This window comes from Streptomyces sp. NPDC101191 (assembly GCF_044767915.1).
GTDB lineage: Bacteria > Actinomycetota > Actinomycetes > Streptomycetales > Streptomycetaceae > Streptomyces.
In genome coordinates, this window is record NZ_JBIWOU010000003.1 from 252036 (window position 1) to 361303 (window position 109268).

Annotated in this window: 109 protein-coding genes, 1 tRNA gene, 2 pseudogenes and 2 riboswitches (1 of these 114 only partly in view); of the genes and pseudogenes, 57 read left to right on the plus strand and 55 right to left on the minus strand. The window is 72.5% G+C overall.

What is annotated here, in order from left to right:
* Positions 1 to 146 precede the first annotated feature (146 nt).
* The 3 genes from ACIRQF_RS14295 to ACIRQF_RS14305 form a co-directional block, all read right to left on the minus strand.
* Positions 147 to 1811, minus strand: a complete 1665-nt coding sequence (locus ACIRQF_RS14295) for a polyamine aminopropyltransferase (RefSeq protein ID WP_404092108.1) — start codon at positions 1809 to 1811, stop codon at positions 147 to 149.
* A 75-nt stretch (positions 1812 to 1886) separates the two neighbouring features.
* Complete coding sequence (locus tag ACIRQF_RS14300; protein ID WP_376626867.1) at positions 1887 to 2405, minus strand: DUF2617 family protein; 519 nt, start codon at positions 2403 to 2405, stop codon at positions 1887 to 1889.
* Positions 2406 to 2693: 288 nt separating this feature from the next.
* Complete coding sequence (locus tag ACIRQF_RS14305) at positions 2694 to 2927, minus strand: hypothetical protein (protein WP_382476961.1); 234 nt, start codon at positions 2925 to 2927, stop codon at positions 2694 to 2696.
* 114 nt (positions 2928 to 3041) lie between these two features.
* Between ACIRQF_RS14305 and ACIRQF_RS14310 the strand changes: the two genes are divergently transcribed.
* Complete coding sequence (locus tag ACIRQF_RS14310; RefSeq protein ID WP_404092112.1) at positions 3042 to 4226, plus strand: pyridoxal phosphate-dependent aminotransferase; 1185 nt, start codon at positions 3042 to 3044, stop codon at positions 4224 to 4226.
* A gap of 11 nt (positions 4227 to 4237) precedes the next feature.
* Here ACIRQF_RS14310 and ACIRQF_RS14315 read toward each other — a convergent pair whose 3' ends face one another.
* Positions 4238 to 5116, minus strand: a complete 879-nt coding sequence (locus tag ACIRQF_RS14315; RefSeq protein ID WP_404092114.1) for a LuxR C-terminal-related transcriptional regulator — start codon at positions 5114 to 5116, stop codon at positions 4238 to 4240.
* Between the two features lie 276 nt (positions 5117 to 5392).
* Between ACIRQF_RS14315 and ACIRQF_RS14320 the strand changes: the two genes are divergently transcribed.
* Genes ACIRQF_RS14320 through ACIRQF_RS14330 form a run of 3 tightly spaced genes read left to right on the plus strand, consistent with a single transcriptional unit; the run spans position 5393 to position 8099 of the window.
* Complete coding sequence (locus tag ACIRQF_RS14320) at positions 5393 to 5581, plus strand: hypothetical protein (protein WP_376626951.1); 189 nt, start codon at positions 5393 to 5395, stop codon at positions 5579 to 5581.
* The gene (locus tag ACIRQF_RS14325; RefSeq protein ID WP_404092117.1) at positions 5578 to 7146 is read left to right on the plus strand and encodes an aromatic amino acid lyase; all 1569 of its coding nucleotides are present in this window, start codon (positions 5578 to 5580) and stop codon (positions 7144 to 7146) included. The genes ACIRQF_RS14320 and ACIRQF_RS14325 overlap by 4 nt, the downstream gene beginning before the upstream one ends.
* Entirely contained in the window at positions 7143 to 8099 is a 957-nt protein-coding gene (locus ACIRQF_RS14330; RefSeq protein ID WP_404092119.1) for a LysR family transcriptional regulator, read from the plus strand. Before ACIRQF_RS14325 ends, ACIRQF_RS14330 begins: the two co-directional genes overlap by 4 nt.
* Positions 8100 to 8121: 22 nt before the next feature.
* Here ACIRQF_RS14330 and ACIRQF_RS14335 read toward each other — a convergent pair whose 3' ends face one another.
* The 11 genes from ACIRQF_RS14335 to ACIRQF_RS14385 all read right to left on the minus strand — a co-directional run bounded on the left by ACIRQF_RS14335 (position 8122) and on the right by ACIRQF_RS14385 (position 20532).
* Complete coding sequence (locus tag ACIRQF_RS14335) at positions 8122 to 9042, minus strand: hypothetical protein (protein ID WP_404092122.1); 921 nt, start codon at positions 9040 to 9042, stop codon at positions 8122 to 8124.
* Entirely contained in the window at positions 9042 to 9338 is a 297-nt protein-coding gene (locus ACIRQF_RS14340; protein WP_376626959.1) for an acyl carrier protein, read from the minus strand. The genes ACIRQF_RS14335 and ACIRQF_RS14340 overlap by 1 nt, the downstream gene beginning before the upstream one ends.
* Entirely contained in the window at positions 9331 to 9735 is a 405-nt protein-coding gene (locus ACIRQF_RS14345; RefSeq protein ID WP_404092126.1) for a hypothetical protein, read from the minus strand. The genes ACIRQF_RS14340 and ACIRQF_RS14345 overlap by 8 nt, the downstream gene beginning before the upstream one ends.
* A gap of 26 nt (positions 9736 to 9761) precedes the next feature.
* Positions 9762 to 11582 (minus strand): prenyltransferase/squalene oxidase repeat-containing protein, encoded by a 1821-nt coding sequence (locus tag ACIRQF_RS14350; RefSeq protein WP_404092129.1) that lies wholly within the window; start codon positions 11580 to 11582, stop codon positions 9762 to 9764.
* A gap of 2 nt (positions 11583 to 11584) precedes the next feature.
* Positions 11585 to 12919, minus strand: coding sequence for a phenylacetate--CoA ligase family protein (locus ACIRQF_RS14355; protein ID WP_404092132.1), 1335 nt, complete (start codon positions 12917 to 12919; stop codon positions 11585 to 11587).
* Between the two features lie 37 nt (positions 12920 to 12956).
* Positions 12957 to 13742, minus strand: a complete 786-nt coding sequence (locus ACIRQF_RS14360) for an SDR family NAD(P)-dependent oxidoreductase (RefSeq protein ID WP_389750784.1) — start codon at positions 13740 to 13742, stop codon at positions 12957 to 12959.
* Complete coding sequence (locus ACIRQF_RS14365; protein WP_404092135.1) at positions 13729 to 14970, minus strand: phenylacetate--CoA ligase family protein; 1242 nt, start codon at positions 14968 to 14970, stop codon at positions 13729 to 13731. The genes ACIRQF_RS14360 and ACIRQF_RS14365 overlap by 14 nt, the downstream gene beginning before the upstream one ends.
* 14 nt (positions 14971 to 14984) lie before the next feature.
* Positions 14985 to 16304: a GNAT family N-acetyltransferase gene (locus ACIRQF_RS14370; RefSeq protein WP_404092138.1), complete on the minus strand. Its 1320-nt coding sequence runs from the start codon at positions 16302 to 16304 to the stop codon at positions 14985 to 14987.
* Entirely contained in the window at positions 16301 to 17704 is a 1404-nt protein-coding gene (locus ACIRQF_RS14375) for an acetyl-CoA carboxylase biotin carboxylase subunit family protein (protein ID WP_376626973.1), read from the minus strand. The genes ACIRQF_RS14370 and ACIRQF_RS14375 overlap by 4 nt, the downstream gene beginning before the upstream one ends.
* A gap of 96 nt (positions 17705 to 17800) precedes the next feature.
* Complete coding sequence (locus tag ACIRQF_RS14380; RefSeq protein ID WP_404092140.1) at positions 17801 to 19132, minus strand: hypothetical protein; 1332 nt, start codon at positions 19130 to 19132, stop codon at positions 17801 to 17803.
* Positions 19129 to 20532, minus strand: coding sequence for an amidase family protein (locus tag ACIRQF_RS14385; protein WP_404092143.1), 1404 nt, complete (start codon positions 20530 to 20532; stop codon positions 19129 to 19131). Before ACIRQF_RS14385 ends, ACIRQF_RS14380 begins: the two co-directional genes overlap by 4 nt.
* Positions 20533 to 20747: 215 nt before the next feature.
* Between ACIRQF_RS14385 and ectB the strand changes: the two genes are divergently transcribed.
* The 3 genes from ectB (at position 20748) to ACIRQF_RS14400 (ending at position 23594) form a co-directional block, all read left to right on the plus strand.
* Positions 20748 to 21989 (plus strand): diaminobutyrate--2-oxoglutarate transaminase, encoded by a 1242-nt coding sequence (gene ectB / locus ACIRQF_RS14390; RefSeq protein WP_404092145.1) that lies wholly within the window; start codon positions 20748 to 20750, stop codon positions 21987 to 21989.
* Positions 21989 to 22285: a hypothetical protein gene (locus tag ACIRQF_RS14395; RefSeq protein WP_382476932.1), complete on the plus strand. Its 297-nt coding sequence runs from the start codon at positions 21989 to 21991 to the stop codon at positions 22283 to 22285. The genes ectB and ACIRQF_RS14395 overlap by 1 nt, the downstream gene beginning before the upstream one ends.
* A 181-nt stretch (positions 22286 to 22466) precedes the next feature.
* On the plus strand, positions 22467 to 23594 hold the full coding sequence (locus ACIRQF_RS14400) for a glycosyltransferase family 39 protein (protein WP_404092148.1): 1128 nt from the start codon (positions 22467 to 22469) through the stop codon (positions 23592 to 23594).
* On the opposite strand, the gene ACIRQF_RS14405 is transcribed toward ACIRQF_RS14400, so the two are convergent.
* Both ACIRQF_RS14405 and clpB read right to left on the minus strand, forming a co-directional pair.
* Entirely contained in the window at positions 23595 to 24134 is a 540-nt protein-coding gene (locus ACIRQF_RS14405; protein WP_376626984.1) for a YbjN domain-containing protein, read from the minus strand.
* Between the two features lie 173 nt (positions 24135 to 24307).
* The gene (gene clpB, locus ACIRQF_RS14410) at positions 24308 to 26899 is read right to left on the minus strand and encodes an ATP-dependent chaperone ClpB (protein WP_389750778.1); all 2592 of its coding nucleotides are present in this window, start codon (positions 26897 to 26899) and stop codon (positions 24308 to 24310) included.
* A 133-nt stretch (positions 26900 to 27032) separates the two neighbouring features.
* On the opposite strand from clpB, the gene ACIRQF_RS14415 reads away from it, so the two are divergent.
* The gene (locus ACIRQF_RS14415; RefSeq protein ID WP_404092153.1) at positions 27033 to 27446 is read left to right on the plus strand and encodes a pyridoxamine 5'-phosphate oxidase family protein; all 414 of its coding nucleotides are present in this window, start codon (positions 27033 to 27035) and stop codon (positions 27444 to 27446) included.
* Between the two features lie 128 nt (positions 27447 to 27574).
* On the opposite strand, the gene ACIRQF_RS14420 is transcribed toward ACIRQF_RS14415, so the two are convergent.
* The gene (locus ACIRQF_RS14420) at positions 27575 to 27907 is read right to left on the minus strand and encodes a (2Fe-2S)-binding protein (RefSeq protein WP_376626989.1); all 333 of its coding nucleotides are present in this window, start codon (positions 27905 to 27907) and stop codon (positions 27575 to 27577) included.
* A complete protein-coding gene (locus ACIRQF_RS14425) occupies positions 27904 to 28155 on the minus strand; it encodes a hypothetical protein (protein WP_376626991.1) in 252 nt (83 codons plus the stop codon). Before ACIRQF_RS14425 ends, ACIRQF_RS14420 begins: the two co-directional genes overlap by 4 nt.
* A gap of 133 nt (positions 28156 to 28288) precedes the next feature.
* Here ACIRQF_RS14425 and ACIRQF_RS14430 point away from each other — a divergent pair, with 133 nt between their 5' ends.
* Both ACIRQF_RS14430 and ACIRQF_RS14435 read left to right on the plus strand, forming a co-directional pair.
* Complete coding sequence (locus ACIRQF_RS14430) at positions 28289 to 29269, plus strand: helix-turn-helix transcriptional regulator (protein WP_376626993.1); 981 nt, start codon at positions 28289 to 28291, stop codon at positions 29267 to 29269.
* Positions 29266 to 29742: a hypothetical protein gene (locus ACIRQF_RS14435; RefSeq protein ID WP_404092158.1), complete on the plus strand. Its 477-nt coding sequence runs from the start codon at positions 29266 to 29268 to the stop codon at positions 29740 to 29742. Before ACIRQF_RS14430 ends, ACIRQF_RS14435 begins: the two co-directional genes overlap by 4 nt.
* A gap of 96 nt (positions 29743 to 29838) precedes the next feature.
* On the opposite strand, the gene ACIRQF_RS14440 is transcribed toward ACIRQF_RS14435, so the two are convergent.
* Genes ACIRQF_RS14440 through dnaK form a run of 4 tightly spaced genes read right to left on the minus strand, consistent with a single transcriptional unit; the run spans position 29839 to position 33987 of the window.
* A complete protein-coding gene (locus ACIRQF_RS14440; protein WP_376626997.1) occupies positions 29839 to 30288 on the minus strand; it encodes a heat shock protein transcriptional repressor HspR in 450 nt (149 codons plus the stop codon).
* A gap of 4 nt (positions 30289 to 30292) precedes the next feature.
* Positions 30293 to 31471, minus strand: coding sequence for a molecular chaperone DnaJ (dnaJ, locus tag ACIRQF_RS14445; RefSeq protein ID WP_376626999.1), 1179 nt, complete (start codon positions 31469 to 31471; stop codon positions 30293 to 30295).
* Positions 31472 to 31501: 30 nt separating this feature from the next.
* Positions 31502 to 32143 (minus strand): nucleotide exchange factor GrpE, encoded by a 642-nt coding sequence (gene grpE, locus ACIRQF_RS14450; protein ID WP_376627001.1) that lies wholly within the window; start codon positions 32141 to 32143, stop codon positions 31502 to 31504.
* Positions 32143 to 33987, minus strand: a complete 1845-nt coding sequence (gene dnaK / locus ACIRQF_RS14455) for a molecular chaperone DnaK (protein ID WP_376627003.1) — start codon at positions 33985 to 33987, stop codon at positions 32143 to 32145. The genes grpE and dnaK overlap by 1 nt, the downstream gene beginning before the upstream one ends.
* Before the next feature lie 215 nt (positions 33988 to 34202).
* Here dnaK and ACIRQF_RS14460 point away from each other — a divergent pair, with 215 nt between their 5' ends.
* The 3 genes from ACIRQF_RS14460 (at position 34203) to ACIRQF_RS14470 (ending at position 38266) form a co-directional block, all read left to right on the plus strand.
* On the plus strand, positions 34203 to 34724 hold the full coding sequence (locus ACIRQF_RS14460) for a sugar transferase (protein ID WP_404092163.1): 522 nt from the start codon (positions 34203 to 34205) through the stop codon (positions 34722 to 34724).
* A gap of 162 nt (positions 34725 to 34886) precedes the next feature.
* On the plus strand, positions 34887 to 37142 hold the full coding sequence (locus ACIRQF_RS14465) for a (Fe-S)-binding protein (protein WP_376627007.1): 2256 nt from the start codon (positions 34887 to 34889) through the stop codon (positions 37140 to 37142).
* A 287-nt stretch (positions 37143 to 37429) separates the two neighbouring features.
* Positions 37430 to 38266, plus strand: coding sequence for a Yip1 family protein (locus tag ACIRQF_RS14470; protein ID WP_376627009.1), 837 nt, complete (start codon positions 37430 to 37432; stop codon positions 38264 to 38266).
* A 136-nt stretch (positions 38267 to 38402) separates the two neighbouring features.
* On the opposite strand, the gene ACIRQF_RS14475 is transcribed toward ACIRQF_RS14470, so the two are convergent.
* Together ACIRQF_RS14475 and dcd are read right to left on the minus strand one after the other, a co-directional pair.
* Positions 38403 to 38900: a phosphoribosyltransferase gene (locus ACIRQF_RS14475; RefSeq protein ID WP_389750774.1), complete on the minus strand. Its 498-nt coding sequence runs from the start codon at positions 38898 to 38900 to the stop codon at positions 38403 to 38405.
* 14 nt (positions 38901 to 38914) lie between these two features.
* Positions 38915 to 39490 (minus strand): dCTP deaminase, encoded by a 576-nt coding sequence (dcd, locus tag ACIRQF_RS14480; RefSeq protein WP_030690788.1) that lies wholly within the window; start codon positions 39488 to 39490, stop codon positions 38915 to 38917.
* Between the two features lie 404 nt (positions 39491 to 39894).
* Here dcd and ACIRQF_RS14485 point away from each other — a divergent pair.
* The 3 genes from ACIRQF_RS14485 to ACIRQF_RS14495 all read left to right on the plus strand — a co-directional run bounded on the left by ACIRQF_RS14485 (position 39895) and on the right by ACIRQF_RS14495 (position 41941).
* A tRNA-Gly gene (locus ACIRQF_RS14485) sits at positions 39895 to 39965 on the plus strand.
* Between the two features lie 412 nt (positions 39966 to 40377).
* The gene (locus ACIRQF_RS14490) at positions 40378 to 41229 is read left to right on the plus strand and encodes an MBL fold metallo-hydrolase (protein WP_404092169.1); all 852 of its coding nucleotides are present in this window, start codon (positions 40378 to 40380) and stop codon (positions 41227 to 41229) included.
* Between the two features lie 364 nt (positions 41230 to 41593).
* The gene (locus ACIRQF_RS14495) at positions 41594 to 41941 is read left to right on the plus strand and encodes a transcriptional regulator (RefSeq protein WP_404092172.1); all 348 of its coding nucleotides are present in this window, start codon (positions 41594 to 41596) and stop codon (positions 41939 to 41941) included.
* Positions 41942 to 42213: 272 nt separating this feature from the next.
* On the opposite strand, the gene ACIRQF_RS14500 is transcribed toward ACIRQF_RS14495, so the two are convergent.
* The 5 genes and pseudogenes from ACIRQF_RS14500 to ACIRQF_RS14520 all read right to left on the minus strand — a co-directional run bounded on the left by ACIRQF_RS14500 (position 42214) and on the right by ACIRQF_RS14520 (position 47795).
* Positions 42214 to 42648 carry a hypothetical protein gene (locus ACIRQF_RS14500; protein ID WP_404092175.1) on the minus strand — a complete coding sequence of 145 codons (435 nt, stop codon included), beginning with the start codon at positions 42646 to 42648 and terminating at the stop codon, positions 42214 to 42216.
* Positions 42645 to 44936, minus strand: a pseudogene (locus ACIRQF_RS14505) (RHS repeat-associated core domain-containing protein); the annotation flags it as partial. The gene ACIRQF_RS14500 and the pseudogene ACIRQF_RS14505, both read right to left, overlap by 4 nt.
* A gap of 266 nt (positions 44937 to 45202) precedes the next feature.
* Positions 45203 to 46477: a M23 family metallopeptidase gene (locus tag ACIRQF_RS14510; RefSeq protein ID WP_404092178.1), complete on the minus strand. Its 1275-nt coding sequence runs from the start codon at positions 46475 to 46477 to the stop codon at positions 45203 to 45205.
* 377 nt (positions 46478 to 46854) lie between these two features.
* Entirely contained in the window at positions 46855 to 47067 is a 213-nt protein-coding gene (locus ACIRQF_RS14515) for a DUF4287 domain-containing protein (RefSeq protein WP_041130004.1), read from the minus strand.
* A gap of 65 nt (positions 47068 to 47132) precedes the next feature.
* Positions 47133 to 47795 carry a DUF998 domain-containing protein gene (locus ACIRQF_RS14520; RefSeq protein WP_404092181.1) on the minus strand — a complete coding sequence of 221 codons (663 nt, stop codon included), beginning with the start codon at positions 47793 to 47795 and terminating at the stop codon, positions 47133 to 47135.
* A gap of 266 nt (positions 47796 to 48061) precedes the next feature.
* On the opposite strand from ACIRQF_RS14520, the gene ACIRQF_RS14525 reads away from it, so the two are divergent.
* Complete coding sequence (locus ACIRQF_RS14525) at positions 48062 to 49045, plus strand: sigma-70 family RNA polymerase sigma factor (protein ID WP_404092184.1); 984 nt, start codon at positions 48062 to 48064, stop codon at positions 49043 to 49045.
* Between the two features lie 35 nt (positions 49046 to 49080).
* Here the strand turns inward: ACIRQF_RS14525 and ACIRQF_RS14530 are convergent.
* The 5 genes and pseudogenes from ACIRQF_RS14530 to ACIRQF_RS14550 form a co-directional block, all read right to left on the minus strand.
* Positions 49081 to 49226, minus strand: a pseudogene (locus ACIRQF_RS14530) (DUF4287 domain-containing protein).
* 75 nt (positions 49227 to 49301) lie between these two features.
* Positions 49302 to 49661 (minus strand): hypothetical protein, encoded by a 360-nt coding sequence (locus ACIRQF_RS14535; protein ID WP_376627034.1) that lies wholly within the window; start codon positions 49659 to 49661, stop codon positions 49302 to 49304.
* Positions 49662 to 49812: 151 nt separating this feature from the next.
* Positions 49813 to 50232, minus strand: a complete 420-nt coding sequence (locus ACIRQF_RS14540) for an arsenate reductase ArsC (RefSeq protein WP_404092188.1) — start codon at positions 50230 to 50232, stop codon at positions 49813 to 49815.
* A 26-nt stretch (positions 50233 to 50258) separates the two neighbouring features.
* The gene (locus ACIRQF_RS14545; RefSeq protein WP_404092843.1) at positions 50259 to 51104 is read right to left on the minus strand and encodes an aquaporin; all 846 of its coding nucleotides are present in this window, start codon (positions 51102 to 51104) and stop codon (positions 50259 to 50261) included.
* Entirely contained in the window at positions 51008 to 51394 is a 387-nt protein-coding gene (locus ACIRQF_RS14550; RefSeq protein WP_404092191.1) for an ArsR/SmtB family transcription factor, read from the minus strand. Before ACIRQF_RS14550 ends, ACIRQF_RS14545 begins: the two co-directional genes overlap by 97 nt.
* Before the next feature lie 105 nt (positions 51395 to 51499).
* Between ACIRQF_RS14550 and ACIRQF_RS14555 the strand changes: the two genes are divergently transcribed.
* Positions 51500 to 52054, plus strand: a complete 555-nt coding sequence (locus ACIRQF_RS14555) for an ArsI/CadI family heavy metal resistance metalloenzyme (RefSeq protein ID WP_404092845.1) — start codon at positions 51500 to 51502, stop codon at positions 52052 to 52054.
* A gap of 145 nt (positions 52055 to 52199) precedes the next feature.
* On the opposite strand, the gene ACIRQF_RS14560 is transcribed toward ACIRQF_RS14555, so the two are convergent.
* Complete coding sequence (locus ACIRQF_RS14560) at positions 52200 to 52589, minus strand: VOC family protein (protein ID WP_376627044.1); 390 nt, start codon at positions 52587 to 52589, stop codon at positions 52200 to 52202.
* A 486-nt stretch (positions 52590 to 53075) separates the two neighbouring features.
* Between ACIRQF_RS14560 and ACIRQF_RS14565 the strand changes: the two genes are divergently transcribed.
* The 3 genes from ACIRQF_RS14565 to ACIRQF_RS14575 all read left to right on the plus strand — a co-directional run bounded on the left by ACIRQF_RS14565 (position 53076) and on the right by ACIRQF_RS14575 (position 56335).
* Positions 53076 to 53279 (plus strand): cold-shock protein, encoded by a 204-nt coding sequence (locus ACIRQF_RS14565; RefSeq protein WP_376627045.1) that lies wholly within the window; start codon positions 53076 to 53078, stop codon positions 53277 to 53279.
* Positions 53280 to 53527: 248 nt separating this feature from the next.
* Positions 53528 to 55036, plus strand: a complete 1509-nt coding sequence (locus ACIRQF_RS14570; protein ID WP_404092195.1) for a DEAD/DEAH box helicase — start codon at positions 53528 to 53530, stop codon at positions 55034 to 55036.
* Positions 55037 to 55996: 960 nt separating this feature from the next.
* Positions 55997 to 56335 (plus strand): MerR family transcriptional regulator, encoded by a 339-nt coding sequence (locus ACIRQF_RS14575; RefSeq protein WP_376627049.1) that lies wholly within the window; start codon positions 55997 to 55999, stop codon positions 56333 to 56335.
* Positions 56336 to 56525: 190 nt separating this feature from the next.
* On the opposite strand, the gene ACIRQF_RS14580 is transcribed toward ACIRQF_RS14575, so the two are convergent.
* Positions 56526 to 57191, minus strand: coding sequence for an HSP18 transcriptional regulator (locus ACIRQF_RS14580; protein ID WP_376627051.1), 666 nt, complete (start codon positions 57189 to 57191; stop codon positions 56526 to 56528).
* Between the two features lie 126 nt (positions 57192 to 57317).
* On the opposite strand from ACIRQF_RS14580, the gene ACIRQF_RS14585 reads away from it, so the two are divergent.
* From ACIRQF_RS14585 to ACIRQF_RS14620, 8 genes are all read left to right on the plus strand, one after another.
* The gene (locus tag ACIRQF_RS14585; protein WP_376627053.1) at positions 57318 to 57752 is read left to right on the plus strand and encodes an Hsp20/alpha crystallin family protein; all 435 of its coding nucleotides are present in this window, start codon (positions 57318 to 57320) and stop codon (positions 57750 to 57752) included.
* 96 nt (positions 57753 to 57848) lie between these two features.
* Entirely contained in the window at positions 57849 to 58244 is a 396-nt protein-coding gene (locus ACIRQF_RS14590) for a DUF2267 domain-containing protein (protein ID WP_376627055.1), read from the plus strand.
* Between the two features lie 57 nt (positions 58245 to 58301).
* A complete protein-coding gene (locus tag ACIRQF_RS14595; RefSeq protein ID WP_404092200.1) occupies positions 58302 to 58745 on the plus strand; it encodes a DUF2267 domain-containing protein in 444 nt (147 codons plus the stop codon).
* A gap of 256 nt (positions 58746 to 59001) precedes the next feature.
* Positions 59002 to 59223 carry a hypothetical protein gene (locus ACIRQF_RS14600; RefSeq protein WP_376627059.1) on the plus strand — a complete coding sequence of 74 codons (222 nt, stop codon included), beginning with the start codon at positions 59002 to 59004 and terminating at the stop codon, positions 59221 to 59223.
* A gap of 741 nt (positions 59224 to 59964) precedes the next feature.
* Positions 59965 to 60909 (plus strand): RNA polymerase sigma-70 factor, encoded by a 945-nt coding sequence (locus ACIRQF_RS14605; protein ID WP_404092204.1) that lies wholly within the window; start codon positions 59965 to 59967, stop codon positions 60907 to 60909.
* Between the two features lie 113 nt (positions 60910 to 61022).
* Positions 61023 to 62219, plus strand: a complete 1197-nt coding sequence (locus ACIRQF_RS14610; protein WP_404092207.1) for an NAD(P)/FAD-dependent oxidoreductase — start codon at positions 61023 to 61025, stop codon at positions 62217 to 62219.
* A 212-nt stretch (positions 62220 to 62431) separates the two neighbouring features.
* Positions 62432 to 64087, plus strand: coding sequence for a glycosyltransferase family 2 protein (locus ACIRQF_RS14615; RefSeq protein ID WP_404092210.1), 1656 nt, complete (start codon positions 62432 to 62434; stop codon positions 64085 to 64087).
* 52 nt (positions 64088 to 64139) lie between these two features.
* Complete coding sequence (locus tag ACIRQF_RS14620; protein ID WP_404092213.1) at positions 64140 to 65099, plus strand: D-2-hydroxyacid dehydrogenase family protein; 960 nt, start codon at positions 64140 to 64142, stop codon at positions 65097 to 65099.
* An 85-nt stretch (positions 65100 to 65184) separates the two neighbouring features.
* Here ACIRQF_RS14620 and ACIRQF_RS14625 read toward each other — a convergent pair whose 3' ends face one another.
* Together ACIRQF_RS14625 and ACIRQF_RS14630 are read right to left on the minus strand one after the other, a co-directional pair.
* On the minus strand, positions 65185 to 66027 hold the full coding sequence (locus ACIRQF_RS14625; protein ID WP_376627069.1) for a CbtA family protein: 843 nt from the start codon (positions 66025 to 66027) through the stop codon (positions 65185 to 65187).
* A 15-nt stretch (positions 66028 to 66042) separates the two neighbouring features.
* Positions 66043 to 66273: a CbtB-domain containing protein gene (locus ACIRQF_RS14630; protein ID WP_376627071.1), complete on the minus strand. Its 231-nt coding sequence runs from the start codon at positions 66271 to 66273 to the stop codon at positions 66043 to 66045.
* A gap of 35 nt (positions 66274 to 66308) precedes the next feature.
* Positions 66309 to 66449, minus strand: a riboswitch (cobalamin riboswitch).
* Between the two features lie 51 nt (positions 66450 to 66500).
* Here ACIRQF_RS14630 and ACIRQF_RS14635 point away from each other — a divergent pair.
* Positions 66501 to 67094 (plus strand): histidine phosphatase family protein, encoded by a 594-nt coding sequence (locus tag ACIRQF_RS14635; protein WP_404092217.1) that lies wholly within the window; start codon positions 66501 to 66503, stop codon positions 67092 to 67094.
* A gap of 9 nt (positions 67095 to 67103) precedes the next feature.
* Here ACIRQF_RS14635 and ACIRQF_RS14640 read toward each other — a convergent pair whose 3' ends face one another.
* The 4 genes from ACIRQF_RS14640 to ACIRQF_RS14655 form a co-directional block, all read right to left on the minus strand.
* Positions 67104 to 67460 (minus strand): GntR family transcriptional regulator, encoded by a 357-nt coding sequence (locus ACIRQF_RS14640; RefSeq protein WP_376627075.1) that lies wholly within the window; start codon positions 67458 to 67460, stop codon positions 67104 to 67106.
* A gap of 33 nt (positions 67461 to 67493) precedes the next feature.
* Positions 67494 to 68432 (minus strand): hypothetical protein, encoded by a 939-nt coding sequence (locus tag ACIRQF_RS14645; protein ID WP_404092221.1) that lies wholly within the window; start codon positions 68430 to 68432, stop codon positions 67494 to 67496.
* Between the two features lie 128 nt (positions 68433 to 68560).
* Positions 68561 to 68710: a hypothetical protein gene (locus tag ACIRQF_RS14650; RefSeq protein ID WP_404092223.1), complete on the minus strand. Its 150-nt coding sequence runs from the start codon at positions 68708 to 68710 to the stop codon at positions 68561 to 68563.
* Positions 68711 to 68748: 38 nt separating this feature from the next.
* Complete coding sequence (locus tag ACIRQF_RS14655) at positions 68749 to 69192, minus strand: MarR family winged helix-turn-helix transcriptional regulator (RefSeq protein WP_382476868.1); 444 nt, start codon at positions 69190 to 69192, stop codon at positions 68749 to 68751.
* Between the two features lie 92 nt (positions 69193 to 69284).
* Here ACIRQF_RS14655 and ACIRQF_RS14660 point away from each other — a divergent pair, with 92 nt between their 5' ends.
* Together ACIRQF_RS14660 and ACIRQF_RS14665 are read left to right on the plus strand one after the other, a co-directional pair.
* Entirely contained in the window at positions 69285 to 69632 is a 348-nt protein-coding gene (locus ACIRQF_RS14660; RefSeq protein ID WP_404092227.1) for a DoxX family protein, read from the plus strand.
* A 102-nt stretch (positions 69633 to 69734) separates the two neighbouring features.
* Positions 69735 to 71402, plus strand: a complete 1668-nt coding sequence (locus ACIRQF_RS14665; protein ID WP_404092230.1) for an ABC-F family ATP-binding cassette domain-containing protein — start codon at positions 69735 to 69737, stop codon at positions 71400 to 71402.
* On the opposite strand, the gene ACIRQF_RS14670 is transcribed toward ACIRQF_RS14665, so the two are convergent.
* Positions 71380 to 71841, minus strand: coding sequence for a hypothetical protein (locus tag ACIRQF_RS14670; protein ID WP_404092233.1), 462 nt, complete (start codon positions 71839 to 71841; stop codon positions 71380 to 71382). The two genes, ACIRQF_RS14665 and ACIRQF_RS14670, sit on opposite strands and share 23 nt — an antisense overlap.
* Positions 71842 to 71927: 86 nt before the next feature.
* A complete protein-coding gene (gene cobN, locus ACIRQF_RS14675; protein WP_404092236.1) occupies positions 71928 to 75551 on the minus strand; it encodes a cobaltochelatase subunit CobN in 3624 nt (1207 codons plus the stop codon).
* 75 nt (positions 75552 to 75626) lie between these two features.
* Positions 75627 to 75766: riboswitch (cobalamin riboswitch) on the minus strand.
* A 91-nt stretch (positions 75767 to 75857) separates the two neighbouring features.
* Between cobN and ACIRQF_RS14680 the strand changes: the two genes are divergently transcribed.
* Genes ACIRQF_RS14680 through ACIRQF_RS14690 form a run of 3 tightly spaced genes read left to right on the plus strand, consistent with a single transcriptional unit; the run spans position 75858 to position 79230 of the window.
* On the plus strand, positions 75858 to 77087 hold the full coding sequence (locus ACIRQF_RS14680; protein ID WP_404092239.1) for a cobalamin biosynthesis protein CobG: 1230 nt from the start codon (positions 75858 to 75860) through the stop codon (positions 77085 to 77087).
* 14 nt (positions 77088 to 77101) lie between these two features.
* A complete protein-coding gene (locus ACIRQF_RS14685; RefSeq protein WP_382477232.1) occupies positions 77102 to 77737 on the plus strand; it encodes a precorrin-8X methylmutase in 636 nt (211 codons plus the stop codon).
* Positions 77734 to 79230: a precorrin-2 C(20)-methyltransferase gene (locus tag ACIRQF_RS14690; RefSeq protein WP_404092242.1), complete on the plus strand. Its 1497-nt coding sequence runs from the start codon at positions 77734 to 77736 to the stop codon at positions 79228 to 79230. The genes ACIRQF_RS14685 and ACIRQF_RS14690 overlap by 4 nt, the downstream gene beginning before the upstream one ends.
* Before the next feature lie 30 nt (positions 79231 to 79260).
* On the opposite strand, the gene ACIRQF_RS14695 is transcribed toward ACIRQF_RS14690, so the two are convergent.
* Positions 79261 to 80823, minus strand: a complete 1563-nt coding sequence (locus tag ACIRQF_RS14695; RefSeq protein WP_404092245.1) for a serine hydrolase — start codon at positions 80821 to 80823, stop codon at positions 79261 to 79263.
* 37 nt (positions 80824 to 80860) lie between these two features.
* Entirely contained in the window at positions 80861 to 81601 is a 741-nt protein-coding gene (locus ACIRQF_RS14700; RefSeq protein ID WP_404092248.1) for a cobalt-precorrin-6A reductase, read from the minus strand.
* 21 nt (positions 81602 to 81622) lie between these two features.
* Here ACIRQF_RS14700 and ACIRQF_RS14705 point away from each other — a divergent pair, with 21 nt between their 5' ends.
* The 3 genes from ACIRQF_RS14705 to ACIRQF_RS14715 all read left to right on the plus strand — a co-directional run bounded on the left by ACIRQF_RS14705 (position 81623) and on the right by ACIRQF_RS14715 (position 84413).
* A complete protein-coding gene (locus ACIRQF_RS14705) occupies positions 81623 to 82744 on the plus strand; it encodes a cobalt-precorrin-5B (C(1))-methyltransferase (RefSeq protein ID WP_404092251.1) in 1122 nt (373 codons plus the stop codon).
* Positions 82745 to 83171: 427 nt separating this feature from the next.
* Positions 83172 to 83696 (plus strand): hypothetical protein, encoded by a 525-nt coding sequence (locus ACIRQF_RS14710; RefSeq protein ID WP_404092254.1) that lies wholly within the window; start codon positions 83172 to 83174, stop codon positions 83694 to 83696.
* A gap of 183 nt (positions 83697 to 83879) precedes the next feature.
* The gene (locus ACIRQF_RS14715) at positions 83880 to 84413 is read left to right on the plus strand and encodes an NUDIX hydrolase (RefSeq protein WP_404092257.1); all 534 of its coding nucleotides are present in this window, start codon (positions 83880 to 83882) and stop codon (positions 84411 to 84413) included.
* On the opposite strand, the gene ACIRQF_RS14720 is transcribed toward ACIRQF_RS14715, so the two are convergent.
* Complete coding sequence (locus ACIRQF_RS14720) at positions 84391 to 85737, minus strand: hypothetical protein (protein ID WP_404092260.1); 1347 nt, start codon at positions 85735 to 85737, stop codon at positions 84391 to 84393. The two genes, ACIRQF_RS14715 and ACIRQF_RS14720, sit on opposite strands and share 23 nt — an antisense overlap.
* A 323-nt stretch (positions 85738 to 86060) precedes the next feature.
* On the opposite strand from ACIRQF_RS14720, the gene ACIRQF_RS14725 reads away from it, so the two are divergent.
* Positions 86061 to 86390, plus strand: coding sequence for a hypothetical protein (locus ACIRQF_RS14725; RefSeq protein ID WP_404092263.1), 330 nt, complete (start codon positions 86061 to 86063; stop codon positions 86388 to 86390).
* 81 nt (positions 86391 to 86471) lie between these two features.
* Positions 86472 to 87032 carry a GNAT family N-acetyltransferase gene (locus ACIRQF_RS14730; RefSeq protein ID WP_404092266.1) on the plus strand — a complete coding sequence of 187 codons (561 nt, stop codon included), beginning with the start codon at positions 86472 to 86474 and terminating at the stop codon, positions 87030 to 87032.
* Here ACIRQF_RS14730 and ACIRQF_RS14735 read toward each other — a convergent pair.
* Positions 87020 to 87664: a hypothetical protein gene (locus tag ACIRQF_RS14735; protein ID WP_404092269.1), complete on the minus strand. Its 645-nt coding sequence runs from the start codon at positions 87662 to 87664 to the stop codon at positions 87020 to 87022. The genes ACIRQF_RS14730 and ACIRQF_RS14735 overlap by 13 nt on opposite strands.
* Before the next feature lie 98 nt (positions 87665 to 87762).
* On the opposite strand from ACIRQF_RS14735, the gene ACIRQF_RS14740 reads away from it, so the two are divergent.
* Positions 87763 to 87837, plus strand: a complete 75-nt coding sequence (locus tag ACIRQF_RS14740) for a 50S ribosomal protein bL37 (protein WP_099895366.1) — start codon at positions 87763 to 87765, stop codon at positions 87835 to 87837.
* A gap of 24 nt (positions 87838 to 87861) precedes the next feature.
* Here the strand turns inward: ACIRQF_RS14740 and cobM are convergent, their stop codons facing one another.
* Genes cobM through ACIRQF_RS14755 form a run of 3 tightly spaced genes read right to left on the minus strand, consistent with a single transcriptional unit; the run spans position 87862 to position 90041 of the window.
* Complete coding sequence (cobM, locus tag ACIRQF_RS14745) at positions 87862 to 88611, minus strand: precorrin-4 C(11)-methyltransferase (protein WP_376627108.1); 750 nt, start codon at positions 88609 to 88611, stop codon at positions 87862 to 87864.
* 8 nt (positions 88612 to 88619) lie between these two features.
* The gene (gene cbiE / locus ACIRQF_RS14750) at positions 88620 to 89834 is read right to left on the minus strand and encodes a precorrin-6y C5,15-methyltransferase (decarboxylating) subunit CbiE (protein WP_404092273.1); all 1215 of its coding nucleotides are present in this window, start codon (positions 89832 to 89834) and stop codon (positions 88620 to 88622) included.
* Positions 89835 to 89888: 54 nt separating this feature from the next.
* The gene (locus tag ACIRQF_RS14755) at positions 89889 to 90041 is read right to left on the minus strand and encodes a DUF6126 family protein (RefSeq protein WP_376627112.1); all 153 of its coding nucleotides are present in this window, start codon (positions 90039 to 90041) and stop codon (positions 89889 to 89891) included.
* A 282-nt stretch (positions 90042 to 90323) separates the two neighbouring features.
* On the opposite strand from ACIRQF_RS14755, the gene ACIRQF_RS14760 reads away from it, so the two are divergent.
* From ACIRQF_RS14760 to ACIRQF_RS14770, 3 genes are all read left to right on the plus strand, one after another.
* Positions 90324 to 91415 carry an LLM class flavin-dependent oxidoreductase gene (locus ACIRQF_RS14760; protein WP_376627114.1) on the plus strand — a complete coding sequence of 364 codons (1092 nt, stop codon included), beginning with the start codon at positions 90324 to 90326 and terminating at the stop codon, positions 91413 to 91415.
* Positions 91416 to 91419: 4 nt separating this feature from the next.
* Positions 91420 to 92049 carry an FMN reductase gene (locus tag ACIRQF_RS14765; RefSeq protein WP_376627116.1) on the plus strand — a complete coding sequence of 210 codons (630 nt, stop codon included), beginning with the start codon at positions 91420 to 91422 and terminating at the stop codon, positions 92047 to 92049.
* Between the two features lie 62 nt (positions 92050 to 92111).
* A complete protein-coding gene (locus tag ACIRQF_RS14770; RefSeq protein ID WP_376627118.1) occupies positions 92112 to 92564 on the plus strand; it encodes a universal stress protein in 453 nt (150 codons plus the stop codon).
* On the opposite strand, the gene ACIRQF_RS14775 is transcribed toward ACIRQF_RS14770, so the two are convergent.
* Positions 92561 to 93685, minus strand: coding sequence for a MerR family transcriptional regulator (locus ACIRQF_RS14775; protein ID WP_404092283.1), 1125 nt, complete (start codon positions 93683 to 93685; stop codon positions 92561 to 92563). The genes ACIRQF_RS14770 and ACIRQF_RS14775 overlap by 4 nt on opposite strands.
* 119 nt (positions 93686 to 93804) lie before the next feature.
* Between ACIRQF_RS14775 and ACIRQF_RS14780 the strand changes: the two genes are divergently transcribed.
* From ACIRQF_RS14780 to ACIRQF_RS14790, 3 genes are all read left to right on the plus strand, one after another.
* A complete protein-coding gene (locus ACIRQF_RS14780; RefSeq protein WP_404092286.1) occupies positions 93805 to 94173 on the plus strand; it encodes a VOC family protein in 369 nt (122 codons plus the stop codon).
* 170 nt (positions 94174 to 94343) lie between these two features.
* Complete coding sequence (locus ACIRQF_RS14785) at positions 94344 to 94880, plus strand: hypothetical protein (protein WP_404092289.1); 537 nt, start codon at positions 94344 to 94346, stop codon at positions 94878 to 94880.
* Positions 94881 to 94884: 4 nt separating this feature from the next.
* Entirely contained in the window at positions 94885 to 95463 is a 579-nt protein-coding gene (locus tag ACIRQF_RS14790; RefSeq protein WP_404092292.1) for a hypothetical protein, read from the plus strand.
* Here ACIRQF_RS14790 and ACIRQF_RS14795 read toward each other — a convergent pair.
* On the minus strand, positions 95393 to 95797 hold the full coding sequence (locus ACIRQF_RS14795; RefSeq protein WP_404092295.1) for a hypothetical protein: 405 nt from the start codon (positions 95795 to 95797) through the stop codon (positions 95393 to 95395). The two genes, ACIRQF_RS14790 and ACIRQF_RS14795, sit on opposite strands and share 71 nt — an antisense overlap.
* A gap of 331 nt (positions 95798 to 96128) precedes the next feature.
* Between ACIRQF_RS14795 and ACIRQF_RS14800 the strand changes: the two genes are divergently transcribed.
* The 6 genes from ACIRQF_RS14800 to ACIRQF_RS14825 all read left to right on the plus strand — a co-directional run bounded on the left by ACIRQF_RS14800 (position 96129) and on the right by ACIRQF_RS14825 (position 102379).
* On the plus strand, positions 96129 to 96563 hold the full coding sequence (locus ACIRQF_RS14800) for a hypothetical protein (RefSeq protein ID WP_389750657.1): 435 nt from the start codon (positions 96129 to 96131) through the stop codon (positions 96561 to 96563).
* Positions 96560 to 97012, plus strand: coding sequence for a hypothetical protein (locus ACIRQF_RS14805; protein WP_376627130.1), 453 nt, complete (start codon positions 96560 to 96562; stop codon positions 97010 to 97012). The genes ACIRQF_RS14800 and ACIRQF_RS14805 overlap by 4 nt, the downstream gene beginning before the upstream one ends.
* Before the next feature lie 89 nt (positions 97013 to 97101).
* Positions 97102 to 97338, plus strand: coding sequence for a DUF2630 family protein (locus ACIRQF_RS14810; protein ID WP_376627132.1), 237 nt, complete (start codon positions 97102 to 97104; stop codon positions 97336 to 97338).
* A 43-nt stretch (positions 97339 to 97381) separates the two neighbouring features.
* Positions 97382 to 99328, plus strand: coding sequence for an FUSC family protein (locus tag ACIRQF_RS14815; protein ID WP_404092299.1), 1947 nt, complete (start codon positions 97382 to 97384; stop codon positions 99326 to 99328).
* 335 nt (positions 99329 to 99663) lie between these two features.
* Complete coding sequence (locus ACIRQF_RS14820; RefSeq protein ID WP_389750658.1) at positions 99664 to 101163, plus strand: APC family permease; 1500 nt, start codon at positions 99664 to 99666, stop codon at positions 101161 to 101163.
* Between the two features lie 217 nt (positions 101164 to 101380).
* On the plus strand, positions 101381 to 102379 hold the full coding sequence (locus tag ACIRQF_RS14825) for a hypothetical protein (RefSeq protein WP_404092301.1): 999 nt from the start codon (positions 101381 to 101383) through the stop codon (positions 102377 to 102379).
* Positions 102380 to 102514: 135 nt separating this feature from the next.
* Here ACIRQF_RS14825 and ACIRQF_RS14830 read toward each other — a convergent pair whose 3' ends face one another.
* On the minus strand, positions 102515 to 104578 hold the full coding sequence (locus ACIRQF_RS14830) for a PhoX family protein (RefSeq protein WP_404092849.1): 2064 nt from the start codon (positions 104576 to 104578) through the stop codon (positions 102515 to 102517).
* 212 nt (positions 104579 to 104790) lie between these two features.
* Between ACIRQF_RS14830 and ACIRQF_RS14835 the strand changes: the two genes are divergently transcribed.
* From ACIRQF_RS14835 to ACIRQF_RS14850, 4 genes are all read left to right on the plus strand, one after another.
* The gene (locus tag ACIRQF_RS14835) at positions 104791 to 106707 is read left to right on the plus strand and encodes a VWA domain-containing protein (protein WP_404092304.1); all 1917 of its coding nucleotides are present in this window, start codon (positions 104791 to 104793) and stop codon (positions 106705 to 106707) included.
* A gap of 168 nt (positions 106708 to 106875) precedes the next feature.
* Complete coding sequence (metG, locus tag ACIRQF_RS14840; protein ID WP_404092307.1) at positions 106876 to 108483, plus strand: methionine--tRNA ligase; 1608 nt, start codon at positions 106876 to 106878, stop codon at positions 108481 to 108483.
* 252 nt (positions 108484 to 108735) lie between these two features.
* Positions 108736 to 109128: an SseB family protein gene (locus ACIRQF_RS14845; RefSeq protein WP_376627626.1), complete on the plus strand. Its 393-nt coding sequence runs from the start codon at positions 108736 to 108738 to the stop codon at positions 109126 to 109128.
* Positions 109125 to 109268: the beginning of a hypothetical protein gene (locus ACIRQF_RS14850; RefSeq protein WP_404092309.1), read on the plus strand. It continues 504 nt past the right edge of the window; only the first 144 of its 648 coding nucleotides appear in the window; it begins with the start codon at positions 109125 to 109127; its stop codon lies beyond the right edge, outside the window. The genes ACIRQF_RS14845 and ACIRQF_RS14850 overlap by 4 nt, the downstream gene beginning before the upstream one ends.

Below are 109268 nucleotides of genomic sequence, written 5' to 3' on the forward strand. Positions count from 1 at the left end.
TCCGCGGGGGCGGGACCTCCGCGGGGGCGGGGGTGCCCGGACTGCGAGCTTCCCTTCGCTTCCCTTCGCTTCGCTCGGGAAGGTCGCCGCCACGTCCGGGCACCCCCACTCCCGCTCGGGACCCGGCACCCTTCCCTCCGACTTCGTCAGTAGCGGGGGTGCACCAGTGTCGACGGGGGGAGGTCGGTCGTCGACGGGGTGCGGGTGCGTCGGACGCGGGTCTCGGCGGACGGGAGGGAGGCGGAGGTGAGGGAGCGCAGGCTCGGGGCGTCGGCGGGGAGGGCCAGGGCGGGCGGCCGCGGGCCGGGGGTCGCCAGGAGGAAGGCCCAGTCGGCCGTGGCCCAGGAGCGGGCCGTCCGGTCGGGGCCGGCGGTCAGCCCGGTGGTGCGGCCGGTGGCGCCGTAGGGGCGGGCGGCGAAGCCCGCCGCGCGGAGGGTGGCGGCGACCGTCCAGTACGTGCGGGGGCGGGCGGCCGCCGAACCGGCGTGGACGACGAGCCGCCCCTCGGCGGCGAGGGCGCCGGCCGCGAGTCCGTAGAACTCCTCCGAGTAGAGCTTGGCGCTGGAGGTGATGCCGGGGTCCGGGAGGTCGGAGATCACCACGTCGTACCGTTCCTGCACGGGGCGGGAGCCGCGCAGCCAGCTGAAGGCGTCGCCGTAGGCGACGGTGACGCGCGGATCGCGGAAGGCATGGGCGTTGAGCGCGGCCAGGTCGGGGGCGGTCTCGGCGAGCCGGACCACTCCAGGGTCGAGTTCGACGACGGTGACGGCCCGGACGCCGGGATAGCGCAGCACCTCGCGGGCGGCGAGGCCGTCGCCGCCGCCGAGGATCAGCACGCGCGCGTGCGGCCCGTTCATCGCGGGGTGCACGAGGGACTCGTGGTACCGGTACTCGTCCCGGCCGCCGACCCGCAGCCGCCCGTCCAGGAAGAGGTCGGGCGGAGCTCCGCGCTCGCCGGCGACGACGACCTCCTGGAAGTCGGTGTGGACGGCGACCCGGATGCTTTCGCCGTACACCGCCCGGCGCGCGGCCTGCTCGAAGTCGTCGACGAGGACGGTCGCGGTGGCGAGGACGGCCAGCACGGAGAGGTTGGTGCCGACGAGCAGCACGCGCGAACGGGACGTCAGATCGTGGCGGAACAGCCACAGGACGAGCCCGCCGCCCGCCACGGCGTTGACCGCGCCGGTGACCAGCGCGCCGGAGAGCTGGCCGAGCCACGGCAGCAGGAGGAACGGGAAGGCGAGCCCGCCGACGAGTGCGCCGACGTAGTCCGCGGCGAAGAGGTCGGCGACCGTTCCGGCCGGGTCGTGCGCCTCCCGCCGGTGCGGGACGCCGCGCGCCGACTCCGCCCGCTGGATGAGGGACATCAGGAGCGGGATCTCCGCGCCGATGAGCACGCCGATGGCGAGGGAGAACGCCACCAGGAGGTACTGGGACGAGCCGAACCAGGCGAAGGCCGCGTAGAGCACCATCGCCGAACAGCCGCCGATCAGCGCCAGACCGGCCTCGACCAGGCCGAAGCCGACCGCCGCGCGGCAGCGCAGCCGCTTGGCGAGCAGCGAGCCGGCGCCCATGGCGAAGACCATGACGGACAGCACGACGGACGCCTGGGTGACCGAGTCGCCGATCAAGTAGGAGGCGATCGCGACCAGTTCGAGCTCGTACACCAGGCCGCACGCGGCGCAGACGAACACCACCGCGAGCACCCGATACCGCACCGCGCCCGGCCGCTCTGGCAGCCGCGGCGCCCGCCGGGGCGGCCGCGCCACCCGCTTGGGCGGCAGGGGCAGGGTCACGGACGGGTCGATCATGTCCGTAACGCTACGTCACAGCTGTGGCGCAGCCTGTCACCCACACGAGTGCATCGGAGGCACGTGTACGGCGCGTCAGAGCGCGGCGGTCACCCGGGCGCCGATCCGGGTTCTCGTCACCACCAACTGCCCTTCCTGCGGATACGCGTGCCAGGTGCGCCACCGCACCTGGCCCTCGTGGCGCTGCGCCAGCATGGCCGTGAAGGCGTGCGGCGAGCCGGGGAAGGTCCCCGCGAGGCCGTGCGGATGGTCGGCGACGAGTGCGAGCAACTCCTGTGCGCGCCCCGCGAACGAGCCCTGGGTGAGGGTCTCGACGCGGGCCGCGAACTCGTACTCCCACTCGCCGACCCGCTTGGACACGCCCAGCGGCAGCGGGGTGCTGCTGCCGGGCATGCAGGCCACGGTCTCCGAGCAGGTGCGGTCCTCTTCTTCGAGGAGGACCTGGTGGGAGGCGCCGAGGAGCCGCAACTGCAGCTTGGCCCCGGAGAGTTCGAGATCGAGCACGGCGAGCGCGGGCAGCGGGTCGCGCCCCAGCGCCCAGGCCAGGTCGGCCGCGCGCGTATCGGTGTAGGAGGTCTTCAGGGTGGTGAGCATGGATCGGCTCCGCAAACACGGTTTGACGGGTGGGCCGGGGGCGTCCCGGTGAAGGGTTTCGACCGGGAGTGGGGATCGCCGGCTCGGGTCCACACACGGTCCGAGGGCTGGATGTTCTCGACAGCGAGGGAATCATGAACCTCGGTCAGCTCACAGCGTTTTTACCCAACTTGACGTGGTTTCCATCCCCCCGGGGGCCCCACGGTTCAACTGTTCAGTCGGAATCGATCGCGTGATTCCCACAAATGCCCAACGGAAAGGCGTGCGACGGACGTTGCCTCCGCCCCGTCAGCTGCCGCCGCCGCAGCCGCCCCCGCCGCCCCCACCGCCGCACGACGACCCGCACGAGCTGCCGCAGGACGAGCTGAAGCCGCCGCACGAGGAGGATCCGCTCGCGCCGCCGGAGCCGCTCGACCAGCCACCGCGCCGGCGCCGCCGCCGGTTGCGCTTGCCCCCGCCCGCGGCCGCGGAGAAGCCGGCGACCACCAGGATGATGAGTCCGAAGATCACGAAGAATTCCATGCCGTCCCCCGTCATTACGGTGCTGAAAGAGCCTCGTCGGGCTCTCTGCGAGGGGGATTCCCGACGGGAACGGGCCCAAAGCGCACTTGAGCAAGTCCAGAGCTTCGGCCCAGGATGGCGGGCATGACACGACCGCTGCTCAATCGCCGGCTCGCGGAGTTCGGGACGACGATCTTCGCCGAGATGTCCGCGCTCGCCGCCCGGACCGGTTCGATCAATCTGGGCCAGGGCTTCCCGGACACCGACGGCCCCGAGGAGATCCGCGAGGCCGCCGTACGGGCGCTGCGGGAGGGCCGCGGCAACCAGTACCCGCCGGGCCCCGGCGTCCCCGAGCTGCGCACCGCGATCGCCGAGCACCAGCTGCGCCGCTACGGACTCGCGTACGACCCCGACGCCGAGGTGCTGGTCACCGCCGGCGCCACCGAGGCGATCGCCGCCGCGCTGCTCGCGCTGGTCGAGCCCGGTGACGAGGTCGTCGCCCTGGAGCCGTACTACGACTCGTACGCCGCCTGCATCGCGATGGCCGGCGGCACCCGGGTCCCGGTCACCCTCCGCCCGCACGCGGGCGCCTTCGCCCTCGACCTGGACGAACTGAAGGCGGCGGTCACCGAGCGGACCCGGCTGATCCTGCTCAACACCCCGCACAACCCGACCGGCACCGTCCTCAGCCGCGCCGAGCTGACCGCGATCGCCGAACTCGCCCAGGAGCGCGACCTGCTCGTCGTCACCGACGAGGTGTACGAGCACCTGGTGTACGACGACGCCGAGCACGTGCCGATCGCGAGCCTGCCCGGCATGCGCGAGCGCACCGTGACCATCGGCTCGGCCGGCAAAACGTACTCCTTCACCGGCTGGAAGGTCGGCTGGATCACCGCCACGCCCGAGCTGACGAGCGCCGTCCGCTCCGCCAAGCAGTTCCTCACGTACGTGGCGTCCGGCCCCTTCCAGTACGCGGTCGCCGAGGCCCTGCGCCTCCCCGACGCGTACACCGACGGGCTGCGCGCCGAGCTCCAGGCGAAGCGCGACCTGCTGAGCGAGGGCCTGGCCGCGGCGGGCTTCGGCGTGCACCGCCCGGCCGGCACCTACTTCGTCACCACCGACATCCGCCCCCTCGGCGAGACCGACGGCTTCGCCTTCTGCCGGGCGCTGCCCGAGCGCGCGGGTGTGGTCGCGATCCCCAACGCGGTCTTCTACGACCACCGCGAGGAGGGCGCCCCCTTCGTGCGCTTCGCCTTCTGCAAGCGCGTCGACGTGCTCCAGGAGGCGGTGGACCGGCTGAAGCGGCTGGGCCGGGTCTGACCCGCGCGGGCCTAGGAGGGTGCGCCGTCCTCCTCCGCGGGGTGCGGGGTCACCAGGCCCGAGGTGGCGAGGAGGTAGCCCAGTTGGGCGCGGCTGTGGGAGCCGAGGCCCTCGGAGATCCGGCGGACGTGGTCGCCGACCGTACGGCGGCTGACGCCGAGCCTCCGGGCGATCGTCTCGTCGGTCTGACCGTCGACGATCGCCCGGACGATGGTCAGCTGGACCTCGGAGAGCACGATGTCGGGGCGTGCGGTCGTGGCCGGGTCGAAGGGCGTGGCCTGGGCCCACACCTGCTCGAAGGCCCGCACCAGGATCCGGACGACCGCGGGGTGGCGGATCTCCAGGGCGGCCCGGCCGCGGTCCTCGCCGACCGGGACGAAGGCCACGTCGCGGTCGCAGACGATGAGGCGCTCGAACACCTCGGGGACGGTGCGGACCTCGGCGCCGAGGCCGAGGACCTGCTCGACGTAGGCGAGCGTGGGGGGATGGGCGCGCACCGCGTGCTGGTAGAGGGTGCGCTGGCGCACCCCCCGGGCGAGCAGGGCGCCGTCCCGCTCCAGGGCCGCCGCCAGGGTCTCCGGCGAGCGGCGCCCGCCGGGCTGGGCGGTGATCAGCTCCGTGCGGCAGCGGCTCAGGGCCTCTTCGAGGGCGTTGCCGATGTTCCGGCTGCCGTGGTGCTCGGTGAAGAGTTCGCCCCGCTGACTGCGGTGCTCCGCGTAGACCGACTCAAAGGAATTCAGCGCGGACTCGACCGCGTACTCCTTTTCCCGGGTTTCCCGGATCTGCCGTTGGAGCGGGGCGAGAACAGCCGCCGCGGCGGCGGTCGGCGGGACGGCGCGGAGCGTCCCCGGATTATCGGGATTTTCCGCGACCAGCCCCAGCTCCCGCAAACACGGAAGGGCTGATTCCGCTACCAGGGACGGCTCGACGAGGGCCTGCCGGTACTGGTCGAGTGCCGCTTCACAGGCCGATAGCCCTGGTGGGGTGTCACAAATAGCGACATCTCGGCAGGTATGTCCGGGGTTCACACTTGGGAAATGTACACCTGTGCAGAGGGTACTTCTTTGCCCGGGGAGGAGGGGCGAAGCAGCATGGGCGAGGAAGGTTCTACAGCGGCCACCCCGCTATTTATGAACTCCTTGTGAACGCAGAGAAAGACACTCGAGATGCGAAAGCCGATAATCCTCGCGCTGCTTGCTCCGACCCTCGCCGCCGCCTGCCTGGGCCTGCTTGCCGCAGGCGGCCCGAGCGCCGCCCCCGCGACGGACGGCGGGCATTCCGTCCGGGCCGACTCGGGGTGGGACATCCACCCGGTGGTCGTCGACGACTCCGGTTGGGACCAGCCGAAGCCGTGACCACTCTGAGCGCGCTTGCGGGGGACGCGCTGGGAGCCCGACGACTCGTTCTGACGTCGGAGGACCGACGGCGCATCGCCGAAGGACACACCACACTCGAACAGCGGCTCGCCGACGGCGAGTCCGTCTACGGCGTCACCCGGGGCTTCGGCCCCCTGGTCGCCTATGCCGCCGACCACGACGGCGCCGCCCAGGGCCTCGGGCTCGTCCACCATCTGTGCACCGGGCAAGGCCGCCCGCTCGGCCGCGAGGCCACCGTCCTGGCGGTCTGGCTGCGGCTCCAGGGCATGCGGCACGGCTGGTCGGCGGTGTCCGCCGACCACTGGGAGGCGGTGGCCGACCTGCTCGGCCGCGGCTTCGTCCCGGTCGTGCCCGGCGAGGGCAGCCTCAGTGCCAGCGGCGACCTCGTCCCCCTCGCCCACGCCGCCCTCGCCCTCGGCGGCGAGGGCGAGGCCTGGCTCGACACCGGCGCCGGCCCGGTCGCCGCGCCGGCCGCCCAGGTCATCGCCGAACTCGGCGGCGCGCCGGTCGCCTGGTCGGCCCGCTCCGCCCTCGCCTTCGTCAACGGCACCAGCGTCTCCCTCGCGGTGGCCGTCCTCAACCAGCTCGAACTGGTGGCGCAGGCCCGGGCCCTCGCGGCCCTCACCGGGCACATCGCCGGCCTGCTCGGCTGCGATCCGCAGGCCTACGCCGAACCGCTCCAGCGGGTCCGCCCGCACCCCGGCCAGCGGCGGGCGGCCGAGTGGATCCGCGCCGAACTGCCCGCGGACGCACGGCGCGGAGCGGACCGGCCGCTCCAGGAGCCGTACTCGCTGCGCTGCGCGCCGCAGGTCATCGGAGCCGTGCTCGACCAGCTCGACGCCCAGGGCGCCGTGCTGGCCACCGAGGCGGCGGGCTGCACCGACAACCCGGTGGTCGTCGACGGGCAGGTCTGGCACGGCGGCAACTTCCACGCCCTGCCCGTCGGGCTCGCCTCCGACCAGCTGACGCTCTGCGCGCACCAGCTCGCCTTCCTCGCCGAACGGCAGCTCGCCCTGCTGGTGGACCCGGCCCACAACGGCGGCCTGCCCCCCATGCTCACGCCCACCCCGGGCGCGCGCAGCGGGCTCGCCGGGGTCCAGATCGCCGCCACCTCGATGGTCGCCAAGGCGCGCCAGCTCGGCCTGCCCGCCACCCTCACCCCGCTGCCGACCAACCTCGGCAACCAGGACCACGTGCCCATGGCGCTCAACGGCGCCCTCGCGGGCGAGGAGGTCATCCGGCTCGGCTGGCTCGTGCTCGGCTCGCTGGCCGTCGCCATCACCCAGTGGGAGCGGCTCGCCGGGCGGACGCCCGCGGCGGGCCGGATCTGGGCCGAACTGCGTGCCCTCATGCCTGCGCTCACCGAGGACCGACCGCTCGCCGGCACCGTGGCGGCCGCCGGGGCGAGCCTGCGGACGCACTTCCGCGAGCCGGGGGCGGCGTACGCACCCCAGGGCCCGGTGGCGGCCGACGGCCCGGAAGCGGTCGGCGGTCCGGTGGCGGTCCGCGCTCCGGTAACGGTCGACGGGGGGAGCGGCCGGTGAGACTCGCCGATGCGGTACCGGACGCGCTCCCGGCTCCGCCGGCGGAGCCGGGTCCGCTCACCCTGCGCCAGTGGCGGTACTTCGTCGCCGTCGCGACCGAGCGCAGCTTCAGCGTGGCCGCGCAGCGCTGCCGGGTCTCCCAGCCCACCCTCTCCCAGCAGATCAAGTCCCTGGAGACGCACCTGGACACCCCGCTGTTCGTCCGCGGGCCGCGGGGCGTACGGCTCACGGCTGCGGCCGAACGGCTGCTGCCGCCGGTCGCCCGACTGCTCGAACAGGCCAGTACGGTCGACCGGCTGGCCCGCACCCTGACGGATCCCGCTCCGGTCGAACTGCGCCTCGGCTACACCCCGTCGGTGCACTCGGCGGCGCTGCGCGCGGCCGTCACCGCGTTCCGTGAGGCGCACCCGGAGATCCGGCTGCCGGCGAGTTCGGCGAGCACCGCGCAGCAGCTGCGCCATCTCGTCGAAGGGCGGGTGGACGCGGCCTTCGTCCGCACGCCGCTGCCCGGGCCGGAGGACGGACGCCAGTGGAACGTGCTGCCGCTGGAGGAGGAGCCGGTGCTGCTCGTGGTCCGCGAGGACCATCCGCTGGCCGGCGCGGCCCGGGTGGCGCCCGCGCAACTCCGGGGCGAGCCGCTGGTGTTCGTCGCCCGGGAGCTCAGCCCCGGGCTGTGGGACTCGGTCGTCGGCCGGCTCTACCCGGAGCCGCCGGAGCCCTGGCGGCTGGAGCCCGACGACACGCACCTGGTCGCCGCCGTCGCCGAGCACGGCGGCATCTCCTTCGTGACCGCCTCGACGGCCCGCCTGCTGCGCGCCGAGGGTGTCCGCTACAAGCACTTCACCACCCCGGAGCCGACCGCTCCCCTCGCCCTGGTCTGGTGCCGCGACGACACCCGACCGGAACTCCTGGCGCTGGTGGACTTCCTCCGCCACCACTTCCGCGCGGCCTGACCCCGGCGATCCCGGGCGGCGGTCAGGACCTCCGCCCCGGGACCGCCGGGCGGACCAGCCGGGGCCGTTCGCCGGGCGCGAGGACCGTGTCGACCGCCCGCGCCACGCGGGCGGTCGCCGTGGCGTCGCCGTCGACCAGGATCTCGTACCACTCGCCGCGCAGCGGGTCGGTCACCGGCGTCCAGGAGAGCCGGCAGCCCGGGGCGGCGGCGCGGAGCCGGTTGGAGACGGCGTCGGCGTTGACCCGGCGCCCGTTGACCTTGACCAGCCGGGTACGGCGGCCCACCAGGCGGTACGCACGGGAGTCGACCGGCACCACCAGGTCGTCCAGGACGAAGGCGTCCGGCAGCGGCGCGTCCGGTTCCGTACGGGCGAGGCGCGGACCGGAGACGGTCAGCCGGGTCTCCTCGCCGGGGTTCCACGGGCCGGCCGGGCGGACGTCCGGGGCGAGCCGCCAGGCGCCCCCGCCATCCGGGCCGCCGCGCCGCACCCCGATCAGGCCGGTCTCGGTGGAACCGTGGAGTTCGGTCAGCCGCAGGTGCGGGTGGGCCGCGCACACCGCGGCGGCCCGCTCGGGCAGCGCCGCCGTGCTGTGCACGACCGTGACCCGCTCGTACCCGTCGAGCGCACGGCCCGCGTGCTCCAGCGCCCACCAGGTCGCCGGGACGGCCGCGACCAGCGGCCGCACGGGCCCGGCCGGCAGCCCGTCGAGCAGCTGCAGCCGGACCGCCGGCACCCCGAGCAGCCGGGGCACCAGCACCCCCATCAACTGCCCGAAGAGGTGCTCCTCGGGGGCGTGCGTGACGATCGCGTCCGGCGGGTCGTCCGCGAACAGCCCGGCCAGCAGCTCCGCCTCGGCCGCGAGCTGCTCGCGGCCGCGCCACCAGGTCACCGGCTCCCCCGTGGAACCCGACGTGCGGTACGGCGTGAAGCCGGGCTCCATCAGAACGCCGCGCCCAGCACCGACTGGTCGTCGAGCTTGCGGCGCACGAGCGCGCTGATCGCGGCCACGCTCACGAAGGTGCTGCGCAGGTCGTCGTCGACCAGGTCGACCGATATCCCGAACTCCCGCTCGACGGCGCCGACGCAGTCGAGGACGCCCAGGCTGTCGTAGCGGTCGAAACGGGGGGCCAGTTCCACGGCGTCGTCCGCGGGCGACAGCTCCGTGGCGACGACGGACACGACGGCGGACCGCACCCGGTCGGCGATCTCCTCGGGGGTGGGCACGGCGTCAGACATCGGCGGTCTCCTTGTTCTCGGAGCCCTGGGGACCCGCGTCCCCGGGACCTGCGTGGTGCAGCAGCGGATCGATGGGTTCGAAGTGGACGAAGACCCGGTCCCGGGGTACCTCCGGGGCGAGGCCGCGGGCGATCTCGGCCGCCGCCTCGTCCAGGAACTCCCGGGACCGGTCCCGGGACACGACACAGCGGACCAGGGCGGCGTGCTTCGGCTCGGGCCCCGCGGCGGCCAGCGGGAACGGGCCGCTGAACACCGCGTCGGGCTCCAGGGTGTGGAACTCGGTCAGGACGTGGGTGATGTCCACGCCCCGGCCGCGCATCCACATGCTGATGTGCTTGGCGAACCGGCGGCGCGCCACCGGATCGGTGACCGTGGTGCGCACGGTGAGGGTGGGCACGGAGGGCTCCTCGGGCGGGTCGGGGGTCAGAGGTTGAGCGCGGGCAGCGGTCGGTCCGTCCGCCGGCCGCGTTCCAGCAGCGCGCCCAGCGCGTCGGCGAGCGGACCGCCGGAACCGCGGCCCAGCGGCGACCACGCGTGCCCCTCGCCGGGGCGGCGGACCTTCGCCAGGAACCGGTCCAGGTCGGCGTCGGCCCCGGCGTCGGTGGTGGCGTCGCCCGCCGCGCCGAGGGTCTGTGCCGTCAGCCGGGCCTGGTAGGTGGACACCAGGTCGGGCAGGTGCCGGGGGACGGCGGAGAAGCCTCCGAGCGGCGAACGGAAGGGGTCGAGGAGCTTGGCCTCGGCCCGGGCCTCGTCCCGGTCCCCCAGCAGGTACCGGGCGCGCACCGCCTGCGCGGTGGCCGCACAGGTGACGGAACCGCCGGGGGCGAAGCGGTAGCCGTCCGAGTCACCGCAGGCGTCGAGGAAGCGGCGCAGCGCGTCGAGGTCCAGGCCCTCCGGGGACCGCCCGGCGGTCGCGAGGATCTCCAGCGCCGAGACGGTGGCCACCATGTCGGAACCGCGGCCGTGCCAGAACCCGAAGCCGCCGTCGGAGTTCTGCAGCAGCCGCAGCCAGTCGGCCAGCCGGTCCGCGTCGAGCGGCCGCTCGTCCGCGGTGCGCAGCGCGCTCGCCGCCCACAGGGTGCAGCGCACCTCGGCACCGCGCCCCGGCATGTACATCACGCCGCCCTCGTACGGCAGATGGGCGGCCCGCAGCCACCCGGCGAGTGCCGCGCGCCGGCCGGGCGCCACCGCGCCCGGGGCCGTCGCCACGCCCGCGCCCGGGGCCGGGCGCCCGCCCGCGTCCTCCGCCGGCCCGGCGCCGGCCCCGTCCGCGGCGGCGAGGATCAGGGCCGCCGCGGTGGCCAGGCTGTCGCCCGCCGCCGCCGCGTCCCGGTAGGTGAAGCCGCCCTCGGGAAGGCCGCACGCCACCAGGGCCGCGCGGACGCCCTCGGGGTCCGGCACCTCGTGACCGAGCGCGGTCAGCGCGCCGACCGCGCTGAAGCACGCCCAGACGTCCGCGTGGCCGTAGCCCTCCCAGCGGACGAAGCCGCCGTCGGGCAGCTGCCGGGCACGGATCCACGCGACGCACTGCTCCTCGCGCGCCGGGCGGGCGCCGAGCGCCGTCAGGGCGCGCACCGCTCGGAAGGTGGCCCACAGGCAGGCGGCGGTGGCGGACTCGTCGAAGACGAAGCCGCCCTCGGGGGTCTGCCGCTCCCGCAGCCAGTCGACCAGGGCCGGGACGTCCCAGGGCGGGGCGGTGTCGCCGAAGGCGGCCCGGTGGGCCATCGCCCCGTAGTAGCAGGCCCGGGCATCGGACTCGCTCGCGCCCGGGTTCCAGCCGAGGCCGCCGTCGGCCCGCTGGCTGCCCGCCAGCCAGGCCCGCAGGGCCTCGGGCCGGGGCACGGGCCGGCCCAGGATCTCGGCGTAGGTGCGGGCCGCGTAGTAGGTGGCCCAGATGTCGGCGGCCTGGCCCGGGGTCATGGCGAAACCGCCGTCCGGGTCCTGCGTGCCGGCCAGCCACGCGGCGATGCGGTCGGGTTCCGGCACCTCGGCGCCGAGGTCGTTCAGCGCCTGGGTGCAGTAGTAGGTGGCCCAGATGTCGGAGGGCAGGCCCTTCTGCCAGGCGAAGCCGCCGTCGGAGTTCTGACGGGCGAGCAGGGTGGCGACGGTGGCGTCCCGGCCCGGCAGGGCGAGGCCGAGCCAGCCGGCGGTGCGTACCGCGGCGTAGGTGCACCACAGGTCGGCGCCGCCCTGCCGGGCGCCGCCGTCCTCGGTCCACACCGTCCGGTCGAGGATGTCGGTCATGGTCAGTCCACCCACTGGACGTTGGTGCGCTTCCAGTTCTTCTGGCTGCCGCCGGCCTTGGTGGTCTGCGGGAGCTGACCGACCAGGGCGACCGCCGTCCACCGCACGCCGTCGGCCGCGAACCGCTCCGAGACCGCACGGCACAGCTCGTCCGGATCCGTGCCGACGGCGCTGTCGAAGTCCACGTCGCGTTCGAGCAGCAGCCGTCCGGCGCCGGGGTCGGAGCTCTTGAGCTGCATGAGGTAGCCGGTGACGCCGGGCGTGGTGTAGACGATCCGCTCCACGGCCTCCGCGGTCAGCCGGGTGCCGCCGAGCGCCACGCCGTCGGTGTCGCGGCCGTGCACCGTGAGCACGGGCAGCGCGACGCCGCAGTCGCAGCCGGCGCCGTCGCCCACCGTGACCAGGTCTCCGGTGCCGTACCGCAGCAGCGGCCGGGCGTGGTTGTTGAGCGGTGTGACGACGAGCTCGCCGTGCGCGCCGGGGGCGGCCGGCACCGGCTCCCCGCCGGGCTCGGCCACCTCCGCGACGTGGCTGTGCTCCAGCACGTGCAGCCGGTCGTGCTCGCAGGCCGCGGCGATGGTGCCGGTCTCGGTGCTGCCGTACGAGGCGTCGAGGACCCGCGCGCCCCACTGCTCGGCGAGCCGGGCCCGCAGCGGCGGGGTGCTGACCTCGCCGAGCAGCATCAGGCTGCGGACGCCCGCGGCGACCTCGGCGAGCCGGCCACGGCTCTTGAGGACCCGCGTCCACTGCAGCAGCACGCCGGGGGCGGCGAAGACGTGTTCGGGCCGGTAGCGGGTGAACAGCACCTCCAGCCGGTCCCAGTCGCACATTCCCTGGCTGAACGGGTAGCAGCGCAGCATCGTGCAGCCCAGGTACTCGGACACCCCGGCGACCAGGTCGCAGACGGGTGCCACGTCGGAGGGCAGCAGCGAGGCCACCCGGTCGCCGGGCCGCAGCACCCGCGACCACAGGGACGCCACCGACACGGTGTTGAGCACCGTGTCCTCGACGAGCCGCGGGGTCGGCGTCGGCACCGACGTCGTCCCGGAGGTCTCGTAGTACTTGTGGTACGGCCCGGCGCCCTCGCGCAGGAACCGTTCCGGGTCCGCCTTGAGCGCCGCCTTGGGCGTCAACGGCGCTGCGGTGAAGGCCCGTTCGGCCACCGCGGGCAGACCGCGGTAGTAGGGTACGTCGGCGAGCCGGTCCCACAGCCGGTCGAGCTTCACCCGCTGCCGTTCGGCGACGAGTTCGCTCCCGAATCCGGCCTCGGTGATCCGCAGCCGTTCCTCGTGCCCTTCCTCGAAGGCCTTGACGGCCACGGAATCGGCGAATATCAACGCTTCCACTCCCCCTGCGAGACTGACGAGGTTTGCGTCAACGGCCCTTTTCGGCACCGCCGTTGACCTGAATGATCTGACCCGTGACATGGCCGGCGGCCGGCGAGGCCAGCCAGCGGACGGTCTCCGCGACATCCGCGGGCGCCCCGGCGCGCTTGTTCATCGCCTGGTCGACGAGCATCCGGCGCCGCGCTTCGGCGACGCCGTCCGGACCGAAGAACTCGGTCTCCGCGATGTAGCCGGGGGCGACGGTGTTGACGGTGACGCCGCGCGGACCGAGGTCGGCGGCGAGGTCGTACATGTACGGGTGGAGCGCCGCCTTGGCCCCGGCGTACGAGCCGGCGCCCGAGCCGCGGTAGGCGGCGATCGAGCTGAGGAGCACCACCCGGCCGCCGGGCGCGGCCAGCAGGTCGCGCAGGGCCTCCGTGAGGAGGACGGCGGTCAGGACGTTCGACCGGAAATTGCCGGTCCAGTGCCAGGCCGCGCCCGCCAGTCCGGCCGCGGCGCCTTCGGGCGCCCCGACCAGCACGTTGCCGCCGGCGTTGTTGACGACCACGTCCACCCGGCCGTACGCCGCGCGCAGCTCGTCGCGGACCCGCTCGGCCTCCGCCGGCTCCGTCAGGTCGGCGGTCAGGGCGCGCACCGAGCCGCCCGCCGCCGCATGCTCCTCGGTGAGCTCCTTCGCGGCCCGCTCCAGCGGTTCTGCGCGGCGTCCGAGGGCGACGACCTCGGCCCCCTCGGCGGCGAAGGCCGCGGACACGGCCCGTCCGATGCCGGTGCCGCCACCGCTGACGACCACGATCCTGCGCTCAGCCGTTCCCATTCCAGGTCTCCTCCGTGTCGGAGCCGCTGCGGTGGCGCAGCAACGGCGTCTTGTTCGAGCGCGGGTTCACCCACAGCCGCTCCACCGCACGCACCTCGAAGGCCTGGGGGACGGCCGCCACCTCGAACCCCAACCTGTACACGTCGGTGAGGACCCGGTGGCGAACCTCGGCCACTGCTCCGTCCGTGTCGGTGCCGGGCGCGAGGGTCACCAGCAGCTCCATGCGCTCCTCGGCGGCGCCGTGGTCGACCATCACGACCTGGACGCCGGTCACCGCGGGCACCGCGTGGGCCGCCTCGGCGACCTCCTGCGGGGTCACGAGGATGCTGAGGAACTTCAGCTGGGGGTCGTCGCGGCCGTGCACCTTGAGCGCCGGGCCCGGACGGCCGCACGGGCAGTCGACCCAGGTGCCGCGGTCGCCGATGCGGTAGCGCAGCACGGGGTTGAGGCAGTCGGGGTGGGTGTTGGTCACGAGGATCATGCCCTCGTCGAGCTCGATGTGCTGGTACGGCAGGACGTGGAAGGTGTCGAGGTCGCAGCCCGGGCCGTTGTGCCCGATCACCCAGGTCTCGGTGGAGCCGTAGATGCCGTGCAGTTCGGTGTCGGGCAGCTGCTCGCGCACCAGGGAGGCGGCGGAGGCGCTGAACGCCTCGCCGTTCCACAGCACCTTGCGGAAGGCCGGGGGCTTGCGGCCGGCCGCCGCGCACAGCCGGACCAGCTGCGCGATCTGGCTCTGGGTGCCGTTGAAGGCGGTGACGCCGAGCGACTCCACGGTGTCCAGCCAGGCCGGGACCCGCTCGTCGTCGACCGCGCCGAGGGGGACGCTGACGGCGCCGGTGAGTTCGGCGAGCCCGTTGAAGAAGTTGTGCGCGGAGGACAGCAGGCCCGGGGTGTCGTAGTTGAGCAGCACGTCGTCGGCGGTGAGCGGGTTCCAGTGCGCGGCGACGTCGCGGACGAACATGTGGCTCGGGATCAGGCTGAGCTTGGGGCTCGCGGTGGTCCCGCCGCTGGCGTAGACGAGGGAGCCGAAGCGGGCGTCGCGGGCCCTGGCCATGGTGCCGGGGAGGGCGGCCCGGAAGTCGTCCTTGGTGAGGACGGGCACCTCGGTGAGGGCGGGCTCGGCCACGCCGTCCAGGTGGCCGTAGGCCTCGGCGAGCGGACCGGACGCGTAGCGGTCCACCAGGGCGCGCACCTGCTCCCCGGTGAGGGTGTGGTCGGGCTGGGTCATGGCGGTGGTGCTCCTCAGGCGTCGTGGGCGGGGGCGCCGGGCTCGGCGGAAGGGGCGCGGACGGCGGGCTCGGCGGAAGGGGCGGGAGCGGCGGAAGGGGCGCGGACGGCGGGCTCGGCGCGGCCGCCCGGCTCGGCGGCGAGCCGCTCGGCGACCCGGTCGGCCACGGCGGTGCGGATCCGCGGGTCCCAGGCGGCGAAGGTGCCGATCCGTTCCTCGTGCCGGGCGCGCAGCTCGGCGCGGCCGGCCGCGTCCAGCGGCAGGTCGAGGAACAGGCCCCACAGCGGCTGGAGTTCCGCGCCGCGCAGCACCTTCGTCTCGTGCGAGTCGCAGCCGAGGTCGAGGGTCGTGACGCCGGCCCCGGCCGCGTGCTCGATCGCGTGGTAGTAGGTCAGGTTGAAGTAGAGGGAGGCGCTGCGGGCCAGTTCGTCGTCGAGCCCGTGGACCCGGCCGTACATCGTGCCGTTCTCCACGAAGAACAGCGTGAAGCCGACGACCCGGCCGTCCTTGCGGGCGAGGACGACCTGGGTGAGGTCGTCGAGCTGTTCCGCCTGCGAGGCGAAGCGCGCGGCCTCCTCCTCGGCGCTGGTCGGATATCCGTAGCGCTGGAGCACCTGGGCGGCCAGCGGCCCGAGTTCCTTGTGGCAGGCGGAGAGCGGCAGCACCTCGCGGACGCAGCTGGCCTCCTCGAAGTTGCGCATCTCGTTGCGGATCCGGGCCCTGGTCTTGCGGCCCACCCGGCCGCGCAGTCCGTCGAGTCCGTCCGCGTCGACGTCGATCCGGGCCCGCGAGTCGATCAGCATCAGCCGGTCCTCGGGCCCGAGTTCGGGCAGCAGCAGCGCCGCCGTCTCGTCGGTGAGGTAGAGCAGCGCGGCGAGGCCGCCTTCCCGCCGCAGCTCCCGCACCCGGTCGAGCAGGGCCCGGGCGGCGCCGCGGGCCTCCTCCTCGGACGCCCCGGGGTCGAGCAGCAGCTCCGTGGTGTAACCGGCGCGGGTGCCGCCGAGGACGTAGGGCCGGGCGGTCGCGCCGGTGGTCTGCGGCACCGGGAGCAGCTGCGCCGGGTCGTAGAACTTCGGTACGTCGCCGGGGAACTCGTAGAGCGGGAGCGCGCCGACCGTCCGGCCGGCCCGCCGGGCCAGCAGGTAGCGCGGCACGCAGTCGCGGTACTGCTCCAGGTACGCGAGCCAGCGGTGGCCGGAGTAGAGCGAGGAGCCGGCCGCGAGGCGGTCCCACTCGGCGCGGTCCACGTCCGCGACGGTGCTCCGCTCGACGATCTCGTACGGCCCGGCGGCGGCCGTGGCGGCCTCGCCCGCGGTGGCGGTCGTCCCCGTCATGCGCCGTTCTCCCCGGCCGCGGCGGCGGTCGTGGCGGCGGCGGTGGCGGCGTCGTTCAGCCGGGCCTCCATGCCGTCGAGGACGGCGTAGGTGTCGCGCAGCAGGGTGCCCGGGTCGGGCGAGGTGAGGAAGAGCATGCCCGCGCAGTTGGTGATGCCGCGGGGCGCGTCGTACGCGGGGATGGGGGTGCCGTCCGGCACGGTCAGGCTGCGCACCGGCTCGACGTGGCTGCCGGGCGACACCAGCAGGTCGAGGTCGGCGGTGCGCGAGTCCCACACCGGCGTCGTGGTCCACGGCCGGCCGGCCGCGTCGGTGCCGATGAGCGACATCTCGGCCGCCGCGCCCCGGCCGCCCTCCACGAGCATGCGCTCGGGCAGTCCGGCGGGCTCGCCGAGGAGTTCGCGGGTCAGCATGGTGACCAGGTCGGCGCCGAAGACCTCCTCGACGACGGCCATGATGGCCGAGCCGCCGAACCGGGCCGCGGACTCGACGACCATCAGGCCGCCGTCCCGGCACAGCTTGATCTCGGTGTGCGTGCCGCAGGTGTCCAGGCCGAGCGCGTCGACGGCGGCGCGGGCGACCTCCTCGACCCGGCGCTGCAGCGGCTCGGCGAGGACGCAGGGCGCGTGGCTGCTGAGCTCGGTGAAGGGCGCGATGGTCGGGATCCGGCCGGTGATCGCCACCGGGTGGAAGACGCCGCGTGCCACGACGCCCTCGACGCTGAGGTAGTCGCCGTAGCCCTCCTCCTCGTACCAGCCCTCGGTGGTGGCGTCGATGATCTCCTCGACGAGCAGGTGGCCCGGGGCGTCCGTCTCGTACGACTCCCCGAAGCCGCGGTCGGCGAGGCCGCGCAGCGCGCCGGTCACGGACGACCAGGCGCCGGCCACGTCGTCCCGGGTGCGCAGCACCGCCTGGCCGATCGAGCCGGCCCCCCACGCGGGCTTCAGCAGCATCGGCGCGGTGAGCGCGTCGAAGGCCTCGGCCAGCTCCGCCTCGGTGGCGACCCGCCGGAAGGCGGGCACCGGCACCCCGGCCTCGGCCCAGCGCTCCCGCATCAGCCGCTTGTCGCGGGAGTAGACGGCGCCCGCGCCGGGGCCCGGCAGGCCGAGCCGCTCGGCGGCGTGGGCCAGGGCGAGCAGGATGTACTCGGAGAAGCCGATGACGGCGTCGGCGCCGACCTCCTTGGCGCTCGCGACGACGAGATCGACGAGCTCCTCGCCGACGATCCGCCGGTCGCCCGCCTCGATGACGTCGGCGCACCAGCGGCGCCAGGGCTCGGAGCGGTCGGCGGAGAGCGCGGACAGCGCCAGCATGTGCACCTCGCCGCAGGCGGCGAGCCGGGGCAGGGCGTGGTCGAGCGGGACACCGCCCCGGGCGTGGACGAACAGGATCTTCTTCACGGCTCTGTCGGTGCCTTTCGCGAGGAGAGGTGCTGGGTGACGAGGTGGGGAGGACGCACGGGCGGGGGTCGGGGAGGCGCGGGGAGGGGCCGGGGCTCAGCCCTCGTCGAGGTGGCGCCGGGCGGCGAACCACGACCAGGCGAGGGCCAGCAGGACGACCAGGACGACCCCGCGGACGAACTCCCGGTAGCCGAAGGCCGCCCCGCCCACGCCGAGCAGCGCGGTGCCGAGAGGAATGCTGGAGAAGACCGTCAGTCGGCGCAGGCTGAAGACCCGGACCCGGATCTCCGCCGGGGTGCGCTTGAGCCAGACCGCGCCGCCGACCGCGACGAGCACGGAGAACAGCAGCCCGGTCAGGGCCGTGCCCGCGACGACCACGCCGGGCGAGCGGGTCAGCGAGACGCCGAACACGACGGCGCAGATGGCGGCCAGCGCGCCGCTCGCCACGCCGAGCGCCCGGCGCCCGGAGAGCCCCCGGCCGGCCCGCAGCAGCAGCACGGTGCCGACCAGCATGCCCAGGCCGTAGCCGGCGGCCGCCTGCCCGTACACGGTGGCGTTCTCGCGGGGCGAGGAGACGTAGGCCGTGAGGAAGGCGGGCAGCACGGCGTAGAAGGGGAAGACGACCAGGTTGCCGAGCACTCCGAGCCGCACCAGGAAGACCAGGTCGCGGTGGGCCCGGATGAGGGCGACGGCGGACGCCGCGTCCTTCAGCCAGGTGCGCAGCGGGGAGCCCGGCGCGTCCCCGGCCGCGGCCTCGGCCCGGATCCGGGCGGTCACCGCGTCCAGCGGGCGCCGTCCCCAGCGCAGCACCAGCAGCATCGCGAGGAGTACGGCGAGCGCGGTGAGCGGGATGGAGCGCAGCGCCCCCGCGGAGATCGCGGCCCCCGCGGCGGCCGGCGCCACGACCCGGTCGACCTGCGAGTGGATCTGGGTGAGCAGCGCGGTGCGGGTCTCCGGCCAGTTCGCCGGGGCGAGATCGGCGGTCACCGTCTCGGTGGCGGCCAGGTAGAGGGTCTCGGTGGTGCTGATCGCGGTGTAGCAGACGGCGGCCAGGACCAGCGCCGCCGTGCCGGGACGGGACGGGCCGAAGAGGACGACGAGCGCGCCGACGGGCAGCGCCAGGACCAGCAGCAGGACGGTGAGGGCGCGCAGCCGGTCGGCCCGGTCGAGCACCCCGGACAGGACGGTGGTCACGCTGAGGGACACCACGCTCGACCCGCCGATGACGAGGCCGAGCGAAGCGCCCCCGCCGGGCGCGCCGTTGATCCACCAGCTCAGCGAGAAGAGGCACCCGCCCGTCGCGATGACGACGAGGAGGCTGGGCAGCCACGCCACGAGGAAGGCCCGGACGCCGCCCGCGCCCGGGACGCTCTGCCCGGCGCCGGCCGGGGCGCCGGGTGCCGTGCCGGTGGGCTGTGGGGCGCTCATCGGCCCTCTTCCGCAGGCCACTTGGACGGGCGGCCCAGGTAGTGAGTGGCGGTCCCGGCGGCGCCGGTGACGAAGGAGGCGAGCGCGATCAGCGCGGGCTCGGTGTCGGGCGGCCCGATCAGCTGCATGCCGAGCGGGGCCTCGTGGCCGGCGTCGTACGCGAGCGGGAAGTTGAGGGCCGGGAGTCCGGCGAAGGCCGCCATGGTGGCGTAGTTGACGCCGTCGTAGCCGTCGTCGTCACCCTCGTCGCCGGGACCGGCGGTGGTCTCGGGGTCCGCCGTGCGGATGGTCGTCTCCGGCGCCGCCTCGGTGTGGAGGTTGCGCGGCAGCAGCGTCCCGGCGGGCATCAGCCAGCCGTCGACCCGGTCCTCGGCGAACAGGCGGCGGGCGAGCGCGCGGTGCCGTTCGTGGACCGCGATCAGTTCGGCGTGCCGGTCCGGGCCGACGGCCGCGCCCATCTCCAGTGCCCGGCGGGTGGACGGCGCCGGCTCGTCGGCGTCGCCGGAACCGCCCGCCCGCCACCGGACGTACGCGTCGAAGGCGTCCTTGGCGCACAGCTCGTACGCCAGCGCGCGCCGCCGGAACAGTTCGCCGAGCCGTACCGGGACCAGCTCCGCCCCGGCCGCCTCGACGGCCGCGCGCACCCGGTCGTAGTCCGCCCGGACCTCGGGCAGCATCCGGTCGGCGAGCACCTCCTCGGGCACCCCGATCCGCCAGGCACCGTCGGGGCGCCGGCCGTCGGCGGCGAGCCGGGCGCCGAGCGCGCCGGAGCGGCAGAGCACGTCGAGGTCGTCGACGGTGCGGGTGAGCCAGCCGGGCGCGTCGAGCCGGTCGGACAGCCGGTACAGGCCGTCGAGGAGCCGGGGGTCGTGGGTGAGGCGCAGGCCGACGACGCCGCAGGCGGCGGCCGGCAGCCGGACCGAGGCCACCGAGTCGGTGCCCATCGCGAGGTCGCTGATGCCGGCGGCGACGGCGACCGCGCAGCCGGTGCTCGACCCGGCGGGGTCGAGGTGCGGGAAGTACGGGTTCACGCAGCCGTGTTCGAGACCGAGGCTCAGCTCGGTGGTGACCAGCTTGGCGTTGACGACCGCCCCGGTGACGCCGTCCAGCGCGGCGGCCGAGCGCTCCGGATACCCGCGGTGCCTGCGCAGGCCGAGCCGGGTCGGCAGCCGGGCCACGTCCACGGTGTCCTTGACGCCGAGCCGTACGGGCGGATCAGCCGGTTCCACGGGGCACAGCAGCGTGGTCGCCCGGTAGCGCTCGTCGGCCACGAAGCTCCAGGCGTTGGCCTGCTCCGCCCAGTCGGCGGGGTCCACCCCGCCCCGCGCGAACGCGTCAAGACGCGCCCTCAGCGGCAGCCGGACGAGTTCCGGCGGCTCCTGCGTCCCTGCATTGTGCACCGCGAAATCCCCCCGGACATCCGACCAGCCGAACAGCATTGCCGTGGACTATCCATCCACACCGCCGAGACACCCGTCAAATACCCTGGACCAATAACGTCATAGGCCGCCTCAATAATGAACTCCACCTTGCGCGACGGCCTCCCTCCTTGCATTGCGGATCGGCGTCGTGCCACGATCCCGCCACCGATAGCCGCACTCCAGGGGGAGGGTTCATGAGTATCGTCGAAGAGCTCGAATCGGAAGTACGGAGCTATTGCCGAACGTGGCCGACGGAATTCAAGGAGGCCCACGGGGCCATTCTCACCGATACTTCCGGGCGGGAATTCATCGATTTCTTCTCGGGCGCCGGAACCCTGAATTACGGGCATAACAACGACCTGCTCAAGCAGCCGTTGATCGACTATCTGACCAGCAACGGGGTGACCCACGGCCTGGACATGACGACCTCCGCGAAGACGGAATTCCTGGAGGTCTTCAGGAGCCGGATCCTCACCCCGCGCGGGCTGCCCCACAAGGTCCAGTTCCCCGGCCCGACCGGCACCAACGCCGTCGAGGCGGCGCTGAAGCTCGTCCGCAAGGTCTCCGGCCGGCCGAACGTCGTGGCCTTCACCAACGCCTTCCACGGCATGAGCCTGGGCTCCCTGGCGCTCACCGGGAACGCGGACAAGCGGGCGGGCGCGGGCGTGCCGCTCGACCACGTGCTGCGGGTGCCGTACGACGGCTTCGACCCCGACGTGGACGGGCTCGCCCTGCTCGACCGCATGCTCTCCGACGGTGGCAGCGGCCTCGACCGGCCCGGCGCGGTGGTCGTGGAGACCGTGCAGGGCGAGGGCGGCGTCAACGTGGCCCGGGTGGAATGGCTCCAGGAGCTGTCCGACCTGTGCCGCCGCCACGAACTGCTGCTCGTCGTCGACGACGTCCAGATGGGCTGCGGACGCACCGGCGCCTTCTTCAGCTTCGAGGAGGCGGGCATCGTCCCGGACGTCATCTGCCTCTCCAAGTCGATCAGCGGCTACGGACTGCCGATGGCGCTCGTCCTGCTCCGGCCGGAGCTCGACGTCTGGCGCCCGGGCGAGCACAACGGCACCTTCCGGGGCAACAACCTGGCCTTCGTCACCGGCGCCGCCGCGCTGCGCGCGTACTGGAGCGACAGCACCCTGGAGAAGTCCACCGGCGACCTCGCCGACCAGGTCCGCGAGCGCCTGACCCGCCTCGCCGGCTCCGTCGGCGCCGATGTCTCCGTGCGCGGCCGCGGCCTCGTCCAGGGCCTGCGCTTCGCCCACGCCCCGACGGCCGCGGCGGTCGGCCGGCGCGCCTTCGAGCTGGGCCTCCTCGTCGAGACCTCCGGCCCCCGGGACGAGGTGCTGAAGCTCCTGCCGCCGCTCACCGTCGACGGGGCGCGCCTCGACGCGGGCCTCACCGTGCTGGAGCGCGCCGTCCGGGAGCTGGCCTAGTGGAGACGGCGAAGCGCGAGGTGACCGCCGAGACGGAGCCCGCCACCCGCACCGGAGCCCCCGAGCCCGCACCCGACGACGGGCGGGGCCGGCTGGTCGACCTGGACACGCAGATCATCGACCTGGTCCGCCGCCGCGCCGCCGAGCAGCGGCGGTTCGTCGCCGCGCGGCGCGCCGTCGGGCGCCCGGCCACGGATCTGGCCTGGGAGAACGCGGTGGTCCTGCGCTACGGGGAGGAGCTGCGCCGCCCCGGGGTGAGACTGGCGCTGCTGCTCCTGGAGATGGGCCGGGGCTGACCCGGAGGGGTTGTCCCCCGAGCGGACCAGGGGGCGCGCGGCGTGCCCGTCCCCCGGACGGGCCGATCGTCCGGTAAACCGATTTGTCGAGTCACGATCGGTTTGTCCGTGCGCACGGAGGTGCCCCCTGTCCGCCGAGACCCTCGACCGCCCGGCATCCGCCGTCGCCCCCGCCCGGCGGGTGCCCCGCTGGCGGGCCTCGCTGCAGCGTGCCGCACCCGCCCTCGGGCTCTTCGCCGCCGCGCGGCTCACCGGGGTCCTGGTGCTCGCGCTGTGGGCCTGGCACGTCGGGCGCTCGCCGAGGGCGCTGCTCGCCAAGTCCTGGGACTCCCTCTGGTACACCGGGATCGCGGCGAACGGCTACGGCCGCACGCTGTTCTGGCCCGACGGGGTGGTCCAGTCCGACCTGGCCTTCTTCCCGCTCTATCCCGGGCTCGTCCGGGCCGTCACGGCCGTGCTGCCCGTCACCGGCGGCACAGCCGGACTGCTGCTGTCCTGGCTCGCCGCCGGGGCCGCGGCCTGGGGGATCTACCTGGTCGCGGAGCGCCTGTGCGGCCGGCCCACCGCCGTCGTCACGGTGCTGCTGTGGGGCCTGCTCCCCCACTCGATCGTGCTGTCCATGGCGTACACCGAACCCCTCATGACCGCCTTCGCGGCCTGGGCGCTGTACGCGCTGCTGACCCGCCGATGGCTGTGGGCGGGCGGCCTCGCCGCACTGGCCGGGCTCTCCCGGCCCAACGGCGTCGCCATCGCCGCCGCCGTCCTCGCCGCCGCGGCCCTGGCGCTGTGGCGGGCCCGGGGCCGGGTCGCCTGGCCGGTGTGGGCCGGGGCCGCGTGCGCGCCGGTCGGCTGGCTCTCGTACCTGCTGTGGGTCGGCGCCCGGCGGGGCGATCTGCTCGGCGGCTACTTCGCCGTCCAGGACGGCTGGACCTCCCGCTTCGACTTCGGGCGGGGCACGCTGCGCTTCGTGCGGGACATGCTGAAGGGCCCGACCCAGTTCGGCTTCGCGATGGCCCTGGTCATCACGGCGGCCGGGGTACTGCTGTTCGCCCTGCTCACGCTCGTCGAGCGCCCGCCGCTGCCGGTGCTCGTCTACACGGGCGTGCTCGTACTCATCACGGTCGGCGGCTCCGGCTTCTTCGAGTCGAAGCCACGGTTCCTGCTGCCGGCCTTCCCCCTCCTGCTGCCGCTGGCCGGCGCCATGACGAGAGCCCGGCCGGGCGCCGCGATCGTGGTGATCGCGGGCCTGGCCGGGCTCTCGTTCGGCTACGCGCCGTACGCGCTGACACTCGCGCGCATGGCTCTGTGACTACTCGGAGTCGGCCTCGCCGGAGTCCTTGCCCTCCGGCGACTCCAGACCGAACTGCTCGACGAGCCACTTGTCGAACTCGATCGACGCGCGGACCCAGCTGACGGTGGAGGACACGAAGTGCTCCAGCGACACACCGGTGCCGATCAGCATCTGCGCCTCACCGATGAGTCGGAGGGTGGCGGAGCCGTCCTCCTCCTCGTGCAGGTGGGTGTAGACCTTGGGCCACAGGGTGCGGCGGTTCCAGTCGTCGATCGCGTCGAGGATGCGGGCGCGGTCGTCGGCGGCGTGCGGGCGGTCGTAGAACGTGCGGACCGAGAAGACCTGCTGCTCGCCCTCGCCACGGAACATGAAGTACGTGCGGAATTCCTCCCACGGCGCCGCGAGGTCACCCTCGTCGTCGACGACGTACTTCAGCTCCATCTGGTCGAGAAGCTGCTTGACGAGGTCCTGGTCGGGAACGACGGGGCCCGCCGGTCCTCCGGCCTGCGGCTGGGGCTGAGCCCCGAAGTTAGGAATCGAGGACGGGTCGATGCTCACCGGGTTTTCCCTTCGTACGGATGCCCGCCATCCTCCCCCATGCCAGGCGGTACGTGGCAAGTCCTCACGGCACGATCAGCTCGTGGCTGACACGATCTCGCCCCATGGAGGGAACCGGAGGAGCGCTCGCGGCACCGGATCCGGCTCTCCATGGGGCTGATCACGCCGACCGGCTACTGGGCCCGGCCCACGATCAGGCCGTCCTCGAACCGGTCCACCCGGACCGTGTCGCCGTCGCGCACCTCGCCCGCCAGGATCTCCTTCGCCAGGCGGTCGCCGATGGCGGTCTGGATCAGGCGGCGCAGCGGGCGGGCGCCGTAGGCCGGATCGTTGCCCTCCTCCGCGAGCCAGGCCAGTGCCTCGGGCGTGACGTCCAGGGTGAGGCGGCGGTCGGCGAGGCGGCGGGCCAGACGGTCGATCTGGAGCCGCGCGATGCGCGCCAGCTCGTCCTTCTCCAGCGCGGAGAACACGACGATCTCGTCCAGACGGTTCAGGAACTCCGGCTTGAAGCTCGCCCGGACGACCTCCAGGACCTGCTCCCGCTTCTCCCCCTCACCGGTCAGCGGGTCCATGAGGAACTGGCTGCCCAGGTTCGAGGTGAGGATCAGGATCGTGTTGCGGAAGTCGACCGTGCGGCCCTGGCCGTCCGTGAGCCGGCCGTCGTCGAGGACCTGGAGCAGGATGTCGAAGACCTCGGGGTGGGCCTTCTCCACCTCGTCCAGGAGCACGACCGAGTACGGGCGCCGCCGTACGGCCTCGGTGAGCTGGCCGCCCTCCTCGTAGCCGACGTAGCCGGGAGGCGCGCCGACCAGACGGGCGACGGAGTGCTTCTCCGAGTACTCCGACATGTCGATGCGGACCATCGCCCGCTCGTCGTCGAAGAGGAAGTCCGCGAGCGCCTTCGCCAGCTCGGTCTTGCCCACGCCGGTCGGGCCGAGGAAGAGGAAGGAGCCGGTCGGCCGGTCCGGGTCGGCGATGCCGGCGCGGGTGCGGCGCACCGCGTCGGAGACCGCGCGGACGGCCTCGCTCTGGCCGATCAGACGCCGCCCGAGCTCGTCCTCCATGCGCAGCAGCTTCTGCGTCTCGCCCTCCAGGAGACGGCCCGCGGGGATGCCGGTCCAGGCGCCCACGACGTCGGCGATGTCGTCCGGGCCGACCTCCTCCTTGACCATCGTGTCCTTCGCGGCCTCCTGCTGGGCCTCCGCCTCGCTCGCGGCCGCCAGCTCGCGCTCCAGGGCCGGGATCTCCCCGTAGAGCAGCTTGGAGGCGGTGTCGAAGTCGCCGTCGCGCTGGGCGCGCTCGGCGCGCCCCCGCAGCTCGTCGAGCTGCTCCTTGAGCTCGCCGACCCGGTTGAGGGACTGCTTCTCCTTCTCCCAGCGGGCGGTGAGGCCGCGCAGCTCCTCCTCGCGGTCCGCGAGGTCGCGGCGCAGCTTCTCCAGGCGCTGCAGGCTCGCCTCGTCGGTCTCCTTGGAGAGGGCGAGCTCCTCCATCTTGAGCCGGTCGACGGAGCGCTGGAGCTCGTCGATCTCGACGGGCGACGAGTCGATCTCCATGCGCAGCCGGGAGGCGGCCTCGTCGACCAGGTCGATGGCCTTGTCCGGCAGGAACCGGGAGGTGATGTAGCGGTCGGAGAGGGCCGCCGCGGCGACGAGGGCGGAGTCGGCGATCTGGACCTTGTGGTGGGCCTCGTAGCGCCCCTTGAGCCCGCGCAGGATGGCGACGGTGTCCTCGACGGACGGCTCGGCGACCAGGACCTGCTGGAAGCGGCGCTCCAGGGCGGGGTCCTTCTCGATCCGCTCGCGGTACTCGTCGAGCGTCGTGGCGCCGACCATGCGCAGCTCGCCGCGGGCCAGCATCGGCTTGAGCATGTTGCCGGCGTCCATGGCGGAGTCGCCGCCGGCGCCCGCCCCGACGACGGTGTGCAGCTCGTCGATGAAGGTGATGACCTGGCCTTCGCTCTCCTTGATCTCGGAGAGGACGGTCTTCAGGCGCTCCTCGAACTCGCCCCGGTACTTGGCGCCCGCGACCATCGCGCCGAGGTCGAGGGAGACCAGGCGCTTGTCGCGCAGCGACTCGGGGACGTCGCCCTTCACGATCCGCTGGGCGAGGCCCTCGACGACCGCGGTCTTGCCGACGCCGGGCTCGCCGATGAGGACCGGGTTGTTCTTCGTGCGGCGGGAGAGGACCTGGACGACGCGCCGGATCTCGTGGTCGCGGCCGATGACCGGGTCGAGCTTGCCCTCGCGGGCGGCGGCGGTGAAGTCGGTGCCGAACTTCTCCAGGGCCTTGTACGAGCCCTCGGGGTCGGCGCTGGTCACCCGGCGGCTGCCGCGGGCCTTCTCGAAGGCCGCCTGGAGTTTGCGGGCGTCGGCGCCCTGCCGGTCGAGGAGCTCGCCGGCCCGGCCGCCCTTGGCGGCGATGCCGATGAGCAGGTGCTCGGTGGAGAGGAACTCGTCCCCGAGCTTCCTGGCGCGCTCGTCGGCGTCGGCGATGACGGCGAGCAGCTCGCGGTTGGGCTGCGGGGGCGCGACCGTGGACCCGGTGACGCTGGGCAGGGCGGCGATGAGCCGCTCCGCGCCGGAGCGCACGACGGCCTGGTCGGCCTCGACGGCGGCGAGCAGGTCGGTGATGTTCTCGTTGTCCTGACCCGCGAGCAGGGCGAGCAGGAGATGCGCGGGGGTCAGATCGGCGTGCCCCTCGGACACGGCGCGGCTGCTGGCCGCGTTCAGCGCGTCCCGGCTCCTGTTGGTCAGTTCGGCGTCCACGTGCGGGGTCTCCTCCTGGTTCTCGACTGCTGCGGGGACTCTTCCCCTCCTATGACTCATCCAACGTACACAAAGTTGAGCCTATTCCGCTCAAGGTACCGAAGGGAGTCCTTCCCGGAGTAGTTTCCGGAGCATGGCCATCGACCCGAGCAAGCCCAGTGACACGTACCTCGCCTTCTGGCGCGAGTACCACATGTGCACCCTGACCACGCCCCGCCCGGACGGCACGCCGCACGTGGTGGCGGTCGGCGTCACGTACGACCCCGAGGGCGGCGAGAAGGGCATCGCCCGGGTCATCACGAACAAGCACAGCCGCAAGGTCGCCAACGTCCTGGCGGCGGGCCCGGAGGGCGCGAGGGTCGCGGTCTGCCAGGTGGACAAGGGCCGCTGGGCCACGCTGGAGGGCGTGGCGCGGGTCCGCACCGAGGCGGAGACGGTCGCGGACGCGGTGGACCGCTACGCGGCGCGCTACGGCCGGGTCCCGACGCCGAACCCGGACCGGGTCGTGATCGAGATCGCCCTGACGCGCGCGATGGGCCGGGCGTAGTCGGCACGGGGGCCGGCCGCCGGCGCGTCCGGACGCGGACGCACAGCGGCGCCATCGCGTTTCAGGTCCGCGATGGCGCCGCTGTGTGGGGGAAGCACCTGAACGATCTACAACGACGGGGGAATCGTTCAGGCGCTGCGGGGGGTGGCGGTGATGGTCTCGGTGTCGACCAGGTGGGGTTCGACCAGTTGGTGGTCGCGCTGGTCGAGATTGACGAAGATCATGCCGTACCTGATGGCACAGCGGACGGGCTGCGGGGCGCCGCGTGGGCGGCGAAGACACCGGTAGGCGCGAATGTCCTCGTCGTCTTCGCGGACGACGACGATCGGCTCTCCGAAGAGGGTGACCATCAACGACTCGCCACGGCGCGGCACCGCGGTGACGAGGTCGATGAAGTGCCACCCGGACCGGTAGGCGCTCGCCATCTCCCGTCGGAAACGAGGATCTTCGGGAACCGTCATGCCCTCACGGACTCCCATCCAGGATCGGAGGCCGGTGCGACACCCCAGCCGGGATCGGCGGCGGCCAGGACGAGACCCCAGCCCGGGTCGGCGGCCTCGGCACCGGGGGCAAGACCCCAGCCCGGGTCGGCGTTCACGACCCTCGTCTGCGAACCCCACCCCGGGTCCTCGGTTGCCGTGACCGCTCCCACAGCGGCAGCAGCCATCAGTGCGACACCGGCTACGGTGCGTATGAGCTTCTTGGACATGACCGAGCAACCTCACTTGAAGGTGTGTAACAACCTGCTCCCCCGCAAGTCACGACGATGGCTCACTCATCCCGTTTCCACCACTCGCTCAATGCATCATGTTCCTGTAATGCAAAAGCCTGGGGGTGTACGTATGCGAAGAGAACCTGAGAAAGCGGGACATTCTCACACGCACGCAGACCTGTGCGAAGCGGGCACACGCCTCTATGCCGAAGCGCTGCGATCAGGCCGGATCGCCCGCTCGGACATCGGGTCGGCCCCCTGCCTCATGGACCTCGACCTGCTGCGTCCCGACCCCGACGACGCCGAATGGCTGCGCCCCGTGGCCCCTTCGGCCGCGCTGGCCCGGCTGCTCCTTCCCATAGAGAAGGAGATCCAGGAGCGCAGGCGCCTGACCGTCTCCCTCTCCGACGCTTTCGAGCCGTTCATGGCCCTCGGCGCACGCGACCCCTCGATGACCCACGCCATCACGGTCCTCGAAGGCCTCGACCGCATCAACGCCAGCCTGGACCGCGCCGTCGAGGAGTGCACCTCGGAACTGCTCACCGTACAACCGGGGAAGGGCCGCAGCGCCCACACGTTCGGCGAAGCCCTGCGCCGGGTCCGGCCGTTGCTCGGCAAGGGCATCAAGATGCGCACGCTCTACCAGCACACGGCGCGCCACCAGCCCATCACCCTGGCCTACTTGGAGCGCATCGGCCCCGAGGTCGAGGTCCGCACGCTGGAAGAGATCATCGACCGGCTCATCATCGTCGACCGCAAGGTCGCCTTCGTGCCGGCCAGCCGCGACCGCACCATAGCGCTCGAACTGCGCCACCAGGGCCTCGTCGAGTACCTCGGCGGCGTCTTCGACCAGTTCTGGCTCCAGGCCACACCGCTGGACGCCCCCGTGACCTACGAGCCGATGCTCAGCGGCATCAGCGGCGTGCAGCGCTCCATCGCCAAGCTCCTCGTCGAGGGGCACGTCGACGAGGCCATCGCCCGCCGCCTCGGCATGAACGTCCGCACCTGCCGTGCCCACATCGCCAAGCTCGCCGCCGCCCTCGGCAGCGGCAGCCGCGCCCAGTTGGGCTATCTCATCGCCCGCTCCGGCATCCTCGAACGGGACGAATGACCGACGTGTACGTCCGGATCCACCTCGACACCCCTGCCGGCGCCCTCCGGGTCGACGGCCACGGCCTGCCCTCCGTGGAGCTCGTACGGGCCCCCGAGAGCGCCGCCGACCGCCACACGCCCATCGGCACCCGCGACGCCGCGCTGCTCGCGCTCACCGTCGACGGGCGCCCGGCCGGACTCCGCCCCGCCAGGGGCCGCCTCTCACGCCGCTCGTACCGCGTCGACGCGACCGTGGACGGGCGGCGCTACCGCCTCGTGCCCTGCTCGTACGGCGAGAGCCGGCTCACCCGGGACGGGCGGCGTCTCGGCACCCTGGAGTCGGCCGGCGACGGCCGCGTCGACGCCGGCTGGGAGCCGGACGCGGACGCGCTCGACCAGGCCCTCGGGACCGCCCTCGCCGCCGGCTTCGGCACCGGGGCGCAGCCCTGGTGGCACACGGCCGTCGAGATCGTCTCCGAACTCCTGCCGTGACGCCCGCCCGTGAACGCGACGAGGCCCCCTCCGGAGAGGGGGCCTCGTGCGCGAAGGGAGCCACGTGCGAGAAGGGAGCCGCGTGCGAAGAGGAAGCTATTCGCCGCGCTTGTGCCCCGGCCGCCACACCACCAGGGCACTCGCCTGCTGCACGTCCGTGTAAGGGACCAGGTCGCGCCGGTAGGAGGCGTGTACCTGGGCCTCGCGCTGACGCATCGCCACCGCCGCGCCCTCGACGGCCGTCGACAGCTCGGCCACCCGGGCCTGGAGGGCCGCCACCTGGTTCTCCAGTTCGATGATGCGCTTGATGCCGGCCAGGTTGATGCCCTCGTCCTGCGACAGCTGCTGCACCTGCCGGAGCAGCTCGATGTCACGGGCCGAGTAGCGGCGGCCCCGCCCGGCCGTGCGGTCCGGGGAGACCAGGCCGAGGCGGTCGTACTGACGCAGCGTCTGGGGATGCAGACCGGAGAGCTGAGCCGCCACCGAGATGACGTACACCGGCGTCTCGTCGGTCAGCTGGTAGGGATTACGGCGGCGGCCTTCCATCTCCTCAAGCTCCCTTCGCGGCCTGGAACAGCTCTGCCCTGGGGTCCTCGCCCGTCGTGGCCTCGCGGTACGTCTCCAGGGCCTCGCGGGCCTTGTCGTCCAGTTCCTTCGGCACCGCGACCTCCACCGTGATCAGCAGGTCGCCGCGGGTGCCGTCCTTGCGGACCGCGCCCTTGCCGCGGGCCCGCATGGTGCGCCCGTTGGGAGTACCCGCGGGCAGCTTCAGCGTCACCGCGGGGCCGCCCAGGGTCGGCACCTTGATCTCGCCGCCGAGCGCCGCCTCGTCGAACGTGACGGGCACCGTGACGGTGAGGTTGTCGTCCTTGCGGCCGAACACCGGGTGCGCGTCGACGTGCACGACGACGTACAGGTCGCCGTGCGGCCCACCGCGCTCGCCCGGAGCGCCCTTGCCGCGCAGCCGGATCTTCTGCTTGTCGCTGACGCCCGCCGGGATGCGGACCTGCATGGTGCGGGAGGACTTGGCCCGCCCGCTGCCCTTGCAGACCTCGCAGGGGGTCTCGGCGATCAGGCCGCGGCCCTTGCAGTCCACGCACGGGTCGGTCAGCGAGAAGCCGCCGCCGCTGCCGCGCGAGACCTGCCCGGTGCCGACACAGGTCGGGCACACCCGCGGGGTGCCGTTCTTGTCGCCGGTGCCCGAACACGCCTTGCAGGGCTGCTGGCTGGACATCCGCAGCGGCACCGTGGCGCCCTCGATGGCCTCGGTGAAGCTGAGCGTCACCTCGGACTCGATGTCCTGGCCGCGGCGCGGCTGCGTACGGGTGCCCGCACCGCCCGCGCCCCGGTTGAACAGGCCGCCGAAGACGTCACCGATACCGCCGCCGAAGCCGCCGGCGCTCCCGGCCCCGCCCTGGGCGCCCCCGAAGAGGTCGCCGAGGTCGAAGTTGAAGGAGCCGCCGCCCGGGCCGCCGGCCCGGAAGCCGCCGTTGCCGAACAGGGCACGGGCGTCGTCGTACTCCTTGCGCTTCTTCGGGTCACCGAGGATGTCGTTGGCCTCGGAGATCTCCTTGAAGCGCGCCTCCGCCTTGGTGTCGCCCTTGTTGGCGTCCGGGTGGTTCTCGCGGGCGAGCTTCCGGTACGCCTTCTTGATCTCGGCGTCGGTGGCGTCCTTGGGGACGCCGAGAACCTTGTAGTAGTCCTTCTCGACGAAGTCCTTCGTGCTCATCGACGTCCCTCCTCTCGGACGATCGTCGCGCTAGCCCTCGTCGGGGCCACCGCTCTCCTCGTCGGCCTTCTTCTCTTCCTTGGCGGCCGGAGCCGCGCCCGGCTGGGGCTCGGCGACGGCCACCCGCGCGGGGCGGATGGTCCGCTCGCCGATCCGGTACCCCGGCTGCAGGATCGCCACGCAGGTCGTCTCGGTGACGTCCGGCGCGTACGAGTGCATCAGGGCCTCGTGGATCGTCGGGTCGAAGGGCTCGCCCTCCTTGCCGAACTGCTGCAGACCCATCTTGGCGGCGACGGTCTCCAGCGACTCGGCGACCGACTTGAAGCCGCCCACGAGCTCGCCGTGCTCCCGGGCCCGGCCGATGTCGTCGAGCACGGGCAGGAGCTCGGTCAGGAGGCTCGCGACGGCGATCTCCTTGACCGTGACCCGGTCCCGCTCCACACGGCGGCGGTAGTTCTGGTACTCGGCCTGGAGCCGCTGGAGGTCCGCGGTGCGCTCGGAGAGCGCGGTGCGGGTCTGGTCCAGCTGGGCCAGCAGAGCTACGTCCGTAGCGTCCCCGGCCGGGGCCGCCCCCTCCGCCTTGTCGGCGGAGTCGGCGGCCTCGGTCTCCTCGGGCGTGCCGTCGGCGGGGACGTCGGGCTTCTCCTCGAAGCCCGGGGTCTCCTCCGACATCAGGCAGCGCCGCCCTTCGGCTTGTCCTCGTCGACGATCTCGGCGTCGACGACGTCGTCGTCCTGGGCCTGGGCCTGGCCGGCGTCGGCGCCACCCGCGGCCTGGGCGGCCTGGGCGTCGGCGTACATGGCCTGGCCGAGCTTCTGGGAGACGGCCGCGACCTTCTCGGTGGCCGTGCGGATCTCCGCGGTGTCCTCGCCCTTGAGCTTCTCCTTCAGCTCGGCGACGGCGGTCTCGACCTCGGTCTTGACCTCACCGGGGACCTTGTCCTCGTTGTCCTTGAGGAACTTCTCCGTCTGGTAGACGAGCTGCTCGCCCTGGTTGCGGGACTCGGCGGCCTCGCGGCGGCGGTGGTCCTCCTCCGCGTACTGCTCGGCCTCCTGGCGCATCCGGTCGACCTCGTCCTTGGCGAGCGAGGAACCGCCGGTGACGGTCATCTTCTGCTCCTTGCCCGTGCCGAGGTCCTTCGCGGTCACGTGCATGATGCCGTTCGCGTCAATGTCGAAGGAGACCTCGATCTGCGGGACGCCACGCGGGGCCGGCGGCAGACCGGTCAGCTCGAACATGCCGAGCTTCTTGTTGTACGCCGCGATCTCGCGCTCGCCCTGGTAGACCTGGATCTGCACGGACGGCTGGTTGTCCTCGGCCGTCGTGAAGATCTCGGACCGCTTGGTCGGGATCGTGGTGTTGCGCTCGATGAGCTTGGTCATGATGCCGCCCTTGGTCTCGATACCGAGGGACAGCGGGGTCACGTCGAGGAGCAGGACGTCCTTGACCTCACCCTTGAGGACACCGGCCTGGAGCGTGGCGCCGATGGCGACGACCTCGTCCGGGTTCACACCCTTGTTGGCCTCCTTGCCGCCGGTCAGCTCCTTGACGAGCTCGGCGACGGCGGGCATACGGGTGGAGCCGCCGACCAGGACGACGTGGTCGATCTCGCTGAGGGAGATGCCGGCGTCCTTGATGACGTTGTGGAACGGGGTCTTGCAGCGCTCGAGCAGGTCGGCGGTCAGCTGCTGGAACTGGGCGCGCGTGAGCTTCTCGTCCAGGTGCAGCGGGCCCTCGGCGGAGGCCGTGATGTAGGGAAGGTTGATCGTGGTCTCCGTGGAGGAGGACAGCTCGATCTTGGCCTTCTCGGCGGCCTCGCGCAGACGCTGCAGGGCCATCTTGTCCTTGGACAGGTCGACGCCGTGGCCGTTCGCGAACTGCTTCACCAGGTAGTCGACGACGCGCTGGTCCCAGTCGTCACCACCGAGGTGGTTGTCACCGTTGGTGGCCTTCACCTCGACGACGCCGTCGCCGATCTCCAGGAGGGACACGTCGAAGGTGCCGCCACCGAGGTCGAAGACGAGGATGATCTGCTCGTCCTTGTCGAGGCCGTACGCGAGCGCGGCCGCGGTGGGCTCGTTGACGATACGAAGGACGTTCAGACCGGCGATCTCGCCGGCCTCCTTCGTCGCCTGGCGCTCGGAGTCGTTGAAGTAGGCCGGGACGGTGATGACCGCGTCGGTCACCTTCTCGCCCAGGTAGGCCTCGGCGTCACGCTTCAGCTTCTGAAGGATGAACGCGGACATCTGCTGCGGGTTGAAGGTCTTCCCGTCGAGCTCGATCTTCCAGTCCGTGCCCATGTGACGCTTCACGGACCGGATGGTCCGGTCGACGTTGGTGACCGCCTGGCGCTTGGCGACCTCGCCGACGAGCACCTCGCCGTTCTTCGCGAAGGCGACGACGGACGGCGTGGTCCTGGCGCCCTCGGCGTTGGTGATGACGGTGGGCTCGCCGCCTTCCAGAACGCTGACGACGGAGTTAGTCGTGCCCAGGTCGATGCCGACCGCACGTGCCATTTCGATTCCTCCAGCTGACTGACTTGAGTGGAACTGACTCAAGGATGCACGACCCCCGGATGAGAGTCAACAGACCTGAGTGGGGTCGACTCAACTCTTCGCCATCCCTTGCACTCAATCAACGCATCACCAGGGCGCGTCGTTCCCCACCCCGGCACCCTTTGCGTGAGAGAGTCCGGACATATCCCATGATTCTCGCCGGAAGGTGGAGGCGCATGACGGCGAAGCGCGCGTTCGACATCGCGGGCGGCCTCGCCCTCCTCGTCCTGCTGTCCCCGCTGATCGCCACCGTCGCCCTCTCCGTCGCACTCGGAACGGGCAGCACGCGCGCGGGGAGCACGACCGGACTGCTGCGCCGCCGCCCGGTCGCGGGCCGGCACGACCGGATCTTCACGATGCTGACCTTCCGCACGCGGAGCCCGCTGGCGAACCTGCCGCTGCTGCTCCATGTCGTACGCGGCGAGATGTCACTGGTCGGGCCGTGCCCGCTGGCACCCGGACACCGGGAGAGCAGAGGAGACGGACGCCGCCGGCTGTCCGTACGACCGGGGATGACGGGTCCTTGGCAGATCAGCGGGCGTTCGGAGCTGCCGTGGGAGGAGCGCGAGCTGCTCGATCTCCACTATGTGGACCATCACTGGCTCGGCATGGACCTGGTGATCCTGGCGCGTACCCTGCCTGCAGTCCGTAAACGTCGTCACGCGCCCCACGCACCCCACACGGCAAGGGTTGCCTGAGCGACACAGATCACCGTAGGCGCCGCTACAGTGCGCGGCCGCTACCCGGTAATCTCGTCACGGACTGAATAAGTTACCGCTTAGTAGTGCCACACTCGACAGTGCCCGGAGCGCTCGAGAGTGCCGGTGCTCCGCCTCGCAGGCCCGCCCGAGGAGCCCCTCATGCAACTCGCCGCGATCGTCGTGTCGATCGTCATCACGGTGGTAGCCGTCGCGCTGTTCGGCCGCGCCATCGCGCAGATCTACCGCTTCGTGCGGCTCGGTCAGCCGGTGCCCGCGGGAACGCGCACCGGCGACCCGACGCAGCGCACCGTCACCCTGGTCAAGGAATTCCTCGGCCACACCCGGATGAACCGCTGGGGCGTCGTCGGCGTGGCGCACTGGTTCGTGGCGGTGGGCTTCTTCTCCCTCCTGCTCACGATCGTCAACGCCTTCGGCCAGCTCTTCCAGGCGGACTGGCTCATCCCGATCATCGGCGACTGGCTGCCGTACGAGATCTTCACCGAGTTCCTCGGCCTGATGACCGTCCTCGGCATCGTCACGCTGATCGTGATCCGCCAGCTCAGCAAGCCGACCAAGGCCGGCCGCAAGTCCCGCTTCGCGGGCTCCAAGACGGGCCAGGCCTACTTCGTCGAGGCCGTCATCCTCATCGTCGGCGTCTGCATCATGACGCTGCGCGCGCTCGAGGGCGTCCAGCACCACGTGACCGGCTGGGAGCCGGGCTTCTTCGCCTCCTACCCGCTGATCGCGCTGCTCGACGGCGCCGACCTGAGCACGATCCAGAACCTCACGTACTTCTTCGCGGCGCTGAAGATCGTCACGTCCTTCACCTGGATGATCACGGTCTCGCTGAACACCAACATGGGTGTCGCCTGGCACCGCTTCCTCGGCTTCCCCAACATCTGGTTCAAGCGCAACGCCGACGGCTCCACCGCCCTCGGCCCGCTGCAGCCGATGACCTCCGCCGGCAAGCCGATCGACTTCGAGGACCCGGGCGAGGACGACGTCTACGGCGTCTCCCAGGTCGAGCAGTTCTCCTGGAAGGGCATCCTCGACTTCTCCACCTGCACCGAGTGCGGCCGCTGCCAGTCGCAGTGCCCCGCCTGGAACACGGGCAAGCCGCTCTCCCCGAAGCTCCTCATCATGTCGCTGCGCGACCACGCGCACGCCAAGGCGCCGTACCTGCTCGCGGGCGGCGGCAAGACGATGGAGGGCGAGGAGAAGGCGACCGAGGAGCAGCTCAAGGACGTTCCCGCCGCGGCCCTCGCCGAGGCCGAGCGCCCGCTGATCGGCACCGCCGAGGAGAACGGCGTCATCGACCCGGACGTCCTGTGGTCCTGCACCACCTGCGGCGCCTGCGTCGAGCAGTGCCCGGTCGACATCGAGCACATCGACCACATCGTCGACATGCGCCGCTACCAGGTCATGATCGAGTCCGCCTTCCCGTCGGAGGCCGGCACGATGCTGAAGAACCTGGAGAAGAAGGGCAACCCCTGGGGCCTCGCCAAGAAGCAGCGCGTCGAGTGGACCAAGGAGGTCGACTTCGAGGTCCCGATCGTCGGCAAGGACATCGAGGACCTCAGCGAGGTCGACTACCTCTACTGGGTCGGCTGCGCCGGCGCCCTGGAGGACCGCGCCAAGAAGACCACCAGGGCCTTCGCCGAGCTGCTGCACATCGCGGGCGTCAAGTTCGCGATCATGGGCGGCGACGAGAAGTGCACCGGTGACTCCCCGCGCCGTCTGGGCAACGAGCCCCTGTTCCAGCAGCTCGGCCAGGAGAACGTCGCCATGCTGAACATGGCGTTCGGCGAGGACGACGACGACCCGGAGACGAAGAAGCCGAAGTCGGCGAAGAAGATCGTCTCGACCTGCCCGCACTGCTTCAACACCATCGCCAACGAGTACCCGCAGCTCGGCGGCGACTACGAGGTCATCCACCACACCCAGCTGCTCCAGCACCTCATCGACGAGGGCAAGCTGATCCCGGTGACCCCGGTCGAAGGCCTCATCACGTACCACGACCCGTGCTACCTGGGCCGCCACAACAAGGTCTACACGCCGCCGCGCGAGATCATGTCCGCCGTCCCCGGCCTGCGCCAGCAGGAGATGCACCGCCACAAGGAGCGCGGCTTCTGCTGCGGCGCCGGTGGTGCCCGGATGTGGATGGAGGAGCGGATCGGCAAGCGCATCAACACCGAGCGCGTGGACGAGGCGCTGTCCCTCAACCCGGACATCGTCTCCACCGCCTGCCCGTTCTGCCTCGTCATGCTGACGGACTCCGTCAACGGCAAGAAGAACGACGGCAAGGCCAAGGAGAGCCTCCAGGTCGTCGACGTGGCGCAGCTGCTGCTCGACTCGGTGAAGACCCCGGTGGAGCCGGAGCCGGAGCCGACGGAGGAGCCGGAGCCCGCGGTCTGACGGGTCTCCAGGACGACGTGACGAAGGGCCGCCCCCGCAGGACGCGGGGGCGGCCCTTCGCCGTACGGCGGTGCCGTCGGCCATCGCCGGTCACCGCTCGCCGCTCGCCGCTCGCCGCGATGCGAGGCAGGCGCCCCTGTGTGGGCGTTCCCTCGCACTCGTCGCAGCCCTCCCCAGGCTTCGGGTCCGGCTGGGCGACCCCCGAGGACCCCTAGGGGATGTCACAGCTCTGCCGCACTCTCCCGGCATGGCGCGAGGTCACAGCGGGAGCGGGTACGTTTCTTGACGTGGCTGGATTCAGGAACGGACGCGGCCGGGCCGGCGGCCCCCCGCAACAACGACAGCAGGCGCCCTACGGGTACAACGCGCCCCCGCAGCAGCACCAGCAGCAGCAGTGGGCGCAGCAGCAGGGGTACGGGGACGGGGAGCCGGAGTACTTCGGCGACCCGCACGCGCCGCAGCAGCACCCGCGGCAGCACTACGCCGCCAACAACCCGGGCCACACCCAGGTCTTCAGCGTCGACGAGGACCCGTACGGCCGGCCGGCCGCGTACCAGGCCGGCGCCGCCCCCGTCCCGACGGGCCCGCGGCTGCCCTGGAAGGGCCTCCTGAGCGGCATCGTGCTGCGTCCGGCGGACACGTTCCTCCGGATGCGGGACCACGCGGTGTGGGGCCCGGCGCTGGTCGTCACGTTCCTCTACGGGCTCCTGGCGATCTTCGGCTTCGACAAGGCCCGCGAGGAGGCGATCAACGCCACCCTGGCGACGGCGGTCCCGTACGTCCTGATGACGGCCGTCGGCTTCGTGGTCGGTGGGCTGATCCTCGGCGCGGTCACGCACACGCTGGCCCGCCAACTGGGCGGCGCCGGCTCCTGGCAGCCGACGGTGGGCCTGTCGATGCTGATCATGTCGATCACGGACGCGCCGCGCCTGGTCTTCGCGCTCTTCCTGGGCGGCGAGAACGGCCTGGTGCAGGTCATCGGCTGGCTGACCTGGCTGGCGGCGGGCGCGCTCCTCACCGTGATGGTGAGCCGCTCCCACGACCTGCCGTGGCCGAAGGCGCTCGGGGCGTCGGCGATCCAGCTGGTGGCCCTGCTGAGCCTGATCAAGCTGGGCACGCTCTAGGAACCTCGTAGCGACGCAGGAGGGCCCCCACCGCGGTGCGGTGGGGGCCCTCCTGCGTCGTACGGTCCGGCACGCCCGCTGCCCGGCCCGACGGGTGGACGAGGCGTCCTCCGGATCGAACCGCCCGTCCTGCGGGTCAGGCGTCGAGGACCTGGCCCTCGCGCTGGACGACCGGCGGCTCGACGGACCACGGGAAGTTGATCCACTCGTCGGTCTTCTTCCACACGTACTCGCACTTCACGAGGGAGTGCGACTTCTCGTAGATGACGGCGGAGCGGACCTCGGCGACGTGGTCGACGCAGAAGTCGTGGACCAGCTTCAGCGTCTTGCCGGTGTCGGCGACGTCGTCGGTGATCAGGACCTTCTTGTCGGAGAAGTCGATCGCGTCCGGGACGGGCGCCAGCATGACCGGCATCTCCAGCGTGGTGCCCACGCCCGTGTAGAACTCCACGTTCACCAGGTGGATGTTCTTGCAGTCGAGCGCGTAGGCCAGACCGCCGGCCACGAAGACGCCGCCGCGGGCGATGGAGAGGACGATGTCGGGCTCGTAGCCGTCGTCGGCGATGGTCTGCGCCAGCTCGCGGACGGCCGTCCCGAAGCCCTCGTACGTCAGGTTCTCGCGTACTTCAGTCATGTCCGGCTACCGCCTCACACCTGGGTCCGATGGAAGTTCATGTACGAGCGGGAGGCCGTCGGCCCCCGCTGGCCCTGGTACCGGGACCCGTACCGCTCACTGCCGTACGGGAACTCGGCGGGCGAGCTCAGCCGGAACATGCAGAGCTGCCCGATCTTCATCCCCGGCCACAGCTTGATCGGCAGGGTGGCGAGGTTCGACAGCTCCAGGGTCACGTGCCCGGAGAAGCCCGGGTCGATGAAACCGGCGGTGGAGTGCGTGACGAGGCCGAGCCGCCCGAGGGAGCTCTTCCCCTCCAGGCGGGAGGCGATGTCGTCCGGCAGGGTGATGACCTCGTAGGTCGACGCGAGCACGAACTCGCCCGGGTGCAGGATGAACGCCTCGTCACCCTCCGGCTCGACCTCACGGGTGAGGTCCAGCTGCTCGACCGCTGGGTCGATGTGGGGGTAGCGGTGGTTCTCGAACACCCGGAAGAAGCGGTCAAGCCGCACGTCGATGCTCGAGGGCTGCACCATGGATTCGTCGTACGGGTCGATGCGGACCCGCCCGGCGTCGATCTCGGCCCGGATGTCCTTGTCTGAGAGAAGCACGGTCCCACGATACGCAGAGGGCGCTGAGCTCCCCCAATCGGGAGAACCCGCGCCCCTCCGTCGGTCTCCGCAGACGATCAGCGCTGCTCGAGCTCCACCGGCACGGCATGCCGCAGCCGCGCGCACCGTGGACACCGGATGAGCCGCCCGGGCCCGATCCGCCCTGCCCCGAGTTGCTGCAACGGGAACGAAACGGTGCTGAAAACGTGCCCCTCGGCACAACGGACGACGGTGCGCTCCATCGAACCCATCAAGTCCCTTCCCCGACAAGTGGTGGACGAGACAGCCACATTAGGGGATCAGGGTCGACACCCCGTGGAGGGCACTCCGATCGAACGCGCTTCGCCTCGGATGCGGGATGGGGTACAGTGTGCAACGATGCCGCAGCGATCTTCGGCGGCTTTGCGGATGTAGTTTAATGGTAGAACATGAGCTTCCCAAGCTTATAGCGCGGGTTCGATTCCCGTCATCCGCTCTTCACACGAAGCCCCAGGTCAGCGACCTGGGGCTTCGTCGTTGTCCAGACCTCTCGGCTCTCGCCGTGCCCCAACTCCCGCGAACTCCTTGGCCGGAGGCCCTTTGGTGCACCACATGCGCCACACAGGCGTGTCGCCGTCCCGGATCGCGAGTCATTTCAAGGGCTAGCAGGCCCCGGCTGGCAGCGGCGGAGGCGGCGGCGGCAGCCGACGAGCCAGGCCATGGTGCGTTCGACGGTCCAGCGATGTCGGCCCAGGCGCTGCGCCGGCGCTTCCGCGTCTGCCCAGAGTGCTCGGGTCACCATCGCTCACCGGAGCCGACCACCACGAGTTCTGCGGTTGACGACAGTCCGGCACGGGGCTGGACTGGTTTCTGGACGCTGCGACGCCTCCACCCAAGGGAGAGCAGCGATGACAACCACGGATACGTTCAACCTTCTGCAGCCGTACAAGATCGCCGAGGAGACATTCGTCATCCCGTGGGCTCTTGAGGCCCCGCCGGTCGGCCACTTTCCGATGAACTCGATGGTGATCCGAGGAGCCGAACCGATCCTCGTGGACACCGGGGCGCCCGCAGTGCGCGCCCAGTGGCTGGAGGCAGCCTGGTCCGTCGTAGACCCTCTGGACGTACGGTGGATCTTCCTCACCCACGACGACCGCGACCACGCCGGCAACCTCCTGGCGGTCTTCGCCGCATGCCCGAACGCGACCCTGCTGACGACGTGGTTCTCCATCGGCCGCATGGCCGAGGAGTGGGAAACTCCCATCAACCGGTGCCGCTTCATGACAGATGGCGACACGATCGACACGGGCGACCGCGTCCTGGTCGCCAAACGACCGCCTCTGTACGACAACCCCACAACCCGCGCTCTCTTCGACCGGAAGACCCACGTCCTGTGGTCCGTCGACACCTTCGCCACGAACGTGCCGACCCCCATGCCCGAAACGGCAGCGCTGTCGCCGGACGAATTCCGCGACGGCCAGTTCTTCGGCGGAAGGCTGGTCTCCCCCTGGGTCGCCCTGTTGGACGCCCAGAAGTTCGGGACGGTCGTCACCGACTTCCAGCACCTGGAGGCCGAGGTCATCGCCGGCTGCCACTGCCCTGTCCTGCGCGGTCCCCAGATTCCCCAGGCCTACGACCTCCTCCGACAGCTCCCCGCGATCCCACCCTGGACAGAGTTCACCCAGGCCGACCTGGACCAGTGGATGGCTTTTGCCGAGAGCTCGGTCCCGCCGGAGCAGCCGCGGCCGTCGGGGACGTGAGGGGCACCGTTGCGCGGCGCAGTGCCTTCCACACCGGTGTCCAGCGTCAATGACGAGGGATCAGAGCCTGGCTGTCAGGGGATCGAAACATCGGCTGCCCGTGGCCCTTTGATCGGCGGATGCAGTGCTGGCGCCCGCAGCGCCCGCTCACAGATTCCGCATCCTGGCACCGGGAGCCAGTACGCCGGGTCGAGATGCCCCTCGCCCCGATGTGTGCCGCGTCTCGCCCGAGGTGTCGCATGAGTACTCTGACCTGGCCTTACGGCAGCGTTACCGCCACTACGGCGAGGTAGAAGCTCTGAGCCGGGTGTTACCCGTACCGGAGTCACCAGGCCGCCTCGCCCTCTTGCGGAATAGTCAAGGCATGGCAGCCACGCCCAGGGTTCCCGAGCTCCGCCGCACCAGATTCGCCAGGCGGTTGCCCGCCAAGCTCTCAGAACTCGGCGGCCCCGCCCACGGCCACGTCGACCTTCCGCTGCACCTCGCGTGGTCCGGCCTGTCCCGGTTCGACCTCGACCAGCCCCGATTGCGGATGAGCTGCTATCGGATCGTGCTGGCCGAAGGGCAGCACGATGACCTGGTCCATTACCTGAACCGGGACCTGCTCGTCGCCATGTGGCCCGTCCTGCGCACACTGATCAGCCGGGACATCCGCGATGTCTGGGAGGACGCCTTCAACGAACTGACGCCCGACGCCCAGGCTGCTGCGTGAACCTCACGGAACTGCACCGGCGGCTCCTCGCGGATGTCCTCGCCGTGGGCGATGTCTACCCGCTCGTGCTCACGGGTGCTACGCCGTCCAGGCACACGGGCTGGTCGACCGGCTCAGCAAGGACCTCGATGTCGCCACCGAGAATCTCTACTCAACAGTCAAGGCATGGCAGCCACGGCCAGCGTCTCCGAGCTCCGCAGCGAACAGCGGTCAACACGTGTCGCCGAGCAGCGAGAAGCACCGCATGAGGTCGCCGGCCTAGACCGTCTTCGTCACCGTTCCGGAGGAGGCGGAGTTCGCGGATCGTCGATGTCGACTGTGATCTCGAACCCTGAGGTCGAACTGAGAGTAGCGACGTTTCCGGACAGCTGAATTCGATCAAACGGATTCGATTCAGTAAAGAACATCGCCCAGACCAGCGCACGGTCGGCAGTCAGACGTGCGATGAATCCCTCCGAACCGTACGAACCTTCTCCGCCCCACAGAAGCCCCTTCTCCCCCAGGTCCGCAGCGGCAAGCCCATCGACCGCAGATACCCAGGAAGGATCATCGTCCAGCATTTCGTCGAGCTCGAACGGAGAGAGCACCGAGAAGCCACTCGGTGCGGCGGAGTCGAGGGCTACATCATAGGAGCGCCCGTCGGCATAGTGGAGTGCATCCTTGATGGGAAGCTCAAATTCTTCCCACAGGCGTTCGATCGTGGTCATTTCTTGTTTTTACACTTCCCGTTGCGCACGTGCTGTGGCCTCTCCTGGAGTCCGGTCGGGGGAACCGGCTCACCCAGTTCACTTCTGTTCCGCGCGGAATTCATGCGCCTTTGGAATTGCTGCGCCCAGGTCCGTCCGGTCGTCGAATCAGGGTGAACCGCGTTCGGATCGACACGCTCGATGATGACCGGCCTCCCCACTTCGCGTGCCGCGTCAAGCCTTCGGTTGTCGTACGACACCAGCTGGCCGTCCACTTCCATGACCTTCAACGCCGTACCGGGGCGTCGCCAGTCCCACTCCCCGGAGCGCATCTTCTCCACGTAGTCGTTCGGGGACACGGTACGTTGGGAGAAGTTGATGTCTTCCGGATTGGCCCATTCCGGCTCCCCGGCAAGCCCCAGGTGGTCGGCCCAGCTGTGGGGGTTGCGAACATACGTCGTCGCGTTGGGCGCCGGAACCAACCCGAGCGGGTCCGGTGTGGTGTAGCGGGCGGTTTCCGGGTCGTAGTGCCGGAAGTAGTTGTAGTGGAGGCCGGTTTCCTCGTCCGCGTACTGGCCGGGGAAGCGAAGCGGGCAGTCCACCTCTCCATCCGCGGCGGGAAGGGGGGTGCCCCAGAGGGTGGTGCGGGACTGCCAGGCAAGAGTGCCTTCGGACGTGACCAGTTCGACGGGCGTTCCGACCAGGTCGGTCACGATCGCGAGGAAGCGGGCGTCGAACTCGGACTGGGAGGTGGTGCCCGCGAGGCCGAGGAGCGAGTGGCCGGCCTCGGGTTCGGCCTCGGCCGCTCGCCGTGTGGACTGGGATATCGGGCGATGGGTGCCGGGCGCGTAGTCCCATGTCGTCGCCGTGCCGTCCACGTCGACCTGCTCGGCCAGGCAGGTGCCATCCCACGTGAAGGTGAGAGCGGTTCCGTCAGGAGCCGTCTTGGAGATGCGGCGGCCCAGGGGGTCGTAGGCGTAGGTCCATTCCCCGCCGTCGGGGGTGGTGGCTCTGGTGAGGCGGTTCTCCGCGCTCCACGTGTACGTCCAGGTGCGGATCTGGCCATTGAGGAGCCTGCGGGTCCTGCGGATCAGCCGACCGGCGGCGTCGTGCTCGTAGGTGGTACGGCCCGCCCGGCGGATGACAGCGCCCTCATAGCTCCGGTCGCCCGCCGCGGGGTGGTGCGGCGCGTCGGCGTGGGTCTGGTTGCCTGTCCTGTCGTATGCGTACCGCTCGCTCCAGCCGTGCGCCTGGACGCCCGTCACCCGACCCATGGGGTCCAGGGTGAAACGCCGTGTTCCGGTGGTCAGTTCACGGATCTCCGTAAGGTAGCCGTCGGGGCGGTACGCATAGATGCGCTGCTGGAGGATCCGGGCCGCTTCGGTCTCGTCTCGGGTGGCGAGGGTCTGGTTGGTGAGCCGGTCGCCCGTGTCCCAGGCGTGCGTGAGGGTGGTGTCGGCGCCGATCTGGCGTTCGGTCTCGCGACCCGCGGCGTCGTAGGCGAAGGCAAGGGTCGCGTCGCCTCTCCTTAGTCCGGTGGGCCGGCCCGCCGGGTCGTACGTCCACTCCGACCGCGCGCCGGATGGAGTGGTGCGCCGGGTACGGCGGCCCATCGCGTCATACCGGTAGGCGCTGGTACCGCCGTTGACCGTCTCCGAGACGACGCACCCGGCCGCGTCGTGTTCCCGGCTCAATACCGCGTCCGCGTTGGCCGCGTGAAGCAGGACGCCGCTCGCGTCGTAGGCGTAGGTGGTGACGTCACCGGTGGACTCGTCGTGCTGGGCGATCATGCGTCCGACCTCGTCGAGGCTGAAGCGCAGCGTTTGACCCAGTGCGTTCGTCTGGGCCGTGAGGCGGCCGGCGGGGTCGCGTTCGTACGTGCGCGTAGCACCGTCGAAGTCGGTTTCCGCGACCAGGTGGCCTGCCGCATCGTAGGTGTAGTTCCACTCCTTGCCCTGCGGGTTGGTGACTCTGATCAGGCGCAGTTCGGTGTCGTAGGCGAATGCGTAGTGCGCGCCGTCGGGGTCGGTCCTGGTGGCGGGCTGGTCGTAGTGGGTGTACGTGTAGGTGGTGGTGTGCCCGGCCTCGTCGGTGTGGAGGACGAGATTGCCCTCGGTGTCCCACTGCCACTCCTCGCGGCCGCCGTCCGGCCCCTCGCGCCAGGCCGGCATGCCCTCGATCGTCCAGCCGTGGCGTGTGGTCCGGCCCAGGGCGTCGGTGACGGCGGTGACCTGGCCGTGCGGGCCACGGCGCATCCTGACCGTGCGGCCCAGCGGATCCGTCGTCTCGACCGGAAGGCCCGCCCCCGAGCGTCGATTCGTACGACGCATTCCCCCGAACGTGCCCCATTCGTGCCCTCGCAAGCGGCGAACAGCGGTTATTACGAGCCCTCACGGGGCCTCTCCACATCTGTCCCAGAACCCCGTTCATGCAGGTCAGGAACCCCAGCCGAGCATCGGTGATTCCCTAGCTTGAACCGGGGGTTCGATTCCCTTCATCCACTCGTGTACGAAGGCCCAGGTCAGAGACCTGGGCCCTCGTCGTTGCCTCGACCCGCGGCTCGGCCGGAAGCCGGTCAGAACTCCAGCACCTCGCGGTCGAGCGGGTACCGCGCACGGTGAGGGCCCTCGTACGGCGAGGGGGTGATCGGCAGGACGCCGGTCGGCTGCAGGCCCAGGTTGTCGTCCCAGATGCGGGGTTCGACCTGTCCGACGACGCGGAACTCCCGGAAGGTGAACGGCGGGCTGTCGGTCGGGAAGAACTCGGGCGTGGTCATCACCTGGAAGTGCAGGTGCGGCGTGGTCGAGTTGCCGCTGTTGCCGATCAGCCCGAGAACCCGGCCGGGTTCGACGCGCTCGCCTTCCCGGACCCTGAGCGAGCCGGGCGTCAGGTGGGCGTAGAGCAGGTAGCGGCCCGGCGCGACCTCCACGGTGACGTGGTTGCCGACGGTCTCCTCGATGGGCGGGACCGGCGGCGCGACGGGCGGCGTGTTGTCCGGGATCCCGTCCTGGACCTCCACCACCCGGCCGCCGGCCGCCGCCACGACCGGCTGCCGGTAGCTCAGGTAGCTGGTGAGCCGCGCGGGGTCGCCTTCCCAGGTCTGTCCCCGCTCGCCGACCTTGTACCAGTCGATCGCGAAGCGCTGCGGTACGTAGAAGCGGCCGTTGATCGGGGCGAGCCCGCGGCGGTGGTGGGTGTTGCCGCAGCACGACTCGCTGGAGTACCAGGTGCCGGGGCGGACCGGCGCGTCCAGGTCCAGCGGAGCGGTGCGCTCGGTCGGGGTGATCTGGACCGTCTCCTCGAACGGGGAGGAACCGGAGGCGGTGACGACGGCGCCCGAGAGGTGGTGTTCGAGGACCTTGGGCACCCGCTGACCGCGGTCGAGGGCCAGGTCGAGCCAGATGACCCACTGCTGGGAGCCCGGGATGACGGTCGGCGTCGGCCCCGGCGGCGCCGGGGTGTACGCGTCCGCACCCGGCAGGGGGTCGCCCACCGGGTTGGCGGCATCGGCCAGCGCCTGTCCGCTCAGCGAGCCCACCACCCGGTGCGTTCGCGCGTCCCGGACCTCGACACGGTCCAGCCGCGCCCGTGCACTGCTGGGCAGCGCGTTCGTGGTGAGCAGTTCGTACGAGAGGTGCGTCTTGCCGTCCGTCGCGCGGAACGGCGCCGGTTCGGTCATCACGGCCGCCGTCAACGGCGTGAACTGGGGGCCGGGCGCCGGCGCGGCCCCGCCGGTGCCGTATCCGGGTGCCGTCGAAGCCGTCAGCATGCCGACCGCGAGCACGGCGGCGGCGAGCCCGCGACGTAGCGGTCTCCGGCCGGTGCGGTGGGGAGGGTGGCGCTCTGCCATGGTGCTCTTCCGGTCGTCGGGTCCGGGGCCGCGAAGGGCACCGGCACGCCCCGCGCCGAGGCGCAGGCTCATGTAATCCGGCCGAGCGGCGCTCCCGGCGGACGGCGCCGGAGTCGGGTGCCGAACTACACCCGTCCAGCCGCACCGGACCGCCGGGTGGGAGCCGGTACGTGCCCCATCCGCCCATCCGTGCCCTCCAGGACGGTGAACAGCGGTCACCACGGGTGTGAGCAGAGCCTCCCGGCAGGACCCGCGAAGATACTTGTCCGCAGGTCAGAGGCCATTCGCGTGCCCTACGGGACCTCATGCGGCGTCAGATCGGCGGCCGACCCCATGGGCCGGGCGAGTACCGCCGCGCCCTGGGCGCCCCGCGATGGTCACTTGCCGCTGTCCTCGGCGAGGGTGTGGGCGACGAGGGCATTGGCGTGGCCGTGGCCGAGGCCGTGCTCGGACTTGAGCCAGTTGACCAGCTCCATGTGCTTGGTCAGCGGAGAGGAGCGGATGAGGTCCTTCCATTCGGCGATCGGGCGGCCGTACTTCTTCTCGATGGACGGGAAGTAGCTGGCAGGACCCTTCACAGCGTCTGTCATGGTGCTCCGTTCCGGATCGTGATGATCTTGGTCGTGTCGATGATGCCGGACGGACCGGCAGTCGGCTAGCGGTCGGTCAGGCGGGCCGTCACGGCGCTCAGCCACAGCAGACCGAGGCCGGCGCCGGCGGTGAACGCCAGGACCGAGGCGGCCGAGGCCATGAAGCCGGCGAAGACGACCACGGGCACGACACGGGACGCGACGGACCAGCCGCGAAGGCCCCGGGCGGCGAGCGGACGGGCCAGGACGAAGAACCCGGCGCACAGGGCGAGGTAGCCGATCATTCCGCCGAACATGTGGACGGCGCCGTGCCCGCTCATCACGGTCGCCTCGGGCGCCCCGACGGGAAAACCCGCTCCGGCATCGGCCGGGAAGGCCGCCGCGACCCAGAAGGAAGCGCCGAAGACGCCCACCAGGGCCGGCCCCCACGTCGCGCCGGGGCCACCGCGCAGCGCCCGCCGCAGTCCGGTCGCGCCGGCGATCAGCAACGCTCCGGCGAGCACGAAACTTGCCGTCTGGATCCACCCCGCCTCGCCGAGGGCGAGCTGGCTGATCGCGTTCCGCCTGAAGTCGAAGCCGTCGCGCACGAAGCCCTGGGCGAGTCCGGCCGCAAGGAACAGCGGCCCCGCCACCACACCACCGGCCAACGCCCACCGGGCCTCAGATCGCGACGCGGGCACAGCGGAAAGAACGTGGCGGGCGCGGGGCTCGGTGAGCATGTCGGTCATGGCAGGGCCTTCCTCGCTTCGAACGTGTCACCCACATGACCGATGGCAACGAGAAGACTCATCGCTCCCGGCGGTGTGCACTGAATCACACCCGGGCGGGGGCGGCCTCCCGCACGCTGCACAGGGCTGGAACAACGCGGCCGGCAGGTGCGGAGGTTGGTCACCGACCCGCTGTCCGGGCCGGTGACCGGGCTTACCGTTGCAACGGCCGCACCGGCGCCTCCCTGTGCGTCGGGCCACTCACGGGTACGGGCAAGGAGTACGGCATGGGGGACGTCAGGGCACGCGTGGCCGCGGAGGAATTGGAGGAGTATCGCGGGGAGTTGACCGGCTACTGCTACCGCATGCTGGGGTCGTACTCGGAGGCCGAGGACGCGGTGCAGGAGGCGCTGGTCCGGGCCTGGCGGAGCGCCGACCGGTTCGAGGGCAGGTCGTCGCTCCGTTCGTGGATGTACCGCATCGCCACCAACGTGTGCCTCGACGCCCTCGCCTCCGGGAAGCGGCGGGCGTTGCCGATGGACCTGTCAGGACCGGAGGACGGCTCCACGCCGCCGGGTGCTCCCTCGAAGGCCGTGCTGTGGATCGAACCCCTGCCGGGCGACGATCCCGGGACCGCGGTGACGGCCTCCGAATCCGTACGCCTCGCTTTCGTCGCTGCGCTCCAGCACCTGCCGGCCAAGCAGCGGGCCACCCTGATCCTGCGGGACGTCCTGGGCTTCTCCGCTCGGGAGGTCGCCGACCTGCACGGCTCCAGCCTCGCATCGGTCAACAGCGCCGTGCAGCGCGCCCGTGCCACGCTGGCCGACCGCCGAGACGAGGTCGTCGGGGCGCGGACCCCTGCGCCCGACGGCGTCCGCCGAGCCCTGGCGGAGCGGTACGCCACGGCGTTCGCCCGGTACGACGTGGAGGAGCTGAACATGCTGCTCCACGTCGACGCCACCATGTCCCTGCCTCCGTACGCGAAGTGGATGCGCGGAGTGACCGACATCAGGTCGTGGCTGGCGGGTCCGGCCGTCGGGTGCCGCGGATCGCGGCTCGTCCCGACCGTGGCGAACGGCTCCCCCGCCTTCGGCCAGTACCGGCCCCGAACGGACGGAGCCGGCTACGAGGCCTGGGCCCTCCAGGTCGTCGAATTCTCCGGCGACCGCATTTCGAGCATCACCGCCTTCCGCGACACCGCACGTCTCTTCCCTCTGTTCCACCTGCCGGACCGCCTGAGCGCGGAAGCCGACCTCGGCGTCCCTGCCTGAGCGCGGAAGCCGACCTCGGCGTCCCTGCCCGATCACTAGCCGCTGTCCTCGGCGAGGGTGTGGGCTACGAGAGCGTTGGCGTGGCCGTGGCCGAGCCCGTGCTCGGACTGAGCCAGTCGACGAGCTCCGTGTGCCTGGTCAGCGGGGAGGAACGGATGGGGACCTTCCACTCGGCGATCAGCCGGGAGGCCCCACCGGCATCCGCCGGTCGGGCCCTCCCCGGTGTCGGCGGGTGGGCTTCCCCAAGGAAGGGAGATCAGTGGTCGGAGTAGCTGACGTCGCCCATGGTCCAGGCGGTGATGTCCGCGATCGAGACGCGGTACATCCCTCCCGTCTCCGGGATCCCGACCGGGCCCTGAAGGATCCGCGCCAGGTGGAAGTGCAGATGTGTGGGCGGCCCCTCCTTCGCCACCGTGGTGGCGAAGACGGCAGAGAACTCGACCAGCCGGTCGGAGTCCGCCAAGATCTCCGACACCCGCTGTCGCCACACCGCTTCGGGTGCCAGCCGACCTGTGATGACAGCGCCCCCGGTGACGACGGTCAGGGACATCTGGTTGCTCTGCCCGGACTCCACCAGCCTGGCGACGTCAACGAGCAACTCGTCAATCTTCGACATGAGAACCGATCCTATTCGCGGGTCCCCCCGTCCCCTCAACCGGTCGTGCCACCGGACGGGAAGGGCCGTCACCAGTGGTCGACGTCGACGTAGGTCTCCACGACCCGTTCGGCGCGTTCGGGCCGCATGGCGGCGGCGCGCGCGGTGGGGTTCAAGGGCGCGGCTCGATGCCGAGTTCGGCCAGCAGGCCGCGGATGCGCTGCTCGACGGCGTCGCGGATAGGGCGGACGGCGTCCACGCCCTGGCCGGCGGGGTCGTCCAGCTTCCAGTCGAGGTAGCGCTTGCCGGGGAAGTACGGGCATGCGTCGCCGCAGCCCATCGTGACGACCACGTCGGACGCCCGCACCGCTTCGGTGGTGAGCACCTTCGGCGTCTCGGCGGAGATGTCGATGCCGACCTCCGACATGGCCGCGGCGACGGCCGGGTTCACCGCGTCGGCGGGAGCGGACCCGGCTGACCGGACCTCGATCCGGTCGCCACCGAGGTGGGCGAGGAAGGCGGCGGCCATCTGGGACCGGCCCGCGTTGTGGACGCAGACGAACAGCACGGACGGGATCGCGGGAGAGCTCACGGGCGGACTTCCTGGGTCGGGTCGGTTCAACGGCCGGCGGTGGCGAGTTCGGGTTCGCCGGTCGGATCGGGTACGGCCGCGGGCATGGGCGCGGTGCGGCCGAAGAGGGCGACCGACAGCGCGACGCCGACGCCGGCGCCGACGAGCTGGGCGGCGACGAAGGACGGCACCGAGGCCGGGGCGATGCCCGCGAAGGTGTCGGAGAAGGCCCGCGCCAGGGACACGGCCGGGTTGGCGAAGCTGGTGGACGAGGTGAACCAGTAGGCCGCTCCGATGTAGGACGGCACGAGGACCGGGCCGAGACGCTGCCGGGCCGTACGTCCCAGGCCGAGGACCAGGAGGACCAGACCGGCGGTGGCGACGATCTCGCCGAGCCACAGGTGACCGGCGGACCGGTCGTGGGTGGAGAGCCGGACCAGGGGTTCGGCGAACATCGCGTTCGCCAGCACCGCGCCGCCGAGGCCGCCGACGATCTGCGCGGGCACGTAGGCCGCCACGGCGCGCAGCTCCAAGCCGTCCCCGTCCCCGTCCCCGTCGCGGCGACCGGTCCACCACAGGGCCAGGGTCACGGCCGGGTTGAAGTGGGCCCCGGAGACCGGCCCGAGCAGCCCGATGAGCACGCCGAGGCCGAAGACCGTGGCCAGCGAGTTGGCGAGCAGCTGGAGGGCCACGTCGTCGGTCAGCCCGGTGGCCTGGATTCCGGAGCCGACCACGATCGCGACCAGGGCGGCGGTACCGATCAGCTCGGCCAGGGCACGGCGCCCGAGGGGAGGCGTCAACTGACCGCTCCGGCCGGTACGGCTCCGGCCGGTGCCTGGAGGAGGGAGGAGAGCCGGGCGAGGGCGGCGGGCAGCACCCAGTAGTAGACCCAGGTGCCGCGGCGCTCGGAGCCCACCAGGCCCGCTTCCCTCAGCACCTTCAGGTGGTGGGAGATCGTCGGCTGAGACACGTCGAACGGGCCGGTCAGGTCACACACGCAGGCTTCGCCGCCCTCGTGCGAGGCGATCAGCGAGAGCAGGCGCAACCGGATCGGGTCCGACAGGGCCTTGAACATCCTGGCCAGGTCGACGGCGTCCGCTTCGTCCAGCGGCTCACGGACCATCGGCGAGCAGCACGCCACCTGATCGTCCTGCCCGATCACCGGCAACTCTGATTTCGACATGCGTCTATGTTGACAGCCATCTAATCCAGTGGCAACGTCGATCTCGCCAAGCTGTATCGACAGACATCGAAACAGCATCGGATCGTGAAGATCAGGGAGACGGCCATGTCCCGCGTCCAGCTCGCCCTCCGCGTCGCCGACCTCGAAGGCTCCGTCGCGTTCTACTCGAAGCTGTTCGGCGTCGAACCCGCGAAGCGTCGCCCCGGATACGCCAACTTCGCCGTGGCCGAGCCGCCGCTCAAGCTCGTCCTCATCGAGGGCGAGGCCGGCCAGGACACCCGGCTCGACCACCTCGGCGTGGAGGTCGACAGCACCGACCAGGTCACCGCGGCCACCACGCGCCTGAAGGACTCCGGACTCGCCACCTTCGAGGAGAACGACACCGCGTGCTGCTACGCCCTCCAGGACAAGGTCTGGGTCACCGGCCCGGGCAGGGAGCCCTGGGAGGTCTACGTGGTCAAGGCCGACGCAGACACGCTCACCAAGGCCGCCGAGACCACACCGGACGCCTGCTGCGGCACCACGGCCTGCCGCACCCCCGAAGGGAAGGCCGTCGACCCGGCGCGGACGACCCCGACGCGGACGACCCCGACGCGGACGACCCCGACGCGGACGACCGAGGAGGCGAAGGTGGCCGCCGGCTGCTCGTGCGGCGCCTGAGCAGAGCGCCGTTCCTTTTGGTGCTGATGGCGTCCGCCGTGGGCCCGGGGCCGGCACCGCAGGGGGCTGACGGCGATCCCGTGGGGCACGAACAGCGGTCGAGGGCCGCACTCCTCGCCGGGAGTGCGGCCCTCGGCGCATGTGGTTACGAGGTCCAGCCGCCGTACGGCACGGTGATGAGTTCCATGGCGTGGCCCGCCGGGTCCATGAAGTACACGCCACGGCCACCGTCGTTGCGGTTGATCGTGCCGGGCTGCTTCCGGTGGGGGTCGGCGTAATGCTCGATGCCGCGCTGTTCGATCTGCGCGTACGCCGCGTCGAACTCCTCCTCGGAGATCAGGAAGGCGTAGTGCTGGGGGGTGATGCTGTCCGCGGGGACGGTGGCGAAGTCCAGGGTGACGCCGTTGCCCAGGCCGACCGCGATGAACGGACCCCACTCGGCGGTGATCTCGAGATCGAGCAGCTTCGCGAAGAACTCCGCGGACTCCCGGTTGTCCCGGGCATGGACGATCGTGTGGTTCAACTCGACTGACAAGGAATGCCTCCGAAGGCATGTCCCGACACCTCCATGCCTCACCCAGCCGGTGACCGACACGCGATGTCGCCGTAGACCTTAGCCCCGTCCACCCTGGAGATCAACGGGAGTTGACGAGGGCAGCAGGTGAGCCGACGGCAGTGCCCCCCCGGGGGCGGTGAGCGGCGGACGGCGCCGCGCCGTTGCGAAACGCCGCCCTCGGAGTGCATGAATACCTCCGTTCGCGGTCTGAGGTTTTAGGGGGCATCACGAAGAGAGTTTTTGGCGGTGACACGCAGGGGAAATTTTCGACGCACACGAACTGCGGCGACGTGCTACCTTCGAAGCAGTTGCAGTTTTGGTACCCAAAAACTTCAGGCGCTTCCCGCGGTGCAGATCACGCGGAAGCGTCTTGTATTTCCGGTCATATTCCGGGCAGGGCATCATCGCGGCGACACGGCGTCCGTAAGGTACGGGCGCCGGCGTAATGCCTCAAGGAGATATGACATGGCTACTGGCACCGTGAAGTGGTTCAACTCGGAAAAGGGCTTCGGCTTCATCGAGCAGGACGGCGGCGGCCCCGACGTGTTCGCCCACTTCTCGAACATCGCCGCCCAGGGCTTCCGCGAGCTCCAGGAGGGCCAGAAGGTCTCCTTCGACATCGCGCAGGGCCAGAAGGGCCCGACGGCCGAGAACATCGTCTCCGCCTGACGCCGACGCGTAACACGTAGCTGGGGCCCGCATCCCTCGGGGTGCGGGCCCCAGCTGCATGCATTTCACCGCGCTTTCACGTGAGCCTGCGTCTCCGCATTCCGTGCTCGCCCAGTTGCACCGGAAACTAACGGCCCTGAGCCACGCCGCCTACCGGTCGCATTTCATTCGGCCCGTTCCTGTGATTCCCGTCGCCGCCCATACGCTGCCGGAATTCCTGATACGCGCCGTATCAAGGAAGGTTCTGAATGAACCCCACACGCACGAACGGCCGTTCCTCCCGCACTCGCCGCAACGGCGGACACACGTACGACTCCTCCGCCGGAACGGGTCGGGGCGGTCGTTCCGCTTCGTTCGGCTCGGGCCGATCGGGAGGTCCGGGCCGGTCGGGCGGATACGGCAGGCGTCCCGCCCCGGCGCAGGGGGAGTTCGCCCTGCCGAAGACGATCACTCCGGCGCTGCCCGCCGTCGAGGACTTCGCCGCCCTGGGCCTGGACGGGCGTCTCCTGACCGCGCTCACCGCGCAGGGCGTGGCCGTCCCGTTCCCCATCCAGGGTGCGACGCTGCCGAACTCCCTGGCGGGACGTGACGTCCTGGGCCGCGGCCGGACGGGCTCCGGCAAGACCCTCGCCTTCGGCCTGGCCGTACTGGCCCGTACCGTCGGGGAGCTCGCCGAGCCCCGTCAGCCACTGGCCCTGATCCTGGTCCCGACCCGGGAACTCGCCCAGCAGGTCACCGACGCCCTCACCCCCTACGCCCGTGCCGTGAAGCTGCGCCTGGCCACCGTCGTCGGTGGCATGCCGATCGGCCGCCAGGCGAACGCGCTGCGCGGCGGTGTCGAGGTCGTCGTGGCCACCCCCGGCCGCCTCAAGGACCTCATCGACCGCGGCGACTGCCGGCTGAACCAGGTCGCGATCACCGTGCTGGACGAGGCCGACCAGATGGCCGACATGGGCTTCATGCCCCAGGTCACCGCGCTCCTGAACCAGGTACGCCCCGAGGGTCAGCGGATGCTGTTCTCCGCGACGCTGGACCGCAACGTCGACCTCCTGGTCCGCCGCTACCTCACCGACCCCGTCGTCCATTCCGTGGACCCCTCCCAGGGCGCGGTCACCACGATGGAGCACCACGTCCTGCACGTGCACGGCGCCGACAAGCAGCGACTGACCACCGAGATCGCCGCGCGCGACGGCCGGGTGATCATGTTCCTGGACACCAAGCACGCCGTGGACCGCCTCACCGAGGACCTCCTCCGCAGCGGCGTGCGGGCCGCCGCCCTGCACGGCGGGAAGACGCAACCACAGCGCGCCCGTACCCTCGCCTGGTTCAAGACCGGACACGTCACCGTCCTGGTCGCCACGAACGTCGCGGCCCGCGGCATCCACGTCGACCACCTCGACCTCGTCGTCAACGTGGACCCGCCGACCGACCACAAGGACTACCTCCACCGCGGCGGCCGTACCGCCCGGGCCGGCGAGTCAGGCAGCGTCGTCACCCTCGTCACGCCCCAGCAGCGCCGCGACATGACCCGCCTCATGACCACCGCCGGCATCGTGCCGGAGACCACCCAGGTCCGCTCCGGCGAGCAGGCGCTCGCCCGGATCACCGGCGCGCGGACCCCCTCCGGCATTCCCGTGACGATCACCCCGCCGCCCACCGAGCAGCGCAAGCGCGCCCCGCGCTCTCGCGGTCGACGCGGCCCCGCCCCGGCGACCAGGCGCGTCGGTGGCACGCGCTCCGCCGGCACGGCGGCCTGAGCGCACACCGGCCTCGTCACCCGGGCCCAGCTCACCACCGTCCGCGACAGCCCCGCGTACACCGACCGGCTCCGGCTGCGCGACCTCTCCCCGGCGACGGCCCGACCGAGCTACCGGCGCCCCCCACACGCGATGTGGGGGCCGCCCGTCCTTCCGCGTCCGGCCTGATCGAGCTACCGGCCCCCACATGCGATGGTGGGGGGCCGCCCGTCTTTCCGCGTCCGGCCTGCCCGCCCGCCCCCACCCGGACCTGCGGTCGCCCGCACCCGCGCCTGCGGGCGCCCCCGGCCGCGCCTGCGGGCGCCCCCGCCGTGCCCGGCTGCGCGACCACCCACACCCCGCCGACATCGATTGCCTACCCACCTCGCACCGGAAAATCTATGTCGGCCGGAGTAGACATTGGGTGGCGGCCTCGTTATGGTTTTTCTCGTAACCCAGAGAGACAGCAGGGCCTGGCAGAGATGAACTGCCGGCAAGCAGAACCAGCGGTACAGGTAGTCGAGCAGGACGGTGCGGCGGCGGAGATTCGAAGCCAGGGCTTTCGCAGGACGGCGACGAATCTGGCGGCCGGACCGGGTGGCCCGCAGGTCAGGGGCCTCCGAGAGCGGGGCCGCGGTCATCGCGGTTGCGGTCTCGTGCATGCGGTACCGCTGTACCCAGCAGTGAAGTCAGTGAGCAGTACCCCTGACAAGAAGTAGGTCACCGAGGAAGGAACGGAGGAACGCAGCGCCATCAGGATCGCCCGGGCGGAAGCGAGCCTGGGTACCGCAGGACATCGATAGTGAGGTGGTCTCCGGTCAAGCAACTGCGATCCCTCCGCACCCCGCAGCGATCAGGTCGGGCACGCGGACACAGAACGCCGGCGCGTTGTCAGGGCCGGCAGGTGGTGTAGTAGTTCCTTCGGGGCCCTGGTGCCGTACGGCGCCAGGGCCCCTCGACGCGTTTCACGGAGAGGTGCAAATGACAGCAGATGACTCGTACGACCGTCTCGACGACGACGACTACCCCGCCTACACCATGGGCCGGGCCGCCGACATGATCGGCACCACCCAGGGCTTCCTCCGCGCCATCGGCGAGGCCCGTCTGATCACCCCGCTGCGCTCCGAGGGCGGTCACCGCCGCTACTCCCGCTACCAGTTGCGCATCGCCGCCCGCGCCCGCGAACTCGTCGACCAGGGCACCCCGATCGAGGCCGCCTGCCGCATCATCATCCTGGAAGACCAGCTCGAAGAAGCCCAGCGCATCAACGCCGAGTACCGCCGCGCCGCCGAATCCGGCACGCCTCAGGACCCTGCGTGAGGTGAGGACGCCCGGCGTCGGCACCGACCGGAAGCTACGGACCGAGTGCGTGGTGGAGGACTGCCCACGAGCGGCTGCCCGTGCGAGGTCCGCCCCCACGTCAGCCGTACGAGTGGTCCCGTAGGTGCCGCACGCCCGCGTGCAGCACCGACTGTCCGGAGCCGCCGGCCCGCGCCGCCGGCGGTGCGGGTCACGTGTTGCGCTGGTCGTGGGTGTCCTGGCGGAGCCGGTCCGTGTGGCGGGTCAGCGCGTCGAGGCGTTCCGCAAGCTCGGCGTCCTCGGGCCGAAGGTGGGGCCGGGTGTCGGCGAGCGGGCGGACGAGGCGGGCCGCGTCGTTGTCGGCGAGGGCGAGGTTCAGGTCGCCGATGGCGCCCTCCGCCCCGGCGGGGAGTGTGGTGAGGGCGGCGATCTGGCCGGCGAGACGACGCAGATCGGCGGCGTTGTCACGAGCCCAGGCGTCCACGTTCCGGTCTGCGGCACGGGTGTCACGGGTGGCCTGGACGCGTTCCTCTCCGGTGCTTCCGGCCCTGCCGGGCCGCATACGGAGATAGCGCCGCTCCGCGGCCTGGCGGCTGGCGACCCCCAGGGGGCCGGCGAGCTCGGCCCAGCTGGCGCCCTGGCCGCGGGCGGTCTCGATGAGACCGGTCTCCCACCCGGCGAGCTGCTTGCGGACCTCGCGCAGTGTCAGCAGTGCGGCCAGGGCCGGGTGCGGCCCCGCGTCCGGTGGCGACGCCGCCGCGGACGTGCTCGCCGGCGCGGCCTGCTGCGCGTCCTTGACGACCTGGTCGATGGTCTCCAGTGCCGCGGCGGCGACAAGGAAGGGGACGGGTGGAGTCGCGTCCGCTGTCTCGTCCATGGTGACCTCCGTGCCTGTCATCCTCCAGATGACTTCATTTCTTGTCATCGCTTCGATGACATGTTACAACAGGAGCGTTGAAGCGCATTGGCAGTTCCTGCCTGAACCGACTGGAGGTGTTTCGCGATGTTGATGCGCACCGACCCGTTCCGCGAGATGGACCGACTCGTTCAGCAGCTCTCCGGAGCGTCCGGCACGTGGTCGAAGCCGTCCGTGATGCCGATGGACGCCTACCGGCAGGGCGACGCGTACGTGATCGCCTTCGACATCCCCGGTGTCAGCGCCGAGGCGATCGACATCGACGTCGAGCGGAACATGCTGACGGTCAAGGCCGAGCGCCGGCCCGCGGAGAAGTCCGACGCTGTGCAGATGGAGCTCTCCGAGCGGCCCCTCGGCGTCTTCTCCCGCCAGATCATGCTGGCCGACACCCTCGACACCGAGCACATCGAAGCCGACTACGAAGCCGGCGTCCTGACCCTGCGGATCCCGATCTCCGAGCGCGCCAAGCCGCGGAAGGTCGCCATCGGCGGCGCGTCCGGCCGCAGGCAGATCTCCGGCTGACCGGCCCGGAAGCGGCGGAGGGCGGGGAACGTTCCCCCTCCGGCACCCCGTCCTCCGCGCCCGCCCCTCTTCGCCCTCCTCCGGAGGTGACCTGAGATGCCGATGCACCGGGAAGCCTTCCTGGACCACGTCCGGGAACGCGGCGAGTACCGGACCCGGGAGGAAGCCGACCGGGCGGCCCGTGTCGTCCTGGGCCTCCTGGGCGCGCACCTGGTCGGGGCCGTGCGGGCCGCACTCGCCGCCCGGCTCCCCGAGACCTACGCCCTGATCCTCCTCAACCCGTTGCAGGCCGCGGAACCGCTCTCCCCCGAACGCTTCGTCCGCGCGACCGCGGCCTGGATCGAGGGCGCCACCGAGAAGACGGCCCTGTGGGACGTCGGCTCCGTGCTCTCCACCGTGGCCGCCGCGGCCGGAGACGCCCTCACCCACGAAGTCCTGCTGCAGCTCCCGCCCGGCTACGACCTCCTCTTCGGCCACCCCCGGCCCGCCTGACCGGCCGACGCCACCGGCCGGCAGCAGAACCCCGACGAGAAAGGCAACCGCAGCACCATGTACGACCAGCGTCGACCGAACCCGGCCCGTCCCGCCATGACGTTCGAGCAGATGTTGGAACTCGTGCGCTACGAAGGCGCCTACCCCACCCTCGAACGCGCCGAGGAAGCCGTCCGCACCGTCCTGGCCGCCCTCGGCCGCCAGGTCGTCGGAGACGAGCGCGTCGACCTCGCCCAGTGCCTGCCCGTCGAGGCCGCGCTCGCCCTGACCGCCCAGGTCCCCGACACCGAACGGCTCACCGGCTGGGGATTCGTCAAGGACATGGCCGCCCGCGCCGGCGTCACCCCGGCCGTCGCCCGCTGGGACGCCGGCGCCGTACTCGCCGTCGTCACCCGCCTCACCGGCCCCGACCTCCTCGCCCGGATCCTCCGGCACCTCCCCGCCGGCTACGCACTCCTCTTCGGCCAGGCCGAACTGCGACAGCCCCAGCCCACCGCCTGATGCGCCGTGCGAACGGGGGCTCGGCCGGAACGGCGGCCCGGGCGGGCACAGGCCCGGGTCGGGGTCGATGAGCAGGGCCCGCTGCCGGGTGATTCCCCGAGCTGGTGGCGCGGGTGCGATCCCCGTCACCCGCTCCCGAAAAAGCGCCAGGTCAGCGACCTGAGGCCGGCGTTTTCGGCGAGACTCTCCGGTCACCGCGCACTGCGGGCGTGCACAGCCGCAGCGATCGGATGCCCGGGGCTGCATACTGGCGACAATGACAAAGCCCAGTGCACCGAAGCGCTATTTGCCCACCAGCCCCTTCAAGCCTCCCGTCACGCTGCCTCCCAAGCAGTTCGCCGTGGGCGACCAGGTCACGCACGACGTGCACGGCCTCGGCCGGGTCGTCGGCGTCGAGAACGGGATCGCGGCAGTCGTGGATTTCGGCTCGAAGCAAGAGCGGATCCTGAGCCCGTACCCCAAGATGAGCAAGCTGTAGCACCGCCGTGCCCGGTCAGGGCACACCCGGCCCGTTCACGGGCCCCCACCGAAGAGGAGCCCTCCCATCGACCTGACCTCGCCGTTCTCCGCCCCGGAAGGGGCGCCCTCCTATGCCGCCACGGCATCTCCCTCTCCCACCACGAACCCCTTCATGGCACCGGACTTCGGGGAGGACGACACCTTCCTGCCCGAGGATGTGCCGGCCTCCGCTCCCGGCGCGGGTGCGGCGGGGCGCTAGACCGACTAGCTCCCGTCCGTGGCACCTGGGGCGCTCCGGCGGCGCTGTCGGTGCCGGCCTCCCCCATGGCCTCCCCCACCGCGGGGGCTCAGGTCAGGTGGTGGGTGTCGTTGAGGGTGTGGAGCGTGGCGGTGCCGGTCGGGCCGTACGTCAGGGTCGACAGGGACGCCGCCGCGAGTTCCATGCGGAACAGGGTGTGCGGTGGGGCCTGCGCAGCGCGTCCCCCAGGGCCTCGGCGAGTGCCGGATCGCGGTCGTCAGGGTCGGCGGTGACCGTGATGCCGAGGTCGGGCCAGGAGATCTCGATCTGACGGCCAGGCAGCTTCTCGGACAAGGCTTTCCCCGTTCGCTGGTTCGGCTTGTTCCAGGAGTGGGTCGCCAACCGCCTTTCACCAGGCAGGCGTTGAAACATGAACCTTGATCGACCTGGGATGCGCAGTTCGTGCGTTTCGACGGAACCGCAGCTCAGTCCAGTTGGCCGGACAGGCCCTAGGATCGTGGCATGGCCCTGATGATGAGTGACGTCGACCGGTTCGAGGCCGCCAGGCCCCGGCTGGCGGCCATCGCCTACCGGCTGCTCGGCTCCTCGAGCGAGGCGGAGGACGCCGTGCAGGAGACCTTCCTGCGCTGGCAGGCGTCCGACGTCGCGCGGATCGAGGTCCCCGAGGCCTGGCTGACGAAGGTCCTCACCAATCTGTGCCTCAACCAGCTGACGTCGGCCCGCGCGCGGCGCGAGACCTACGTGGGCCGGTGGCTCCCCGAACCGCTGCTCGCCGGGGACCCCATGCTCGGCCCGGCCGACACCGCCGAGCAGCGCGAGTCGGTGTCGTACGCGGTCCTCGTCCTCCTGGAGCGCCTCGCCCCCAAGGAGCGGGCGGTGTACGTGCTGCGGGAGGCCTTCGACTACCCGCACCGGGAGATCGCCGAGATCCTGGACATCACCGAGGCGGCCGCGCAGCAGATCTACCACCGGGCCAGGAAGCACGTCGCGGACGGCAAGGTGCGCACCGAGGTCGACGAGGCCACCGCCCGCCGGATCGTCGAGGAGTTCCTGGCCGCGGCGACCAGCGGACGGACCGAGCCCCTCGTGCGGCTGCTCACCGAGGACGCCGTCTCGGTCGGCGACGGCGGCGGCAAGGTCCCGGCCCGCGCCAAGGCGTTCGAGGGCGCGAAGGCGGTCGCCACGTTCCTGCGCGGCCTGTTCAAGCCCGCCGCGGCCAAGCGGGCCCACGTCGGCGGCGTGCCCGAGATCTACGCCACGACCGCCAACGGCGGACCCGCCGTCCTCGCGGTCGTGGAGGGCCGGGTCGTCGGCATCACCTGCCTGGAGGTCACCGCGGAGGGCATCGCGGCGGTCCGCAGCCAGGTCAACCCCGACAAGCTGGTCCGCGCCACCGAGCTGTGGGCCGCCACGGACCACGGGGAGGGCCCGCTCCACACCCTCTGAGGAGATGTGACGCGGGTCACATGCGAATCCTGTCAGGAAACCGGGGGCCGCCCGGTTCAAGGGGCGACACCACGCCGGACAACGGCGGACCCCGCTCAGACAGGAGCACGGACATGCAGCACCGCATCGTCGTCCTCGGAGCCGGCTACACCGGAGCCATCGCCGCCGGCCGCCTCGCCAAGCGGCTGCACCGCGAGGACGTCACCATCACCCTCGTCAATCCCGAGCCCGACTTCGTGGAGCGCGTCCGGCTCCACCAGCTCGCCGCCGGCCAGGACCTCCGGCCCCGCCCGTTCGCCGAGATGTTCGCCGGCACGGGCGTGGAGCTGAGGCTCGCCGAGGTCACCGCCGTGGACGTGGAGCGCCGGACGGTCGCCGTCACCGGAACCGACGGACCGGCGGAGCTGGCGTACGACACCCTGGTCTACGCCCTCGGCAGCGGCTGGAACGACGGCGACGTCCCCGGCACCGCCGTGCACGCCCACGAGCTGTCCAGCCGGCCGGGCGCCCGCCGGCTCCGCGAGCGCCTCGCCGCCCTGCCCGCCGGCCGGCCCGTGGTCGTCGTGGGCGGAGGCCTGACCGGGCTGGAGGCCGCGACCGAGATCGCGGAGGCCCGCCCGGACCTCGCCGTCTCCCTGGCCACCCACGGCGTCCTGGGCGACTGGCTCTCGGTGAAGGGCCGCGCCCATCTGCGGAAGGTGACCGACCGGCTCGGCATCGAGGTCCACGAGCACGCGGCGGTCACCGCCGTGGCGGCGGACGGCGTGACGACCGCGGACGGCCGGACCGTCCCCGCCGACGTCACCGTCTGGACCACCGGGTTCGCCGTGCACCCGATCGCCCAGGGCACCACCCTGGAACTCGGCGAGGGCGGCCGGATCCTGGTCGACGCGACGATGCGCTCGGTCTCCCACCCGGACGTGTACGCCGTGGGCGACGCGGCGCTGGCGATCGGCCCCCAGGACAAGCCGCTGCGCATGTCCTGCGCCTCGGGTGTCCCTATGGCCTGGCAGGCGGCCGACGCCATCGCCGCCCGGCTCACCGGCGCCAAGGTCCCCCACATCTCCATCCGTTACTTCCAGCAGTGCATCTCCCTCGGCCGCAAGGAGGGCCTGATCCAGTTCGTGACCGCCGACGACCGTGCGGTCGACCGCGCGCTGACGGGTCGTCTGGCGGCTCTCTACAAGGAGCTGATCTGCAAGGGCGCGGCCTGGGGCGTCGCCACCCCGACGTCGGGCATGCCGTCCCGACGCCGCCGGGTCGTACGCCAGGGGACCGGGGTTCCCACCCCGGCCGAGGCAACCGCCTGAACCCCCATCACGTCCTCAGAACCGGAGCCCCGGGACGCAGAGCCGGGGCTCCGGGACGGGCGGCCGTCGTACGGCGCCTCGTCCCGGGCGACGGCTCGGGCGCTTTCGAACGACCCAAGCGCTTTCGAACGGCTAAGTCCCCTACCCCCGAAAGGCGTTACTATGCGCGCCTGCGACCAGCTTTCACACCATCTTTGCTGGGGGTTCCGAAGATGAACGTTCTGCGTACGCCTACCGTTTCGCTCGTCATTCCGGTCTACAACTCGATGCCGTACCTGGAACTGACCCTCCAGTCGATCGAGCAACAGACCATCGGCCTGGACGCCATCGAGGTCGTCGCCGTGGACGACGGCTCCACCGACGGCAGCGGCAAGGTGCTCGACGCGTGGGCCGACCGGCATCCGGGGGTCATGAAGGTCATCCACCAGGAAGCGTCCGGCGGGCCGAGCCGACCGCGGAACGTGGGGCTCGACCAGGCCACCGGCACCTACGTGTTCTTCGTCGACGGGGACGACTGCCTCGGTCCCGAGGCGCTGGAGCGGCTGGTCGCGACGGCCGAGAAGAACGGCTCGGACACCGTGCTCGCCAAGCTGGTCGGCGTGGGACGCCGGGTGCCCAAGCAGGTCTTCGCGAAGAACGTCGCCAAGGCGGACCTGTCGAAGGGCGACGTCTACTACACCCTGATGCCCTTCAAGCTGTTCCGGCGCGAGCTCATCGAGAAGCACGGCCTGCGCTTCCCCGAGCACATGCGGGTCAGCGAGGACCAGCACTTCGTCGCCCGCGCCTATCTGCACAGCAAGGTCATCTCGATCGTCGGCGACTACGACTGCTACTACGTCGTGAAGCGGGGCGACAACGGCAACATCACCGCCGACTGGCTCGACTTCCCCGTCGCCCTGCAGCAGGCCGACGAGATGGTCTCTCTCGTCACCGGACTCACCGAACCCGGCCCGCTGCGCAACCACCTCATCGGCCGGCACGTCACCGTCGAGATGATCCGCCGGTTCGACCAACTCCTCACCGACTGCGACGCCGAGGAGTTCCGGCGCATGGTGGAGCTGGCCCGGCCGTACGCGCTGAAGTGGATCAGCCCCGAGATCCTCGCCGAGAAGTCCGTCCACGAGAAGCTCGTCGCGCACTGCCTGCGCGAGGGGCTGGTGGACGAGCTCGCCGCCGTCGTGCGGTGGAACCGCGACGGGCAGCCCGGCAAGGCCGTGATCCGCGACGGACGGCTGTACGCGGCACCACCGTTCCCGGCCGTCGAGTCCCCGCTGCACGCGGAGTTGTGCGACATCACCACCGCCGCCCTCGGCGTCAGCCCGCGCCGCCGAGTCGAGCGGCTCGCCTGGCGCGGCACCGTCCTGGAGCTCTCCGGATACGCCTACCTCGACCAGGTCGACACGGACGACCTGGTGACCGAGCTCGTCCTCCGGCACGCCGGCACCGGGCGCGAGATCGCCCTCCCCGCCGAGCAGGTCCCCTCTCCGCATCTGACCGTCACCCGCGGCAAGGAGACCTACGACTACGGGCGGGCCTGCTTCCGCGCCTCCGTCGACCTGGCCACCGCCGACGGCGGCACCGTCCTCCCCAAGGGCGACTGGCACCTCTCGCTGCGCTGCACCTCGCACGGCCTGAGCGCCCGCGGCAGCCTCGGCGGCGCCCTCGGCGGCAAGGTCAGCAAGCGCGCCGACGAGCACGCCGTCTCGCTGCCCGGCTCGGGCAGGAAGCCGCACACCGTACGGATCGGGCCGCGCGGCGACCAGCTGGTCCTCCAGATCAAGCCGGCCCCGTCGGCGGTCTCCGCGTACGCCCTCAGCTACGGGTGGAAGGCCGCCCGCGCGGTCAAGGCCCGGATCAACTGGCAGTAGCCGCGCGCCCCCGGCGGGCCGCGGCCGGCTCACGTCCGCCATCATGCGGTGCATGAAGCTGCGTTGCGCGATCCTCGACGACTACCAGGGCGTCGCCCTCTCCTCCGCCGACTGGGGCCCGCTCGACGGGCGGGTCGAGGTGCGCGTCCTGCGGGAGCACCTCGTCGACCGGGACCAGCTCGTCGCCGCCGTCGAGGACTGCGAGATCCTCGTCGTGATGCGGGAGCGCACCCCCGTCGACGCCGCGCTCCTCGCCCGCCTGCCCCGGCTGCGGCTGCTGATCACCTCCGGGATGCGCAACGCGTCCGTCGACGTGGCCGCCGCCCGCGCCCGGGGCGTCACCGTCTGTGGCACGGACAGCAGTTCCGTACCGCCCAGCGAACTCACCTGGGCGCTGATCCTGGGGCTCGTCCGGCAGGTGCACACGGAGAGCCGGGCGATGCGCGACGGCGGACCCTGGCAGTCGACCGTCGGCGCGGACCTGGAGGGCCGCACCCTCGGCCTCGTCGGCCTCGGCAGGATCGGAGGTCGCACGGCGCGGATCGGGCAGGCCTTCGGCATGGACGTGATCGCCTGGAGCCCGAACCTCACCGACGAGCGCGCGGCCGGGCACGGCGTACGGCGCGCGGCCTCGCTCCACGAACTGCTCGGAGCCGCCGACGTCGTCTCCCTGCACCTGGTGCTCTCCGACCGCACCCGCGGCCTGATCGGGGAGCCGGAACTGCGGGCCATGCGCCGGAGCGCGTATCTCGTCAACACCTCACGGGCCGGTCTCGTCGACGGCCCGGCACTGCTCGGCGCCCTGCGCGAGGGCCGGATCGCGGGGGCTGGCCTGGACGTGTACGAGACTGAGCCGCTGCCCGCCGACGACCCGCTGCGCACCCTGCCGAACGTCCTCGCGCTGCCGCACCTCGGCTACGTCACCGAGGGCAACTACGCCCGCTACTTCGGCCAGGCGGTCGAGGACATCGAGGCCTTCCTGGACGGCACGCCGGTGCGGGAGCTGGCCTGATCCGAAAGAAACCGGCCTGGAACGCGACCGGCCCCGCCCGCCTCATCGGGCGGACGGGGCCGGTCGCGTCGGCGCGGCACCGGGTTCAGGCGGCCGGTGCGGCCGCCCCGACGGCTTGCGCCGTCTCCGTCCTCGGTGCGAGGAGCCGTTCCGCGAGCAGCCCGAAGGCGAGTCCGAAGACCACCCACAGGGCCGCCTGGATGCCCAGCGTCGCGAGCCGGAAGTCCCACAGCACGGCGGCGGGGAAGGTACCCGCCACCGAGTCCTCGTTCCCGGGCAGGAACGCGCAGGCGATCCCGACCGCGGCGACGAAACCGAGGCCCGCGACGACGGTCGCGTTCCAGTTGCCGAGGCGCGGCGCGAGCCGGCGGCCCGCGACGACCGCGGCGATGCCGAGCAGCACGCTCAGCAGGATCATCAGGAAGAACAGCGTGGTGCGCTTCCCGATGGTGTCCGGATTGCCGACGGCCGGAGGGGTCGCCGGGTACTTCAGGAACGGCACCAGATACACCGTGGTGAAGGCCGCCGCCGCGACGAGCGCCGCGGTGGCCTTCGCGGTGAACCGGCCGACCCGGCCCAGGACGAAGCAGAACGCCAGGGAGGCGATGCCGCCGAGGGCGACGCCGTAGACGAGGACGCCGGTGGCGAGACCCGCGGTGGACTGCAGGTCCCGGCTGACGATCTCCTCCTCGGAGTCGGCCTGGGTGGCCGCTCCGTTGGCGCCGTGGTCGTGCGCCGGCGCGGCGTGCTCCGCCTTGGCGGCGGCCTCCTCGACGGCGATCGAGGCGTTGACGGACGGCTCACCGGCGACGTAGGCGACGGCGAAGGCGAACAGTCCGGCGATCAGACCCGCGAGCAGGCCGCGGAGCAGGAGTCTTCCGACGAGCGAGCCCGTGGGGGCGGTGGGGACGTGAGCGGGGGACGACATGACTGCGGTGGCCCCTCAGTGGCAGGGGAAACCGAGCAGGTGACGTCCGTCGTGCACCCACTCGTGCACGTCGCTGCCGGCGAACAGAGAGGTGGCACCCTGCTCCGCGCCGACGAAGTAGAGCGCGACGAGCATCAGGACACCGACGAACAGCGCCCAGGGCAGCACGGCGCGGACCGGCAGCGTGAGCGGGACCGTGACGGCGGGGGTGGACGGAACGGCGGGCGACGCAATGGCCTCGGCCATGGTGGAACCTCCTCGGGAACTCGCGTCCCATACGGTGGTGCGCGACGACGGTCGTCGGGTCTGACTCACCGCCCACGGGCTGGGGGCGGCTCACAGTGGCGCGACCGTGCCGGACTTGCACCGGGCTTCCGTCTCGCCGTCGTCGTTCATATGGAAATGTCGACTGACGGTACCGCGCCGATCACTACACGCCAAGACCGCCTGAAACGCTGAGGGATGAATCACCCATGACCACGCCCACGTCCGCGCCCGGGACCGGCAGCGGGACCGTGCGCCTCGCCCTGATCGCGCCCGCCATGAACCGGGGCCTGCGCGAGGCGCGGTTCGACGACGCCGGTCCGCTGGAGCCGCCGCGGGACGGGAGCGTCGCCCCGCTGTGCCCCGGGCCCCGGGTCCGGCTGCTCCGTTCGCCGTCGCCCCGCTGCGCGCACACGGCCGCCCTCCTCGGCCACGCGGACGTGGCCGCCGAACCGGCGCTCGCGGGCTGCGCGATGGGCCGGTGGCGCGGCCGGAGCCTGGACGAACTCAGCGCCGGCGAACCGGAGTCGGTGGCCGCGTGGCTGTCCGATCCGGCCGCCGCCCCGCACGGCGGCGAGTCCCTGCGGGAACTGCGCGCCCGGGTCGCGGACTGGATGGACGCCCTGGAGCCGGGCACCGTCATCGCCTTCGCGGAGGCGGACGTGATCCGCGCGGGCGTCGCGCACGCGCTGGGCGCACCGGAGGCGGTCTTCTGGCGCCTCGACGTGCGCCCGCTGGAACGGGTCGAGCTGTCGGGCCGCTCGGGGCGCTGGAACGTGCGCCTGGGAGCGCCGGCCGGCTGATGCCGCCCGTCAACCGAGTCCCGACCGGGCGAGGTCCAGGAACTCCTCGTCCGTGAGGCCGAGGCGCCGGGCCTCGGCGGCCAGCTCCCGCAGGCGCTCGACGAGCTGGGCGCGGCCGGGACCCTGCGCGCCCGCCACGATCACGGCGCCCCGGCCGCGGCGCAGCTCGATCAGGCCCTCCTCGCGCAGGCGTTGGTAGCCGCGCAGCACGGTGTGGACGTTGACGCCGAGGGAGTCCGCGAGCTCCCTGGCGGCGGGCAGGCGTTCGCCGGGGGCGGCGGTGCCGTCGGCGAGGGCGCCGCGGACGCAGGCGGCGATCTGGTCGCCGAGCGGGGCGGCGGAGGCGGGGTCGACCCGGAAGAGCACGGTCAGATCCTCTCAGTCCCGGCGATGTCCCGCTCAGGCACGGGTGACCAGCGTGTTGAGCAGGCCCGCGGCGGTCGCCGCGTCGCCGACGGTCACGACGAACTCCCAGCCGCCCGCCCGGCGTACGACGAGGGCCTCGCCGGAGCGCAGGACGAGACCGGAGCGGTGCGACCGGGTGCGGTAGCCCCAGCCGCCGAACTCGGCGAACGCGTCGACGTCGCGCACGCTCGCCGAGACCACCTCGTCGAGCGGGATCCGGATGCGCGGGCGGGACACCAGGGACGGGGTGACGGTCAGGCCGCGCCGGTCGACGGTGACCCGGACCTGCGAGAGCGCCAGCCCGGGCACCCCGACGACCAGGCCCACCAGGCCGATCAGGGCGTACGGCCAGGGGCCGAGGAACAGGGCCAGGAGCAGCCCCGCGGCGCCCGCGAGGAGGAAGCCGGCGGAGAGCGCGCCCGTCGCCCGCGAGCCGGTGACGCACGACCAGCCGGCCAGCTCGTGCGCGCCGAGGTCGAGACGGGGCTCACGGACCGGATCGGGCGTCCCGGGCGGGGGCTTCGGTACGAGGCGGGTGAGCGCGAGACCGGCGAGCGCGGCGAGTCCGGCGACGCCGGCGGCCAGGGAGAGCAGGGCGAGCGGGAAGCGGGCGTCGGGAGCGTCCGTCGCGGCGGCGTTGGCCCGGAGGAGCAGGTCGAGCAGGGCGACGGCGAAGCCAGCGGTGGCCCAGGCACCCCAGAGCGCGGAGCGCCGGACCAGCAGGGTCCAGCCGGCCCCGAGGGTGAGGAGCAGGGCGGTGCTGAGGGCGGCGTAGGTGCCGAGGCCGGTGAAGCCGTCCGGCCGGCCGCCGCCGGCGGTGAAGTGCGTGGCGAGCGGATCCGGGAGGCGGTCGTACCAGAGGGCGAGCAGCAGCAGATGGGTCGCGAGTGCGAGGACGAAGGGCGCGGCGGCGAGCGCGCGGAGACGGTTCATGAACCCCCCTTGGTTCTAGTTGTTTGCACTCTACTAGAACAACTACCGCGTGGGCGATCCCTTCCCGACCGCCGGGACCACCCCACCCTCACCCGGCGCACGGGTCGCCGGGACGCCTCAGACAGGAGTCACGCTTCGAGCGCCGCGCGCAGGGCATTCGCGAACGTCTCCGGGGCGCCGTGCCGGCCGAACTCCCCGCCCAGGAAGCCGCCGCGCCCGCTCGGGAAGACGGCGGGCGGGCTGCCGAGCCCCTCGGCGACGCCCGCCGTGCGGTCCACGCCGGGCACGCCTGCCGGGCGCCCGCCCTCCGCGTCCGCTACTCGCCGCACTCGTGGCCGGCCGGGTCCACGACGACCCGGTCGAGCAGGCCGCGCAGCAGGACCTGCTCCGCCTCGGTGAGGTCGCCGAAGAGCTCGCGTTCGGCCGCGCTCACCGCCGCGTCGACGCGCTCCAGGGCGTCGCGGCCCGCCGGGGTGATCTCCACGATGTGGCGCCGCCGGTCGGCCGGGTCGCGGCGCCGTTCGCACAGCCCGTCCGACTCCAACTCGTTCAGGATCGCGACGAGTTGGCTGGGGTCGACCTCCATGACGGCGGCGAGCTCGCGCTGACTGGTGGCCCCGGGGGCGAGGTGCATGAGGGTCATGGCGTTGCGCGGGTGGAGCCCGGCGACGGCCACGGCGGCCCGGATGCGCGCGCCGGTGAGCTCCCCGCGGAAGGAGAGGAGGAAGCCGAGGCGGTCGTTCGGGTCAGCTGCTGCCATGCCGTCCACCGTAACAGCGGCTCCATTGTGGAGCGCGATGAATCATTGTTAGTCTTCAACGGTTTCCGCCCCCGGATCATTGGAGCAGTTCCATGTTCATCGCCTACGCCGTCGTCGCCGCGCTGCTGGCGCTCGCGCTCGCCGCCTCCGCATTTCTGACCTTCACCCGGAACCCGCAGGTCACCGGCAACATGACCAAGCTGGGCGTACCCGAGTCCTGGCTTCCGTGGCTGGGGACCGCGAAGGCGGCGGGCGCGCTGGGGCTGCTCGCCGGGCTCGTCGTGCCGGCGCTCGGCGCGGCCGCTGCCGTGGGTCTGGTGCTCTACTTCCTCGGCGCGCTCATCAGCCACGTCCGCGCGAAGGACCACGCGGTGGCGCCGGTCGTCGTCCTCACCCTCCTGTCGGGCGCGGCGCTGATCCTGCGCCTGGCCTCCGCCTGACCTCCGCCTGAGCCCCGCCGAACCCGACGAGACGAAACGTCTTGCGGCGCGGGGGTCCGCGGCGTACGGTAGGGGACGCAACGAGACGAGACGTCTCGTTGCATGGATCGCGCTCCACGGATCCCGTCCCTGTCGCCGCACCCCGGGAGGTCGCCCTTGTTCCGTGTCCATCTCCTCGACGTCACCAAGCGCTACGACGACCGTCACGTCCAGGACCGGCTCGTCCTCGACCGGGTCTCGCTCACCGTCCAGGCCGGCGAGCGCGTCGGGGTCGTCGGTGACAACGGCTCCGGCAAGTCCACCCTGCTGCGCCTCCTCGCCGGCATCGAGGAGCCCGACCACGGCACCGTCACCGTCGAGTCCCCCGGCGGCGTCGGGCACCTCGCCCAGACCCTGGACCTGCCCGGCACCGCCACCGTCGGCGACGCGATCGACCGGGCGCTGGCCGAGGTCAGGACACTGGAGCGGCGCATCCACGAGGCCGAGGCCGCACTCGCCGCGACCGGCGACCTCGACGGGTACGCCGCGCTGCTCGCGGCCTACGAGGCACGCGGCGGCGAGGGCGCCGACCGGCGCGTGGAGACCGTGCTCCGGCAGCTCGGCGAGCGCGCGCCGCTCGACCGGGGCCGGCCGCTCGGCACCCTCTCCGGCGGCAGGCGCTCCCGGCTCGCGCTCGCCGCGACCCTCGCCGCCGACCCCGAGCTGCTGTTGCTCGACGAGCCCACCAACGACCTCGACGACGAGGCCGTCGGCTGGCTCGAGGAGCGGCTGCGCGCCCACCGGGGTACGGTCGTCGCCGTCACCCACGACCGGGCCTTCCTCGACCGGATCACCACCGCCGTCCTGGAGGTGGACCACGAGACCCGGACGGTACGGCGCCACGGCAACGGTTACGCCGGCTACCTGACCGACCGGGCGGCCGAACGCGCCCGCCGGGAGCGGGAGTACGGGGAATGGCGGGCCGAGCGGGCCCGGTACGCGGGGATCGCCGACAGCACCATCGACCGCTTCTCCCGCATCCCGCGCAAGGCCCCCGCCGCGTTCAGCGGCGCCGGCGCCTTCCGGGCCCGGTCACGGGCGCACGGTGCGATGAGCCGCATCCGGGCCGCCCGCACCCGGCTCCGGGAGCTCGACGGGCACCCGGTGCCCAGGCCGCCGGATCCGCTGCGGTTCGCGGCCCGCATCGAGGGCACGGCCGCGCCGGTCGACCTGGCGGACGTGCGGGTCGAGGGGCGGCTGCGGCTGGACGCCCTGCACCTGGAGCCCGGCGAACGCCTTCTGGTCACCGGCCCGAACGGAGCGGGGAAGACCACGCTGCTGCGGCTCCTGGCGGGCGAACTCGCCCCGGACGCGGGCACGGTGAGCGCCCCGGAACGTACCGGGATGCTGCGGCAGGACACCGCCGGGCACCCCGCGCCCGCGCACGACCCGCGCCCCCTGGCCGCCGCCTTCGGCGAGGGCCGGGAGGAGGAGCTGCTCGGGCTGGGCCTGTTCACCCCCGCCGACCTGCGCACCCCGGTGCGGGCCCTGTCCGCCGGGCAGCGGCGCCGGCTGGAGCTCGCCCGCCTGGTCACCGCCCCGGCCGACCTGCTCCTCCTCGACGAGCCGACCAACCACCTCTCCCCCGGCCTGGTCGAGGAGCTGGAGGCCGCTCTCGCGCACTACCCGGGCACGCTGGTGGTCGTGAGCCACGACCGGCGCCTGCGGGACGGTTTCCGGGGGCGGCGGGTGGAGCTGGAGCCGTGGGTCAGCGCACCGTGTCCGGTGTGAACGGGGCCTGCTCGAAGGTGGGGACCGGGACGACGGTGACGGGGTCGCCCGGCTGGTACGCCGGCGGCGGCGTGTAGGGCGGCGGCTCCGGGCGGTCCGGCGCCGGGGGCGGGTTCGGGCCCGCGTAGGGGTTCTGCGGTTCCGCCGCCGTCTTCTTCCCGACGCCGCCGGAGGCCCCGGGCCGGTACGGCTTCGCCGAGCGCCCGCCGACGCCCGGAGTGACCCGGACGGGCGACGGGGTCGCGCTCGCGGCCGGGTCCGGCGTCGGGTCCGCGTCCGCGGACGGCGTCGCCGAGGGTGTCGGGGGTGCCGCCGTGGTGGGGGGCGCGGACCTCGGGGCCTTCGGCTTCGGAGGCGTACCCCCGTCTCCCCCGGCCGAGCACGCGCCCAGGGCCAGGCACAGGCCCAGCACCACCGCCGTCGTCACCGGCGTCGTCACAGCTCCACGGGCACGCACGCCCACCACCCCACCCCAGGTCCCCGCACCGGTCCGCACGCACGGTGCGCGCGGACCGGGATCGTCACTCAGGCCTCGTCGGCGTCCGCCGCGCCTTCGAGGTCGCCCTCCGTCTCCAGGAAGACCTGGCGCAGCGCCGCCAGCGTCTCCGGGTCCGGCTTCTCCCACATGCCACGGGACTCGGCCTCCAGGAGGCGCTCGGCGATGCCGTGCAGGGCCCAGGGGTTGGCCTGCTTCAGGAAGGCCTGGTTCTCCGGGTCGAGCACGTAGGCCTCGGTGAGCTTGTCGTACATCCAATCGGCGACGACGCCCGTGGTGGCGTCGTAGCCGAAGAGGTAGTCGACGGTCGCCGCCAGCTCGAAGGCGCCCTTGTAGCCGTGGCGGCGCATCGCCTCGATCCAGCGCGGGTTGACCACGCGGGCGCGGAAGACGCGCGAGGTCTCCTCGACGAGGGTGCGGGTGCGGACGGTCTCCGGGCGGGTGGAGTCGCCGATGTACGCCTCCGGGGCCGTGCCGCGCAGCGCGCGGACGGTGGCCACCATGCCGCCGTGGTACTGGAAGTAGTCGTCCGAGTCGGCGATGTCGTGCTCGCGGGTGTCGGTGTTCTTCGCCGCGACCGCGATCCGCTTGTACGCCGTCTCCATCTCGGCGCGCGCCGGTCGCCCTTCGAGCCCGCGGCCGTACGCGTATCCGCCCCACACCGTGTAGACCTCGGCCAGGTCGGCGTCGGTGCGCCAGTCACGCGAGTCGATCAGCTGGAGCAGACCCGCGCCGTAGGTGCCCGGGCGGGAGCCGAAGATGCGGGTGGTGGCGCGGCGCTCGTCGCCGTGCTCGGCCAGGTCGGCCTGCGCGTGGGCGCGGACGTGGTTGTCCTCGGCCGGCTCGTCCAGGCCCGCGACCAGCCGTACGGCGTCGTCGAGCAGTCCGATGACGTGCGGGAAGGCGTCCCGGAAGAATCCGGAGATGCGCAGCGTCACGTCGATGCGCGGGCGCCCGAGTTCGGCCACCGGGATCGGCTCCAGGCCGTTCACACGGCGCGAGGCCTCGTCCCACAGCGGGCGGACGCCGAGCAGCGCGAGGGCCTCGGCGACGTCGTCGCCCGCCGTGCGCATCGCGCTCGTGCCCCACAGCGAGAGACCGACCGAGGTGGGCCACTCGCCGTTGTCGTCGCGGTAGCGGGTGAGCAGCGAGTCGGCGAGCGCCTGGCCGGTCTCCCACGCGAGCCGGGACGGCACGGCCTTGGGGTCGACGGAGTAGAAGTTGCGGCCGGTCGGCAGGACGTTGACCAGGCCGCGCAGCGGCGAGCCGGACGGGCCGGCCGGCACGAAGCCGCCGTTCAGCGCGTGGACGGCGTGGTCGAGCTCGTCGGTGGTCGCGGCGAGCCGGGGCACGACCTGCTCGCAGGCGAAGCGCAGCACGTCCGCGACCTCGGGGCCGTACGGCTCGGCCAGGGCCGGGACCGCGTCCACGGCCCAGTCGGCGGCCTCCATCGCCTCGACCAGCTCGCGCGCCTTCGCCTCCGCCTCGTCGGCGGTCGTCCGGGTCGCGGCCGACTCGTCCAGGCCGAGGGCCTCGCGCAGACCGGGCAGCGCCTGGGTGCCGCCCCAGATCTGGCGGGCGCGCAGGATCGACAGGACCAGGTTGACCCGCTCGGGGCCGGTCGGGGCGCCGCCGAGGACGTGCAGACCGTCGCGGATCTGGGCGTCCTTGACCTCGCACAGCCAGCCGTCGACGTGCAGCAGGAAGTCGTCGAAACCGTCGTCGTCCGGGCGGTCGTCCATGCCCAGGTCGTGGTCCAGCTTCGCGGCCTGGATCAGCGTCCAGATCTGGGCGCGGATCGCGGGCAGCTTCGCCGGGTCCATGCTGCTGATCTGCGCGTACTCGTCGAGCAGCTGCTCCAGCCGCGCGATGTCGCCGTAGGAGTCGGCGCGGGCCATCGGCGGCACCAGGTGGTCGACGAGGGTCGCGTGCACCCGGCGCTTGGCCTGGGTGCCCTCGCCCGGGTCGTTGACGAGGAACGGGTAGACCAGCGGCAGGTCGCCGAGGGCCGCGTCCGGGCCGCACGCGGCGGACAGGCCCGCGTTCTTGCCGGGCAGCCACTCCAGGTTGCCGTGCTTGCCCAGGTGCACCATCGCGTCGGCGCCGAAGCCGCCGTCCTCGGCCCGGGCGGCGATCCAGCGGTAGGCCGCCAGGTAGTGGTGGGACGGCGGCAGGTCGGGGTCGTGGTAGATCGCGATCGGGTTCTCGCCGAAGCCGCGCGGCGGCTGGATGAGGACCAGCAGGTTCCCCCGGCGCAGCGCGCCGAGCACGATGTCGCCTTCCGGGTTGCGCGAGCGGTCGAGGAACATCTCGCCGGGCGCCGGGCCCCAGTGCTCCTCCACCTGCTCGCGCAGCTCGGCCGGCAGCTCGGCGTACCAGCGCTTGTAGTCGGCGGCCGGGATGCGGACGGGGTTGCGGGCCAGCTGCTCCTCGGTGAGCCAGTCCTGGTCGTGGCCGCCGGCCTCGATGAGGGCGTAGATCAGCTCGTCGCCGTCGCCGGAGACGAGACCCGGGATGTCCTCGACCGGGCCGAAGTCGTAGCCCTCCGCGCGCAGTCGGCGCAGCAGGGCGACGGCCGAGGCGGGGGTGTCGAGGCCCACCGCGTTGCCGATCCGGGAGTGCTTCGTCGGGTACGCGGAGAGGACGAGCGCCAGCTTCTTCTCGGCGTTCGGGATGTGCCGGAGGCGGGCGTGCCGGACGGCGATGCCGGCCACCCGGGCGGCCCGCTCGGGGTCGGCGACGTACGCCGGGAGGCCGTCCTCGTCGATCTCCTTGAAGGAGAACGGGACCGTGATCAGGCGCCCGTCGAACTCGGGGACGGCCACCTGGCTGGCGGCGTCGAGCGGCGACAGGCCCTCGTCGTTCTCCTCCCACGCGGCGCGCGAGCCGGTCAGGCACAGCGCCTGCAGGATCGGCACGTCGAGCGCGGCGAGCGCGCCGGCGTCCCAGGCCTCCTCGTCGCCGCCGGCCTGCGCCTCGGCGGGCTTGGTGCCGCCGGCAGCGAGGACGGTGGTGACGATGGCGTCGGCACCGCGCAGCTCGTCGAGGAGCTCCGGCTCGGGAGCGCGCAGGGACGCCACGTACAGCGCCTTGGCCCGGCCGCCGGCCTCCTCGACGGCGTCGCACAGGGCGCCGACGAAGGCGGTGTTGCCGCTCATGTGGTGGGCGCGGTAGTAGAGCACGGCGACCGTCGGGCCGGTCTCGTTCCTCGCGGTCCGCTCCAGCGGGCCCCAGGTGGGGGCGGGCGCCGGGGGCTCGAAGCCGTGGCCGGTCAGCAGGACCGTGTCGGACAGGAAGCGGGCCAGCTGCTCCAGGTTGGCCGGGCCGCCGTGCGCGAGGTAGGCGTGGGCCTCGGTCGCGACGCCGACCGGAACCGTGGAGGCCTCCATCAGCTGGGCGTCGGGCGCCTGTTCGCCGCTGAGCACGACCACCGGCTTCCCGGCGGCGAGGACCGTGTCCAGGCCCTCCTGCCAGGAGCGCAGGCCGCCGAGGAGGCGGACGACGACGAGTTCGGCGCCGTCGAGGAGTGCGGGGAGGTCGGCGTGGGGCAGCCGGGCCGGGTTGGCGAAGCGGTAGGCGACCGGGCCCTCGGCGGCGTTCGCCGCACGGGCGCTGAGCAGGTCGGTGTCGGAGTGCGACAGCAGCAGGAGCATGGCGAGCTCAGGCCTTCCTCGGGGTTGTCCGCGCCCCGGGTGGTCGTATGGGTTGGGGCCTCCCCTGCTCGGGCGAAGCCGAGAGCCTGGGGAAGGGAGTTCCTGACTCACCGGTCGCCCGGGTGCCCGGGACCGGCTCACAGTGGCGGGACCGCGCCGGATTCTCACCGGGCTTCCTCCCCGGGGTCCTGGGACCCCATGCCGGTCTGCATCCTAGATCGTGCGGGTCCACGGGTGGGGCGGTGCGGGCGAGTAGGCCTGATCACACCCCCGCGCGAGCCCTCGGTCGGCCGCGGGGCCGTGGGTATGCTCGCCGCCATGCCGCCCACCCCTCACCGCTCGCCCGAACGGGGCGAACCACTCATACGGGACCGTGGTGACGCATGCCCGGGGGCGCTGCGTCTGCACGCCGCCGACGACGGCTTCCTGGCCCGACTCCGCCTGCCCGGCGGCCTCTTGACGGCAGGTCAGGTGGAGATGCTGGCCTCCGCTGCCGAGGCCCTGGGCGACGGCGGCATCAGTGTCACCTCGCGCGGCAACGCCGAGCTGCGCGGCCTCCGGGACGGCTGCGGCGCCGAGCTCGCCGCTCTCCTCGACGCCGCCGGCCTGCTGCCCTCCCCCACCCACGAGCGGGTGCGCAACATCGTCGCCTCGCCGGCCGCCGGCCTCGACGGACTCGGCCACGGGGACGTGCAGTTGTGGGTGCGCGAACTGGACGCGCTGCTGTGCGACGAGCCCCGGGCCGCGTCCCTTTCGGGCCGGTTTCTCTTCGTCCTCGACGACGGGCGCGGCGACGTCGCCGGACTCGGCGGCGATGTGACCTTGGTCGCAGGGCCGTCGGGCGCGGACCTCCGGGTGGGCCCCGAGGTCCTCCGCGTCCCCGCCGCCGACGCGCCCCGCGCCGCCCTGGCCGCCGCGCTCGCCTTCCTGGACACCGCCGCGGCGGCCGGGACCGGCGCCTGGCGGGTACGGGAACTGCCCGCCGGCCACGCGCCGGACCTGACCGGAGCGCTGGAGGAGGCCGGGATCCGGGCCGAGGCCGCGCCGGACTCCCCGCTCCCGCAGGGCGCGCCGCCCGTGCCGGGAGCCCTCGGCGCGGCAGCGGTGTACGTCCTCGCCCCCCTCGGCCGGCTGACCGGCGCCCAGCTGCGGGCGCTGCCGCCCGCGGACGGGATCCGGCTGACGCCCTGGCGCGGAGCGGTCGTCCGCACCGCCCCCGCCCGGCTCCCCGAACTCGCCGCGCACGGCCTGATCACGGGCCCCGACGCGCCCGGCGCCCGGGTCACCGCGTGCACCGGGCGCCCCGGCTGCGCCAAGGCCCTCGACGACGTGCGCGCCGAGGCCCGCCGGGCGCCCGCGGGGCTCCTGCCCGTGCACTTCTCCGGCTGCGAACGCCGCTGCGGCCACCCGCACGGCACCTGGGTCGACGTCCTCGCCACCGGCGACGGCGGCTATCTGGTGGCCGGCGTCCCCACACCCCGTACCTCCCTGCCCGAAGCGGTCGCCACGGCCCGCACCACGACCACGACGAGATGAGCGAGAGCCCCAGGATGTTCGAGTACGAGAAGGACGGGGCGGAGATCTACCGCCGCTCCTTTGCCACGATCCGCGCCGAGGCGGATCTCGCGGACCTGCCCGCCGACGTCGCCACGGTGGCGGTGCGGATGATCCACGCCTGCGGCATGACCGACCTCGTCCAGGACGTCGCGTACTCCCCCGGTGTCGTGGCCTCGGCCCGCGCCGCGCTCCGCGCGGGCGCCCCCATCCTGTGCGACGCGCAGATGGTCGCCAGCGGGGTCACCCGCAAGCGGCTGCCCGCCGACAACGACGTGGTCTGCACCCTGTCCGACCCGGCGGTCCCGGGGCTCGCCGCCGAGCTCGGCACCACGCGCTCGGCCGCGGCCATGGAGCTGTGGCGGGACCGCCTGGAGGGCTCCGTCGTCGCCATCGGCAACGCGCCGACCGCCCTCTTCCACCTCCTGGAGATGATCGCGAAGGGCGCCGGCAGGCCCGCCGCCGTACTCGGCATCCCGGTCGGCTTCATCGGCGCCGCCGAGTCCAAGGACGCCCTCGCCGCGAACACCCTCGGCCTGGAGTACCTCGTCGTCCGCGGCCGGCGTGGCGGCAGCGCCATGACCGCGGCGGCCCTCAACGCCCTCGCGCACGAAGCGGAGATCCAGAAGTGACCGGCAAGCTGTACGGCGTGGGCCTCGGGCCCGGCGACCCGAACCTGATGACCGTGGCCGCCGTGAAGGCCATCGCCGAGGCCGACGTGGTCGCGTACCACTCGGCCCGCCACGGCCGGTCCATCGCGCGCTCCATCGCGGCCGAGCACCTGCGCGAGGACCACATCGAGGAGCGGCTGGTGTACCCGCTCACGGTGGAGACCACCGACCACCCCGGCGGCTACCGGGGCGCGCTCGACGACTTCTACGAGGAGGCCTCGGCCCGCCTCGCCGCCCACCTCGACGCCGGGCGCACGGTCGCCGTCCTCGCCGAGGGCGACCCGCTCTTCTACGGCTCCTACCAGCACATGCACAAGCGGCTCGCGCACCGCTACGACACCACCGTCATCCCCGGCGTCACGTCCGTGAGCGCCGCCGCCGCCCGGCTGGGCGAGCCGCTGTGCGAGGCGGAGGAGGTGCTGACGATCATCCCCGGCACCCTTCCGGAGGACGAGCTGACCGCCCGCCTCGCGGGCACCGACTCGGCCGTCGTGATGAAGCTCGGCCGCACCTTCCCGACCGTACGGCGGGCCCTGGAGCGAGCGGGCCGCCTGGAGGACGCGCGCTACGTGGAGCGCGCGTTCATGGCGGGCGAGCGCACGGACGCCCTGGCCGACGTCGACCCGGCCTCCGTCCCGTACTTCTCGGTGGCCGTCCTCCCCTCCCGCATCGACGCCGTGGCCCCCGAGTCCCGGGAGACCGGCGGCGAGGTCGTCGTCGTCGGCACCGGCCCGGCCGGAGCACCGTGGCTGACCCCCGAGTCCCGCGGCGCGCTCGTCAACGCCGACGACCTCGTCGGCTACACCACGTACCTCGACCGCGTCCCGGCCCTGCGGGCGAGCCAGCGCCGCCACGGCTCGGACAACAAGGTCGAGTCGGAGCGCGCCGAGTTCGCCCTCGACCTGGCCCGCCGCGGCCGCCGCGTCGCGGTCGTGTCGGGCGGCGACCCGGGCGTCTTCGCCATGGCGACGGCGGTCCTGGAGGTCGCCTCGGAGGAGCGGTACGCCGACATCCCCGTACGCGTCCTCCCGGGCGTGACCGCCGCCAACGCGGCCGCCGCCGCGGCGGGCGCCCCCCTCGGCCACGACTACGCCACCCTCTCCCTCTCCGACCGCCTCAAGCCCTGGGACGTCATCGCCCGCCGCGTCCGCGCCGCCGCCGAGGCCGACCTGGTCCTGGCCGTCTACAACCCGGGCTCGCGTTCCCGCACCCACCAGGTGGCCGCCGCCCGCGACCTCCTCCTGGAACTCCGCTCCCCCGACACCCCGGTGGTCGTCGCCCGCGACGTCGGCGGGCCGGAGCAGTCGGTCCGCATCCTGACCCTGAAGACCCTGGACCCGGCCGAGGTCGACATGCGCACGCTGCTGCTGATCGGCTCGTCGCAGACGCAGGTCACCGAACGCGCCGACGGCCGGACGATCGCCTGGACGCCGCGGCGTTATCCGGAGGAGTAGCCCTACGCCGTCCACGCCGGGCGGCGGCCGTCAGCCGCCGCTGCGGGTGAACGTCCCCAGCCCCTCCGTGTTCAGGTACTCGACCGTGAACGCCCTCCCGTCCGGGGTGAAGGTGACCCCGGTGCGGCCGACGGCGTTCTCGCCGGCGGTCTCGAAGCTGAACGTGTCGCCGGCGTAGTGGGTGAGGGGGTACGACTGGGGCTTCGGGCCCAGTCGGAGGGTCAGTGTGCCGTTCGGGCCGGCGACGACCTGCGCGCTTCCGTAGTACGGGCTGGTGTAGGTGCCCGTGTAGGTGTCGGCGGACCGGGCGGGCGCGGCGTCGGCCGGCGGGTGGGCGTAGTCGGTCTTCGAGCGGCCCGCTTCCTCCTCCTGCGCGTACAGCGCGTTCACGAGGGGGATCCAGTCACGGCTGACCCGCCCGGTCTGGGCGATGTCGAAGAAGTCGAGGGCGACCGCGTCGGCGACGCCGACCGGTGAGGTGTTGGTGAGGACGACGATGCCGAGCTGCTCGCCCGGCAGCATCGTGACGTTGGTGTGCGCGCCCTCGGCGAACGCTCCCGTGTGGGAGAGCCGGAGCCGGCCCTCGTCGTCGTAACTCACGTTCCAGCCCAGGCCGTAGAAGCCGGCCCGGCCGGCCGGGGCGGGGGGCGGGGCGAGCACCGACTCGGGCCAGTGGGTGCGCTCCAGGGCGTCGGCGCCGATGATCTGCCGGCCGTCGAGCTTGCCGTTCGCCAGCTGCAGCCTCAGCCAGGTCGCCATGTCCCGGGCGCTGGAGCTGACGCCGCCGGCGGGGGACTGCGCGTCCGGGTCCCGGACGAACTCGGGCTTCCAGACGCCGTCGACCTTGACGTGCCCCCAGGCCCGGTCGGAGGCCTTCTCGAAGTCCACGAAGCGCGAGCTGGTGGAGTTCATGCCGGCCGGCTTGTAGAGGACGTCGTCGGCGAGCTTCTCCCAGGGCACGCCCTTCCGGTCGGCGACGGCCTGCGCGGCCGCCGTCAGGCCGAAGTTGGTGTAGGCGTAGCTCGCGCGGAACGGCGTGAGGGGCTCGTAGCGCAGGTGGGACAGGATGTACGCCCGGTCGTAGCCGAGGTCCTCCAGGAGGTCGCCGGCGTGGTCCGGGAGCCCGCTGCGGTGCGAGAAGAGGTCGGCGACCGTCACATGGGAGGTCACCCAGGGGTCCTTGAGGGCGAAGCCCGGCACGCGCGGCGCGACGGGCTGGGTCCAGCCGTCGACGCCCACCGCTCCGGAGACGATCGTGGAGGCGATCGGCTTCGAGACCGACGCCAGCTGGAAGACCGTGTCGGCGTCCACGGCGGCCTTCTCACCGGACTTCCGCACCCCGTACCCCTTCAGGGCCACGACCTTGCCCTTGTGGACCACGGCGACGGCCACGCCGGGCACCCCGGTGCGCCTCATGGCATCCCGCACGACCCCGTCCAGGCGCCCGACGGCCCGGTTCACCTCCGCGTCGTCGAGCTGCGGAGGCGGCTGGGGCGGAGGCGGGGCCCCGGGGGCGGCCGTGGCGATGGCGGGCGCGGTGGCGCCCAGCAGGGCCGCAAGCCCGGCCGCGGCAAGCCGTCGAACGGTGCTCATTCCTCCATTGAAAGTCCGCCTCCCGCGTCTGTCGCGCTCAGCCCCCGGCCCGCTCCCGCGCCCCCACCCACACCGCGGCCTCCTCCGCGGTCGCCGTCGTCGGGACGCCGGCCGGGGCGGGCGGGCGGCGGACCACGACGACCGGAATGCCGGCCTCGCGGGCCGCGGCGAGCTTGGGGGCGGTCGCGGCGGCGCCGCTGTCCTTGGTGACGAGGACGTCGATGCGGTGGGCGGCGAGCAGTGCGCGTTCGCCGTCGAGGGTGAACGGGCCGCGGTCCAGGAGGACTTCGGTGCGGGCGGGCATCGGGGCCTCGGGGGCGTCGACCGAGCGGACCAGGAACCACTCGGGGCGGGCGGCGAAGGAGGCGAGGCCCATGCGGCCGGTCGTCAGGAAGACCCGGTCGCCGAAGCCGTCGAGGGCGGCCGCGGCCCCGTCCAGCGAGGCGACCTCGTGCCACCGGTCGCCGTCCACCGGGACCCAGCCGGGGCGGCGCAGCGCGAGCAGGGGAACATGGGCGGTGGCGGCCGCCGCGGCCGCGTTGAAACTGATCCGCTCGGCGAAGGGATGGGTGGCGTCGATGACCGCGTCCACGGCGTGCTCCCGCAGCCACGCGGCGAGCCCATCGGGCCCGCCGAAGCCCCCGATCCGGACCTCCCCGGCCGGCAGCCGGGGTGCTGCGACCCGCCCGGCGAGGGAGCTCGTGACACGGACCCGCGGGTGGAGCAGCCCGGCCAGGGCGCGCGCTTCGGTCGTCCCGCCGAGGATGAGTACGTGCATGGGAATCCTGGGAGTCCGTTCATGAGTTCCGGCGGGCGTGCGGCCCAACTCAAGCACACCGGTCTGCGCCCCGGCTGGACGACCGGTGCCTGTGCGACGGCGGCGACGACCGCCGCCTACACGGCGCTGCTCACCGGGGACTTCCCGGACCCGGTGACGATCACCCTGCCCAAGGGCCAGACGCCGGCCTTCGCCCTCGCGGTCGAGTCGACCGGGCCGGGCTCCGCGACGGCCGGCGTGGTGAAGGACGCCGGCGACGACCCGGACGTCACGCACGGGGCGCTGGTCCGCTCCACGGTCCGGCTGCTCCCGGCCGGCTCCGGGGTCGTCTTCAAGGCCGGTGAGGGCGTCGGCACCGTGACCCTGCCCGGACTGCCCCTCGACGTGGGCGAACCGGCGATCAACCCGGTCCCCCGCCAGATGATGCGCGAGCACGTGGCCCGGGTCGCGGCCGCGCACGGCGGCACCGGCGACGTCGAGATCACCCTCTCCGTCGACAACGGCGCCGAGATCGCCCGCTCCACCTGGAACCCGCGCATCGGCATCCTCGGCGGCCTGTCCATCCTCGGCACCACCGGCGTCGTCGTCCCCTACTCCTGCTCCGCCTGGATCGACTCCATCCGCCGCGGCGTCGACGTGGCCCGCGCGGGCGGCCTCACCCACGTCGCCGGCTGCACCGGCTCCACCTCGGAACGGACCGTCACCGGCCTCTACGACCTGCCGGAGATCGCCCTGCTCGACATGGGCGACTTCGCGGGCGCCGTGCTCAAGTACGTCCGCCGCCACCCCGTGGACCGGCTCACCGTCTGCGGCGGCTTCGCGAAACTCTCCAAGCTGGCCGCCGGCCACCTGGACCTGCACTCCGCCCGCTCCCAGGTCGACAAGGGCTTCCTGGCCGACCTGGCCCGCACGGGCGGCGCCACCGAGGACCTGGCCGCGCAGATCGCCGAGGCCAACACGGGTCTCGCCGCGCTCCGCCTCTGCGAGGCCGCCGGCGTCCCGCTGGGCGACCTGGTCGCCGTCCGCGCCCGCGACGAGGCCCTGGCCGTCCTGCGCGGCGCCCCCGTCGCCGTCGACGTGGTGTGCATCGACCGCGCGGGCGTGGTCGTGGGGCGCTCGGCGGTGGCGGGGCCAGGGCGCTGACCGACTCTGCGCAACGGTAGGCGGGCCGCGAAGGCCTGAGTCCCTTGCCACGCTGCGAACCCCCGTGGAGCCCCGTCGTGACCTCGGCCCACGAAAGCACGCCACGGCGGCGGGAGAGCCGGGCGGTCGTCCGCCACGTGTGCCTCCATCAGCCACCCCCGGCCCCAGCCACGCCTCCTTGTTGCTCACGCTCCCGAGCCCACGGCGGGCCGCAGACGGCGGGGGACCTTCCCTACTTAAGACGGGCCGACCACGGCGGGTTCCTGACCTGCGGAAACGAGGCAAAGATCACCCAACCTTGGGTAGGTCTACCCAGAATTGCATAGCCCGAGTAGGCTCGCCTCACCCATTTCTGCATAGGAATGGTCAGGGCTGCATCAGCCCATGCATGTGCGCTCGTCTTCTATTCACCCGTGGGGGGTAATCTGTGCGTGCGGCCCGGAAGGTGACCCGGATCGAGACCGTCAACCGGTCGACGGGCGAGGTGAACGACCTCACCGTCCACTCCTCGGTCTCCACCGCAGCAAGTCTCTGGTTCAGAGGAGGAGGGTTCACCACGATGGGATACGCGGCACACATGGCGCTCGCCGACGCCGACCTCAGCGCGGCCTCCTTCAAGCTGTTCCACAAGATGTGCGCCATCCAGAACCGCAAGGACCACGGCCTGATCCTCGTCGAGAGCCAGACCAAGTTCGCCCAGCAGGTCGGCATGTCCCAGTCCTCGGTGTCTCGCGCTCTGCGGCAGCTCTCCGAGGCCGGATTTATCTACGCCGACGGCCGGAACTGGCGACTTCGCCCCGACTTCGTCTTCAACGGCAACGGACTCGCACAGGGACAGGCCGTCCAGCACATCCCCGCCGACGCCCCCGACCCGTACACGACCTCCAAGACCGTCGGTGGCCTGACCGTCATCGACGGCGGCGACGGAGGCCAGCCCGACGACCGGGCATGACGCGCCAGGCCGTGCCCGTCGACTCAGGCCGTCGCCTGCAGCAAGACCTGTGGGCGGCGAGGCGCCGTCGGCACGGCATGACGCGCAGGCAGTATTCGTCACTCTGACGTGTATCGCACGGAAACCGGACCGCCCCCGACCGTCCTCTGCGATGCTGAAGCTCGATCGAGAGGGGCCGCAGCGATGCAGTGGAAGATCCATGGGGAACGTCCGATCTACGAGAACAGCTGGGTGAACCTGTGGCTCACCGACGTCGAGACGCCGGACGGAAACCGCTGGGAACACCACGTCGTCAAGCTCCGGCATCTGGCCGTGGCCGCCGTCGTCAACGAGCGGCGCGAGGTTCTGATGATGTGGCGGCACCGCTTCATCACAGACGCCTGGGCGTGGGAACTACCCATGGGGCTGGTCGAGGAAGGCGAGAGCCCGGCGGAGGCGGCGGCCCGTGAGGTACTGGAGGAAACCGGCTGGCGCCCCGGTCCGATCAAGCCGCTGATCTACGCCGAGCCCGCCAACGGCATTACGGACTCCCAGCACCACGTCTTCCGGGCCGATGGAGCGACGTACGAGGCTCCGCCGACCGAGAAGAACGAGTCGGACCGGATCGAGTGGATCCCTCTGGCCGACGTGCGGGGCATGATCGACCGTCGCGAGATCGTCAGCAGTGGCTCCCTGGTCGGACTGCTGTACGTGCTCATGGACGAGGCGATCCGCTGACCTGGCGGGGCAGCACTTCCCGGAGCCGGGACTCGAACGCCACCGCGGCCGGTTCACGGCGGAAGGGTTCCAACTGCTCGTAGAACTCCCTGAGGTGTCCGGCGACGCGTTGCGAGCTGACGGCAACCGCCGGGGCGAGAGCGTCCATGGCCGTGTGGCACGCCTCTTCGAGCTTGCCGCGCTGGAGCTGGGTGCGGGCAAGCCAGAAGGCGTGGAAGGCACGGCCCCGGTGGTTCGATGCGTGCTCGCGTCGCAGAGCGTCCGCGATGAGGGGTTCGGCGAGGGCGGCTTCGCCCAAGCGCCCGTGCGCGATGCCGGTGTCCACGATCAGCTTCGGTTCGTCGAAGTAGGCGACCCAGGCCGGGTCCGGATCACCGGTACCGATCCGGCCGAACTGGGTGTGGGCTTCCGAGATCGCTGTGTGGGTCGCGCTGTGATTGCCCAGGGTGGCATGGGCGAAGGCTTCGCGCATCGCGAGCATGGCCAGCACGCGCGGTGTCGTCCCCGCGGCGGCGCGGGCCTGGTCCTGGGCGGCTGTAACGAGTGCGAGGGCGTCACCGGGCTTGTCCTGGTAGGTGGCCTGGAGGCTCATGCAGGCGAGGACGTTGGCCATGAACGGGCGGTCGTCGATGGCCTTGGCCAGTCCGAGGGATTCCGTGAAGTAGGCACGCGCCTGGTTGTACCGGCGGGCGTCGAAGTAGGTCCATCCGGTGAGCCGGGCCAGCTCGGCCGCGATGCTGTGCAGGCCGTCCCGCATGGGAGCGGGGCGCTGTTCCTTCAGGAGATCGACGACGTAACGGAGCTGGCCAACGACGGCCGGCCGTAAGGTCTCCCCGCCGTGCTCGTCGTCCCGGCGCCAGTAATCGGCGATCGACGAGTGCAGTGCGTCCAGCGTCGACGGGTTGAGGTCCCGATCGGCCGCAAGGGCGAGGATGCTGTCCACGTCCGCCCCCGGCAGCCCGGCGGCGGGCGGCTCGACGGCTGAGGCCGTCGGCTTGGCCGGTGCTCGGGGCGTGACCCCCAGGCTGGACGGCGTCTCCCACGAGCGTCGGGCAAGTCCGAGCATGTGTCCGGGGATGCGTAGTCCGTCCGAGATCCGTTCGATCACATCCATGTGAAGCAACTGCCGCTGTCCAGCGATCACTTCGGCCACGCGGCTGGGGGTGAGGTCGCAGCGGCGCGCGATCATCGACGGGTAGATGCCTGCTCGCGCTTTGATCAGCTGAAAGATGCGGCCGAAGTCCCTGGCCCGGCATGCCTCGATCATCACCGGGTCCGTGAGCAGACTGACCGGGAGTTCCTGCGAGCGGGGTGGCTCGGGCATCGGGCACGCTCCGGCATGAGGACTACGGATCGCTGCACTTGATCAACCGAGGGTGATGTTACCCAGGTTGGGTAATCCGCTTGACCTTTCTGGTCGAGCCCGCAGGTCGCGATGCTCCTCACCATGGCGAACGGACACGACGACGTACGGATGACGCTGCGGGTCTCGCGCGACTCCGGCCACACGTGGGGGCCTCTCACAGAGGTCCGCGTGGGTGACGACCAGGCACTCCCGGACAACCCGGGCCGCTTCCCGCCGTGCGCCTGCCGTCGGTGCGCAGAGCAGGAGCGGACATCAGCCGGATCCCTCCGGATGGTGTCGTGATGCAGTGCGCGCACTGGCGACAGGTGCCCCTCGGCCTCGCGCGTGAGGGGTGGGAGAAGTCGGCTGCCGAGTACATCGACGGGGCCGTGCAGTGCCAACTGCCCGCACACGAAGGCGGTGACCACTACGGTCTCCTCGCCGACGTCGGCGAGTACGGGACCGCGCTGTGGCTCCGCTGGCACGGGAGGGGCGAGGTCGAGCTCGTCGTGCTGCCGGACTGCCCCGTGGCCGCCCCGGGGCCCGACGGCGAGGGCTGCTGTCTGTTCGCCGACCACGCCGACCAGCACACCTGGGAAGACGCCCTGGAGGAGGCCTCGTGCACCAGCTGATCGCGAGCCCGCCCGGTCGGCGGGGCCGACCGGGCAGCAATTCGCGCGACGCGTGCGCCGGCCGCGTCGCAGAATGCCGAGATGGTCGACTTCTCTCACAAGCCCACCCTGACCGGCGGACTCGTCACGCTGCGTCCCGTCACCGAGGACGACGTCCCGGCGCTGCTGCCGATGTTCGGCGACCCCGAGATCTCCCGGCTGACCGGGAACCACACCCGCTTCGACGAGCCCGCGCTGCGCCGGTGGTACGGGTCGCGCGGCGCCCAGGACGACCGGCTCGACCTGGCCGTGGTGGAGCGGGCGTCGGGCCGGGTGGTCGGCGAGGCGGTCCTCCACGAGTGGGACCCGGGCAACGAGAGCTGCGCCTTCCGGATCTGCTTCACCCCGGCCGGCATCGGCCGCGGCCTCGGCACCGAGGCCACCCGCCTCATCGTCGGCCACGCCTTCGAGGCGCTCGGGCTCTACCGCGTCTGGCTGGAGGTCTACGCCTTCAACCCGCGCGCCCGCCGCGCCTACGAGAAGGCCGGTTTCCGCCCGGAGGGGGTGCTCCGGGGCGCCCTGCTGTGGGAGGGCGAGCGGGTGGACGCGACGCTGATGTCCGCGCTGGCGCCGGAGTGGGCGCCGGCCGCTCAGGCCGGATAGCCGATCTCCCGTATGTCCTCGGCCAGGTCGGCGGGCGTCAGCTCCGGGTCGAGCGCCGCGACGACCTCACGGGTGAGGGGGCGCAGAGCCAGGACGTGGCGAACGGCCTCGACGTCGATCTCCGTCTCGTAGTAGTCCGAGGCCCACTCCGCGTACGCCTCCGCCGAACGGTCGACGAGCAGGGCGAAGAGGTGGTCGGCGCCGTCAGGCTCGCCGTCTCCCCAGGTGGGGAAGTCGATGGTGCCGGCGCGCCAGGCGGCGGACGTCGCCTCGCGCCACAGGCAGACGGTGATGTGCGGGGCGTCGCCGCCCTCGCCCTCGGAGACGTACGGGCGGAAGACGTCCGGGACGTCGTCGAGCACGCCCGGCCAGACCTCCGGCGTGTCCATGCCCGCCCAGGGGCTCATCGGCGCCTCGTGGGCGAAGCCCTCCGCGTACGCGCCCGCCGGACAGAACACGATGCGGAACTCGTCGCCCTGCCCGTCGCGCATGAAGGCCGTGTCCTTGGCGAACGAGTAGTACCGCCCCTCCCACTCCGGGCTCAGCACGGCCTCCAGCATCGCGAGCCCACGGCAGTGGTCGCGCAGTTCCCCGATGCCCGGCAAGGCCCGGGCCACGTCGTAGACGGTCACCCGCCCCCTGCAGCGCACGGGTCCGACATTCGGCATGCGGGTCCCGGGGCCCGCCCCTAGGCTGGCGTCGGCAGCATCCCCAATCGAGAGGGAGTCCCATGGCGAAGCGCGGCAACAAGAAGCGGGCCCGCAAGAAGAAGAAGGCGAACCACGGCAAGCGGCCGAACGCCTGAGGCGTCCGGCCGCGGGGGCCGCCCTCAGCAGGTGTGGCGGTCCCGGGCCGGGTCGTAGAGGTGGCTGTCGCGGAACTCCGAGGCCGCCAGCGTGCGGCCCACGATGATGACCGCGGTCTTGGTGATGCCCGCCGCCTTCACCTGCTCCGCGATGTCCTCCAGCGTGCCGCGCAGCACGATCTCGTCGGGCCGGCCGGCCATGGCGACGACCGCGGCCGGGCAGTCCACGCCGTAGTTCGGGACGAGCTCGGAGACGATCCGGTCGACGTAGCGGGCGCCGAGGTGGAGGACGAGCAGGGCGCCGCTGCGGCCGAGGGTGGCCAGGTCCTCGCCCTCGGGCATGGGTGTGGCCTGCTGGGCGATGCGGGTGAGGATGACGGTCTGGCCGACGGTCGGGACCGTCAGCTCCCGCTTCAGCGCCGCCGCGGCCGCCGCGAAGGCGGGCACGCCCGGCACGACCTCGTACGGGATCCCGGCCGCGTCCAGGCGCCGCATCTGCTCGGCCATGGCGCTGAAGACGGACGGGTCGCCGGAGTGCAGCCGGGCGACGTCCTGGCCCGCCTCGTGCGCGGCGGTGATCTCGGCGACGATCCGGTCCAGGTCCAGCTGCGCCGTGTCGACGAGCTTCGCGTCCGGCGGGCACTCGGCCAGCAGCTCGGTCGGCACGAGGGAGCCGGCGTAGAGGCAGACCCCGCACTTCGCCAGGGTCCGCGCGCCGCGCACGGTGATCAGGTCGGCCGCGCCGGGGCCCGCGCCGATGAAGTAGACGGTCATCTCTCTGTTCAACCCTTCGTTACGGACCACTGGGTGACCGGCATGGCCTGGCGCCAGCCGGTGAAGCCGCCCACGGGCACGGCGGCGGCGACCGCGAGCCGGATCAGCTCGCCGCCGTGCCGCCGGTAGCGGTCGGCGAGCAGCGCCTCGGACTCCAGGGTCACGGTGTTGGCGACGAGCCGTCCGCCGTGCGGGAGCGCGTCCCAGCAGGCGTCGAGCAGACCGGGGGCGGTCAGGCCGCCGCCGATGAAGATCGCGTCGGGGGTGGGGAGCGCGGCGAGGCCGGCGGGCGCGGCGGCCGTGACGACCTTCAGGCCGGGTACGCCGAGGGCCGCGGCGTTGCGCTCGATGCGCGCCGCGCGCTCGGGCTGCTTCTCGACGGCGACCGCCCGGCAGCCGCGGTGGGCCCGCATCCACTCGATGCCGATGGAGCCGGAGCCGCCGCCGATGTCCCAGAGCAGTTCGCCGGGGGCGGGGGCGAGCGCGGCGAGGGTGGCGGCCCGCACGTACCGCTTGGTGAGCTGGCCGTCGTGCTCGTAGGCCTCGTCGGGCAGGCCGGGCGTGGTGCCGAGCCGGAGCGTGTCCGGGTCGCGCACGCAGTCGAGGGCGAGGACGTGGAGGGCGTCGGTGCGCTCGTACGGCCAGTCGGCGGCGGTGCCGTCGAGGAGCCGCTCGCCCGGTCCGCCGAGCTGCTCCAGGACCCGGATCCGGGTGCCGCCCCAGCCGCGCTCGCGCAGCAGCCCCGCGACCCGCGCGGGGCTGTCGGGGCCCTCGCCGAGCAGGAGGAGCCGGCGTCCGTCGTGGAGGGCTGCGGCGAGCGCGGCGAGCGGCCGGGCGACGAGGGAGATCGTCTCGGTGGTCTCCAGCGGCCAGCCGAGCCGGGCACAGGCGTACGAGACGGAGGACGGGTGCGGCCGGACGTCGAGGCGGTCCGGGCCGACGAGTTCGGCGAGCGTGCGCCCGATCCCGTAGAAGAAGGGGTCGCCGCTGGCGAGGACGGCGACGCGGCGCCCCTCGTGGGCGGCGAGCAGGCCGGGGACGGCGGGGCGCAGCGGGCTCGGCCAGGGGACCCGGGTGCCGGGACAGTCGGCGGCGGGGAGCAGGTCGAGCTGGCGGGGGCCGCCGATCAGCACCTCGGCGGCGCGCAGGGTGCGGCGCGAGGCCTCGGGGAGCCCGTCCCAGCCGTCCGCGCCGATTCCGACGACCGATATCGCAGCGTTCACGTCGGGGACTTTACGGGAGGCCCTTGCGGAGGGCGGGAACCGGTCGTCCGGCGCCTACTTCCCGGCGTTCTGCCCCACGTAGAAGAGCAGCCAGACGAAACCGGCGAAGGCGTGGGTCGCGAAGACGTAGACGAAGACGCGGAGCATCACGCCCCGCTCCTTCCAGTGCTCGTCGTCGCGCTCGACGTCCTTCGTGCCCTCGGTCATGACGTCCAGGGTACGGGCGCCGCCGCGGGGCGCGCGGGGTCCGTGCCGGCCCCTCCGTGGGCGGGCGGGCCCCGTGCGGTCCGGCCGTGGGCGGGCGGGCCCCGTGCGGTCCGGCCGCGGGTGGGCGGGCCCCGTGCGGTCCGGCCGCGGGACGGCCCCGTACGGCCCTCGGCCGGATACGGCCCCTCCGGGCAGGGGTCGGGAATAGGGGCGGAGGTGACACCGTTGAGGCGGACAGTTTAAGATTCAACCAAAGACTTCGAGAGGCGAGAGGTGAGCACGATGCAGTTCGGCATCTTCACCGTCGGCGACGTGACGACCGACCCGACCACCGGCCGGACCCCCACCGAGCACGAGCGGATCAAGAACACCGTCGCCATCGCGCTCAAGGCGGAAGAGGTCGGCCTGGACGTCTTCGCGACCGGCGAGCACCACAACCCGCCGTTCGTGCCGTCCTCCCCGACGACGCTCCTCGGCCATATCGCGGCCCGCACGGAGAACCTGATCCTCTCCACCTCCACGACCCTGATCACCACCAACGACCCGGTGAAGATCGCCGAGGACTACGCGACCCTGCAGCACCTCGCCGACGGCCGCGTCGACCTGATGATGGGCCGCGGCAACACCGGCCCGGTCTACCCGTGGTTCGGCCAGGACATCCGCCAGGGCATACCGCTCGCCATCGAGAACTACGCGCTCCTCCACAAGCTGTGGAGGGAGGACGTCGTCGACTGGGAGGGCAAGTTCCGCACCGCGCTCCAGGGCTTCACGTCCACCCCGCGCCCGCTCGACGGCGTCCCGCCCTTCGTCTGGCACGGCTCCATCCGCTCGGCCGAGATCGCCGAGCAGGCGGCGTACTACGGCGACGGCTTCTTCGCCAACCACATCTTCTGGCCCAAGCAGCACACCGAGAAGATGGTCCGGCTCTACCGGCAGCGGTACGCGCACTACGGCCACGGCACCCCCGAGCAGGCGATCGTCGGCCTCGGCGGCCAGGTCTTCCTGCGCAAGAACTCGCAGGACGCGGTACGGGAGTTCCGCCCGTACTTCGACAACGCGCCGGTCTACGGCCACGGCCCGTCCCTGGAGGAGTTCAGCCGCGAGACCCCGCTGACCGTCGGCTCGCCGCAGGAGGTCATCGAACGCACCCTGTCGTTCCGCGACTACGTCGGCGACTACCAGCGGCAGCTCTTCCTGGTCGACCACGCGGGACTGCCGCTGAAGACGGTCCTCGAACAGCTCGACATCCTCGGCGAGGAGGTCGTCCCGGTCCTTCGCAAGGAGTTCGCGAACCTGCGCCCCGCGGACGTCCCGGCGACCGCCCCGCTCCACCCGGCCGTGTCGTCGGCCGCGGCGACGAAGAAGGAGGCATGACCCCGTGCGCACCCTGAAGCTGATCGCGGTCTCGGCCGGCCTCAGCAGCCCCTCGTCCACCCGGCTGCTCGCCGACCGCCTCCTCCAGGCCGCCCGCTACCGGCTCGCCGAGCAGGAGTACGCCGTCGACGTCGAGGTGGTCGAACTGCGCGACCTGGCGATCGACATCGCGAAGAACTTCGTCACCGGCTTCCCGTCGGAGAAGCTCCAGGAGGCGATCGACAAGGTCACCGGCGCGGACGGGGTCATCGCCGTGACACCCGTCTTCACCGCCTCGTACAGCGGCCTGTTCAAGTCCTTCTTCGACCTGGTCGACCCGGCCGCGCTGACCGGGACCCCGGTCCTCATCGGCGCGACCGGCGGCACCGCCCGCCACTCCCTCGTCCTCGACCACGCCCTCCGGCCGCTCTTCGCGTACCTGCGGGCGGTGGTCGCCCCGACCGCCGTCTACGCGGCCTCGGAGGACTGGGGTTCGGGCGGCGACGAGTACACCGAGGGCCTGCCGACCCGGATCACCCGCGCCGGCAGCGAGTTCGGGGATCTGGTCGGAGCACGGCCGGCGCGCGAGGAGGCCGAGGCCGACGGGGACCTCGTCCCCTTCGAGAAGCAGTTGGCCGATCTGCGCCTGGATTGAACCGTTTGTCACGCGGGGTTCGGGTGAGGCTTCCCGACGACGACGACGAACGGAGGTCGGCGATGGCCGGCGGCAGGATCGTGGTGGGCGTGGACGGATCGGCGTCCTCCCTGAAGGCGCTGAAATGGGCGGCCCGGCAGGCCTCCCTCACCGGGGACTCCCTCCAGGCGGTGATCAGTTGGGAGTACCCGGCGTCCTGGGCGACGCTGATGCCGGGCGTGCCGCCCGAGTTCGACCCCGAGGAGCTCGCCCAGCAGATCCTCGACGAGTCCCTGGCCAAGGCGCTCCCGGCCGGGACCGCCGCCACGATCATCCGCACGGTCGTGAGCGGCAACCCCTCCCAGGTCCTCATCGACCAGGCCATGGGCGCGTCCCTCCTGGTGGTGGGCGACCGCGGCCACAGCGGCTTCAAGGCGGCCTTCCTCGGCTCCGTCTCGGCGAACGTGACGCAGCACGCGCCGTGCCCGGTCGTGGTGGTGCGCGGGCGGACGGCGGAGGACGAGGCGCCGGCCTAGACGGCGTCGGCGCCGGGGCCAGCGCCGGGGCCGGGGCCGGGGCCGGGGGAGATCCTGCGCCGATCCCGGGGCCCGGGCACCACGTCCGCGACGGCGCAGGCCAGGTTGTCCGGGCCACCCCGGCCGCGGGCCAGGGCCGCCAGGGCGCGGGCCGTGGCCTCCGGGGCGCCGCCCGAGGCCAGCGCGAGCCGGAGCTCCTCGGCGGGCACCACCGCCGAGAGGCCGTCCGTGCACAGCAACAGGCGGTCCCCCGGCCGCACCTCGCGCACCCCGAGCTCCGGCTCCGGCGGCACGTCCCCGCCGTCGAGAGCCTTCAGGAGCAGCGCGCGGTCCGGCCGGTCCGGCACCTCGGCGGGATCGAGCTCGCCCGCGTCGACGAGCGCCTGCACGACGGTGTGGTCCCGGGTCAGCCGCACCAGGGCCCCGTCGCGCAGGAGATACGCCCGCGAGTCACCCACATGGGCGAGTGCCAGGCGGGTGCCGGCGAGCAGGACGGCGGTCAGCGTCGTCCCGGACTCCGGGAGCCCGGCGACGGCGTCGTTCGCCCCGCGCAGGCCGTCCTCCAGGGCGTTGAGGACGTCGCCGGGACGCAGGGCGGCCGGTACGGCCCCCAGCGCGGCGACCGCGGCACCCGCGGCCCGCGCGCCCTCCGGCCCGTATCCGTCCGCGACGGTCAGCAGCAGCGGGCCGGCGTGCGCCGCGTCCTGCTGGGACGGGCGGACCAGGCCGCGGTCGAGCAGCACGGCCGCGTCCAGGACGCAGGAAGTCGTGGTCATGGTGGTGGTTCCTCTCATCCGGTCCACCAGGGAGGACGCCAGGTCCCGTCGCGCCGCCGTCTCCGACTCGACCCCGGCCCAGTACGCGCGGACGGCCCGGGCCGCGCCCGCCGCGTCCGTCTCGAACCGGGCGCAGACCCGACGGACCTCGGCGAGCGGCATCCCGATCCGCCGCAGCCAGCCCACCAGACGCGCCCGCTCCACCTGCTCCTCGGCGTAGTACCGGTAGCCGGAGTACGGGTCGACGCGCGCGGGCGGCAGCACGCCCAGTTCGTCGTAGCGGCGCAGCGACCTGGCCGAGAGTCCCGTGGCACGGGCGAAGTCGCCGATCGTCAGCAGCAGCATGGCCCCCAGCCTTTCAGCCTCCCTGGACCGGGCTTCCCGCCCGGCACGACCGAGGCTGGGCCTTCCCGGCGGGGGAAGGTCAACGGGCGACCCGCCCGGGGGGAGCGGATGATGCCGACATGGACATCAAACTGGAGCTGATCGGAGTGCCCGTCACCGACGTGGACCGGGCCAAGGCCTTCTACGAGCAGGTGGGGTTCCGGCCCGACCACGACGTGACGGTCAGCGAGGCGATCCGCTTCGTCCAGATGACACCGCCCGGCTCCGCCTGTTCGATCGCCTTCGGGCAGGGGATCACCGAGATGACCCCGGGATCCCTGGACAACATGCAGGTCGTCGTCGCCGACATCGAGGAGGCGCACGCCGCTCTCACCGAGCGCGGCATCGAGGTCAGCCCGATCGACGACCAGCCCTGGGGCTCGTTCGTCTACTTCGCCGACCCCGACGGCAACCGCTGGGCCGTGCAGCAGACCACACCGCGCAGCTGATCACCTGCGGCTGGAGAGCCGCGTCGCCACCGCGCGGAGGCCACCGCCGGCAGCGCCGACCACCCCGGCGTCCAGGCGATGTCCGGACGAGGGCGTCTCCCCCGCGCGGCGGAGGAGGACCGGCCGCCGCGCCGATGCCGCCGCCCCGGCCCACCCGCCAACCTGGCGTCATGCTGAAGCCGAACGCTCTTCCCACCGTGCCCCGTTGGGCCGTGCTCGCCGCCCATGCCGTCCCGCTCGCCGTGCTGCCCGCCGGTCTGTGGCGGCTCGCCCTCGGCTTCGGGGTGCCCGTCGTCGAGGCCTCCCCTTACCTGAACGCGAGCCCCGGAACGCTCTCGTACATGATCGCGCTGACCGTGCTCTCCGAGGTGCTCGCCTTCCTCACCCTGGGCCTGGTCCGGCCGTGGGGCGAGGTCTTCCTCGGCCGGCGGGTGAACCCCCGCCTGGCGACCGGCGCGGCCCTGGCCGGGGCGGTCATGCTGGTGGCGGCCGTCGGCTGGTCCGCGTACGCCGAGTACGCGGGGCTCGGCGACGGCGACGGCACGGTGATGACGGCCGCGCAGCAGGCCCTGTTCTTCGGCTGCTACCTGCCGCTCGCGGCCTGGCCCGTCCTGCTGGCCGCGGTGGCGATCGCGTACCACCGGCGCCGGACGGGGCGCCCCGGCGACGGCGCCGCGACGCCCGGCCGCCCCGGCCCCCGAGGCTGACGCCGTGCCGACGCCGAAGCCGAACGCCCTGCCCACCGTGCCCCGCTGGGCCGTCCTCGCCGCCCATGCCGTCCCGCTCACCGTGCTGCCGTCGGGGCTGTGGCGGCTCGCGCTCGTCGCCGGGCTGCCGGTCACCCGGGACGCCGGCGATGCCACGATGGGGCTCGGCGAGTGCGTGTACGTCGTGTCCCTGAGCCTCGTCTCGGAGTTGCCGGCATTCCTGACCCTGGGGCTGGTGCGCGCCTGGGGCGAGGTGTTCCCGCGGTGGATGCCGTTCCTCGGCGGGCGCCTCGTGAACCCCACCGCCGCGACCGCGACCGCCCTCGCCGGGGTGGCCGGGCTGTGCGCGATCGCGGGGTGGGGCGCGTACGCGGCGTACGCCGGGCTCGGCCCGGGCATCCCGGCCTCACCGGCCCAGGACGCCCTGCTCGTGGCTTGCTACGCGCCGCTCCTCGCCTGGCCGCCGCTGCTCGCGGCGGTGGCGGTGGCGTACCACCGGCGACCGACCGCGGTCAGTACGGCGCGGGGTGACCGGACGCGTCCTCGTGCGTGTAGAAGAGGTAGAACGCGGCTCCCCCGTTGAGGGCGGCGACGAGCAGGCCGAGGATCGCCGAGGAGTAGACGCTCGCGCCGGTGAGGCTGTAGAGGAAGCCGATCGCGATGCCGGCGAGGGTGCCCCAGGCCGCGGCCCGCAGCTCGCGCCTCAGGTGCCGTCCGTAATGGTGCAGTGTCCACACGGCGACGGCGACGACGACGCCGCTGATGAGGCCGACCCAGAAGTCGCCCCAGGTCGTCGGCCCGCCCTGGCGGGCGTTGGTCCCGGCGTAGAGGGCGTAGGCCACGCCGAGGGTGACGGGTATCCCCCAGCCGTGCGTGCTGAACTGCCTGCGGGCGGGTACCGCTGCGTGTGCGGCCATGGCGAGGCTCCTTTCCCGCGCCTGCGGGTGCACCCTCCAGGGCACACCCGCGCGGTACCGCCCGCAAGTGGATCAGCCGGTCGTCAGGGCGACGACCGACCGGTGCCCCCGGCGGAGGACGCGGTCCGGCGCGGCCGGCGCCTGCAGCCGGGCCTCGCGGCGAGCACCGGCGGCGCGGCCGGCGCCTGCCGCTCCGCCTCGCGACGAGCACCGGGGGTCGCGGCCGGCGGCTGCCGCTCCGCCTCGCGACGAGCATCGGCCGCACGGTTCCCCTCACCCGTACGGCCCAGCAGAAGGTTCGGAACCGAACCGGCGCTCCGACGATGAGGCCATGAGCCAGAACACCGCGCCTCCGCGCACATCGAAGCAACCGCCGAGCAGCGGCGGCTGGGCCGCCGGGGGCACCCTCTTCGCCGGTGTCCTGATGCTGGTCGTCGGCATCATGGACGTCTTCCAGGGCATCGCCGGCATCGCCGAGGACAACGTCTACGCCCGGGTCGGCAGCTACGTGTACAGGTTCAACCTGACCACGTGGGGCGTGATCCACCTCTGCCTCGGCGTCGTCGTCGCCGTCGCCGGCATCGGGATCCTCAAGGGCGCCGAGTGGGGCCGGATCGCGGGCATCGCGCTCGCCTCGCTCAACATCATCGCCCAGTTCCTGTTCCTGCCGTACCAGCCGTGGTGGGCGCTGTTCTCGATGGCCGTGTCCGTCTTCGTCGTCTGGGCGCTCGCGTCGGACGACTCGTACGGGCGCGAGACGCTGTGACGCGCCCCCGCGGCCGCCGCGCCGCGTCCGCCGCTGCCGCGGTCCTCGCCGTCGCCGCCTTCGGGCCGGCCCTCACCGGGTGCGACCAGGCGAAGGACACGGCGGGGAGCATCATCTCCTCCGCCACCGCGGCGGCCGCCTCGGCCGCGGATCAGAAGATGAACGAGGTCAAGGACGGGGTCAACGCCACCGGCGACGTCAAGGCCGGGCCGACGTCCGTCGACGGCGACCGGACGGTCGCCGAGATCACCGCGACGAACCCCCTGGACAAGAGCGCCGACTACACGATCAGGGTCGACTTCCGCGACACGGAAGGCAATCTCCTCGACGTCGTCGTCCTCGGCATCGACGCGGTCGACCCCAAGAAGTCCAAGTCCGGTACGGCCCGCAGCAACCGCTCGCTGACCGGCGACACCAAGGCGGAGATCGCCCAGGCGCTGCGCCACTGACGGCGACCGCGGTGCCCGGCCCCGGCCCGGGGCCCGAACCGGCCCTCCCCGACCTGCGGGCCGGGCACCCATCGGCCACGCTGGAAGGCATGGACAACGACGAGATCCTCGAGAACATCGGCGCCCTCGTCGAGGAGGAGCGCTCTCTGCGGCAGCGCACGGGCGGCCTCCCGGACGAGGAACGCGCCCGCCTCGCCGAGGTGGAGGTGCAGCTCGACCAGTGCTGGGACCTGCTGCGGCAGCGCCGCGCGAAGAGCGAATTCGGCGAGGATCCCGACACGGCGGCCCTGCGCCCCGCCGCCGAGGTGGAGAACTACCGCAGCTGATCCGGGCGGCCGGGATCCCGCCCCCACCACCTACGTTGGTCGCATGGCGAAACCCGCACGGCTGTCCCCGCCCACGTGGCTCACCGCCGGGCTGCGGCCGCAGCCCACGCCCGTTCCGTGGCCCGCCGTGGTCCGCGCCTCCGTCGCGCTGGCCGCGCCCCTCGCCGTCGGATTCGCGACCGACCGGCCGGCGTACGGGGCGCTCGTGTCGATGGGGGCACTCTCCGGAGTCATCGGCGACACCGCCGACGCCTACCGGATGCGGATCCTGAACATCGCCGTCCCGCAGCTCTTCGGCGCGCTCGGCGTCACCCTCGGCACGCTCGTGTTCGGGGAGGGCTGGATCGCGGTCGCCGTGCTCACGCTCGTCGCGCTGGTCTCGGGGATGATCTCGTCGATCGGCGCCGTCGCGTCCGTCTCCGGACTGCTCCTGCTCCTCAACGCCGTCGTCGGCGCCGGCCTGCCCATGCCCCAGCCCTGGTGGAAGGCGCCGGTCCTGCTCGGCCTCGGCGGGGTCGTCGTCCTCGTCCTGACCCTCCTCGGCTGGCCGCTGCGCGGCGGACAGCCCGAGCGGGCGGCCGTCGCCGGGACCTACCGCGCGGTCGCCGAGCTCTTCGAGGCCGCCGGCACCGACACGTACGACGTACGCCGGCAGGCCGTCACCGCCTCCCTCAACCAGTCGTACGACCTCGTCCTGGCCCGCCGCGCCCGCCAGCACGGCCGGGCGCCCACCCTGGTGCGCCTGCTGTCCCAGCTCAACGCCCTGATCCCGCTCCTGGAGGCCGCCCCCGCGGCCCACTTCGCCGCCCGCCGCTTCCACCGGCCGCTGCCTCCGCAGATCCCCGCCGCGGTCCGCGCGCTCGCCGCCACCGTCGAGACGGACCGCACCGGCGAGCCCACGCCGGAACTCCCCGAGGCCCACCGCCCCTCCGAGAAGGCCGTGGACGAGGCCCTGCGCCACGCGGCGGACATCGTCAACGGCACCGAGTCCCGGCCGTACAACGTCGACGACCGTCTCGGCCGCCCCGCCGCCCTGCGCGTACGCGTCCACCGCGCCACCCGCGGCGCCCTGCTGTCCGGCGCCTCCTGGCGCTACGGCCTCCGTCTCGCCCTCTGCATCGGCCTCGCCCAGGCGCTCGTCTCGCTCATCCCCGTCCCCCGCTCCTACTGGGTCGCGCTCACCGTCACCTTCGTCCTGAAGCCGGACTTCGGCTCGGTGTTCTCCCGGGCCGTGCTCCGCGCCCTCGGCACCGCCGGCGGGCTGCTGCTCGCCGCGCCCGTGCTCGCCGCGGTGCCGCGCGGCTGGTGGGACGTGCCGGTGACGATGGTGCTCGCGGCCCTCATCCCGGCCTTCTCGGCGAAGGGGTACGCCTTCCAGACCGCGGCCATCACCCCGGTCATCCTGCTCCTGTCCGACCTGCTCAACCACCAGAGCTTCCACCTGGTCCTGCCGCGCCTCTACGACTCCCTCATCGGCTGTGCCATCGCCCTGATCGCCGGGTACCTGCTGTGGCCCGAGTCCTGGCACACCCGGGTCGCCGACCGGCTGGCAGACGCCGTCGCCGACACCGCCGGCTATCTCGCCCTCGCCTTCGCGCCCGGCGCGACCGACGCCGATCCGGCCGTCCGGCACCGCGCCCGGCGCAAGCTGTACCGGGACATGTCGAGCGTGCGGTCGGAGTTCCAGCGCGCCCTGACCGAGCCTCCGCCCGCCGGCGACCTGGCCGCCGCCTGGTGGCCGCTGGCCATCGCCGTGGAACGCATCGTGGACGCCACCACCGCCGCCCGGATCCGCGTCGACCACGGCGCGCCCCCGCCCGAACCGGCCGAGGTCGCCGCCGTGGAACGCCAGTTGCGCGACATGGCCGACGGACTGCGGTCGAGCGACGTACTCGTGGAGGTACGGGTGGACCTCGGCGGTGACGAGGACGGGGTGCTCTCCGCGCTCCGCCAGGAGGTGCGGGCCGCCCGGGCGATCGCCTCGCCGTGACGGGTGTCGTCGCGCGTTCTCGGCGTGAACGGCCCGGCGCTCCCGGCCCGTCGTGACCTCGTGATCAACGCGGGCAGGCCCGTAAACCACGCCAATGGGGCGTACGGAAGCCTTTACCGGCGGTAGCGGAATCCAACCCTCCCGCCGCCGTTACCGGAACCCACGGGTACGACTACGATGCGCACGAATTCACCGTGACCGGCGTCTCCTCCCTGCCACAAGCGCCCTGGTGGCACGGTCACCCCCCTGCCCCGCACACCCCCTCCGCGTCTCCCCCCACCCCGATCCTCCTCGCTCGCCCCCTCCCCCCTCCCCACCGCCCCGAGGACATCGCCATGCGCACGACTCCCGGCAGAGCATCCGGCAGAGCCCCCGGCAGAGGTCTCCAGCCCAACGCCCTCGGCACGTTCGACACCATCGTGATGGCCGTGGCAGGCAGCGCGCCCGCGTACTCGCTCGCCGCCACCACCGCCGTGCTCTTCGGCGCGGTCGGCCTCGCCGGGCCCGCCTCGCTGCTCTACTGCGCGATACCCATGCTCGGCATCGTCCTCGCGTACGCCCGCCTGGGCCGGATCGACGTCAACGCCGGTGCCGGGTACTCGTGGGTGGGCCGCACCCTCCACCCCTTCCTCGGCTTCCTCTCCGGCTGGGCGCTGGTCTTCTCCGCCACCGTCTTCATGGTCGCCGGATCGCTCCCCGCCGGGACGCTCACACTCTCCCTGCTCGCGCCCGAGCACGCCGACGACACCGCACTGTCCTGCGCCGTCGGCGCCGGCTGGTTCCTGATGATGCTGCTCGTCGTCCTGGGCGGCGCGCGGCTCACCGTACGGGCCCAACTCGTCATGTCCGGCGTCGAGATGTTCGTCATGGTGGCCTTCATCCTGGGGGCGCTGATCCACCACGGCAGCGCCACCGCCTTCGACTGGTCCTGGTTCGGCCTCGGCCACTTCGGCGGCACCTCCGGCTTCGCGGCCGGTGCGCTGATCGCCGCCTTCTACTACTGGGGCTGGGACGTCACCAGCAACCTCAGCGAGGAGACCCGCGACAGCCGCCGCACGGCCGGGCTCGCGGCCCTCGTCGGCATCGGCGTCGTGTTCCTGTTCTTCGAGGCCTTCACGGTGGCGGTCAACGTGCTGCTCAGCGCCGAGCAGATCCGGGCCGCCGACGCGAACGTGCTCGCCGTACTCGGTCAGGAGATCTGGCCCGGCGTCGGCGGCAAGCTGCTGATCCTCGCGGTGCTCCTGTCCACCGTCGCCACCCTGGAGACCACGCTCATCCAGGTCACCCGCTCGCTCTTCGCGATGGGCCGCGACCGCACCCTGCCGGCCGCGCTCGGCACCGTCCACCGCCGCTGGAACACCCCGTGGGTCGCCGTCCTCACGGTCGGCGCCGCCGCGCTCGTCATGTTCGCGGCCTCGGCCGCCGCCGGCTCGGTCGGCCAGGTCCTCGGCGACGCGGTGCGCGCGATCGGCCTGCAGATCGCCTTCTACTACGCCCTCGCCGGCATCGCCGCGGTCGTCGCGTACAAGAAGCTGCTGCTCGCCTCCGTACGGGACTTCCTGCTGGGCGGGGTGTGGCCCCTGCTGGGCTCGGCGTTCATGCTGTGGGTCTTCGTCGAGTCGCTCGGCGAACTGTCCACGGCCTCGCTGGCGATCGGCCTCGGCGGTCTCGCCGTAGGCGTCGTACCGATGCTCGTGTACTGGAAGAAGGGCAGCGCCTACTACCGTCCGGCGCGCCTCGACGCGGGCCGCGCGCTGGCCGCCGCCGAGCTCTACGCCTCGCCGGACTCGCCGCGCGCCCGGCGGGCGGACGAATCGCTCGCCACCGACTTCTGACGGGCGTCACGCCTCGGGCGGCCACGCCTGGCCGCTCCGGCTCCGCGGGCCCACCGGCTCCGCGGGCCCACCGGCTCCGCGGGCCCCCCGGCTCCGCACAGGACCACCGGTCCGGCAGCTTCCGCACGGGCCCACCGGTTCCACGGGCTCGCACGGCCCCACCGGTTCCACAGGATTGGCAGCTTTCGCAGGTTCCGCTCACGAGGGAGGTATCCGGATGGCCGCTCTGCGCCGCCCGTCGCGATCGGGGCGCTCCTCACGTCACGCGCGCTTCACCCCGGACTTCGACCCGGACTTCGGCGACCGCGCGCTCACCGAGGCACGGCACGACATGGTCATCGGCCGCTGGCAGGGCGTACGCGACCTGCTGGCGGCGACCGGTGACGACTGGTCGCGCCGCACCCACCGGCTGCGGCTCCTCTCGCACGCCGCCGCGGGCAGTTCGACCGTCGAGGCCTGGCGGGCGGCCGAGCCGGGCAACCCGGACGCGGCGGTGCTGCGGGCGGCGACCGAGGTGGTGCGGGTCTTCGACACGGCCATCGCGGCCGGCCGGGGCGGTGCCGTCGACCGGGGACGCATCGACGCCGCCGTGGACGCCTGCCTCACGGCGGCGGACGCGGCGCTGCAGGACCCGATGCCGTGGATCTCGCTGCTGTCGGTCGCCCGGCTGTACGAGGGCGGAGTGCCGCGCCGCCAACTGCACCACTGGTTCGCCGAGTTGCGACGCCGTGACCCCTACAACACCGAGGGTCACACGCAGGTGCTGCGCTACTGGTCGGCCCGCTGGCACGGCACGCACGGCGCCATGTACGACTTCGCGCGGGACGCGGCCGGCGTGGCGCCGCCCGGCTCGCCGCTGCCGGTCCTGGTGCAGATCGCCCGGGTCGAGGAGTACCGCTACATCGCGGACGGGGCGCTGGGCCGCGGCCCGGTGCGCGGCTTCGACCAGCACTGGAAGCACGAGCTGGCGGTGACGGAGCTGCGCCGTACGCACGCGCGCTGGATCGGCGGGCGGGAGCCGGGCAGCCCGGTGGCGCCCGAAGAGGTGGCGGACCTCAACTACCTGGCCCACGCCGCCTGCTACGCGGGCCAGGTGGAGGTGGCGCGGGAACTGCTCGGGCTCCTGGGCACGCGGGCGGCGTGGGTCCCGTGGGTGTACACGGGGGAGCCGGAGGAGCAGGTCGTGAGGTTCCGGGAGGGACTCGGGGTGGACTGACGCCCACCCCGAGTCCGCGTGGGCCGGCCCCGGGAGCGACGTCCGGCCCCGGGAGCGACGTCCGGGGCCGGATCCAGGGACAGCGGGCGGACGGGGGGCGGGTGGTCGGGCGGTCGGGCGGTCGGGCGGTCGGGCTCAGACGCCGATGTCGCGGCCGTCGGTGCGCCAGACGGAGACGACGGCCGGGCGGACGATCCTGCCCGGTCCGTCGGGCCAGACGGAGGCCGGCTTCTCGACGGAGGCGCCGTCGATCTCGCCCGGGTGCTGGACGGCGACCAGGACGCGGCGGTCCTGGACGATCGGACCGCAGGTCTCGGCACCGCGCGGGACGGTCAGGAACTGCTTGAGCTCACCGCGCCGCTCGCCGTGCGTGGCGACACCGAACAGGCCGTCGTGGGAGCCGAGCTGGTTGCCGTCGGTGGAGATCCACAGGTTGCCGTGCGGGTCGAAGGCGACGTTGTCCGGGCAGGAGATCGGGGAGACCTTCTCCTTCGGGAAGCCGGAGAAGTAGGTGGCCGGGTCGTTCGGGTCGCCGGCCACGAGGAACAGGCGCCAGGCGAAGCCGTCGGCGGCAGGGTCGTCCCAATGCTCGGCGAGTTCGAGGATCTGGCCGTGCTTGTTGAGGTTGCGCGGGTTGGCCTCGTCGGCCGCCGGGTTGGTGCCCTTGCCGCGGTTGGTGTTGTTGGTGAGCGCGACGTAGACGCGGCCGGTGCGCGGGGAAGGCTCGATGTCCTCGGGGCGGTCCATCTTCGTGGCACCGACCTTGTCACCGGCGATGCGCGTGAAGACGTACACCTCCTCGGCGGTCATGCCGGGGACGTGCGAGACGCTGCCCTCGGGACCGGCCGTGGCGAGCGGGATCCACACGCCGGAGCCGTCGAACTCGCCGTCGGAGGGCAGCTTGCCGCTGCCGTCGATCTCGGCGGCCGGGCTGTCGCCGGTCAGCTTGGCGACGTAGAGCGTCCCCTCGTCGAGCAGGGTGAGGTTGTGCGCGTGCGCGGCCCTCGACGAGCCCTTCTTCATCCGCTTGCTCGACACGAACTTGTAGAAGTAGTCGAAGCGCTCGTCGTCGCCCATGTAGACGACGGGACGGCCGTCCTCGGTGAGGCGGGGCTGCGCGGCCTCGTGCTTGAAGCGGCCGAGGGCGGTGCGCTTGCGCGGGGTCGACTCCGGGTCGTACGGGTCGAGCTCGACGACCCAGCCGAAGCGGTGCGCCTCGTTGGGCTCCTGCTTGAGGTCGAAGCGCTTGTCGAAGCGCTCCCACTTGCGCTCGGTGGCGCCGGTGCCGATGCCGTAGCGCTTGTCGGTGGCGCTGGAGGCGTGGGCGAAGTACTGGTTGAAGTTCTCCTCGCCGTGGAGGGTGGTGCCCCACGGGGTGGTACCGCCGGAGCAGTTGTTGAGCGTGCCGAGGACGATCCGGCCCTCGGGGTCGACGGAGGTCTTCACCAGGTCGCTGCCGGCGGCGGGGCCGGTGAGCTCGAACTCGCTGGTGGCGGTCAGGCGCCGGTTGAGGTGGTGGCGGGTGACCGCGGTCAGCTTGCCGGTGCGGTGCTCGTCCTGGACCACGACGACACCGAGGCCGTGCGCCGCCCAGGCGATCTCGACCTGCTCGCGGGTCGGGTTCTCGGGGTCGTACCCCCGGAACATCAGAACCTCGTCGGTGTACTCGTGGTTGGCCACGAGCACCTGGCGGTGCGGCTCGCCGCGCAGCGGGAGGAGGGAGAGGAAGTCGTTGTTGTAGCCGAACTGCCCGGCCTGGGCGGCGGCGGTCTGCTTCTCCGGGTCGAAGGCCGGAGCGCCTCGGAGGATGGGCTCGCCCCAGCGGATGACGACGTTCTGGGCGTAGCCCTCGGGGACGGTGACCTGGTCGGCGGTGTTCGGCGCGACCGGGTCGAAGCGGAGCCCACGGGCTCCGGTGGCCTTCCCGCCCTGGTGGTGGTGGCCACCGTGCGCCTCGGCGGCGGGCGCGTTGCCGAGGACGACGGCACCGCCGGCGGCGGAGGCGACGGTGACGACGGCGGCGGCGCGCATGAGGGAGCGGCGCGACAGCACCCCGGCTATGACGTCGCCGACGTACTCGTTGGCGCTGGTGTTGGGCACCTCCTGGAAGCAGGCGTCACCGCACCGGAACCGGCACGTCAGGGCGGAACGGCCGCCTCCGTGCGAGTGGTTGCTCAGCATCGGCAGCAGTTTGCGCACTTCGTCCTCCATGGCTCGGCTCTGGTCGGCCGTGACGTTATGTGCGCACTTCTGCACAGCGGAGGCGTTGGGGTGAACGCGCGATGAATGCGCGGCAACCGGGGGTGCCCGGGTCGTAGGGACCGGGGAGGGCGGCCGCTAACCTTACGTGTCCGCCCTGGCCAGGGATGAAGGACGCATACCGCACCCAACTCATGCGAAGGGGTTCTCCCATGGGTATTCGGAGCTTGCTGAGCAAGGTATTCGGCCGCAACCGCGCGAACGACGCCGAGCCCGACGTCCCGGCAACCTCTGTCCCGGCCCAGGGGACGGCGCCTGAGACGGAGACGGCGACGGCCCCGGCGGCAGAGACGACGGCAGAGACGCCCGAGACGGCGACCGATCGGGCGGCGGAGCCCGCCGGGACGCCGGACGAGGCGCCGGACGAGGCGACGGTCGCAGCGCCGGCCGAGAGGTCCGCGGAGACGGCCGAGCCGGCCGCGGCTCCGGCCCCGAAGGCCAAGGCGGTCGACTCCGCCCCGGCGGAGAGCGCCGCGGAGCGCGCGGCGGCGGACCTGGTGGCGGCGAGCTTCGACAACCCGCAGATCCCGGCCGCCCGCCGGGCATCGTCGGGGGCCGCCGAGGCGTCGGCCGAGGAGCCGCAGGCGGGTGCGGCCGAAGCGGAGACGGAGACTGAGGCTGAGGTCGTGACCTCGGCTCCGGTCGAGGTCGAGGCGGAGGTCGAGGTCGAGGCGGAGGCTGCGGGCGAGAGTGCGGCCGCTGAGGCGGAGCCGGTCGCGGACGAGGCCGAGGCGTCGGCAGCGCAGGAGCCCGCCGAGGCGGCGGCCGCCGAGAGCACGACTCCGGCCGATGAGACCCCGGCGGCCGAGACCGAGACCGAGACGGTCCCGGCCGAGCCGGTCGCCGCGGAGCCGATCGCCGCCGAGGCGCCGGCAGAGGAGGTTGCGGCCCCCGTCGAGGCGCCTGCGGCGACGCAGGAGCAGCCCGCTGCGGCGGAGGACGCGGCGGGCACCGAGGTCGTGGCGGACGCCGAGCCGGCCACCGCGACCGAGGACGACCTCACCGCCACGGACACGGAGGTTCCGGCGGAGCCCGTTGCCGCGGCGGGGACCGACGAGACCGAGGCGCAGCCCTCGGCCGACAGCGCGACACAGCCGGAGGCGGACGCCCCGGCGTCCGAGGCCGACGAGGTCACCGCGGTCACCGAGACGCCGCAGGCGGACGAGACCCAGGCGGCGACCCCCCTCGCGGCGGCCACGGAAGCACCGACGGAGGTGACCCCGGCCTCCGAGGCGGAAGCCGGTACGAAGCCGGAGGAAGCCCCGAAGACCGAGACCGCGGCCGAGACCGAGCCCGTGGCCGCGGCCGCGGCCGGGGCCGACGAGACCGAGACGTCGGCCGAGACCGAGACCGAGGCGGCCACCCCCGTCCCCGCCTCCCCCTCCGCCCCCGCCTCCGCCCCGGCCCTCCCCCTCGCCCGCCTCAAGGCCGACGCCCCCCACCTGGTGGCCGCCTACAAGGCGGCCGGCACGGTGCTCAAGAAGCAGGGCCTGACGGGCGCGCGGGCGGCGGTGTACCTGGTGGTGGACCGTTCCGGCTCGATGCGGCCGTTCTTCAAGGACGGCTCCGTGCAGCGCCTCGCCGAGCAGACCGTCGCGCTGGCGGCCCACCTGTCCGAGGACGCGGCCGTGACCACCGTCTTCTTCTCGACGGAGATCGACGGCACCGCGGAGCTCCGCCCCGCCGACATCACCCCGGACCGCGTCGAGGCGATCAACGCGACCCTCGGCCGGATGGGCCGGACCAACTACGACCGTGCGGTCGAGGAGGTCCTCGCGCTGCACGGGAAGAGCGCGGACCCGGCCCTTCCCGCGCTGGTGGTCTTCCAGACGGACGGCGCGCCGGAGTCGAAGACGGCCGCGACCCAGGCGCTGACGGACGCGGCGGCGGAGGGCAAGGCCGCGGTGCACTGGCGCTTCACGGTCTGGGGCGAGGAGGACAACAAGGCCTTCGACTACCTCCGTAAGCTGGCGACCCCTCGTACGGGCGTCCACTTCGCGGGCCCGGCCCCGGTGGAGACCCCGCACGCCGCGTTCTACAAGGGCCTCCTCGCGGACTGGTCCCTGTAGGGACCGGCAGGGGCCCCGCGGGGGCCCGTGAGGCACACCCGCACCCACCCGCTCGACCCCCGGGGGCCCGGCGCCGCACGCACCACGCGTGCCGCCGGGCCCCCGGCGTGTGACGGGCCCCGACCGCCCCGGCAGGGGCAGTGGCTCCCGGCCGTTAAAATTCGCACCATGGCGGCCACTGGATCCGAGAAGCAGGGAACGAAGGCGTACTACGTCTCGACCCCCATCTACTACGTCAACGACGCTCCTCACCTGGGCCACGCCTACACGACCGTCGCAGGCGACGTGCTCACCCGCTGGCACCGCCAGCGCGGTGAGAAGGTGTGGTACCTCACCGGCACGGACGAGCACGGTCAGAAGATCATGCGCACCGCGGAGGCGAACGGCGTCACTCCCCAGGAGTGGTGCGACAAGCTCGTCGAGGAGGCCTGGAAGCCCCTCTGGGAGCACCTGGGCATCGCGAACGACGACTTCATCCGCACCACCCAGAAGCGTCACACCGACCGCGTCCAGGAGTTCGTGCAGGACCTGTACGACAGGGACGAGATCTACAAGGGCGGCTACGAGGGCCCGTACTGCGTGGGCTGCGAGGAGTACAAGCTCCCGGGCGATCTCATCGAGGCCGAGGACGGCACGAAGCTGTGCCCGATCCACAAGAAGCCGGTGGAGATCCTCAAGGAGGAGAACTACTTCTTCAAGCTGAGCGAGTACGGCCCGAAGCTGCTGGAGTTCTACGAGGCGAACCCGGGCTTCATCCAGCCGGAGTCGGCCCGCAACGAGGTCGTGAACTTCGTCAAGCAGGGCCTGCAGGACCTGTCGATCTCCCGCTCGACCTTCGACTGGGGCATCCCGATCCCGTGGGACGACAAGCACGTGATCTACGTGTGGGTCGACGCGCTCCTGAACTACGCGACGGCCGTCGGCTACAACGAGAACCCGGCGAAGTTCGAGGAGACGTTCCCGGCGAACGTGCACCTGGTCGGCAAGGACATCCTCCGCTTCCACGCGGTGATCTGGCCGGCGATGCTCATGGCGCAGGGCCTGCCGGTCCCGGGCCGGGTGGCGGCGAACGGCTGGCTGATGGTCGGCGGCGAGAAGATGTCGAAGTCGAACCTGACCGGCATCAAGCCGCAGGACCTGACCTCGCACTTCGGCGTGGACGCGTACCGCTGGTACTTCCTGCGCGCGATCGCGTTCGGCAGCGACGGCTCGTTCTCGTGGGAGGACTTCACCGCCCGCTACACGTCCGAGCTGGCCAACGACTACGGCAACCTCGCCTCGCGCGTGGCGGCGATGGTCGGCAAGTACTTCGGCGGCGCGCTGCCGGCTGCGACGGCGGACGGCGACGCGGAGAAGGCGATCCACGAGGGTCTGGCGAAGGCCGTGGCGGCGGCCGACGCGAAGATCGGCGAGGAGCTGGACTTCCAGGGCGGCATCCTGGCGATCTTCGACTTCGTGAAGCAGGTCAACGGCTACATCACGGAGCAGGAGCCGTGGAAGGTCGCCAAGGACGAGTCCGAGGAGGGCCGCGCCCGCCTCGCCACGATCCTGTACACGGCCGCCGAGTCGCTCCGCGCGGTCGCCGTCCTGCTCAACCCGATCATGCCGGAGACCTCGCAGGCCCTCTGGGAGTCCCTGGGCGCCGAGGCGTCCCTGGGCGCCCTGGCCGCGCAGCCGGTGCAGTCCTCCGCGACGTGGGGACAGCTCCCGGCGGGCGCGACGGTGACGAAGGGCGCGGTCCTCTTCCCGCGCCTGGAGGACCCGAAGAAGGACTGACCCTCCTCCCGTAGCCACACCGCAGCGGCCGCCGCCCCTCACGGGGACGGCGGCCGCTGTGTGTCGTCCGGGGACCCGTCACGAGGGCGACGAATATCGGCCGAATGTTCGTTGCTCGTGGAAATACGCACATGGCAGCATGGGCGAGTGATCGACAACGGGGACGACGGGGCGAGGCCTCAAAGAGTTTCGAGACTGGCCGAGTTGGCGAACGGTCCGGCACCGGTGCCGCCCACGACGGCGGTGACCGGGATGGCCGCCGACGCGCCTGCCGATGACCCGGCCCTGGCGCGGCGGGAGTTTGCGCGTTTGCTGGGCGAGTTCCGGCGTACGGCGGTGCTGGTGCCGTTCGACGCGTCCGGGAGTCTGTGGACGGCGGACTTCAACGGGGTGCGGTGGATCTGCGCGTTCTCGGACGAGGAGGCGCTGGCCCGGTTCGCGGTGGCGCGGGGCGAGGCGGGACGGGAGTGGGCGTACCGGACGGTTCTGGGTGCGCGGCTGCTCGACGTGATGGTGCCGATGCTGCCCGGTCCGGGCGGGGTGGCGCTGGACGCGGGCAGTGCGGACGGGATGGTGTTTCCGCCGGTGGCGGGGATCGTCCCGGACGAGGTGGCAGTGGATCTCGGGGGAACGGGGAAGCAGTGAGCGGGGACGATCCTGATCTGGCGGTGCCGCCGGCGGCGCTGGCGGAGATAGCGAAGGGCATCGACCTGGCGCATTCCGAGCTGAAGGATCTCGGGATGGTCGGTCAGGCGTCGGTGGGGCGGGGTTTCTCGGATCTGGCC

What these genes read in the sequence shown, in the direction of transcription:
- ACIRQF_RS14575 (WP_376627049.1), top strand. Translation starts at nt 55,997, where the DNA reads ATGACAGCAGATGACTCGTACGACCGTCTCGACGACGACGACTACCCC.
- ACIRQF_RS14730 (WP_404092266.1), top strand. Translation starts at nt 86,472, where the DNA reads ATGGTCGACTTCTCTCACAAGCCCACCCTGACCGGCGGACTCGTCACG.
- ACIRQF_RS14770 (WP_376627118.1), top strand. Translation starts at nt 92,112, where the DNA reads ATGGCCGGCGGCAGGATCGTGGTGGGCGTGGACGGATCGGCGTCCTCC.
- ACIRQF_RS14570 (WP_404092195.1), top strand. Translation starts at nt 53,528, where the DNA reads ATGAACCCCACACGCACGAACGGCCGTTCCTCCCGCACTCGCCGCAAC.
- ACIRQF_RS14515 (WP_041130004.1), bottom strand. Translation starts at nt 47,067, where the DNA reads ATGACAGACGCTGTGAAGGGTCCTGCCAGCTACTTCCCGTCCATCGAG.
- cobN (WP_404092236.1), bottom strand. Translation starts at nt 75,551, where the DNA reads ATGCTCCTGCTGCTGTCGCACTCCGACACCGACCTGCTCAGCGCCCGT.
- ACIRQF_RS14800 (WP_389750657.1), top strand. Translation starts at nt 96,129, where the DNA reads ATGAGCCAGAACACCGCGCCTCCGCGCACATCGAAGCAACCGCCGAGC.
- ACIRQF_RS14580 (WP_376627051.1), bottom strand. Translation starts at nt 57,191, where the DNA reads ATGGACGAGACAGCGGACGCGACTCCACCCGTCCCCTTCCTTGTCGCC.
- ACIRQF_RS14340 (WP_376626959.1), bottom strand. Translation starts at nt 9,338, where the DNA reads ATGTCTGACGCCGTGCCCACCCCCGAGGAGATCGCCGACCGGGTGCGG.
- ACIRQF_RS14440 (WP_376626997.1), bottom strand. Translation starts at nt 30,288, where the DNA reads ATGGAAGGCCGCCGCCGTAATCCCTACCAGCTGACCGACGAGACGCCG.
- ACIRQF_RS14630 (WP_376627071.1), bottom strand. Translation starts at nt 66,273, where the DNA reads ATGGCCGAGGCCATTGCGTCGCCCGCCGTTCCGTCCACCCCCGCCGTC.
- ACIRQF_RS14300 (WP_376626867.1), bottom strand. Translation starts at nt 2,405, where the DNA reads ATGCTCACCACCCTGAAGACCTCCTACACCGATACGCGCGCGGCCGAC.
- ACIRQF_RS14585 (WP_376627053.1), top strand. Translation starts at nt 57,318, where the DNA reads ATGTTGATGCGCACCGACCCGTTCCGCGAGATGGACCGACTCGTTCAG.
- ACIRQF_RS14370 (WP_404092138.1), bottom strand. Translation starts at nt 16,304, where the DNA reads ATGACGGGGACGACCGCCACCGCGGGCGAGGCCGCCACGGCCGCCGCC.
- ACIRQF_RS14635 (WP_404092217.1), top strand. Translation starts at nt 66,501, where the DNA reads ATGACCACGCCCACGTCCGCGCCCGGGACCGGCAGCGGGACCGTGCGC.
- ACIRQF_RS14700 (WP_404092248.1), bottom strand. Translation starts at nt 81,601, where the DNA reads ATGCACGTACTCATCCTCGGCGGGACGACCGAAGCGCGCGCCCTGGCC.
- ACIRQF_RS14495 (WP_404092172.1), top strand. Translation starts at nt 41,594, where the DNA reads ATGGCAGCCACGCCCAGGGTTCCCGAGCTCCGCCGCACCAGATTCGCC.
- ACIRQF_RS14430 (WP_376626993.1), top strand. Translation starts at nt 28,289, where the DNA reads ATGCGAAGAGAACCTGAGAAAGCGGGACATTCTCACACGCACGCAGAC.
- ACIRQF_RS14660 (WP_404092227.1), top strand. Translation starts at nt 69,285, where the DNA reads ATGTTCATCGCCTACGCCGTCGTCGCCGCGCTGCTGGCGCTCGCGCTC.
- metG (WP_404092307.1), top strand. Translation starts at nt 106,876, where the DNA reads ATGGCGGCCACTGGATCCGAGAAGCAGGGAACGAAGGCGTACTACGTC.
- ACIRQF_RS14845 (WP_376627626.1), top strand. Translation starts at nt 108,736, where the DNA reads ATGGCCGCCGACGCGCCTGCCGATGACCCGGCCCTGGCGCGGCGGGAG.
- ACIRQF_RS14510 (WP_404092178.1), bottom strand. Translation starts at nt 46,477, where the DNA reads ATGGCAGAGCGCCACCCTCCCCACCGCACCGGCCGGAGACCGCTACGT.
- ACIRQF_RS14500 (WP_404092175.1), bottom strand. Translation starts at nt 42,648, where the DNA reads ATGACCACGATCGAACGCCTGTGGGAAGAATTTGAGCTTCCCATCAAG.
- ACIRQF_RS14475 (WP_389750774.1), bottom strand. Translation starts at nt 38,900, where the DNA reads ATGACTGAAGTACGCGAGAACCTGACGTACGAGGGCTTCGGGACGGCC.
- ACIRQF_RS14625 (WP_376627069.1), bottom strand. Translation starts at nt 66,027, where the DNA reads ATGTCGTCCCCCGCTCACGTCCCCACCGCCCCCACGGGCTCGCTCGTC.
- grpE (WP_376627001.1), bottom strand. Translation starts at nt 32,143, where the DNA reads ATGTCGGAGGAGACCCCGGGCTTCGAGGAGAAGCCCGACGTCCCCGCC.
- ACIRQF_RS14785 (WP_404092289.1), top strand. Translation starts at nt 94,344, where the DNA reads ATGCTGAAGCCGAACGCTCTTCCCACCGTGCCCCGTTGGGCCGTGCTC.
- ectB (WP_404092145.1), top strand. Translation starts at nt 20,748, where the DNA reads ATGAGTATCGTCGAAGAGCTCGAATCGGAAGTACGGAGCTATTGCCGA.
- ACIRQF_RS14305 (WP_382476961.1), bottom strand. Translation starts at nt 2,927, where the DNA reads ATGGAATTCTTCGTGATCTTCGGACTCATCATCCTGGTGGTCGCCGGC.
- ACIRQF_RS14615 (WP_404092210.1), top strand. Translation starts at nt 62,432, where the DNA reads ATGAACGTTCTGCGTACGCCTACCGTTTCGCTCGTCATTCCGGTCTAC.
- ACIRQF_RS14795 (WP_404092295.1), bottom strand. Translation starts at nt 95,797, where the DNA reads ATGGCCGCACACGCAGCGGTACCCGCCCGCAGGCAGTTCAGCACGCAC.
- ACIRQF_RS14715 (WP_404092257.1), top strand. Translation starts at nt 83,880, where the DNA reads ATGCAGTGGAAGATCCATGGGGAACGTCCGATCTACGAGAACAGCTGG.
- ACIRQF_RS14420 (WP_376626989.1), bottom strand. Translation starts at nt 27,907, where the DNA reads ATGACGGTTCCCGAAGATCCTCGTTTCCGACGGGAGATGGCGAGCGCC.
- ACIRQF_RS14525 (WP_404092184.1), top strand. Translation starts at nt 48,062, where the DNA reads ATGGGGGACGTCAGGGCACGCGTGGCCGCGGAGGAATTGGAGGAGTAT.
- ACIRQF_RS14685 (WP_382477232.1), top strand. Translation starts at nt 77,102, where the DNA reads ATGTTCGAGTACGAGAAGGACGGGGCGGAGATCTACCGCCGCTCCTTT.
- ACIRQF_RS14365 (WP_404092135.1), bottom strand. Translation starts at nt 14,970, where the DNA reads ATGACCCAGCCCGACCACACCCTCACCGGGGAGCAGGTGCGCGCCCTG.
- ACIRQF_RS14465 (WP_376627007.1), top strand. Translation starts at nt 34,887, where the DNA reads ATGCAACTCGCCGCGATCGTCGTGTCGATCGTCATCACGGTGGTAGCC.
- ACIRQF_RS14590 (WP_376627055.1), top strand. Translation starts at nt 57,849, where the DNA reads ATGCCGATGCACCGGGAAGCCTTCCTGGACCACGTCCGGGAACGCGGC.
- ACIRQF_RS14825 (WP_404092301.1), top strand. Translation starts at nt 101,381, where the DNA reads ATGGCCGCTCTGCGCCGCCCGTCGCGATCGGGGCGCTCCTCACGTCAC.
- ACIRQF_RS14755 (WP_376627112.1), bottom strand. Translation starts at nt 90,041, where the DNA reads ATGACCGAGGGCACGAAGGACGTCGAGCGCGACGACGAGCACTGGAAG.
- ACIRQF_RS14380 (WP_404092140.1), bottom strand. Translation starts at nt 19,132, where the DNA reads ATGAGCGCCCCACAGCCCACCGGCACGGCACCCGGCGCCCCGGCCGGC.
- ACIRQF_RS14815 (WP_404092299.1), top strand. Translation starts at nt 97,382, where the DNA reads ATGGCGAAACCCGCACGGCTGTCCCCGCCCACGTGGCTCACCGCCGGG.
- ACIRQF_RS14760 (WP_376627114.1), top strand. Translation starts at nt 90,324, where the DNA reads ATGCAGTTCGGCATCTTCACCGTCGGCGACGTGACGACCGACCCGACC.
- ACIRQF_RS14655 (WP_382476868.1), bottom strand. Translation starts at nt 69,192, where the DNA reads ATGGCAGCAGCTGACCCGAACGACCGCCTCGGCTTCCTCCTCTCCTTC.
- ACIRQF_RS14610 (WP_404092207.1), top strand. Translation starts at nt 61,023, where the DNA reads ATGCAGCACCGCATCGTCGTCCTCGGAGCCGGCTACACCGGAGCCATC.
- ACIRQF_RS14360 (WP_389750784.1), bottom strand. Translation starts at nt 13,742, where the DNA reads ATGGGAACGGCTGAGCGCAGGATCGTGGTCGTCAGCGGTGGCGGCACC.
- ACIRQF_RS14705 (WP_404092251.1), top strand. Translation starts at nt 81,623, where the DNA reads ATGAGTTCCGGCGGGCGTGCGGCCCAACTCAAGCACACCGGTCTGCGC.
- ACIRQF_RS14645 (WP_404092221.1), bottom strand. Translation starts at nt 68,432, where the DNA reads ATGAACCGTCTCCGCGCGCTCGCCGCCGCGCCCTTCGTCCTCGCACTC.
- ACIRQF_RS14535 (WP_376627034.1), bottom strand. Translation starts at nt 49,661, where the DNA reads ATGTCGAAGATTGACGAGTTGCTCGTTGACGTCGCCAGGCTGGTGGAG.
- ACIRQF_RS14295 (WP_404092108.1), bottom strand. Translation starts at nt 1,811, where the DNA reads ATGATCGACCCGTCCGTGACCCTGCCCCTGCCGCCCAAGCGGGTGGCG.
- ACIRQF_RS14320 (WP_376626951.1), top strand. Translation starts at nt 5,393, where the DNA reads ATGCGAAAGCCGATAATCCTCGCGCTGCTTGCTCCGACCCTCGCCGCC.
- ACIRQF_RS14680 (WP_404092239.1), top strand. Translation starts at nt 75,858, where the DNA reads ATGCTCGCCGCCATGCCGCCCACCCCTCACCGCTCGCCCGAACGGGGC.
- ACIRQF_RS14565 (WP_376627045.1), top strand. Translation starts at nt 53,076, where the DNA reads ATGGCTACTGGCACCGTGAAGTGGTTCAACTCGGAAAAGGGCTTCGGC.
- ACIRQF_RS14460 (WP_404092163.1), top strand. Translation starts at nt 34,203, where the DNA reads ATGACGGCGAAGCGCGCGTTCGACATCGCGGGCGGCCTCGCCCTCCTC.
- ACIRQF_RS14665 (WP_404092230.1), top strand. Translation starts at nt 69,735, where the DNA reads ATGGATCGCGCTCCACGGATCCCGTCCCTGTCGCCGCACCCCGGGAGG.
- ACIRQF_RS14835 (WP_404092304.1), top strand. Translation starts at nt 104,791, where the DNA reads ATGGGTATTCGGAGCTTGCTGAGCAAGGTATTCGGCCGCAACCGCGCG.
- ACIRQF_RS14490 (WP_404092169.1), top strand. Translation starts at nt 40,378, where the DNA reads ATGACAACCACGGATACGTTCAACCTTCTGCAGCCGTACAAGATCGCC.
- ACIRQF_RS14720 (WP_404092260.1), bottom strand. Translation starts at nt 85,737, where the DNA reads ATGCCCGAGCCACCCCGCTCGCAGGAACTCCCGGTCAGTCTGCTCACG.
- dnaK (WP_376627003.1), bottom strand. Translation starts at nt 33,987, where the DNA reads ATGGCACGTGCGGTCGGCATCGACCTGGGCACGACTAACTCCGTCGTC.
- ACIRQF_RS14435 (WP_404092158.1), top strand. Translation starts at nt 29,266, where the DNA reads ATGACCGACGTGTACGTCCGGATCCACCTCGACACCCCTGCCGGCGCC.
- ACIRQF_RS14350 (WP_404092129.1), bottom strand. Translation starts at nt 11,582, where the DNA reads ATGACCGACATCCTCGACCGGACGGTGTGGACCGAGGACGGCGGCGCC.
- ACIRQF_RS14415 (WP_404092153.1), top strand. Translation starts at nt 27,033, where the DNA reads ATGGCCATCGACCCGAGCAAGCCCAGTGACACGTACCTCGCCTTCTGG.
- ACIRQF_RS14780 (WP_404092286.1), top strand. Translation starts at nt 93,805, where the DNA reads ATGGACATCAAACTGGAGCTGATCGGAGTGCCCGTCACCGACGTGGAC.
- ACIRQF_RS14620 (WP_404092213.1), top strand. Translation starts at nt 64,140, where the DNA reads ATGAAGCTGCGTTGCGCGATCCTCGACGACTACCAGGGCGTCGCCCTC.
- ACIRQF_RS14810 (WP_376627132.1), top strand. Translation starts at nt 97,102, where the DNA reads ATGGACAACGACGAGATCCTCGAGAACATCGGCGCCCTCGTCGAGGAG.
- cobM (WP_376627108.1), bottom strand. Translation starts at nt 88,611, where the DNA reads ATGACCGTCTACTTCATCGGCGCGGGCCCCGGCGCGGCCGACCTGATC.
- ACIRQF_RS14775 (WP_404092283.1), bottom strand. Translation starts at nt 93,685, where the DNA reads ATGCTGCTGCTGACGATCGGCGACTTCGCCCGTGCCACGGGACTCTCG.
- ACIRQF_RS14820 (WP_389750658.1), top strand. Translation starts at nt 99,664, where the DNA reads ATGCGCACGACTCCCGGCAGAGCATCCGGCAGAGCCCCCGGCAGAGGT.
- ACIRQF_RS14520 (WP_404092181.1), bottom strand. Translation starts at nt 47,795, where the DNA reads ATGACCGACATGCTCACCGAGCCCCGCGCCCGCCACGTTCTTTCCGCT.
- ACIRQF_RS14600 (WP_376627059.1), top strand. Translation starts at nt 59,002, where the DNA reads ATGACAAAGCCCAGTGCACCGAAGCGCTATTTGCCCACCAGCCCCTTC.
- ACIRQF_RS14595 (WP_404092200.1), top strand. Translation starts at nt 58,302, where the DNA reads ATGTACGACCAGCGTCGACCGAACCCGGCCCGTCCCGCCATGACGTTC.
- ACIRQF_RS14605 (WP_404092204.1), top strand. Translation starts at nt 59,965, where the DNA reads ATGGCCCTGATGATGAGTGACGTCGACCGGTTCGAGGCCGCCAGGCCC.
- ACIRQF_RS14555 (WP_404092845.1), top strand. Translation starts at nt 51,500, where the DNA reads ATGTCCCGCGTCCAGCTCGCCCTCCGCGTCGCCGACCTCGAAGGCTCC.
- dnaJ (WP_376626999.1), bottom strand. Translation starts at nt 31,471, where the DNA reads ATGAGCACGAAGGACTTCGTCGAGAAGGACTACTACAAGGTTCTCGGC.
- ACIRQF_RS14335 (WP_404092122.1), bottom strand. Translation starts at nt 9,042, where the DNA reads ATGGAGCCCGGCTTCACGCCGTACCGCACGTCGGGTTCCACGGGGGAG.
- ACIRQF_RS14695 (WP_404092245.1), bottom strand. Translation starts at nt 80,823, where the DNA reads ATGAGCACCGTTCGACGGCTTGCCGCGGCCGGGCTTGCGGCCCTGCTG.
- ACIRQF_RS14425 (WP_376626991.1), bottom strand. Translation starts at nt 28,155, where the DNA reads ATGTCCAAGAAGCTCATACGCACCGTAGCCGGTGTCGCACTGATGGCT.
- ACIRQF_RS14725 (WP_404092263.1), top strand. Translation starts at nt 86,061, where the DNA reads ATGCAGTGCGCGCACTGGCGACAGGTGCCCCTCGGCCTCGCGCGTGAG.
- ACIRQF_RS14310 (WP_404092112.1), top strand. Translation starts at nt 3,042, where the DNA reads ATGGCGGGCATGACACGACCGCTGCTCAATCGCCGGCTCGCGGAGTTC.
- ACIRQF_RS14550 (WP_404092191.1), bottom strand. Translation starts at nt 51,394, where the DNA reads ATGTCGAAATCAGAGTTGCCGGTGATCGGGCAGGACGATCAGGTGGCG.